Raw genomic sequence first — 96,587 nt, forward strand, 5'->3', positions numbered from 1 at the left:
ATGCGGCACCGCTCGGCTTTCATACTCAGTTCCGTGCTCGCGCTCACTCTGACCGGGTGCGCGACGCCCGCGATGGTGGCAGGCGGCGCCGATGCTGCGGGTGAGCCACTGCCTGCGCAGTCCTCCGAGGCGAGCGACTCGTCGGCGATCGCTACGCCGGGGAGCACCGACCCGGAGGCGCAGGCACAAGCGCACGCATGGCTCGATGCCGCAGCACTCCCGCCGGGCGCGATTCCCGCCGACGCGAGTGTCGCAACGTTCAACTCATATACGGGGTGGCCCTGTGGTCCCGTCGCAGAGTTGGAGGGGTTCTGGTCGATCCCTGACGCAACCGTGAGCGCGACCGCGAACTGGCTTAGGGATAATCCGACCGCCGATCTCATCTCGACTTCAGTGGGGGCGGTCCCAGATGATCCCGCCATTCAATCGGCCATCGTGGGGTACATTCCGGCAGAGGGCGCGCAGGAGGGAGTCGTTTACACCGTGGAGAAAACGACAGACGGCGTCGCGGTGCGCGCCGAAGTCGCAGCGCAGACCGCCGAGGCATCGTGCCCCGTGTTGCCGGACGGCGGGGGGTACGGTGCACCGGGTCAGGGATGACGTCAGGGCACGATCAGCGACTGGGACTCAGACCACCCGGACACGCAAAACTCCGAGGGTCGCGCGCCCGCGGTGACTCGACTCCTGACAGCGATCGGGGGCGCCTCACATAGAATTCGAGAGTGAACCGGAGATGGCTGCTGGGAGTTACCGTGGGCATCGCTGTCCTGCTCGCGGGGTGCACCGCAGCGCCGGCGCTCCCGGACGCTCAACCGACACGCAGTAGCCCACCTGTCTCGTCAGTGCCGACGCCGACTGCTACCGTCACGCCAGAAGCAGAACCGGTGAGCGATCCTGGTCCCTGTGAGGCGGCCACGCCCGCCTATCCCATCGCCGACGACACCGAGGTGGAACAGCTCGGAGGAGCGAGGTTGGCGGTGCCCTTTGATCGGGGTTCGATGCCGCACGCGACAGGAGAGGCTGTTCTCGATGAACATGGTGTTCCGGTCGCCTACAAGGTGGCCGACAATGATGTCATCTCAATGATTGGTGCGAGATTCTGCGTAGGCGAGCAGTGGATCTACTGGGTCAATTACGTCCGCCGCGATGGCGACACGCTGTACTCCGGTGACACCCTCAACCTCGACGCACACACCATCCTGAGCGTGGGCGACCAGAACGGCATCGTTCACAACAATGCTCTACCAGAGGGCTTCGTGATCCCGCCTCAGCGGTGACGGGCGGTCAGTTCGCGTCCACTGTCACTTCTGACTGCAGACCGGTCTCGGTGTCGTAGGTCGTTATCCGCCACGCCGGCCGCCCGTCCTGCATGATCAGCGCCAACTCGATGAGGCGCGGACTGGGGTAGACCTCGCCGGACAGTTGGGCGGCGGCGTACGCACTGACCCCGAGGTCAGCCAGTTCGGCCTCCGTGAGCGTCACGTGGCGTTTCTGCTTCACGGCGAGGGTGCTGGCATCGTAGAGCGCCTCCTGGCCTCGGTCGGGTTCGGTGACGGACTCGCCCCACTCGTCACGACCGGGATCGAGACTCCGTACCCGCCAGACCCACTGGTCGTCGACATACTCCAGCCGCAGCCCGACAAGAGGGCCAGGAGGAGAGTTCGCCTCCCCGAAGAATCCCTCCAGCCAATCTGACGGCCACGCCACGCTGACAGGGACACCGCTGGTGGGGTACTCCTCGCCGACAGAATCCGGAGCGTCCGGGAACGACGCGTCGCACCCGGACAGGACAAGCGTTCCGGCGATCACGATCGCCCCGACGAACATCGTCATCATCCGCTTCATCGGATCACTCCATTCCCGAGGACCAGCCTAGACAAGGCCGTCGCGCATGAGTTGGCTCAGTTCCGCCTCAGGTGGGCGATGATGGGCCGGTGGTCGCTGCCTCTGTCATCGAACGAGCTGTCCACGGTGACCTCGTGCACAGCCCACGCAGACCCGACCAGTACATGGTCGATCGGCGACGCGAGCCACACCGGCAGTGACGTCGGCCAACTGCCTGCTGCCGCAGAACCCGATCCGCTCGCCGCGTCTCGGCAATCCCCGATCAGCGACTCTCCGCGACCGAATGCCGACAGGTGATCGATCGTCGCGTTCAAGTCCCCGGCCACGATCACGTCGGGCTCGCCGCATTGGGTGGCGACCCACTCCAACCCCGCCCGCCAGCCAGCCATGTCTTCCAACAACGGCGGCAGCGGGTGTGCGGCGACAATCGTCGGCCCGATCCCATTGACGGGGCGCCAGACCCCACTTGGCAACCCGGGCGTCGAACCGGCTGCCTCGTCAACGCGGTACTCGCCGAGATCGGTTGCGATGAGCACGGACGTCGGGATCCACGAGTCACCCGCTTCGCCGTACGCGGTGTCGGCCCACATTTCGCGGCCCGACAGTGAAACGATCCGCGCAGTCTCTGCCACGGCAACCGCGTCCGTCTCCGGGAGCGTGACGATGTCGGCGTCGGTCTCGACAATGAGCTCCGCGATGCTCTCGGGCGATACCGCCCCGCCGAGAGTGTTCCACGAAACGACCACGAGATCACCGTTGGGCACGGTCTCACCGGCACTGCGTGAGGCCAGTATCGCGCCGTTTGTGAGGGATGTCGCGCCGAGGATGATGGCAATTCCGGCGGCAATACTCCAGCGCCGCCGGAGCACGGCGACAACTGCGGCGCCGCCGGCGAGAACAAGGAGGGCGATTGCCACCAGTCCGCGGAACGCAAGAAGCTGAGCGATGATCGGAGTCATTTGCGCGCCGAATGCTTGCGGCCACGCGATGAGTACCCCGACGGGCGCACCCACGAGTAGCGTCGCGAAGAGCGGGATTCTGCGGGAACGTCGAGTTGGCATCATCCTCAGTCAACCGTCCTTGAGGCTAGAGTCAAGCCCGTGGAGACGGACGAGTTCGCGAACCTGCTGCAACGCGCGTACGGTCCCGATCAGGTGCCGCTGACGCAAGTCGAATTGGATCAGCTGCGAGCACTCCAGACACTCCCGCAGGACGGGCGCGGAATCGACCAGATTGAAGACGTGCCGCGAACGCGCGCCTCACGACGCTTGGGGTGGCCGGTCGCTGTGGTCGTCATCGGAGTCGTAGCCGGGTTCACCGGATACGCGTACGGCGCGGGAGCGTTCGACCCGGCAGCGCCCGCACAAACGGATAACGAGCAGGTGTCGGGGATCCCGCTCCCCGATGGACGATTGGGCTCGCTCTCAGATGCTGACTGTGCGGTGAATCTGAGCGCGACCAGCGGTGCACGCGAGTCAGTGACATGCACGTGGAGCGAACTGGGCGGTGACACGCGTCGCTGACGTGCTTCCTGGAAAGAGTGTGCGCGAGTGATCCAGGTCAACCGCTCGGGCGACGGGATAGGGCTACGAGCGGCGCAGGGCATCGATCAAATGACCGCGATTCCATTCCTTGGCTGGCGGGGGGTCATAGGGGTGATGTCGTCCACATGCAGTCCGTTCGAGTTGGATTCGAGACATCTGTCGTGAGACCGATCGGATTGTCGGTGCGTTGGTTCGGTCGAGAAAAGCCCTGGTCGGATAGCCGTGACCTAACAACTCTCGTGAGATCCGACACAGAGCTGCTGCGTCATCCGCTGCACACGGAGACCGCGCCGCTCACCTGACGGTTTCGCCTCCGACTGGAGCTAGTCGTTCCGGGCCGCGTGAGACCGCTCGGCCCACAGGCTGGCCATCATCTCCGCCTGACGCCTGGCAGCCTCCGGATCCACCCCTCGAGCGCCGATCGGCGCTTCGGGGAACGGGGCACCCCCGTTGTACTTCTCCTCGAGTCGCGTGGCCTCCTCGGTGAGCAGAGAGGCGACCATCGACGACATCGACGGATAGCCGGCGTCGCGATCGCGCGTTGCCCACCAGGCCGCTTTCGCCCGAGCGTGCACAGCATCGGGGAGGAAGTAGCTGTGGTTGCGCTGCTCGCCGTCGCCGAGCGCGCGGCCGCGAGCTCCTTCGGGGGCGGCAGGGAAGGGCTCACCGTCGTTGTATCGCTCTTCGAGGCGGCCGGCGCCGGCGACGAGCAGCTGCGCCACGAGCGAGGCGAGGGTCGGAACGGCGTCGGCAGTGTCTCGGGTCCCCCACCAGGCAGCCTTGATGCGCGGGTGAAGGCCCACGGGGAGGAAGTAGCCGCGGAGCCTGTTGCCTGTGGCGGGGGAAGGTGTAGTGGAGTGCACTGAGGGACGCCTCGTCGTCCAGGGCGCGGAGTCTTGGTCGATCAAGACTCCGGAGCGCTTTTCGTCTTTTTCGGTCGGGTATCGCTGAGTCTACCGGGCGGTGTTTTTCGAGGTGGGAAGCCGGTGTCCCCGGCGGTGCCGTGTCATCGGGTTGCTGTGCTCTTCGCGGACCGGGCGGCGGCGCGACGGACCGCGAAGACGACCAGAGCGAGTAGCAGCAGGAGACCACCGGCAGCGATCACCAGGCGGCCGAGGTCGAGGCCTGCTGCGTCGGACAGGGGAAGGATGACGTTCTCTGTGGTGAGGACGTGCACGTCGACGAGGAAAGAGGCCGCCTGCGGGATGAGGCGTGCGGCGAGGGTGGGGCCAAACAGCATCAGCGCGAACGTTCCGATCAAGATCAGGGTCAGAGTGTCGTCGGACAGTTCCGAGTTGCGGTTCTCGCTCACGGGTGTCTCCTTCGTGTGTGGGTCAGGGCCGCCGGCAGCTGTCCGGCGGGCAGATCTCGATGCCGTAGAGGCGGAGGAACTCTTCGGGGTTGACGTAGCCGGAGTACTGGGCCGGCGCGCCGAGCGCAGGCGCCTCCTGCAGTCCGGCGACGGCGGGGTTGGTGGTGCCGTTCTTGTTGATCCGCAAGTCCAGGTGGCACCCGCCCGAGGGAGGGACGTTCCCGGTCGCCCCGATTTGCTGGCCGGCGGTGATCTGATCTCCGACGTCGACGAGGCGCTGGCTCTTGTACATGTGCAGGTAGCTGACGATGAACCCGTCCGGGTGCTTGACCGACAGCCACAGGTCGCTGCTGAGCACGACGGTGCCGGGGAGGATCGCGTAGACGGGGTCGCCGCAGGGGTTCGGCCAGTGCTGCAGGTCGATTGCGACGTGCCAGGTTGAGGCGTTGGGGACGTCGATGTCGCGCGGCCCATACCCGGAGGTCATGTTGAAGCCGGGCGAGAGTGGGTACGCGGCCTGACCCACCAGGACGCTGCTGTCGCAGCTGACCGAGCCGCCGACCGAGGAGATGATCTGCTGGGCGGCGCCCTCCCACTTGTCGTAGGCGTCGGGGAAGGCGGACACCTGTACGGTCTGCGCCGCCTCGCCCAGGCTCATGCTCTCCCACCCCGGGATGTCGAGCAGACCGCGGGGGCTGCCCTCGTTCGGACCGTCAGGTCCACCGAAGAACGCTCTGGCGGCGTAGGTGGGGTCCATCAGGTCCTTGACCGAGCCCCACCCGGACACGCGCTGCTGGAAGAAGTTGACCGAGTCGTGGTCGCTGCCGACCGCGTCGTGCGGGTAGTCCAGGGATGCTGGCACGCTGCTGTTCGCGTACATCTTCAAGCCCGACTCCTGCAGGGCCGTCATCATCGCGATCTGCTGCCCTCGCTCGGAGACGCCAAGAGAGCGTGCCACGGCGAGGATCGTCGCCGCGTGGCCGAGTTCGGTGGCGGTCAGCGTCCGAGACGATCCGCCGCTGGTCGTGACGGTGAGCTCGGTGGCGACTCCGCCGGCGCTCACGGTGCAGCTCGACGCGGATCCGCCGCCGCTGCCGAGCATCGACATCAGGAACATCGTGTAGGCGGCGAAGACCATGATCGGCACGAGGATCACGGCGATCCCCGCGACCACCCACTTCCAGCGGCCGGTGCGGGTCTCCTCGTCAACGGGGTCGGTGAGCGGCGACGTTTCGGCGGGTCGCTCGAGCAGATCGGTCACGATCGCGGATCACCTCTGCTCGAGCGCGAGGCGCTCCCGCAGCTCGACCGACCGGGGAGAGCGCGGCGCACGCGGCGGCAACGACGAGATATCGACCCCGGACTCCGACGACCGAGTCTGAATGTGCCCCACCCCGGCGCCGTCCACGACGATGCGCCGCGGCCGGGAAGGCGCTCGTGGCGCCTCCACGACCCGCACAGGAGCAGAGGACTGCTCCCCGCGTCGCGTACCGTGCTCGATCGCTTTCGAGGCGCCTTTGCTGGCCGCCCGACCGCCGACCTCGAGCGCAGCTGCGCCGACCCCGCCGGCGACACCACCCGCAGCGACGCCCTTCCCGATGCGGACGCCGGTGAACACCAGATCTGCCGTCTTTCCGGCGGCCGCGCCGCCGCCTGAGCCCGTTCGCGGGCTAGGGAGGGCCGGACGCCCACCTGAACCGCCGGAGGGCCGGGAAGGCGCTGGCGGGGCTGCTGGCGGTCGCGTGGCGGCAAGTGTGCCGATGTCGGCGGTCGCGCCGCCGGCGCCCTGCCCGACCAGGGTGAGGGAGCGCGCGTCGACGGTGTTGTCGGGTCGCCGCAGCGCCGCGGCGGCGACCGTGGAGACGGCGCTCATGGCGGCGATCGTCTTCACGCCGTCGCGTTCGGCGCGGCCGCCCTTGGTGAACCCGTACTGGGACAGCTGCTGCGCGAGCGATCGGCCCGCCTTCTTCGCCATCCGCTTCGCACGGATGACGAGGAAGATCAGGACGCACATGACCAGAGACGCGAAGGTCATCTGCGCCATCAGCGGAACACCGAGGGCGCTGAGACCCGTGATCGCTGCGACGGTCAGTTTCAGAGTCGCGGCCATCACCACCGCCATGAACACGATCGCGACCAAGCCCATGAAGGTGTCAGCGAGGGACTTCCACAGGGGGTACCGGTCGATCGGCAGTATGCCGAGGTAGACGTTCCACATCGTCTTGAGCGCGGCGATCAGGAAGCCGAGCACGGTGACGAGGAAGAGCACCCCGAACGTGAGGGGGATCACGAACAGCACCAGGGCGCCGGGCGTCATCAGCGCGGCGGTGGCGACCATGCCGAAGTTCGGGTTCTGGTTGTACTTCTTCGCGGCTTCGTCGCAGTTGTTGACCGCGTCACGGACCTCGTTGCCGCCAGTGTTGATGGGCGGCGAGGAGATCATCTGGTCGGTGAAGGCCGTGGCGCACTCCCCCTCCAGTGCGTGACCGAACGCGACAGTCTGCGCGGGGATCTTCACGAAGATGTCCACCAGCTGCGAGGTGACTGCTGCGGACAGCATGTTGTCCGAGTCCAGGGTGGTGTTGTTGAGGTCCTCGCTGACGACCGCGGCCGCGATCTCTCCCCCGTACTGCTGGGCGGTGTCCATCGCGCCGCCGGCCGCGGTGAGCGTGGCGATCGGGTTGGCGAGCATCCCGGTCGCCAACACGGCGCATGTTGCGGAAATGAAGATCTCCGACCAGCCGCGCGCGTGCCGGCCGACCATGATCGCGAGGCCGGCGACACCGCCGGCGATCGCCAGCGCGAAGGGGATCCAGTTGATCTTCTCGAGGAACTGCTGCAGAAGGTCCGCCAGAGCTCCGAACGGGGCACTGACCACGCTGACCCATTCGAAAGACAGCAGCCAGTTGCAGAACCAGATCATCCACGACAGCAGCCCGAGGTGTCCGGTCCAGATGGGATCCAGCCACGACGCGATGAACACCTTCCCCCAGTTGGCGGGGTTCCAGTCGCCACGGTCGATCGGGAGCATCGAGTAGGACGAGAGGGGCACTCCCCCGCTGTCGGTGATGTCGCCGCCGAGGATGTAGGGGGCTGCGCCGCCGCCGTCCGCGAACGCCCAGTACGTGTTGCCGAAGCACACCAGGAAGACGTCGATCAGGATGACGGCGATGATCCGGCTCCACCACGGGTGCTCCTTGACCCAGAACCGAACGCGCCAGAACGCGCCGCCGAGGCTTTCGAAGGTGTGCCGGTAGAAGACGATCACGGCGTCACCAGTGAGGGGGTCGACAGCACGGCTTCACGCCGGTCCGGGCGCTCGGGGAGGGTGCGACGGAACTTCCCGATCCGGCCGCGCTGGTCGCGGATCAGCCCCTCGCCGCGGCGATCGGGGGCGACCCTCCCGTCAGAGCCCAGCGGGGAGAGGTCCTCGGTGACGACCTTCACCATGTGCGCGTCGGCCGGTTCCCCTGTCAGCCACTCGATCGCGCGGCGGGCGAGATCCTTGTCGGTCTGTCGCATGACGTATCGGGTCTTGAGCAGACCGCGGGTCTGGGTCTCACCGAAGTCCTCGGGGTCGTGGGACCCGAGAGCGAAGAACGCGCGGTGCTTGCGGCCGTCGCGGATGCCGATGCGCAGATCGCGCTCTCCCTCGGGGGAGGCGGTGATGTGGTGGCATTCGTCGAAGTAGGCGCCGGCGAGCTCGCCGGGGTTCATGAAGCACACCTCGCGCGTGACGCCCATGAGCATCGCGTACATGGCGCGGCCGTAGATCTTCTCGAGCGGCATCTCCTCGAACAGGTGTGCGTGCTCGAGCTCGGTCTTGTCGGGGAGCGAGAGACCGTGGGTGAGGAAGACCAGCGCGCGCGATTTCAGGTTGACGGCGGGCAGCGTGTCATTGAAGAGGACCTCGCCGATGTCCTTCGACGCCACCAGGTCGATCAGGCCGGACAGCTCGTCGCTCTCGGCCGAGGTGATGGTCTTCAAGTTCGCGCGGAGCCGGCCGAGGCTGGTGACGTCGTGCGCGGCGACGTACTCCGGCTCCATGAGCCGGGACAAGGCGACCCCGCGGGAGTCGCGGGCGCGGATGCCGAGCATCACCGCGAAGAGCGACTGCACCATGCGGGCGCCGACGAGCGGGCCGAACATGCGCAGCGGATCCAGCGAGTACTCCGGCGTCATCAGGTCGACGATCGTCGTGGTGTCAGGGCGCAGGCTCTTCGCGAACGCCGCGTACTCCTTCGCCTCGGTGCGGTCGATCGCCACGACGCGGCCGTTGCGGTCGACCGTGTCGCCCATGTCGCACTTGAGGAGCACGCTCTTGCCGGCGCCGAGCTCGGCGACGACCCCGAAGCTGGCGCTGGTGTCGGCCTGGATGCTGCCGTCAGCGTCGCGGAGGATCGGCGTGTGGCGCGCGGTGGAGATGTTTTCCCCGAAACGCGCGCCGCGCTCATCGCCCAGCTCGTTGCTGGCCAGCGGGACCCCGGTGGCGAACTCCCTGCCGGTAGTGATCTGGGTGAGCTCGCGGGAGAGGCGGCTTGTCGCGGTGCCGGGGATCATCGACCACCACAGGTCTTCCTGCCCACCCAGCGGCGCCTCGAGGATGAAGTCCGAGCTCTTGTACTCCTCGGCGACGAAGCGGGCTCGGGCCTGCGCGAGCTCGGCGGTGTCAGCGCCCACCGCGAACAGCACGGTGCCCTGCACCTCGACCTCCTTGTCGGAACGGTTGAGGGAGGCGTGATAGGCCGCGAGGGTCTCAGCGATCTCGCCCAGGTCGGATCCGCCGCCGGTGATCGTCGCGGTTCCTTCCTGGTGCTTGTACTGCTCCTCGAGCGCCGACTCGGCCTTCTTGTTGCGGCGCTTGACCTCCTCCGCGCCTGTGACGGTGAACCGCACCGCCCAGTCGACGTCGACGGGGAACTGGTCGACGTGGGAGAGCCACTCGACACCTGGTGACACCCAGCCCATCTTGGGCGTGGCGACGAGGGACTGGACCACCTGGTAAGACGAGGCGTCCGCGTACGGGCTGTGGATCTTCACGTAGCGGCGCTTGAACGGGACGAACTGCTGACCCTTGGAGAGGTCGCTCTGCCCTCCCTCGTCGATCCACGGGTTGGGCATCGCGGACGGCATCTGGAAGTGGGCGAGATCGTCGGGGGCTGCGCCCTTGGCCGGCGGAACGGGTGCGGCCATGTCGGCTGCGAGTCCGCGCTGCTGGGAGTGCAGCGCGATCCAGATCTGCTCGGCGGGAGTCGCGCGCGTCGGCTGGAACGCGGCCGGGATGCGCACCTCGATCTCCTTGGCCGCCCGGGCGGCCGCGGCGATCTCGCCGTCGCTGGGCAGCTGGCGGGGCAGTGCGAGCGTGTCGCGGAGCTTCGTGTCAGCTGCGCGCAGCGCGGACATCGCGCGGGCCTTCCACGCGCCGGCGGCGAGGGGAACCGCGAGCCAGAAGGCACGGGTGCCCAACCGGATCTGCTCGAGCGAGTCCAATGTCAGCTCGATCTCCTCTGCGAGGTCGGGGCAGTCGCTGATCCGGATGCCGTCCAGCATCCTTTCGACGACGGCGACCGGGTCAAGGTCCGCGCACAGGCCGAGGAGGAGGCCCTCGCCGCGGTGAGCCTGGAAGAGCGCCTGGTGGTGTGCCTTGACGAGCTTCTGGTTGGTGTCGCTGCTGTAGGCGTACGGCAGCGGCTGCAGCCGCCACGTCGCCCAGACCACACCCGAGCGCGTCCACATCAGGTTGCTCGTCATTGCCGTTGCGGGGATCTGCATGATCAGTTGCCTCCTCGTGCTTGCTGCAGCAGTCGCTCGACGCCGCTGACCGCGTGGGCGGGCGTGCGAGTGTCCAGCGGCGCCGAGCGCTGCTGCGTGGCAGGTTGCACCGCTGCGGGTGCTTCCGGCGCTGGGGTCGGGATCGCGACCTCGGGTCGCGGCAGGGCGTCGACGATGGCGTCGGCGATCGTCGTCTTTCCGCCGGCGTAGTGCGGGGGTCGGATCTTCATGGTGGTGCCGCGGTACTTGCCGGTGGCGGGTTTGGTCATGGCTGACAGTCCACCGGCCAGGACGTTCAGCATGTTGCGGCGGGTCGCCGGGATCCTGCCCGCTCCCCACGCCGCCGCCCACGAGAAGGCAATGGCGAGAGGGAAGTCGACGAGCGGAGAGCCGGTCCCCCACATCCGCTGCGTGAGCAGCGCGCCGATCAGGACGATCGCGAGAACGATGCCCTGGGTCAGCGTGTAGGGACCCCCGGGGATCTTCGTACCGTCGTGGAGACGGCCGATGAACTTCGGGAACCGGCGGCTGCGCGTGTAGAACCGCGCAACCTCTCTGTCTTCGTCGCGTTCGGCCACGGTGGACCCCCTACGCGGCGAGCTGATAGACCGTGGCGCCGAGGGCGTTGACGGTCTCGCCCTGAATGAGGGTCATGACCCATTCGCCGCCGCCGAGGGCGAGGAACATCACGAACCCGCACAGCAGGCCTGTGATGACCGTCGTCGCGACGGCGAACTTCACCTTCGCGGCGACGACGAAGAACACGACCGCCGAGACGAGCACGACGAGTCCGCGGAATGCGGTCGTGCCGTCTGAGACGATCCCGTTGATCCAGTCGAAGAATCCCATGATGGGTGTTTCCTTTCGTTAGTTGCCGGTGCCGGACGGCGACGGCGCGGGGGTTGCCGACTTCTTCTCAGATGTCGCTTGCGGTGCAAGATCGATCGCACTGACCTCCCACCGGCCGGCCCGGGCGGTGAGAGTCAGGGAGTAGGTGGAGGTGAGCTGCTGCTCGAGCGGGCTGAGCAGCGACACCGCGGCGAGGACCTTGACGACGTCGCCGTCCCCCGGCGTCTTGGCCGGCGCGACGTCGGCGCGCAGGTCGAAGACGCCGACGTTCACGTAGGGGGCAGGCGACAGTGCTGTGAAGTCCGTACCCGGGGAGCTGAACCTCGCGAGCTCCCCCGAGCCGGCCAGGTAGGCGCCGAGGAACGCGGACACGGTCTCCGCGGCCGGGTCGCTCGAGCTGATCGTCTGCGCGTACGCCAGGGAGGTCGTCTTCCCTTCCACCGGCGCCGCAACCGGGGCAGGCAGCCCCACGACCCGGAGGGTGTCTCCCTCGGCCGACACCGCCACCTGGAAGTAGCGGCGCGGCCAGGTCGTCGAGCTCGTGTCGCTGGAGTCGCTGACGGTCAGCTCCTTCACGTTGCCGGCGACGACGACGTTGATGAAGCTCGTCTCATCGACGGGGGTGATGGACACTACGGCGAGGTTGCGGTACTCCCAGGGCTGCTCGGAGAGCTGACGGAGTGAGGCCAGGTCGATGTAGTCGCCGAGGTCGCCGGGCGCCTCCTTGCTCGCGCCCAGCCAGGACCCCACGTAACCCAGCGCGTACCCGCCTGCGGACTGCTGCTGGACGCTCAGCCCTGCCTCCTGCGTCTGTGCCGGCGCGGAAGCGATCGCGGCCGGTCGGGCCGCGGCCGCGAACAGTGCGATCGGGCCACACGCGATCGCCGCGAACAGAAGGCCCGACAGCAGCCGGCCGCTCATCTGCCGGCCGTGAGTCCAGCTGCTGCCCTTGGCCTCGGGTGACTTCTGATCCTTCGGAGCCTTGGGCTCCTTCTCACGCTTGCTGAACAGTCCCATCGGTCACACCCCCTCGGCGGCGATCTGCAGCCGCGCGACACGACTGGCGGCCTGCCCCGCCTGCGCGAGTCGGGAGGGCTCGAGGGTGCGGCGCATCCGCTCCTGCGCGTTCGGGTCGAGCGCGCTCTCGTACAGCCCGGCCGCCGCGTGCTGGATGTCGTCAATGGCCCGCAGGGCGTGAGCTGCGTCGCTCACGAAGCCCTCGGGAAACTCGTCTGCCGCTGATGCCTGAGCCACCGAACCGACCCTTTCTGTCGCCGTCTAGCACCGGCGGACTCCGGCGCTCACAGGACATTGGTCTTGATTGACCCCCGGATCGGACAGGTCTCCCCCATCTTTTTTTCGTCTTTTTCCGATTTCGTCTTTTTCCCTCGCGATCTGGCATTTTCACGCGCGGTCTGCACGGGGCCGCGATGTGTCGCGGGAGAACGGACCGAAACGACCAAGAGTCTGAGCAAGACCCGCTGAGGAACGTCGCTCGTGTTCATCCCCGACACGAGAGGCCGAAACTCATGTCCACAACCTCGCTCACCTCACGAGCACCCGGACTCTTGACCGCGCTGCGCGACGAATGGGACCGCAGCTACACGCAGCTCCCCCACCACATCGCTGGCATCGGCGACGTCGTCTGTGGCGAGCTCACCGCTCAGATCCGAGCTGCTGGCGAAGACGAGCGTGACCGTCTGCTCCACGCACTGCTCGTCGCGGCGCACGACGGCGACCACGTTGCCGAGCGGATCCTCCTGCACCACATGCTCCCCAAGGCCGTCCACTACGCACGCACCTGTCGGGCACTGCGCTCCATCTCGTCGACCGGGCACGACTCCGTCGATGCGGTCGCCACGGCGATCGGAGCGATGTGGCAGTCGATCTCCACCTACAGGCTCACCAACGCCCACCACGTCCAGGGCAACCTCGGGCTGAACGCGCTGAACATCATCAACGGCTCACTCGACGCCGGCTCCCAGGACCTCCCCGTCGACGACGACTACCTGACCCAGGCTGTGCACGACAACGGCGGCAGCCACGGCATCGAGCCCGAATGGGGCGAAGACTCCCTGCACGACCTCGTCACCCTCCTGTCCTGGGCGATCGACACCGACACCCTCTCCCCTGACCAGGTCCGCCTCCTCGCCCGACACGACCTCGCCGAGCGGGACGAACGCGAGGCTGTTCGCGACACCCTCGCCGCGGAGCTCGGCATCGCCAGAGGAAGCCTCACCCGGCGCGTCCACAGAATCCGCCTCAAGCTCGTCGAGGCGGTCCAGGCCCACGTCCGTACCCACGGCGCCTGGTAACGGCTTGAGAACGCCGTAGAACGCCCGCTAGACGGGTTCCAGCTCTCAGCGCCCCCCCGGGATCGGCCCCCTGGGGGCGCTGAGTTTTATGGCCCGCCGGAAGAGAGGGGGGCGGGACGCTCATACCCACTCCCCCCCCCCCCCCCCCACCTCGCCATGCCTCTTGCCCCGTGCCAACTCTCGTTGCATCCTCGTTGCAACCGTCCTGGCACTGCTCGTTGCACCCAGCTGCGAATGATATGCATATGGCCTGCATATATTGCTTGCACATTGCTATCTGTGTGGTTGTTGTTGTGTAGTTGCTTGCAACTTAGTTGATTGCACATTTGGAGCAAACGTTGCTAGTTGCTTGGCTTGTCAGTGTGCTTGCTACTGCTCTTGCTGACTGCGTGCGATCTTGCTGCGAAATCGCTTGTAGTTGCAATCTCATATGCGTTAGAATCTCGGCCATGCAGCAGACACCTTCGCGTAGGTATGGCATCGGGCGGATGCCATGCTGAGCGCAGACAAGAGATCACGACTCCGGCGAGTGATCGCCGTGATGAACCGCAAGGGCGGCGTGGGGAAGACCTCCATCACCTCGAACCTTGCGGGTGTGCTGGCGCAGGCCGGCTACAAAGTGCTGGCGATCGACCTCGATCAGCAGGGGAACCTGGGCGACGACCTGGGGTACCGGCACACGGACTACAACGACCACGGTGCGGCGCTGTTCTTCGCGCTGAACAGCGGGAACCCGCTGGCACCGGCGAAGGGCATCCGCGAGAACCTCGATGTCGTGCCGGCGGGGGAGCAGACCGCTCTTCTCGCGGACACGCTGACAGGTCGGCAGCGTCGCAACGAGGATCCCAGTTTTGGCCTGGCGGACAAGCTCGCCGAGATCGCAGACCAGTACGACATCGTGTTGATCGACTGCCCGCCGGGGGATACCGCGATCCAGACCCAGGCGCTGGTCGCCGCCCGCTGGATCTTGATCCCCACGCAGCCCGACTCGGGCAGCCTCAATGGGCTCGAGCAGCTGGCGCGTGAGGTGATCGCCACGCAGCCCAAGAACCCGACCATCATGCCCCTGGGTGCGGTGCTGTTCCCTATCGACAGCCGCGCCAAGCGGATGAAGGCTCGGAAGCACGAGGAGATCAGGGAGATCATGGGCGATCTCGCTCCCGTCTTCACCACGTCTATCCGGTTCTCCCAGACCTCCGGCGTCGACAGTCGCGATCGCGGCCAGCTCGCGATCGAGTTGGCTCGTGACGCTGAGGAGCAGGACCCGTTCGCCTGGGCGAAGGCTCTCAAGGCGCGGAAGGCGGGGGAGACCGTCGATGAGACTCCTAGCCAGCGGATCAGCGACAGCGCAGGTTCGCTTGCCGAGGACTACGTCGAGCTCACGGGAGAGATCCTGCAGGCCCTCGCAGCGCATGAGAGCTCACCGGCGGGGGAGGTGGCGTGATGTCGGATCTCGGTCAGCCCCGCAAGGCGCAGCACAAGGCGTCCGCGTTCGCCGGTCTCCTCAAGCCTGTCGCCGAGCTCGCACCTGAAACGGTTCCCGACCCTGTCCCGGAACCGGCACCCGCTGAGCCTGTGTCGATCGTGGAGCCTTCCCCGACGTCGGCGGACGCACCGGTCTCCCCGTCCACGAAGAGCAAGCGGCGGGTGAAGAGCACCCCGGCCCCCAGCGCCCCCGAGGCAGCGTCGACGCCGACGTCGGCCGAGGAGACCACCTCAGCCGGAGAGAGGGACCTGGTGAATCAGCCTGTGAACGTCACGCTGCGCGAGAGCTTGATGAACAAGCTCAACGCCTACAAGGAGGAGACGGGGCTCAGCCATCCGATCATCCTCTTCACGGCGATCGAGACGCACATCGACGAGCTCCCCGACCGCCTGCGTCGCAGCGTGGCCGGTGCCACGGCGCCCGAGGGCGGACGGTCCCTGTTCGACATGCCCAGGGTCGTCGCGCACAAGACGGACGGGGAGCGAACCGAGACGTTCATCATCCGCGTCAACAAGAAGAACAAGGCCATCCTCGACGGTCTGTGGAAAGAGCTCGGCGCGCCCAGTCGCAACGCTCTGTTCGTAGCCGCCTACGAGGCGTTCCTGTCCACGAAGTAGCCAAGGAGTCCAGACATGGTGACCGAAACCGAGCCGAAGCGTCGGCAGAAGCCCGAGCCGGCGGAGAAGAAGCCGAAGGGGGAGCAGCTGACGCCGCCTCCCACGCGGTCACGCCGTCGACCTGCAGTGATCGCCGCGGGCGTCGCGCTCGTCATCGTCGGCGCGCTGGGCAGCTGGTGGTACGCGTCCTCGGCCCGCGTCACCACCACCGTGTTCGTCACCTCGGGGGAGATCACACGAGGCGAGACGATCGAGAGTCAGGACCTGACGACGCTCGAACTCGACGGACGGCAGAACACCGACGCCTACACCGTCGAGCAGTCCACCGACGTCATCGGGAAGATCGCGACGGTCGATCTTCCCGCCGGCTCTCTGATCACCCCCCGCGTCCTGGGCAGCACCCTGGCGATCGAGGACGGGCAGTCCCTGGTCGGATTCACCCTCACGGGCGCGCAGATGCCCTCCTACCCGCTTGCCGCCGGCGACCAGGTCCGCATCGTCGACACCCCGGTCGCTCAGGGCGACCCGCCCGCCGACACCCCGCAGACGTTCCCCGCAACGGTGTTCTCGGTCGTCCGTGACGCCGACAACCAGCAATGGGTCGTGAACGTCATCGTCCCCAGAGCGCAGGCCGCAGATCTCGCCGCCCGAGCCGCAACCGGGCGCGTGGCTCTGGTTCTCGACGGAGGGCAGTGACATGGCGGTGATCGCTCTGGCGAGCTTCTCCGGCGCCCCCGGAGTGACCACCACGGCGCTGGCGATGACCTTCGCCTGGCACCGCCCGGCGCTGCTGGTGGAAGTCGACACCGCGAAGACCTCGAGCATCCTCCCCGGTTACCTCCGTGGACAGTTCGGCCGAGACCGCGGACTGACCGCGCTCGCGATCGCGCAGCAGAACAACGCGCTGACCGCTGCGGAAGTGATGGAGCAGCGCATCGAGCTCGCACCCGACCGCAGCGTGATCCTCGGGCTGTCCAGCATCGTCGCCGCCCAGTCGACGACCGGGTTGTGGAGCGAGCTGGGCGCCACGCTCAGCACTCTCGACAGTGCCGGCATGGACGTGATCCTCGACGTCGGCCGGGTCTCTGTACGCGACCCGCGATCGTCTCTGCTGCAGATCGCCGACAGCGTCCAGGTGCTTCTGCGGCCGACCCTTCCTGACATCTACACCACCGCAGCGCAGCTGACCGAGCTGCGGGATCTCCTCGCCCAGGCAGGGCACCGTGAGTATCTCGAGCTGCTGCTCGTCGACACCCCGCTGGAGACATGGCCGCGGGCCGACATCGTCAAGCTGACGAACGTCGACGTCTCGGCCGGGATCGTCCACGACCCGCGATCGGCCGCCGTCTACTACGCCGGCGCCGAGCCGAGCAGGAAGCTCACCCGCAACTCGTACACGCGCTCGATCACCACCGCGGCGGATCTGATCCGCGCCCGCATCCTCAAGCGTCAGGAACTGATCGGCGCGCGCCCCACTCGACAGGAGACTCTCGGATGACGAATCCTGAACAGCCCACACCGCAGCAGCCATCGCTCACCGATCTGCCGATGTTCCTCACGCAGCCCGACCCGGCAGCGATCCCGGGGACACCGCCCCCCGTGCGCGGGGCCGCCGGGCATCTGCTCGCAGACGCCGGTGGACCCCAGTACTCCCGCCGAGGCGCCGCCCAGGCGCCGCAGCCCGCACCGTCGTCGACTTCCGCGCCGGCGCCGCAGGTTCCCCGCTACGAAAACGACGACGAGCAGGTTGACTGGACCCTGCTGCAGAGCCTCCGCAAAGAGGTTGCCGAGCTGCTCGATCGTTCGGTCGCGGTCAACCCCACGATGACCGAGCAGGACCAGCGGGCGATCGCGCAGAGCCACGCACTAGACGTGATCCGCGACAGGATGAACGCGGTGACCGCGGAGACCGGCGACCGCAACGCCTGGTCGGCGGCCATGCAGCAGCGGCTCGCTCGAGCGGTGATCGACGGACTGTACGGGCTGGGGCGGTTCCAGCCGCTCGTCGACGACCCCACGGTGAAGAACGTCGACATCTACGGGAACGACCGCGTCTACGTGAAGTACGCGGACGGCCGGAAGGTGCTGATGCCGCCGATCACCCCGACCGACCAGGACCTGATCGAAGAGATCCGTCTGATCGCGATGCGTCAAGGCGAGGACGCCCGACCGTTCTCCAGCGCCCACCCGATCCTGTCGATGGACCTTCCCGGCGGCATCGGCCGCCTCGAGGCCGTCCACCCGCCGATCTCGCCCCGCCCCAAGGTCGTTATGCGCATCCACCGCTTCGTCGACATCGGCCTCGACCAGCTACTCGAGCTCGGTTCCATGACCCCGCCGATGGCGGAACTGCTGCGCGCGATCGTCCGCGCGGGACGCTCGATCGTGGTCGCCGGGAACCCGGGCGCCGGCAAGACCACCCTCGTGCGGGCGCTGTGCAACGAGATCGACCCGATGGAAGAGATCGTGACGATCGAGAAGGAACGCGAGCTGCACCTGGACCGGATGGGCGATCGCCACCACATCGTCACCCCGCTGCAGTACCGGCCCGGGCTGGGGGAGCGGGCGGCGGATGGCAGCCAGCCCGGCGAGATCACGCTCGTGCAGCTGCTCGAATCCAGCCTGCGCCTCGACTCGCAGCGCATCGTCGTCGGCGAAGTCCGAGGCGGTGAGGTCGATGCGATGTTCCAGGCCATGCAGGCCGGTGTCGGATCGATCAGCACCGTGCACGCCATGTCCGCGACCGACACCATCGAACGTCTGGCCGACCTCGCTATCAAGGGCGTCGGAGGGGCATCCCCGGAGTACGCCTACCGGCAGATCGGCCGCCATATCGACTTCATCGTCCAGGTCGCGCAGGTTCGCATGCCCAACGGCAGCGTGCAGCACCTGGTCACCGAGATCGCCGAGATCACGCCCGGTGAAGAGGATCGCCCGATCGCCAACACGATCTTCGGTCTCAGCCGTTCCCGCCGACAGGTGCTCCAGGCGATGCCGACACCCGAGATGCGGGAGATCCTCGCCGAGGCCGGGATCGACACCGACTTCTTCCGCGGCATCGAGGGGACGGCAGCATGAACGCGACAGCGATCGGCCTGACAGTCGGGATCGCGCTGCTGGGCCTGCTCGTGATTCTGATCGGGATCTTCCCCTCGCAGGAGGACCCCGCCGGCCGGCCCCCGGGCCGTCTGCAGCGGACCTGGAGCCGGCGCCGCGACATCATCACTCCGCGGGTTCTGATAGCCGCGGGGATCGGCCTGGTCGTCGGGATCGTGCTCTGGCTGATCTCGGGGTGGCCCATCACGATCCTGGTCGGGCCGGCTCTCGCGATCGTCCTGCCGCTGCTGGTGGGCAGCAAGTCCGACACCGAGGACATCGACAAGCTCCAGGCGCTGGAGATCTACACCCGCAACCTCGCCGGCATCATCGGCGGCGCCGGCACCGGCCTCGAGGTCGCGCTGCCCGCATCCGTGCGCACCGCGCCGCCCGCGATCCAGCCGGCGATCGAACGGCTCGCCGCGCGCCTCACCTCGAGGTGGACGATCGAGGACGCGCTCCGCGGCCTGGCCACCGACCTCAACGACGCGACCGGGGACCTGATCGTCGCTCATCTGCAGCTGGCCGCGAAAGAGCGCGGCCCCGGTCTCACCAAGGCACTGCAGGACCTGGCCGATGACGTCTTCGACGAAGTCAAGGCGCGCCGCCAGGTCGCGGCCGACCGCGCCAAGCCGCAACAGACCATCCGGCTGATCACCATCATCGTCATCGGCATGTTCGTCGGGCTGCCGCTGCTGGGCGGATCGTCCTTCTTCGCGTTCTACGGGACGCCGTTCGGGCAGATCGTGCTGCTGTTCTGGGTTGCCATCTACGTCACCGCGATCATCTTCCTCAAACAGTGGATCCGCCCCCGACCGATGCCCCGCATCCTCAACGGCAGGAGCTGACCGTGTGGTACATCACCCTCATCCCCGGAGCCCTCCTCGGCGCCGGCCTCGCGCTCATCATCGCGACCCTGCTTCCCCGCCAGTCCAAGCTGTCGGCGGTCATGGAACGGATGGGCACCACCAGCACCATCGCGGACCACTCCGGCACCGACCTGGAAACCCGTGTCGGCTCCTGGGTGCACGCCCGCCTGCCCGACCTCCCCGGCTTCACGATCCCCACCAAGGACCTCGAGCTCGTGGGCACCCCGGTGAACAACTACCTGTACCAGAAGGCACGCGACGCACTCCTGCTGCTGATCGCCCCTTCGCTGGCCGGGATCGTGCTGAACATGATCGGCCTTTCCTTCTTCGGCGGCGTCGCCGCCCTCGCCGGTGTCCCACTTGCCATCCTCGGGTGGACCGGAGCCGACCGTGACCTCAAGAAGAAGGCCACCGTCGCCCGCCAGGAGTTCGCTCGAGGTGTCGCCATCTACCTCGAGCTCGTCGCGACCGAGCGCCGGCGCAACGCCCCCGTCACCCGAGCACTCGAGAACGCGGCCACGATCGGAGACAGCTGGGTGTTCGTCCGCATCCGAGAAGAGCTCCGCCGGGCACGATTCGCCGGCACGCCCTCCTGGGAAGCGCTCAACAATTTCGCCGACGCCACCGGGGTTCCCGAGCTCGCCGAGGTCGCACGAATCTCCCGATCAGCGGACGAGAGCGGTTCTTCCATATATGAGACACTGAGGTCCACCGGGAAGGGCATGCGAGTGAAGCTTCTCAACGAGGAACAGACCCAGGCGAACAAGCTGAGCGACCAGTTCAGCTCCTTCGCCGGCTTCATCGTGGCGTTCATCGCGGTCGGCATCATCTTCACGCCGCTCCTGTTCAACCTCACTTCGACGTAATGTCCGATTCCAACTGAAAATCGCACCTATGCCCATCAACACCAAGAGAAAGGAAGGCACCATGACCGCACTCACGCGCATGGCCGTGATGCTCCGGATCTACACCGACGACCTCCGTGAGCGTCGCGAGCAAGGCGACGCTATGGTCGGCTGGGTCCTCACGATCATCGCGGTCATCGTGATCGCGGGCATCGTCTACGGAGTAGTGTCCGGCTGGTTCGCGGACCGCCTGGCCGAGATCACCGACCCGTTCTGAGCCGCGACTCTGATGATCCGCAGACTCCGTCACCGCCTCCTCCCGATCGCCGCACGACTGCGCGGCGATCGGGAGCGAGGTGATGCCAACGTGGAGTTCACGATCATCTTCCCGCTGTTCGGGCTCATGATCTTCGCGATCATCATCGGCGGGATCTACTACGACGCCGGCAACGCCACCCAGGCCGCAGCCAACGTCGCCGTCAACGAAGCCCGCGCCTACGGCGCCACCGCCGCACAGGGGGAGCAGGCCGCGGAAGACTTCATCGCCAGCAACGCGAAGAACCTCCACGACACGACCGTGACCGTCAACCGCTCCGCCACCGAGGTCACCGTCACCGTCACCGCCCGCACCAACTCGATCTTCGAGACCCTGTTCAACAGCGTCATCACCCGCACCGCCGTCGCCCCCGTCGAAAGGTGGGTCGACTGATGCGCATCCACTGGAGCAGCGACCGCGGCTCGGCATCCGCCGAGCTCGTGCTCCTCGCCGGCCTCGTGCTCATGTTCGCCTTGGCAGTCGTCGGGTTCGGCCGCATCGCCCTGGCCAACCAGACCGTCCAGTCCGCCGCGAACGCCGCGGCGCGCGAGGCCTCCCTGGCCCGGACCACCAGCGATGCGCAGTCCAACGCGCGCGACACCGCCAACGCGGCCCTCGGGTCCTCCGGGATCTACTGCCGCACCCTCACCGTGAACGTCGACACCAGCCGCATGGACGCCGCGATCGGCGACGTCGGCACCGTGTCCGCCACCATCACCTGCAACGTCGAGCTCTCCGATATCTCCCTGCCAGGCCTACCCGGCACCAAGGAGATCACCGTCACCGCGAGCTCGCCCGTGGACCCCTATCGGGAGCGTCGATGAACAGACTCCGCAACTGGATGCGCGAGCACCCCGAAGAGGGGTCGCTGTCCGCGTACTTCGTCCTTCTCGCCGTCGTCCTGATGGGCGTCGTCGGCCTCGTCGTCGACAGCAGCGGCAAGTACCGCGAAGTCGAGCACGCGCAGCTCGTCGCGTCCGGCGCGTCCCGCTCCGCCGTCAACGCCGTCACCGGCACCGCCCAGGACAACGGCTCCGTCGCGATCAACTCGATCGCCGCGCGCACCGCCGCAGAGAACTACATCGCCGCGTCCGGCCTGACTGGTACCGTCACCGTCTCCGGGGACGTCGTCACCGTCACCGTCGAGTCCAGCTACGACACCCGGTTCATCTCCCTCCTCGGCGTGAACCAGCTCCCCGCCCAAGCGACCTCGTCCGCGCAACTGATCACGAACTAGGAGATCTCTCATGCTCACCAAGCGCCCCGCAAGCCTCATCGCCGCCGCTGTCGCGATCGCCGGCGCCCTGACGCTCGCCGGCTGCACCGGCACCCAGCCGCCCGTGAGCAGCCCCACCGTGTCCACGTCGGAGACCCCCACCCCGACCCCCACCGCCTTCGAGCCGCCCGCTGACGAGGCGGAGGCAATCGCCGCGGCCGAGGCGACCATCACCCGCCTTCTGACCATCCAGGCCGAGGTCGACCAGGCCGGCGGCACCGACACGGCCGCCTACGACGCCGTCGCCACCGGCAAGGCGCTCCAGCTCTACGTCGCCAACTCGACGCGCATCGCCGAAGGTCCGCTGCTCAACGAGGACGGCGAGAGCATCGACGGCCAGTCGACCGTTGAGGGCGCCATCACCTTCGAGCCCCTCAGCGCCTACGGGCAGGAATGGCAGGACGTCCCCAACGGCCTCGTCATCGTCCCCGGCTGCCTGGACACCACCGACCTCAAGATCACGACCGCAGACGGCAAGCCCGCCATGCAGAACCCCAACCCCCGCAACCAGGTCGAGTACCACGTCGGCTACGACGTCGACCGGAAGACCTGGCTCGTCAACGACCGAATCGACTTGGGGGAGACGTGCTGAGGAGAGCGCTCGCAGCGCTCCTCGCGGCGGGCGCACTGATCGCGGGCATGCTGGTCGCCACTACCCCCGCGGCCGCCGCGGACGGCGTCTGGTGCAACGCGGACGGCCAGTGCTACGTGCAGCTGACCTATCGGCCCTCCGACCCGTCCCCTAGCCCCGACTCGAACGGCTGGACGGCCGGCGCCCCGCGCTGCTACATGATCACGAGCGAATCGCAGGCGATCGCGCAGGGGTTCGACCCGGACGAGATCTTCGTCTACTCCGAGAGCGGCGGCTACACCGAGTGGTACGTCCTCGTGAACTGCGGCAGCGGGATCTCCTACTGGTCGAACAACCGGCAGTGCTACGTGTCGATGGCACCGGGGGAGTGGCCCGCCAGGCCTCCGCAGTACGACCAGGACGCGGGCTATTACGTCTGCACCTCGGGCGTTCTCGGCCCCGGAGGCGGCGTCGACATCGACGACACCTACTTCTGGTCGAACACGGTGCCGCCCGGCCTGCAGGTCCTCACCCCCGGCAACGCCGCGGCGCAGCTGATCTCGACGTTCCAGCTGCGCGGAGTCACGATCGGCATGGCACCCCGGGTCAACCCCGAGTGGGGCCACCGCCGCACCTACGTCGGCATCCCGGTCTGGCTGTGGGTCGATGACCCCGAGCCGCTCACCTGGGGTCCCTACACCGAGACCGCCACCCTCGGCGGGCAGACGATCACCGCCACGGCGAAGGTCTCCGCGATCCGGTGGGAGATGGGCGACGGCGGCACCGAGGTGTGCGGCAGCACCGGCACCCCGTACACGTACCGCACCGAGATCACCGCGAGCCCGACGTGCGGCTACACCTACACGCGCACGAGCTCCAGCAACCCGGCCGACCGGTTCACTGTCACCGCGGTGTCCCAGTGGGTCGTCACGTGGACCTCGCTCAGCGGCGCCAACGGGACCGTCAACCTCACCACATCCAGCAGCGTCGACCTCGAGGTCAACGAGCTGCAATCCGTCACCGTCCCCAACCCCAACGGCTGAGCAGGAGGGATCAATCATGCGCATCCTCAAAGGTCTCGGATCACTGATCGCCCTGCTGGTCCTGCTGGTCGGGATCCCGGTCGGGCTGATCGTGTTCGCCGGCAACCCGATCCCCAGCTGGGACGAGGTCATGCGGCTCACGTCCGTCCCGGACTACGGCGGCAAGTTCTTCATGGGCACGCTGCTGCCAATCGTCGCGTGGATCCTGTGGGGCACCTTCGTGGTCGGGTTCCTCGTCGAGCTGCCCGCCCAGCTGCGCCGGGTGCCGGCACCGCGGCTGCCCGGGCTTCGGCTGCAGCAGCAGGGCGCCGGGTTCCTGATCGCCGCGGTGGTCGTCATGTTCGCCGGCGTCTCGCCCGCCATCGCCGCCCCCAACAGCGCATCCGCCGCCGAGCCGACTGCAGCCGTGGCGGCTGTGTCCTCGACGATCACCCCCGCCGCGGCCGTCGAAGCCCACACGGACGCGGCCGTCGCGGCCGAGGCGCCAGCGGCGTCGACCTACACGGTGCAAGACGGTGACTCTCTGTGGCGCATCGCGCAGCAGACCCTCGGCTCGGGGGAGCGGTGGAAAGAGATCGCGGACCTCAACTACGGGGTCGAGCAGGCGGACGGCTGGTCCCTCACGCCCGAGAACTGGCTCAACGCCGGCTGGGTCCTCACCCTCCCCTCCGATGCGCCCAGCGGCGCCTCGAGCTCGGCGGAGACCACGGTGGAGACCACAACCGTCGAGAAGGAAGTGACCGTCGTCTCCGGTGACACCCTGTGGGCGATCGCCGAGCAGGAGCTCGGAGACGGTAACCGATACCCGGAGATCTTCGACGCCACGAAGGACGATGTGCAGCCGGATGGCCGCCACCTCACCGACCCCGACCTGATCTACCCCGGGTGGGTCGTCGACGTGCCCGTCACCGTGGAGGCCACCGTCCCGGTCGCGCCGCCCGCAGAGACGGGTGGCGTCGAGGACACCGCGCCCGGGGCCGGCACCTCGGAGACGGGAGCGGACGCAGGGGCGTCCTCGCTCGTCGACGAAGGCGCGGGGGCGCAGGCCGACGTCGACGAGCTCGGTGGGGGCGCTGTCGGCGCGATCCCCGGCGCAACCACTGCTCCCGGCGCTGCGGACGACGCGACGACCGGACAGGAGCCGGCGGAGCAGGCACCCGCGGCCGAGCAGGCGGCGGACGACGCGGCCGACACCGATTGGATCGACGAGATCTTCAACGTGCGCACCGCCGGCGGTCTCGGGTCTCTCGCGGCCGCCGGTCTGCTGGTGTTCCTCGGTGTGCGGCGCATGAAGCAGCGCCGTGACCGCAAGCCGGGTCAGCGCATCTCGATGCCGGAGGGCGCTGCCAGCGACATGGAGCTCGCGCTGCGCGCAGTGGAGAACCCGCTGGGGATGGATCACGTCGACCATGCGCTGCGGCACCTGGCCGCGTGGGCTCAGGAGACCGGGAACGCGCTGCCGCCCGTGTACGCGCTGCGGCTGTCCGACGTCGAGATCGCGCTCTACCTGGATGCCCCGGCCGAGCTGCCGGCGCCGTTCGTCGAGGTCAGCGACGACAAGATGGCCTGGTCGGTCGACCCCGAAGAGCTGCCCCCGCTCGAGCGGGTTCCCAGCGCCCCGTACCCGGCGCTCGTCACGCTCGGCCAGGACCTCGGCGACGCCCACGTGATGGTAGACCTCGAGCACATCGGCGCGTTGAACATGATCGGCTCCGACGAGTCCGTCCACGGCGCTCTCACCGGGCTCGCCGTGGAACTGGCGACGAGCCAGTGGGCGGAGGATCTGCGCATCACGCTCGTCGGGATCGCGCCGGAGCTCCCGGAGGCGCTGGACACCGGCAGGTTCCGACACGTCGACAACATCGACGCGCTGCTGCACACCCTGCGCGCGCAGGCCACGGAGATCGAACGAGCCCTCGAAGAGCTGGGGGTGGACTCGATCGAGCAGGCACGATCGGCGGGTCTGGAAGCGGAGTCGTGGACGCCGGAGATCGTCATCCTGGGCGCCATGCCTGATGAGCAGGCTCGGGCTGAGCTCGCGGATCTGGTCACCAGGCTTCCCCGAGTCGGGATCGCCGCGATCACTGCCGGTGAGCTCGCCGGCGACTGGACCATGCACCTCGACGACGATCACACCGCCCAGCTGCAGATCCCCGCGGCCGAGCACACGCTGCCCCTCACCCCGCAGATCGTCAACGCGGAGGAGTACGCCAGCATCCTGCAGCTGCTCAACAGCAGCGACCAGGTCGTCACCAACGACAGCGAGTGGGCGCCGGCCGACGAGGTCACCCTCGACGACTTGCCACCGGCTGACACCACCCTCCGCGACGTCGACGAAGACACCCGCGCGGAGGACGGCGACGCCGACGAGTGGAAGAGCATCCTGCACTCCCTGCTGCCGGCCAAGTCCGTCGACGTCGTCGCGACGCCCGTCGACGAAACCGCCGAGGAGGCCGACGAGGCAGCCGTCGACGAGACCGTCGAGGAGGCCGCCGGGGCGGTCGTCGACGAGACCGATGTCGACGTCGCGGCCGAGGCGCCCACCGACGTGCCCGAGGCCGAGGCCTCGACGAAGGAGCCGGCCGGTCCGGTCCGGCCGATCGTTCCTCTGCGAGGTGCACCGTACGTGCAGATCCTCGGACCGGTGCAGATCGTGGGCGCCCAGGGACCGGCTCCCAAGACGCCCGCGACGTCGAAGACGAACCAGTCGGTCGTGCAGCGCGCGACCGAGCTGATCGCGTTCCTCGCCCTGAACCCGCGGGCGACGGCCGTTCAGGTGCACGGTGCGCTGTGGCCGGGGAAGGACCCGCACGGCGGCACCGCACAGCAGACACGCAACTCCCACACCTCGCGCGCCCGGTCCTGGCTCGGTGTCTCTCCCGCTGGCGAGCAGTACCTGCCGCGCGTGGGCGCCGAGGGCTACCGGTTGCGCGAGGAGGTCCGCACCGACTGGCAGCTGTGGCTCGATCTCGTCGGCGAAGACCCAGCGTCCGCCCCGACCGCGAACCTCACCCAGGCGCTGCGTCTGGTGAAGGGGCAGCCGTTCGAAGGCGTCAAGGAGAAGTTCTACGGCTGGGCCGAGCCGATCCGCTACGAGATCATCGCCGCGGTCGGCGATGCTGCGCACGAACTCGCGACCCGGTCGCTGCGAGCTGGTGACTGCGCCAACGCCCGTCTCGCGGCCGCAGTCGGGCGGATGGTCGACCCGGTCAACGAGATCTTCTGGCGTGATGCCCTCAAGGCCGAGCACCAGGCCGGCGACCCGACAGGTGTCGAGCGGCTCGTGAAGCAGCTGGAGAGCCACCTGGACAGCTTCGAGGACGGCTACGAGGCCGAGCCCGAGACGCAGGAGCTCATCGCCTCGATCCGGCGGCGAGACGCGAGCTGAGCATGACCGCGACGCCCGAGTACTCCCGACCTGTGGAGATCCTCCCCGCCTCCTGGGTCCAGGTCGCCGGGAGGATCTCCGTCGCGCTGGGCGCCGGCGCCGCCTTCGCGGCCGCGGGAGCGGTCGGAGGCGTCGGGACGGTGCAGTGGATGCTCGCGGCCGCGGTCGCCGCGTTCGGTGTCTGGCTGGCCGTGTGGGACTTCCGTGAACATCGGCTGCCCAACGCGATCGTCTTCCCGCTCTACGGCGTCGTAGGGGCCGCTCTGGCCGTCCTGGGGGCGTTCACGGGCGACTGGGGGCGGGCAGGCCTCGCCGTGGCCGGCGGGGTCATTCTCTGGTGCGTCTACTTCGCCCTCGGGCTCGCCGGCGCAGTCGGGTTCGGAGACGTCAAGCTCGCCGGCGCGCTCGGCGCCTGGCTGGCCTGGTTCGGTCTCCCGCTCCTGATCCCCGCGACGATCCTCGCCTACCTGCTCGCGCTGCCCCACACGCTCGTGATCCTCGCCCAGCGCCGCGGCGGCCGCGTCCCCTTCGGCCCGTACATGATCGCCGGCGCGCTCATCGCCGGAATCGCCGCGACCGTATGAGGCTCATCCCCGACACCGCCGTCTCGCGCGAGCTCGGCGAAGAGATCGTCAGCATCCTCGAGGGGGCCGTGCTCCCTGGTGGCGACTGCGCGGCGTGCGGGCGACAGCTCGGTGATGGTGCGTTTCGTCTTTCTGTCTACCCGCAGCCGACCGGAGGCGTCCTGGTGACGGCCGTGCACGCCACGTGCGGGACCTCCAACCTGCAGCACGGCGGTCTCCTCGTCGTGCCACCGGGCACGTGGACGGCCGCCGGCGCTGTCATCACCACCGTCAAGGCCACGCCTTCACGCACCTGGTGGGGTGGGCGGCGCGAGCAGCTCGAGGAGACCCCCATCCCTCTCGTGATCGTGAGCCCGTCCTGCGACGTGTTCTACCTCGGCCGCCGCGACGGCCGGCTCATCACGCCGGTGGAGCATCTGCTCCTGGAGGGGTACGACCGCGCCGGCGAGATCCGGTTTCACGCGGCCGCTCGGGAGGACCTCACCGTCTCCCTCGACACAGACGAGCTCACGATCAGCCCCCTGTTCCTCGACGAGTACTCCATCGACGTGCGCGAGGGGTTCACGGACATGCTCGACGTCGCCGGCGGCCTGCTCCTGGCGATCACCCACGAGCCCATCGGCGCCCTCGCCGCGGGGGAGGGCGATGCCGCCGAGCTCGAGCGCGTCACCACCTCGCCGCACAGTGCGTTCGCGTGGATCCCCGCCGAGTCGATCCGGAGTGCCTGACGCCACCACCTCTACCGATATCTAGTGGAATCTAGTGAATCGCTAGACTTCCCTAGATTTCCCTACAGATCGAGGTGGCCGTGGATCCCGTCCGTAACCCGTACTCGCCTGGCGCCGGCAGGAAGCCGGCAGCACTCGTCGGCCGCGACGACGCGCTCAAGGCATGGGCGACCGCTCTGCAGCGCGCCGAGAGAGGGCGCGCCGATCAGCCTTTCGTCCTCTACGGACTCCGCGGCGTGGGAAAGACCGTGCTGCTGTCCGAGTTCCGCCGCAACGCCGTCAAGCGCAACTGGATCGTCGCCCAGATCGAAGCCGGCTCCGGCAAGACGCTGCGCGAACTGCTCGGCGAGGCGCTCTACGAGCCTCTCGCTGAACTCGCGCGGCCTGGCGCCGGCAAGCGCCTCGTGCGAGCTCTGCGAACCGCGCTGAGCTTCAAGGCCTCCTACGACACGAGCGGCACCTGGACGTTCGGTCTCGACCTCAGCGGCGCCGAAGGTGGGGGAGCGGACACGGGGATCCTGGACACCGATCTCAAGAAGCTCCTCCGCGACCTTTCCGAAGCCGCCGAGGAGGAGGGTGTCGGCCTCGCGATCCTCATCGACGAGGCCCAGGACCTCACCGTCGACGAGCTCACAACGATCTGCACGATCGCGCACGCGGCCGCGCAGGACGAGTGGCCGGCGTTGTTCGCGTTCGCCGGCCTCCCCAGCCTCCCCAGGATCCTCGCGGAAGCGAAGTCCTACGCCGAGCGGTTCCAGTACTCGAAGATCCAGCAGATCGACGAGAACGTCGTTGCCGAAGCGCTCACCATCCCTGCCGCCCAGGAAGACGCGCAGTGGGATGACGACGCTGTCGCTCTCGTCGTCGCGAAGTCGGGCCGCTACCCGTACTTCCTGCAGCAGTACGGCCAAGAGACGTGGAACGTCGCCGCCGGCCCCGTCATCACCGAGTCTGACGCGGAACGCGGCGTGCTGCAGGGAAACAACCAACTCGACAACGGGTTCTTCCGGGCACGCTGGGACCGCGCCACCCCCGCCGAACAGCAGTATCTACGCGCGATGGCCGTCGACGGCGACGCCGGCGGCCCCTCGAGTGAGATCGCCGCCAGGCTCGGAAAGAAGCCACAGAGCCTCGGACCCACCCGCGCATCGCTGATCGCGAAGGGTCTGATCTACGCGCCCGAGCACGGGATCGTCGCCTTCACCGTGCCCGGAATGGCGGCATTCATCGGCAGGCAGATCGACGCCTGAGTCGCTGTCCGACCCGAACGTCTACTCCGACGATCGGGCGCGCGGGTCGTCGGAGCCCCGTGACCAGAACTCATCCACGGCGACGTCCCAGACCTTCACCGTCTTCCCCTCATGGACATGGGAACGAGTCAGCTTGCCGGCTTCGTCTTTTTCCACCAGGCCCACGAGGTCGAGGGCAGCCGAGATCTGCGGCAGTGAGGGCCGCTCGTCGACGGCGAGATCTGCCGCCAGGAGTGCGCGCGCCGGGGCACACAGCAGCAGCAGCCGGCCATTGGTGAGAATCCCGACCCGGCGGCCGCTCTTTGAGCTCTCCTCCGAAAACGAGCCGTGCGCGTCGTACACGTGCGCACGCCCTTCGTCGATCGCACGACGGACGGAGCTCACAAGCGCGTCGACCAGGTGAGGATCCGCGGCCGACGTCGCTGGCGATGACACTCGAGCCGGCTTCGCACGACGCTCCACGGCCGTTGCGGTCGGCCGTGCCGGCCGCCGAGTCGCGGAGCGTTCGCTCTGGCTGCTAGGGCGAGCGCGGGTCTCGGGAGCATCGCTCGTCGACGGCGGCCGCGGCGACTCCCGAGTCCACGGCCAGGCATCGAAGGGCAGCTGGTGGGCGTCGAGGAACTGGTCGAGCAGCCGCAACCCGAAGCGACACGCGGCAACAGATGACCGGTCGGCCTCTGGTACACGATGCAGCCCCGCCCACATGTCGAGGTAGTCGTCCATCGATGGGGCGCCGGCACCACGCATCCAGTCCCGGATCCTCCGGCCGAGCTCGACACGAGCGTGTGCGGTCTCGCCAGCCACGATCGCGCTGTACTGGCTTCGCTCGAGGTCCGGGGAGAGCTCGATCGAGAAGACCCGGTCCCGGAAGTCGGGAAGCATCTTGCGTTCGCCGGTGATGATCGTCGCCGGCGGCACGCCCTCCGCCAGCTCCCCGCTGCGCCCCATAGCGGCGCTCAGCTCGAGGCCGTCCAGGATCTTCCGCAGCTCCCTCTTCAACAGAGTCGGGCGATGCGCAGGGACCAGATCCTCCAGCACCATCGGATACTCGATGACGAACCACTCGCCCTTGCGCATCTCGAACGGGATCCCATCCGCGCGCAGCTCACTCCACGGGCGGCCTCCGAGCTCAGCGAGAGCGAACGCCGCCATCACCTTGTCCGGCGCATCACCGTAGAGATAGATCGGCTTTGGGAACGGCCGCCACAACGAGAACACCATCGCGCCCACGAGCCGCTCCACGGCAGGAGATCCGCGCAGCGCGGCAAGTGCCCTCGGCACCAGATCCTCGACGCTTACGACCTCCACGCCGCCCACTCTGACAGAGACAGACCCCTCCAACCGGGTCCATCTGGGGCGAGATCAGGGGCGTGTTACCGATTTTCCGGCGCCCTCCACCCCCGGAATCACGCCGCTGTTACCGAGCCATCCCACGCCGGGAGACCGCTTCGCAAAACTTGTAACACTCTTCTGACCTGGGTTTTTCCATGCGGTGAAGCACCGTAACCGTAACCGTTACCGGAAACTCAACACATATACGTGTTAACCCCCAAACACCCCAGCATGCTCCGACACCGAAGGAGACCGCGCTGGAGGACTGAAAAAACTTCGAGGCCCGATGTCCGGATAACGTCGGAACCTGCACCTATGACGGTCATGAGTGATCTGATCGATCCGACACGCCAGGCGCGCGGAGAAGTAATCCTGAATCTGCTTCAGGTGTGTGCTAAACATGGCGCATGGATGAGCCGAGGAAGCCGGGGATGCAGCCCCGCGGGAAGCGGATCACCGTTTCGTCCCGAGTCCCAATCGAGCACCACGCCGTCTACAACCAGGCAGCGGAGGATCTTGGGATCCCGCTGGGGAGTCTGGTCGAGCTGCGCCTCGCCGAGCTCTATGGACTCGAGATCCCGGCGTACATCCAGCAAGAACTGCGGCGGGCTCAAGCGCGCCGAGAAGCCGAGGAGTCTCGACAGGAGTTGCCGATGCTGCGCACCGCATAAAAGCGAAGATCCCGTGGCTTGCCGGCCACAGGATCTTCGAGAGTCTGTTCCGGACCAAAGAGCTTTGGCGAGCTAGGTCCGAGTTTTGAGTTAGAGCCCCTTGCCGGGGGATCTGGCTACCACGTGGAGGTCACGAGAGGAGGCCGTTGCACGTCATGATACCCGAAGTTCGTCTTTTTCAGTATCAGATTCTGTTTCGTCGTGTCGACGCTCCTCCCGCGATCGCAGCGGGGGGAACGCTCGGATGACGCTGACTGACTCTCCTGTTGTTGGGGCTGCCGGGTCGGCGGTCGATCGAGTGTGGAACGCTCTCGACGCCGGCGGGTTCAAGCCCGAGTCGATCCGGGGCGACAAGTTCATGGCGCTGTGCCCGGTGCATGGCGATACTCACCGCTCGCTGAGTGTGAAGTTCGACCGGCGCCGTGAGGCGGTCCTGCTCAACTGCTTCACGTGCCACGCCGACTACCGCGACGTCGCCAGCGCGATCGGTCTGTCCGCCACCGACCTGTTCGACGCGCCTCTCCCAGAGAAGGACGCTCCGCGGCCCGCGAAGGGCAAGCCGAAGTTCGAGACCGCGCACCGTGTGCCGCGCCGCATCACCGGCCTCGTCGACGTCGACGAGCTCGCCGGGGCGAAGTGGGAACAGGTGACGACTTACCCGTACGCCGACGCCGCCGGGACCGTGGTCGAAGAGGTCATCCGTGAGCAGGCCGTGGTCGACGGCGCCGTGCACAAGCGGTTCCGTCAGCGGTTTCGCTCGGCGGCCGGCCGGTGGGTCACGAAGAAGCCGACCGGATTCACCCCCGTCCTGTACCAGCACGCCGCCGTGCTGCGTGCGATCGCCACCGACCAGCCCGTCTGGATCGTCGAGGGGGAGAAGGACGCCGACAACGCTGCCGCCCGCGGCCTGGTCGCGACTACGAACGCCCAGGGGTCCGGGTCGTTCCCCCGTGAGCTCGCCGAGGTGTTCACCGGGGCCACGGTCAACGTGGTCGCCGATCGGGATAGCGCCGGCTACAAGCGGGCCGCGCAGCTGCACCACCTGCTCGGCGAGGTCGGCGCGACGGTGACCCTGTACCGGCCGGCGGTCGATGTCGACAAGGGCGATCTCACCGACCACTTCGAGGCCGGTTTGGGTGTCGAGGACCTGGAGGAGATCTCGGTCGGCAATGCCGTGCTGCTCCAGCTGATCGCTGACACGGTGAAGGGGATCGAGGCGATCGCCGTATGCAGCGCGGAGATCCGCGCCCACCAGGAGCTGGTCGCTTCGGGCGAGGATCCCGCGCAGCACGACGAGGACATCGCCGCGTGGGCGAAGGAGGCGCTGCTCCGCTACCGCCGGGTCGCTGCGAACATCGGCGAAGTGGTTACGGCGACCGGTGCCACGGATCCCCTCAGCCGCACCGTGATGCAAGAGGCGGAGAACCTCGTCGACCAGGCCGCCCGCACCGCACAGGAGGCCTACGACCTCACGGGTGTCCGCGTGCCGACCAGCATCACCGAGCGACTCAAGCCCGCTGACCGGCGTGTGCAGTTCGGCGACGACCGCAAGGTTGAGGCCGGCGACCCGCCCGCGTTCACGGGCAACACGTTCATCCCCGGCGACGACGACACCCCCAACCGCGGCCGCGAGTTCACCGTCCGCAAGGGCCAGACCGTCGAGATCAAGTGGGAGCGCGACGGCGACGGGACCCGCCGCCGGTTCAACCGCGTCATCGAGGGCTGGGGCGACATCCTCTCGGTCGCGTTCGAAGACAACGGCCAGGAGTCGGAGATCACCCGAGCCACCCACGAGATGACAGTCCGGTTCTCCCGCTGGGTCCGCGATGAGGAGGGGAACCCGGTCTACGAAGAGAACGGCAGCAACAAGATCGAGTCCCAGGTGGTCACCTGGGATGACGAGCAGCTGCAGCGGGGGACGTGGGCTGACGCGCTGCCGTGGGTCGGGATGCTCGAGAACACGTCCCGCCGCGGCCGCGAGCTGGCGTGGGACGCCCTGCACAACGCCCGCCCCGCCCCGTACGCGCGAGAGCGCGTCTACACCACCACCGGGTGGCGTGAGGGGGAGTCGGGAAGCTACTTCGTCCACGCAGACGGAGCGATCACCGCGCAGGGTTCGATGCCGCTGCGGACACGCATGGTGGGCGGCATCGAGCATCTGCGGGTCGCGGAGCCCACCACTGAGGCGAAGGCTCTGCGGGCCGCGTGGGAGGGAAGCACCGTGCCACTGCGCGAGAAGCTGCCCGCCCGGGCGATGGGTCCCTTGCTGGGCCTGGTGTGGCGGGCGCCGTTCGCGCCCGTGCCCCACGTCTGCTACCTCAACGGCGCCGCCGGATCCGGAAAGTCCACGCTCGCCCGACTCGTCATGCACTACTTCGCGCCTGGCCTCGTGCAGCAGGAAGGCTCGCCCAAGACGATCCTCTCCGCCACCGCCGCCGGCGGATCTCAGTCCGGCATCGGCCTGATGCGGGTCGTCCGCTCCGCCGACTACATGCCCGTCCTCGCCGACGACTTCGTCGACATCGACGCGAAGAAGGCTGAGGCGCGCCTCGAGAACCTGGTCCGGGCACTGTTCGACGGCGGCGGCCACGTCGCCGGTAAGGCCCGTGGGGGAGTGACCGCGCAGGGCCGCATCAACGCGTCCGTCATCGCTACGGGCCAGATCGGCATCACCGGCTCCGCACTCCAGCGCCTGTTCACGATCGCGTTGAACCCGGGCGAGATCCCCGACAGCACCGCCACGTTCATGCAGCTCGAGGAGAAGACCCACCGCGAGGAGAGGGCACTCCTCGGCGCTGCGCTGCTGCAGTGGCTCGCCGCCCACCGCGACACGATCCAGGCCGAGTACTTCGACCCCGACAGCACCTCGCCTCTCAGCCTGCGCGCCCTCACCCTCGCCTGGACGCGACGTCTGCGCGATGTCCCACACAACGACGGTGCACGCGGCCGCATGATCACCGCGGCCGTGGTCTCCGTCCACGGGATCGCTCTGATGCTGCGCATGCTCATCGAGAACAAGGCGCTAACCCGCGACGAAGCCAACGAGTTCTACGCCTGGGCCGAGGCGGGGATCGATGAAGGGATCCGGCTGCAGGACCCCGGCAGCGGCGACGTCGCACTGCTCACGATGGAACTGCTGCGCGAAGCGCTCGCCAGCCAGGCCGCACACATCTCGCTCACCGATGGCGAAGCGCCAGACAACGCCGAGCAGCTCGGCTGGAGCCGCCGCGGCAAGCAGCCCAACGACGTTCTCGTCCCCAGTGGCCCGAAGGTCGGCACCATCAAGGTGCACAGCGACGGGACTGAACGGCTCTACCTGTTCCCGATGGTCACGTTCGAGGTCATCAAGAAGGTCGCCGCCGGCGCCGGCATGGGATTCAGCGACACCACCACCTCGATCGGCTCTTCGTTCGCCGGCGCCCCGCACTTCTGGATCACACCCGAGTTCACCAACCGTGACAGCAGCACCCAGCACACCGTCCGCCCGATCCAGGGCGGCCCCCCGATGAAGGTGTGGGACCTCCCCCTCAGCGCACTGTTCGGCGAGCACGGCAGCGACGACGACACCGATCCCGGCACCGATTCCCCGGACCCGTCGCTGTTCGACGGTCCCGTGAACTTCGGGGCACTGCTCGACGACACTGCCGCTGAGGACGCACCCCCGGCGCCCGAACCGCTGCTCGAGATCCCCGAGACCGCCGCGTCGCCATTGACCTCTGACCCGCAGCCAGCGGAGCGCTCGTCGACCCAGCCGGCACCGGCCGCGACGGCCTCCGCCCCCGCCAAGCGCGCAGCGGTCGCCCCCGGACCGGGTTTCCGCGGCGTCGTGGGCGTGCTCGACGAGCACGGCGTCTGGCTCCCGGACGGTCAGTGCGTGCCGCTCCCGTTCCCCATCCGGCACATTGGCGATGCCGCGAAGGTCATCGCCAACCTCGGACTCGGCTACCGGCACCCGGGTGCCTGGAAGTCGGAGGACGGCCAGCTGTTCGTGACGGATGCCGCGGCGCGCCAGCTCGGCCTCCCCGTCGACCAGCTGACCTCACACGAAGGCCGTGAGCGCACGGAGGAGCTGTACAAGCTCACCGTCGACCACCCGTTCCTCACCGACGCGATCGCCGAGGGGTACGAGATCGGCGGCGCCCAGGTGGCCCTCAACCCGATGACCCGCGTGTGGATGCCCGGCAACGACCGGCTGCGGGGACGGTTCGCGTTGATGGCCGCGCTGCAGGACGACTTCACCGCGCTGTGCGCCGGTGACGCGGACAGCGCCACGATCGCGCGCCGCCTGCAGCGATACGCCGAGATGATCGGCAAGCCCTACGCGGTCAGCGCTGCTGTAACCGGCATCGACCTCATGCTCGATCTCGCGCCTAGCAAGGAGAAGCGCCTCGAGCGGTTCACCCCGCACACACCGGTCGGGCCGGCGGAGATCTCGACCCTCGAGGCGGACATCAACTGGCAGCGCAAGCCGGTGGGTGAAGAGCTCGAGCACACCTACGTGCACGCCTTCGACCGCGGCGGCTCCTACCTCGCCGGCGTCAGCGGCCAGCACTACGGCATCGGCGAGCCCCGGTACTTGCCCGAAGGCTCCCGGATCGAGTTCAAGAGCACCACGCCCGGCTACTGGCGCGTCGTTCTCCCCGAGCGCCGCGAGTGGCTGCACCCGAACCCGATCGATCCGTTCAACCGCGACGGCGAGATCGCCGGCATGAAGAGCTGGCTGACCACCGCGACCCTCACCATCGCCCAGGAGCTCGGCTACGAGCTTGAGATCGTCGAAGCGTACGTGTGGGACAACCACGGCCGGATCCTCGACAGCTGGGCGGAGCGGATCGCCGAAGCCCGCGCGGCACTGGACACCGCGGACCCCGACGACCAGGCAGTGCGCGAGCTCGTCAAGCCCACCTACACCCGCGGCCTGGGCCGCATGGCGAGCTTCGAGCACATGAAGGGGCGGCCCGGATTCGCACCCGAGCGGTACCACCTGATCCAGGCTCGCTCCCGCGCCAACATCATCCGCCGGATCGTGCAGATCGGCAACGAGACGGGTCGCTGGCCCGTCGCCGTCAAGCAGGACACGATCCTCTACACCAGCAACGAGATCGACCCGGAGAAGGCATGGCCCGGGCGGCCTCGCGACTTCGGCCGAGGGCTCGGTCAGTACAAGCCCGAGGGGTTCGCGTTCCTCAACGAGCACCTGCAGTTCCTGACCGGTGAGGGCCGCTACGACGGCAAGGACCACCTGGACCTCGAGGTGTTCTGACGATGACGAGCGAGAGAGGAGCCGACGATGGACGCTGACGACGCACGTGCAGCTGCCGAACGCGCAGCCAAGCAGCGCAACGCCGTCTTCGAGGCCTTCACCCGCCAGGAAGCGACCCCCACCGGCGCCGGGGAGGGTGCTCCTGGCGTCGTCCGGATGCTCCGGTCCTTGTACAGCACCACCCGCTCTGTGAAAGCGGAGGGTGGCGCAGAGCGGATGATCACGTCGATCTCCACGAAGGAGGCTGCGCGCCGGCTCGGCGTCTCGCAGCGGACCGTGCAGCGGTGGATTAAGGGGCAGCACAACCCCTCCGCGACCGTGATGAAGAAGCTCAGCACGAAAGCGCGCCAGGCGGTCACGACCAAGCGCGGCCGCGCGCAGGCGGTGCGCCGCGCGATCGCTAATCAGAAGCCCACCGCGAACGGCGTCCGCGTGAGGGTCTCCGGCATGCAGGGGCCGAAGGACTACTCCCGCATGCGCGACATCGGGCAGAAGCTCACCCCCGAGGAATACGAGGGCCTGCAGCACGCCTACATGGAAGGCGGGGACAAGGGCGCTCTCGACTTCCTCGAAAACGTTCTGAGCGACAAATACGTCGAGAACTGGAACATCGACTATCTGACCGGGCTGGGCTTCGACGGTGTCGGACCCCACGACAACGATGGCGATCCCCGCGCCTTCCACTAGACCACCAACAGCACCACGACCAACACGAGAGGAGGTGAACCACCGATGACCGCAACCACCGCAGAATTGATGCAGGAGACGACTCCCGCAAGCATCACGGTCTACACCAAGCCCAGCTGCGTGCAGTGCAACGCGACCTACCGGGCGCTGGACGAAGCGTCGGCTGTTGCGTTCCTTGCAACTCCGGAAGGTGATATCCGGCCATAGAACGGTGAAAGCGACGTTGACGCTGCGGCTGTCTTCGAGCGTAATGCCGCGGCTTTGGCGGATGCGGATTTCATCTGGTTGCGTTTCTTCATGCGATGATAGATTAGATGCAACAATTCTTGTCGGTGAGCGACCTTCGTTCCGCGTTGCTGCCCAGCCTCGGTATGGGTGTGCTGCGGGTGGAGGAGGCCGTGTGGCGTTCCATGGTGGGGTCGTGGGCGCAGCAGCAGAGGGCCCGCCATCTGGCGACGCAGACGATCGAGACGCGCGTCGCGTTGGTGAACCGATTCCAGGCGTTCACGGAGAAGTATCCCTGGCAGTGGCAGGCTTCTGACCTCGACGAGTTCACCGATTCGTATCGGCAGCGGGGCCGCGGCCGCTCAACTATCCGGCAGGTCCATGGGGGGATCCGCGGGTTCTGTGACTATCTGATCAGCCCGGAGTACGACTGGGTGGAGATCTGCGAACAGCAGTTCGGGGAGACCCCGTCACAGGTGTGCCTGCCGTGGAACACGGCTGCGCACGTGCAGGAGTACGAGGGTGGTCCGCGTCGTCGGGCATTGACGTTCGACGAGGTGGAGCAGTTGTTCGACTACGCAGATTCTCGGGTCGAGGCTGCCGTCCGCAGCGGCCGGAAGGGTGCGCTCGGAGCGCTGCGGGATGCGCAGATGTTCAAGACCGCGTACGCGTTCGGGTTGCGCCGTGGCGAGCTGCGCGGTCTGGATCTGGTCGATCTGCATTACAACTCAAGGGTCCCGAAGTGGGGTCGGTATGCGGCCTTGCATGTCCGGTTCGCGAAAGCGAGCCGGGGCAGCAACCCGCGTCGGCGGACGGTGCTGCTAGTGCCGGAGATGGCGTGGTGGATCGAGGGAATGACGCAGTGGGTGGAGGATGCACGCGACCGGTTCGGGAGTCGAGATCTGGCCGCGATGTGGGTCACCGAGCGGAATACCCGGGTGTCCGCGAAGTACGTCGACGCCCGCTTCAGCGCGCTGCGTGACGGTGCCGGGTTGGACCCGGCGCTGACGTTGCATTGCCTGCGACACTCGTATGTCACGCATCTGGTCGAGTACGGATACGCCGACAAGTTCGTCCAAGACCAAGTGGGTCATCTTCACGCCTCGACGACGTCGATATATACGAGCGTGAGCGGCGATTTCAAGAACCGAGTTCTCTCCGACGCGTTGCGCCGGTTCCGACAGATGGAGGCAGAACTTTGACGCAGGTGCAGACAACCTGGAACCTTCGACAGCTGATGGCAAGTCAACAGATGTTCAAGACGACGGAGCTCATCCCGCTGCTGGCCAATTACGGGGTGTTCCTCTCCCGCGAACAGGTGTTCCGACTGGTGACCCAGAAACCGGAACGGGCCAGCATGCAGGTGATCGGCGCCGTGTGCGCAGCTCTCGGATGCACGCCGTCCGAGTTGATCACCGTCCGTGTCGTAGAGGAGCAGGCCGTCGCCGCGGAACCGACCAGCCGCCCGATCGGCGACCTACGACCCCCACGCGCCCGCATCCATCGCCCCCCGACCAGCACGGCCGAATAGGTGACCCCTCGTCCCAACGATCCTGCAGCAGCCCTGGTCAGCATCGCTCAGACAGTCCGCGCGGCCGCCCCGCTGGTTCCGGGTTCTCTGGTGATCTGGGCGGCGGTGAGTTCCGCGCCGACGAAGCGACTGCGGACGATGCTGCTGAACGATCTCCGCGCCGATCCAGGGCGGCTCGTTGGCGGTTCGCGCGATGCGTCGATGACTGTGCAGCGAATGATTCTCGAGCTGACTCGCCGCGGCGCCCCCGACCTGTCTTTGCCTGCATGCTCCCGGTGCGGTCGCGCCCGGCTACTGCCTTTGCGGGATGGGAACGGCGGCAGGTTCTGCACGGCATGCAGGTCGGACGGGTCGCGGGCGTGCTCGAGGTGCGGGAAGACCAAAGCGAGCTGGCGGATCATTAACGGCCGGGTGCAGTGCTCCATCTGCTTCCGCGCCGACCCAACCAATCACCGGCCGTGTCGTTCCTGCGGGGAGGTGACCTGGGTGGCGAAGTACGGGACGGACGGGCCGCTTTGCAGCCGGTGTTATCGGCAGCCGGAGGCCGCATGCAGCCGCTGCGACTTGACCCGTTCCGTCGCGGCGCTGATCGAGACCGAGCCGGTCTGCCTGGCTTGCTATAACTCCATCCGCATGCGCCCCCGCGCGTGCGGCATCTGCGGCGCGGCGAAGCTGGTGCCGTATCGCCGCAGCGGGGTCGCGGTCTGCGCGAGCTGCGCCGGGGCGAAGAAGTACGTGCAGTGCAAGTCGTGCGGGACGGACGAGCGGAGGCTGTATGGGGCGCGGTGCGCGCCGTGCGCGCTGCCGGACAAAGTGCATGCGTTGATCGCCGACTCGACCGGTCACCCGCATCCGCAGCTTCTGCCCGTGGCGAAGTACTTGCTCAACAACCCGAGCAACCCCAACTCCCGCCTCGAGTGGGTCACTGGCGGCGCCGGTGCACGGATCCTTCGCCGCATGGCTGCGGGAGAGATCCCTGTCTCGCTGCGGGCCGTCGCCGAGCTGCCGGTCACCGCCGCGACCAGCTATGTCGCCGCATTGCTGGTCGAATCAGGCGCGGTGCCCACGGATGATTTCGCTCGGATTCGGTTCGAGGTGTGGCTGACCGGTCTGCTCCGATCGATTCCCGACAGCCGGGACCGGGGCATCGTCCAGCAGTACGCGTCCTGGGTCGTCAAGCGAAGGTTCGCCGTCGCGGCCGAGAACACCGACCCGCTGAACCGCAGCCAGCGTGCCCGGCACGAATTGATCGAGATCCGGAGCTTCCTCGCGGTCATCCGCGACGCCGGCTACGGGCTCGAGGACGCCCCGCAACGGCTCTACGACGAGTACTGCGCCGGGCGCGGTGACCCCGCTGAGCAGCTCGTGCGCTTCCTGCGATGGGCACGAACCCAACACCTCACCCGGCTGAAAAGCGACTACCGAACCCAGGTCAAGCGAGGCCCGACCGTCTCTGACGATCAGCGGTGGGAATGGGTACGGACCCTCCTCACACGCGAGGACATCAGCCTCGGACCCCGCGTGGTCGGACTGCTCACCCTCCTGTTCGGTGTCCCCGTGACCCGCATCGTCACGCTGCGCCGAACCGCCGTCACTCTCGACGAGAAGAAGATCACAGTCGCGTTCGGGCCGGACCCCGTCCAGTTACCGCCGCTTCTGGCCGAGCTGCTGCGACGAGTCATCGAGACCCCGCCGCGGTCTCCGCTCGTTGACGACAAGTGGGTCTTCCGCGGACTGCGCCCTGGCGCCCACCTCGCCAATGGCAGTGTTTCCGCAGCCCTCCGCCCCGCCGGCATATCCGTTCAGCAAGGGCGATTGGTCGCGCTGACAAACCTGAGCCGCGACCTGCAACCCGCCGTCGTCGCCGACCTCATCGGCGTCACCGCGGTCACCGCAGCACGATGGAGCACCCATGCCGGCGGCGATTGGGGCATTTATCCGATGCTGCGGGACTCACCATAGACGAGGACCCGCCATTCCATCTGACATCCGGGTCGATCCGGATGCGTTCAGCACCACGCGGAAAGCTCTCCGACTCGGCACCCTCGTAAGGTCGCTATGGGCCAAGAAGACCGGACAGATCCCCCGCTCCGTTCCTCCGGGCGAGGTCTTTCCCTGCCTTCACCAACGGCCGCCGCGAATGCTGCCCGCGATGTCCTTCACCTCGGTGAGGGCCGCAATGGCCCGACCGCTGTCTCCTCCGAACAGGCCGCCAAGGAGCGGTGTCCAGCCGACGCCCGCGGCTTCCGCCTCGGCCAGCATGCGCCCCTCGGGCGAGGTGTCCACGTGGCGGTAGCGGTAGGTGTAGCGTCCGTATCCCTTCCTCCCGCCCCAGAATCCCGGGCTCTGAAGCCTGCCGTCTGTAGCCACGGCGTCCAGGAGCACCTCGACTTGATCGAAAGCCTCCGAGTACTCATCGTCACTGACGAAGTCGTCGGCGAACAGTGGTGCCAGCAGAGTGTGGATGTGATCGGAGATGGGCGTGAATCGGACAGGGACCCGTCCTCGTGCCAGGCCATCTATCAGCTCATCGTCGAGCGGCACGTGCTCGTCTCGTTTGCAGAGCACTGATCCGAGCCAGTTCCAATCCCCGACAATGGACGAGACGCCGGAAACCGCAATGAACGGAACGCGGGCGTTGGTTGCGCTCACAACCGCATCCTCCGTGCCCGCTCGGAACATGGTGAAGTTGCGCTTGCTGAACGCGCCCAGGGCGAGAACGTAGGTCAGGATGAGGGTCGGGTATTGGTGTGCGTAGCGGTGCAGATTGAGTCCCTCGAGCTGTACCGATTCCTGCCCGAAAGCACGCATCGTCTTGGCGACCTCCGGCGCGTGTTGCGGCAAACCGTAAGCGCCCACGAGCTTGAAGGGTTCGAGCAGATCGACCACGATGCTCTCGTAGTCCAGCATCCGCGCCAGCCAGATCTTGACCATCGCCGCGTCCAAGTTGCCGCCTTCACCGAGTATGGGGAAACGGTCACGATTCGCGAGAGCGGTCAACGCCGGTCGACGCAACGCGGTCATGTAGTTGTCGAAGTCCATCACGAGTGTGGGATTGCGGATCAGGTCGCGAAGATACTCGAGGGTGGTGTCGGCCCTCTTGGCGGCCGCGACCGCGCTTACTACCGAGGGCGACGGAACTCCGGGCATGGAGCCCATCACCCGGTGGATCGCAGTCACCAACCGTGCGGTCTGAGCGGTCTTCTGCTCACCGAAGAGATCAACCCGGTGGATCGTGCGATCGAGGAATCTGCCGCCGCCGAGATCGACCGAGGGGATCTCGCATTCGTCGAATCGAACCGTCATCAGCCAGCTGGTGTCGAGAGGACGCAGCCGATACTCATCGGCCGCGATCATCAGCTCCTCGAACTGATATGACGTCTCCCTGCTGCTGAGGGCGGCCGAAAAGCATGCAAGGAAGACGAGCGTGCCGCCCTGGATGGCTTCGCGGATCTTCTGCTTCCAGTTGTCGCCCGGCCAGAGATTCGCGGTATCGCGCCAGACCGTGAACTCAGCCGCCTCCAGTACCTTCTGCAACTCGTCGACGTGGGGCGCGTCCTCGCGAAGGTATGAGAGGAAGACATGCTTGCTGGTCATGAGGCAACCGTATCGACGCGTCCGGACGTTCGACGTCGGGAGAGAACCACTCACTTGTTATGCGTCCATCGTGGCTGACCTTCGCGGCTGTTGGTCGGCCCGCGTCAGGAGCGACGATTCCTGACAAGATTGCGCGGGAGGAGGCAACATGCGCAGAAAGGTGGACCGAGGCGTATCGGCGATTATTGTCGCGCTCATCGGCATGATCGTTATGACGGGATGCACGAACCTGTGGCGTATGGGCGTAGACGGTACGGGTGACCGCGTTCAATGTTCAGATGGCACTTGGTCGAACTCCGGCGGGAACTCAGGTGCGTGCAGCGGGCACGGTGGAGTCGGCGGCGGCGGTGACTCCGTTGACGGCGAGACCGAGCCTGTTGAGCCCGTTGACGACATCGAGGTTCCGCCCGGCTACTTCGACATGGGGTCAGGGTTGGCGTTCAGGTGGGCGGACAACGCCAACTGCAATCCAACGGAGAATCCCTATCTCGTCTGCTGGGGGGTGGAAGTACTTGCGCTGCGTGACTGTCTCCCTCTTCCCGTCGATGCTCTAATTAAGGACGGCAGCGACAACCTCGTCGACACCATCCAAAGCTCGCTGCCAATGTCCATGAATGCTGGTGAGAGACAAGTCGCCGATCTCCTCCTCGCAGTTCCCCGTTCTGATGCCACCTCGGAGTACTTCGCCGAGATTCAGATGCTCGAGTGTTGGGAGTAGCTCGACTCGCACGCTCCTTATCTCGGCTCGCCACCGGGCGTTGAGGTGGAACATCCAGCGATACCCTGGATCGCCTCACGGATCTTCCGCTTCAAGTTGTCGCCCGGCCAGAGATTCGCGGTATCGCGCCAGACCGTGAACTCAGCCGCCTCCAGTACCTTCTGCAACTCGTCGACGTGGGGCGCGTCCTCGCGAAGGCGTGAGAGGAAGACATGCTTGCTGGTCATGAGCCAGCCGTATCGATGCGCCCGGACGTTCGACGTCGGACAAGGCGACGTCCGGTTAGGCAATCCAGGAGACTGTGGGGTCGCGATCTCCAGCGTCCGTCGGGCGGCTGCCGATCGCGAGGCGAGCCGATCAGATCAGTAGCAGGACGTGCCCGCTCTCTCGTAACTCAGATCACAATCCACGGCGTTGATGGCAGGTTGCCCGAGGAGCGCCAAGACCAGCCCGATCCCGAATGTGAGGACAGCGATCTTCCACCATTCCCAGCGGGGCTTTCCATCTGGTCGCGGTGTGGGGGGCCCACCGAGGAACCATCCGGAGGCGACGAGCACTCCAGCGGCCAGGACGTTGAGGACACTCCATACGCCCCGGTCGAGCGGGAAGAATGCGGCAGGCGCCCACAGGAGAAAGATGGGGATCGCCGCGAACAACCACCCCTGTTGCTTGTTGCGGACGGCATGGACGCCGACGAACACCGCAGTGATGCTGAGCGTCCATCTGAGGAAAATGTAGTACTCGTATGGCCAGGGAAGTATCGCCAGCAGCGACAAGAACGCCGCGATGATCGTGACAACGAACGCGGGATGCTGCTCGGTGAAGGGCGCGGTTACGGAGCGGCTCGATGGCGATGCGCCGACGTTCGGTGTCGGGGACGAGCTGGCCAGCCATTTCCCCCCATCCCAGTAGCGCATCTGGTTGCGCGCGTGTGGCGCTGGGTACCAGCCCGCTGGCACGGAGGAATCAGGGCGGGGCGCGTTCACCCACCAGTCGTAGTACGCGCGAGCTAGGTTCGGGTCGCCAGCGATCTGCTCGGCCTCTGCGTCGGTGATATTCAGTCCGACACGCCTGCGCGCGGCGTCATTGCGAAGAACGTTCAAGAACTGCTGGAACGAAGTGTGTGCCACTACCAGATGTTGTCACATGAAGCTCGCGGCGTGCGCCTTCTCCTCGCCCGCTCTATTCGCGCCACTCGGATACGGGTCTCCACCAGTACCAAGGGCATCGACTACGAGATCCTCGACCTGTCCGAAGACCCCGCGGCGCTCGAGCACGTGAAGTCGCTCGGCTACCTGCAGGCCCCCGTCGTCATCACCGACGAAGACCACTGGTCGGGCTTCCGTCCCGACAAGATCGACGAGCTCGCCGCGCGACTCGCATGATCACACCACGAGAGGGCCGCACCCCACACCGGATGCGGCCCTCTCCGCGTCCCAGGACGTTGATTTATGGGGTCAGGTCATCCTATATTTGATGGGTAGAGACCATGCTGATCTGCCTGATCAGTAACCCAGGAGGTGAGAGCGTGACCGCGAAGAAGATCAACGTCATCGGCTACCGCGATATCGCGGCCAAGCTCGGCGTCAGCGTGAAGTACATCCACAATCTCGCCGGCACCGGCGAGATGAGCGATCCCGACTTCCCGCAGCCCACCACGCCCGAATGGATGCGATCCCCGGGCTTCGACGAAGACGACGTCGACCGGTGGATCGCACTGCGCGCAGCGCGTGCGCAGCGCGGAAAGAGCGGCCGGCCGCCGGCGCTCGGCTACACGCGCATCCAGGTCTCTCCCGACGTCAACAAGAAGATCCTGCAGCGCATCCGCAAGGCCGGGACGTTCCGTGAGTTCACCGAGCTCGCCGGAATCTCCGATCAGGCTCTGCGAACCCGCTTCACCGGCCGCACACGCTGGCGCAGCGTCGAGCTCGAGGCTTTCGCCACACGACTCGGCACCACCGTGGACGAACTCACGGCAGAGCCCCTCGCGGGCGAGCTCGACGTCGACTAGGAGAAGCCCCATGCCTCGAACGCCTCTGCGGGAAGCCATTGCCGAGCTCGCGATCGCCATCGAGAGCGGCGAACTCCCTCGAGTGGTGTCAGCCGACGAATCCACTCTCGACGCGATCCGCTTCGTCTTCCAACAGTGGTACCCGCTCACCGACAACGCGGGCCTGGAGCTGTCAGCCTCTGCCGAGGAGATCGGCCAGGCATACTTCGCACGCGGCGCCGACCCCGACAGCTGGGCGTGGGCGCCGTCGTCTGCATGACCACAAGCGAAAGGGCGGAGAAGGTGAGCGAACTTACTGAGCGGGTGCAGCAGCTGACGCCTGCCGAGCTCGTCTTCTCGCTGCGCGAGGTGGCCGAGAACGTCGAGCTCATCGACCCCGACATCACCGCCGCGCTGCTCACGCGAGCCGCCGACGACCTGGCTCGAGCGCATTCAGAGGAAGCACCCGACGATGCGAGCTGACCACCCAACTGAACCCGAGCGGCCGTGGGATGAAGGCCGACTCGGCACGGTACTGTCCAACAGCTATGCGGCGTTCGGGCGCCGCGGCCGCGTCGACGCGACGCGCGCCGCGGCCCAGCTCGGCGTCTCACCCTCCACCGTCCGCCGATGGGTGCGCCACGGCATCCCTGCGCGCCGGCTTCCCGAGATCCAGGAGCGCATTCTCCCGCCGGCATCCATGTTCGCTCAGGAGCAACGAGAGCTTGCCCACGCCCGGGAATCACTCTGGGACATCGTCGATCGAGGCGCCCCCGTCAACCCCGCCTGGGTCAAGCAGGGGTGGCTCAAGCCGCATACCCTCGCGATCGTTCTCCTCCGCGACCGCGGGGTATGCGTCCCCCGGATCTCCCGTACCGGCTCCGATCGCTCCGGAGAACGCCTCACCGCCGCCGGCGGCATCATCATCGAGCAGCTCGAGTTCCGCAATCGCTTCCGCGCCCAGGTAGCCAAAGGGGAGCTGCTCGAGGCCGTCCGCGACTGGAGGATCGTGATCCCCAGCGGACAGATCCACCCGGGCCGTACGCAAGCGTGGCTCGCTGACGCACCCAGACCCTCCCTCGACCATCTTCGCGACCACCCCCAGGTGAAGATCCCCGTCACCAAGCCGCGGAAGCAGTCACACACCACCGTCCGCAAAACCACGGCCGAGAAGGGACCCTGACCGATGCTCGGACAAATCCCCATCTCTCTCCCCGAGGACCACGAGCTGCTCGCCGTGGCCACGATCGCGCTCGACAGGGCAGGGGAGTACAGCCTGAGCATCCACAATGTCGTCGACGCCACGATCACGATGACACCCGCCCAGCAGGCCAACGCGCTGCGGATCCTCGCCACCGGCGTCGAAGCCGAGGCGGTCGGCCGAGAGGAGCAGCCATGATCGAACGAATGGTCCTCGTGATGGGCATCGCCATGCTCGCTACGCTCGCCGCTACCGGCGCGATCTTCGCCCCTCTCACCGGCACACCGTGGCTCGATGCGCTCCTGGCCCCCGGCATCGTCATCGCCGCGACCGCGGCCCTCGGAGCTCTCATCGCCCTCGCTGGCGCGATCATGCAGCGCGCGGATCCGATCTGGGCTGCCGGCGGCGCGGTCACCGTCGACGACGACCACAACCTCACCCTCTCCACGAAGCGGTTCCTGCGTGCGCCCGAGCCGACCGCCACCGTCCGCCTCGACCAGGTCACGGTCGCTACCTGGTACATCAGTCCGTTCAGCAGATCCGGGACGCTCTCGATCCAGCTGTGGGACCACGACCCGGAGATCACCTTCGGGATCTTCGGGCTCATGCCGCAGTCCGGGACCGAGCCGCTCGCCGATATCTCCACCCGCATCCTCGACGCCTCACCCACCGCCGCGGCGCGACTGCAGCACTACCTCGAGCAGCGCATCGACGCCGGCACCCTCGAGTGCAACTTCACGCCCCACGACTTCGAGCCCATCCCCGAGCTCCGGCCTCCGCTCGAGCCGGGCATCACATTCAGCGCGGATGGCCGCGAGATCCGTTATCGCAAGCCCGACCCGGACGAGACGCCATGACCGCCGGCCTGTAAGTCGCCGAGGGCGTGGACCTTCCCCTCGAGCTCATCACCAGCTCCAACGGCATCCTGGCCAAGAAGGGCGGCGCCGGGAAGACCAGCGCGGCCGTCGTGTTGCTCGAGGAAATGCACCAGGTGGGCGTGCCCGTCATCGTCGTCGATCCCAAGGGCGACTGGGTGCTCACTGCGACCATCGTCACATCGGATGCCGTACAGACTCTCGCCGGCACCCACGACCGCAACCCAGTCATCCTCCCCGAGCACATATGGCTGCATTGGCTCGACCCGTCCCTTATCGGCGACCAGGCACTCGTCGACGAGGCCGTGCACGCCGGCGTTGCCGAGGCATCCGGCCTCGAGTTCGACGCGGTCAGCCCGTTCGGGATCCGCGCCAACGGTCCCGAGCTCCTCGAACCGCTGCCGCAGTAGCGCCGGCTGGCAGGCTGGGATCGGTTCGCCCGCACGGGGCGCCGGGTACCGGCGCCGTCCCACGAGGTGAGGCCGGCTTGCCGGCATCGCAGGGACGGGCCGCGCAGCGGTAAGCCGTCCCCGACGGCCGTCGGGGAGGGTCCGGGGCGCTGCGCGCCCCTCCGGGTCGGCCCGGCAGGCCGGGCCTCCGGCCTCGGTGGGGTCGGCGCTGCGCGCCCTCCGGCGGCGTGCTGGGGTGGCCCGTTCTGGGGAGCCGGCTGCCTGCCGCTGTGGGGGGTCTACGGCCAGCGGGCTACCTGTGGGTGCCCTGCGGATTCGAGTGCGTCACAGAGGGCATAGAAGGCGTCGAGGCGGTCTTTGTGCCAGGCGTCTGCCTCGTGGCCGGAGGGGCGGGTGCAGCGCCCTGCGGTGGCCTTGCAGCGGGGGCAGGGCACATCGGCGGCGTGGGGTTCGACGGTGAAGTGTTCACGGTTGCAGGGGCGGCACCAGGCGAGTTCGAGGGGGCGGCCTGCGGTGTCGATCATGTGGGGGCGGGCGCGTTCGTATTCGGCGTAGCTCTGGGGTCTGGGCATCGGCTGCCGGAGGGTGCTGGCGGTCATCCTCTCCCCCGTTCCTGTGGTCGGTTCGGCGCTGCGCGCCGAGGCGGGTTAGCTGGCGGGTTCGTAGGGGTTCGGCCCGACGCTGAACGGTGCTCCCGGCTCGGGGGATGTCACGGCGTAGAGCGCGGCTTCGACGCCCTCCTCCCACGCCCTCGCGCAGTGCCCCTCGCCCAGCAGGGCGGTGTGGTCGCTCACGAGCGCCTGCAGTGCCTCTGCGAGCGCGATCTCGTGGTCGGTGGGTCGGTGGGTCACGTTGCCGGTCAGTGCGGCGAGCGCGGCCTCTGCTGTAGCGATGGTCTGGGCGGTCATTTCGGCCTCTTTCGGTGCTGTGATCCCGATGTCGGAACCTATGTCTATATTAGTAGCTGTCAAGTCAACTAATCAAGAAAGGTAGGGCCTGACATGAGCATGTGGACATCGGTGACGATCACCTTCCCGAACCGGGAGGAGGTCGCCGCGCTGGAGAGCATGGTGGCGCTGTGGAACGCGAGCGTGGACTGCGAGCACGGCCTGGAGATCGGCGAGAGCCTCCGCGAGGAGCGGGTCTATCTGGGCGGGCGGGCGCTCGGATTCGACTCGGACTTCGGTCTCGACGATGAGGGTGCGCACCTGGCGTACCACGACAAGTACGAGACCGAGGGACTCGCCACGTTCGGGGAAGCGTTCACGCACCGCTACCCGACCGCGACGGTGCTGATCGAGACCGAGTGGACCGGCGAGGAGCCGAGCGTCACCCGCGAGCAATGGCAGGGCGGGCGCATCGTGGCCGAGCGCACGAGCGCGGGGAACCTGGAGCCGGTCTACGAGCCGGGACACTCCCCCGCCGAGGTGCTCGACCGGCTGCGCGCCGAGCTGCGCGAGCTGGCCGAGCTGCTGGGCCGGATCGAGGTGGGCGAGGACTTCTTCGAGCACTTCACCCGCCGCGAAGCCGAGGCCCTCGCCACGGTCTACGACACCGCCGACATGGCCGAGATCGCCGGTGAGATCCGTCGCAAGTGCGCCGAGGCCGACCCCGAGGCATGGGCCGAGGAGGTCGATGCCATGACCTCCTGATCCCCGTCACTCCCTAGGCGGATAGGGGCCACCTCCCAATGTCGGAGGTGGCCCCTATATTTGTACGCGTCAAGTCAACTAATCACCGTTCTAGGGAGGACATCATGACTGACATCACCACCACCGGAACCGACACCGCGGCCGAGCTGGGCGAGATCAGCTTCATCCGCGACAACCGGACAGTCGCCATCGGCGAGATCGCCCGGGCCGAGGCCACGGCGCGCGACGCGCTCGCCCGCGTGGCCGAGCTCGAGGCGGAGAACAACCGGCTGCGCTTCGACCAGATCACGGACGGCGGCGACCCCCGCCTCGTCGACTTCTGGGACAAGGCGGGCCGGATCGCCGACTACGCCGGGTTCTGCGCCGAGTACGACCGCCTCGCGGACGAACTGAACGGGGTGCCCCGTGAGCGTGACTTCGAGGTCCGCCTCGACATCACGATCTCCCTCACCGTCTACAAGACGGTCGCCGCTCGCGACAGCGACGGCGCGGGCGATCTCGCCTCCGAGGAGATCACCTCCGAGGACGTGATCGAGTCCATCCGCTCGAACGGTTGGAGCGGCCTGGACGTGGACGACTGGGACGCCGAGCGCGCCTGATCCACCGCTGACCGAGGGGCGGAGCCGACTTGGCTCCGCCCCTCTCTCTTGCCCCGACTGTCGGCCCGCGCGCCAATGTCCGACCCCCCTCCTATATTCGTAGGTGTCAAGTCAACTAACCCATATCTAGGAGGACACCATGACTGACGTCACCACTGGAGCGGCCGAGATCCTGGCCGGGATCGAGGATGCGCTCGGGTCGATCTTCGAGCGCATCGGCTGGGCCGAGGACGAGATCGCGCAGGCGCAGCTGCGCCACCCCGAGGACGCCGACAAGCTCTATCACTCGTTCGCCCTGCTGAGCGGCGATGAGGCATCCGCCCGGATGGGCGTGGAGATCGTCTACCGCGCCCACGTGCGCGAGATCCTCGAACGGGTCGCCCACGGGGAGGACACCCGCCCGGGCACCGCCGTGGAGGTCGTGATCGGCCTTCTCGCGGCCGCAGAGCGGGCACCGCTCTCCCATGAGGGCTTCGGGCTGTGCGCGCGACTGTGGGCTGCTGCAGGACTCCCCGACCACGACGGCTTCGCCGACAAGCTCGACCACATCGAGGCGCTGCACGCCGCGCGCATCGACAGCGACGAGATTGCCGCGCGCCGCGCCTGCCGCAACGACGCCCGGAAGCTCGGGCACATCGAGTGCGACGGCTGGCACCACGGGCGCGAGACCTCCTGCGTGTTCACTCCCACCGTCGCCTGATACCGCGGCAGGCAGGAGGGGCGGAGTCGAGCCGGCTCCGCCCCTCCTGCCTGCCCGAACCACTCCGCCGCGCCAATGTCCGACCCCCCTCCTATATTCATAGGTGTCAAGTCAACTAATCCCAATGAAAGGGGATCGACATGGGTATGGACGTCTACGGGAAGAACCCGACCGCCGAGGTCGGGCAGTACTTCCGCAACAGCGTGTGGGGCTGGCATCCGCTCGCCGACTACCTCACCGCTGCGCACCCGGCGCTGACCGCCGGATGCACCTACTGGCACAGCAACGACGGCGACGGCCTCGACGACGCTGGCGCGCTCGCCCTGGCCGACGCGCTCGACGCAGACCTCGCCAACGGCACCGTTGCGCTGTACGAGGCGGAGCGCAGCGTCTACCTCGCCGCGCTCCCGATAGAGGAGTGCTGGCTGTGCTCGGGCACCGGGGTGCGCACCGACGAGATCGGCGTGCAGAACGGCCTCGACAAGCCTCGCGACCCCGTGACCGGTCGTGGCGGGTGCAACGCCTGCAGCGGCACCGGGCAGACCGAGCCCGCGGCACTACCCGTTCGAGGTCGCCAACGTGGCCGAGTTCGCCCGCTTCGCGCGGCACAGCGGGGGCTTCGAGATCTGGTGAATCGGGCCCGGGGAGCGGGGCGATTCGCCGTCTCGCTCCCCGGGGGTTGCCAATGTCGGACCCATGCCCTATATTCGTAGTAGTCAAGTCAACTAATCATCGTTCGAGGAGGACCCCATGACCACCACCGCCCAGCCGACCATCGTCCAGGCCACCAGCGCCGCCGACTTCCTCGGCCTCATCCCCGCCCTCATCGGCTACACCCCGACCCGCTCCATCGTCGTCGTCCCCTTCCGCGGCAACCACACCGCCGGGGCCGCACGCTTCGACCTCAACGAGGACACCGACCCGCAGGCCCTCGCCAGCACCATCACCGGCATCGTCTGCCGTATCCCCGACGCCCGGGCCGTCGCCGTGGTCATCTACACCGACCAGGACGGGCACACCACCCGCCCCATCATCGGCGCCCTCCTCGACCGAGCCACCGAGTGCGGCTTCGGCATCAAGGACGCCCTCTACGTCGCCCGCGATGGCTGGGGAAGCGCCCTCACCGACGAGCAGCCCCACCCGCTCACCGAGATCAACTCCGCGCTCGCCGCAGGCCGCGCCACCACCGGCGACCAGCACAGCGGCACCGAGATCCCCGCCCCCGACGAGGACCGCCTCGAGGCCGTGCTCGCAGCGTTCGAGGACTTCGGCCTCGCCGACGTCGCCGAAACCGACTGGGTCGCACTCGCGGAGGTCGCCGCGACCACCCGGCCCGAGGAGATCGACCCGTTCGACGCGGCCAGCCTGATCTTCGCCCTCAGCCGCCCCTCCCTCCGCGACATCGCCATCGTGCAGTGGGCCACCGACGAGCACGGCGGCGAGCGGGCCGCCGAGGCGCAGGCCGGATGGGAGCACGGCGAGGAGTACCCGACCGACCTCGCCAGCATCATGTGGGGCGACGCTCCCCGACCCGACGCGCGCCGCCTGCAGTCCGCTCTCGCCACCGTGCGCCACCTGACCGCACTCGCCCCCCAGCCCCTCCGCGCGGGCCTGCTGGCGACCATCGCGTGGCTCTCCTGGGCGCTCGGGCACTCCACCCACGCCGACGCCTACGCCCGCCAGGCGCTCACGATCGAACCCGGCCACGGCCTCTCCGAGATCGTCGCCTCGTTCGTCCAGGCAGGCCACCTCCCTCGCTGGGCCTTCGAGCGTTGACCTGTACGGGGGTGGGGCGCTCGCCGCCCCACCCCCGTGCAAGTCAGAACACGCCAAGACGCTCAGCTCGACTACGGCGCGACGGCGGCGGCGGCCGACGACTTGCGCATGTCGGAGGCATGCCCTATATTAGTAGTAGTCAAGTCAGCTAATCGACAGGAGAAGGGGGCAGGCCCGCCAACCGCACAGCGGCCAGGGGAAGCGCACACCGCCTCCCCTCGGAGGGAGGGGCTCCACCCCGGAGCCCGCAGTCGCGCTCGCCGCAGCCGGCTACTCCCACGCCGACACAGAGCCACACTCGATCGCCGTCAGGCGGGTCGTCGACGGCTCAGCCCCGCGGCTTCCCTGACCGCGGCCACGGGTATGCGTCCACCCGCTCCCACGCCTCGGCGGCGGACATCGACATCCGCATGCGATCCCCCACGTGGGGCGCCTCGGCGTTCGCGCACTGCAGGAACCAAGCCCCTGCGCGCAGCGCATCGGTGAATCCGACATGCCCCGCGGCCACGGCCTCGGCGATCGCCGCGAGCTTCAACGCCTGCCGAGACGTGATCTGCACAGGAGCGTCGTCATCCGGCCCGGGCGCGTCCACGAGGGCCTGATACTGCTCGGCGACCTTCCACTCGTACTCCGGATCGGCCGGATCGATCAGCTCACCCATCGCTCAACCCTCCACTATCGGCGCGCTCGCCGCCGGGGAGGTATCAGCCACCACCACCGGCACCAGGTAGCCGGTGCGGAACGCCCGCCGCGCCTTCCGCGCCCAGGCCACCGGATCATCAGCCAGCGCGAGACGACCGCCCGGCGCTGACCGGTCCATGATGGTCACTTCCTCAAGGTCGACCCCGATGTCCCCCGAGACCCGATAAGAGCCATCGTCCTCGACACGCAGCACACCGACCGCCTCGTACCCGCTCGCCGCGGGCCGCCGGAACTCGACTTCGATCATCGGGATGTCACCTCACTCGTGCCCTGCATTTTAGAACCAGCCCCCCGGCAGCACCCGGCCCGAAGCCAGCATGATCTCCGCCCGCGCGCGCAGCGCGTCCGCGCGATCCCCCTGGAGCAACGGCGCCACACCCAACAGATCCGACGACCCCACGAGCCGATGCAACGCGCTGCGCTCGCCGTCCGTGAGCTGCGGCGCGTGGAACACTCGGCGCTGCTGGAGCAGCTGCAGGTTGTACCCGTCGCCGGTGCGGCCGAACGCGAACCCGTGGTCGATCAGGTAGAGCCGGTCCTGGTCGACGAGGAGGTTCCCGCCGTGACGGTCCTGCTGACCGATGAGGGCGTCGAAGAACCCGGCCGCGAGGATCCGCTCCTCGGGCACGACCGGCAGCGGGTTCGTCACGTTGCCCGGGACGCCCATCGACAACGAGCCGAGCCGGCCGTCGATCTCGCGCAGCACGCAGGGCGGCACGAGCTCGTCCCACGGCCCGCCGAGCTCGCGAGCCAGCGCCCACGCTGCGACCTCATGGACCGGCTGCAGCGGCCCGTCGTGCCCGTAGTCCTCGCTCGCTTCCTCATCCAGCCCGTCGAAGGGTTTGTGGTAGGCGTCTGCGCCGTCCGTCAGCCGCACCCGGATGGTCTCGTTCACCCCCGATTCCTCCGCCCACTCGAGGCCGGCCACCTCGGCATCCAGGAGGGCACGCTCGCGGGGATGCCTGCCCTGCTGCGCGGCGGTGGCGATGATCGACGGGAGAACATCCGGCCCCACCCAGAAGATGTCTGACACCTCCCGGGGGGACATTGCTCGCGCCGCCGATGCCGGCGGGGGATCCTCGAGCAGCGATGCCGGCGCGCCCGCCTCGCGCGCCCACCGCTTCGCTACGGACGGCGGCGCCTTCGCGAGGAGCGAGATCGCCTCGTCCGGCACACCCTCTGCTCGCGCCCACGAGACGACCGCCGAGCGGGCGGCGCGATTCTGCCGACGTCGGGCGTTGTGGGTGGCGCGCTCAGACTCGCTGCCGCAGTTCGGGCAGCGGCGGCCGCCCTCCTCTGCCGACCGACACATCAAGAGGCCCGGGGGTCGTCGTCTCGATCGACTCTGATGGCGATGAGCTGATGCCCTGCGGGCACGCGCTGCTCGAGCTGCTCGAGGGCGGCCGGATAGGTCGCAGCCTCGACCTCGATCCTCGTGGGCTCCGCCTCCGGCTCGCTGCGCACCGTCCCGATCAACCTCATGCCCAGATGGTATGTCCCCCGCTTCCCAGCGCGCATCCTTTCGCTCGGAGACGATCATCTTGACTAGCTCATATGCGTAACCTATATTTGTAACCGTCAAGTCAGCTAATTTGGATTGGAGGACGTCATGCCCGCGCACGAGACACCCGGCACAGACGGCGCCGTCCTGCTGCACCCCGAGCATGAGCACTGGCCTGCAGCGTTCGCGGATCTCGGCTCGATCGCTCCGCGGCGCATCTTTGCGCTCGGCGCTCAGGATCTTCTGCAGTCCCAGGCGCGCACGGCACTCATCGGCGGCCGTACAGCGACGGTCGCCGGCCGGGCCGCCGGCGCGGCGCTGGCCGCCGGGCTCGCCGCTCGTGGTGATGTCCTCGTCACTCCCGCCGAGACGGGAACCGATCTCGCCGTAGTCGACGCCGCCCGCCGCGCCGGCGGGCGCATCATCGCGATCATCGACCGTCCGCCGGCGGAGGCCGGCTACATCGCTCGCGCTGCGCAGCGGGGGATCCTCGAGCACGGCGGGCTGCTCCTCTGGGAGGCCTCGTCGCCACGGGGCGGCACCACCTCCCACCGCAGCGCACGCCTCATCGCCGCGCTCGCGCCTCGCCTCGTCCTCGTCGAGATCGGCGCGAGATCGGCGGGGATGACCGCGGCCGCGATCGCCGGCGGGCTGTCCCGGGCCGTGGCCGCCACCCCCACCGATCAATCCCGCCCGGGTCGCGGCACCCGGCAGTTGCTCGCCGCAGATCTCGCGACCCTCGTCCAGACCCCCGACGAGCTCGACGCCTTGTCCGATCCGCGCACGCTCGCGCACCTATGACCTGCAGGGACCAGAGAGGAACCACGATGAGCACCACAGAGACGCCCGAGCCGGTCTCGACCGACGTCACCTACATCGGCCGGCGCACCCTGGCCAGCAACGGCAAGCTCGGCTACGCCTACCTCGAAGGCGAGCGCACCCGCTACTACACCGCGCCGCTCGTGACCGGCGCCCAGATCGGGGCGCGCATCACGATCACCTCGCCCGCCGACGAGCCCGACGTCTACTTCTCGAAAGGCCCGCGCCGACCCCGCATCGCCGGACACGTCACCGACGTCGACGAGCCCACCCTCACCGCCTGGCAAGTCGCCGACCGGGCCGCATACCAGCTCAAGGCCGATGCCGACGCCTCCAAGAGAGCCGCGAAGCAGGCAGCGCACCTCGAGCGGCACATCGAGGCCCTGACCCACGCGGCGCGACCCCTCACCGGGGCGCAGCGAGCGGCGTTCGCGCGATACGTCGAAGACCGGATCCGGGGGTGGTGACCATGTCCCGGGGCAACCGGCCCGAAGAGGAGTTCTACCTCGATCTGCAGGAGTGCCTGGAGAACGCCTCGACGTTCTACATCCCCGCCCCCGAGCTCAAGCGCGCGATCGCGGATCTCGCCGACCGCGGATGGACCCGGCTGCCGCAGCGAGCCGGCGGAGACGGAGGCCTGCGATGACCAGAAGACGCTCCCCCGCGCTGCCTGCGCTCACCGTCGCGAGCCTTGCTGCCGTCGTCGCCGGCATCACCTGGCTGTCGGGCTCCCCGTTCGACTCGCACGCGGAGACCGGAGAGACGTCGTCGCCCGTGCAGCAGTTGAGCACCCAGGCCGATGATTCCGCGATCGACGAGTTGCTCGGCGCCGGTCTCGCCGACACGGAGCACGACGTCACGACGATCAATGCCGACGCGACGCTGCAGCTGCTCGCGACGATCCCCGCCGCGGATCAGGCGCAGTCGGCTCTCCCCTACAGTCGTGACGCCTACGGCCAGCGCTGGGCCGACGTCGATCGGAACGGGTGCGACACCCGCAACGACATCCTCCGCAGAGACCTCGTCGACGTCGGCCTCAAGCCGGGAACGAACGACTGCGTGGTCCTGACCGGGACTCTGCATGACGCCTACACCGGGCAGGACATCACCTTCCAGCGAGGTCAAGGAACCAGCGAGCTCGTCCAGATCGATCACCTCTGGAGCCTCTCGGGCAGCTGGCACGCCGGCGCCGATCTGTGGACCGCCGATAAGCGCGAGCAGTTCGCCAACGACCCCGCGAACCTCGAAGCCGTCGACGGCCCCAGCAACAGCGCCAAGGGAGACAGCGGCCCCACGTCTTGCCTCACGTCAATAGGTCCGGATGAGGTTCATGCGTGCCTCACCTAAAATGTCCGGATGAGATGACCGGGGTCACGCTGCGGGTCGTGCTGCTTGGGTGCGCGCCGCAGCAAGTTCAATGAGCTGCTGCTGGATCTTGTTGATTTGGCGAGTAATCAATGCTGGGTTCAGTTTCTCATGCTCCGTCGCTAGCTGTAGCTCTCCCGGAGGTTGTGATCAGCGTGGCGTGAGGTGAATTGGGAGGACCTCCGATATCGAAGTGGGTTACCACACTCATTTCGACCACCGGAGGTCCTCGTGACTCACGCTAATGCTCCCTTGTCCGAAACCGGTCGTCTGCGGCTGGCGAAGCTTGTTGTCGATTCTCGTTGGCCGTTGCGGAGAGCAGCGGAAAGGTTCAGCTGCTCTCCGGCGACAGCGAAGAAGTGGGCAGACCGGTATCGGGCCGCAGGCACCGCGGGGATGCGCGATCTGTCCTCACGTCCGCTGATGTCCCCATCGCGAACGGCGCGACGGACGGAGAGACGGATCGTGTCGTTGAGGTTCGCGAGGCGGTGGGGCTCGCATCGGATCGCCTGGCACCTGCACCTGTCCCGCTCGACGGTGGAGAACGTGCTGCGTCGTTACCGGATGCCACACCTGTCGCAGTTGGACAAGGCGACCGGACTGCCGGTGCGGCGCCCGAAGCCGGTCCGCTACGAACACCCGAACCCCGGCGATCTCGTCCATGTCGACGTCAAGAAGCTCGGCCGGATCCCCGACGGCGGCGGTCACCGCGTAATGAGCCGCCAGCGCGGACAGAGCAACCGGAAGACGAGCAGACCGGGTTACGCGTACTTGCACCACGCCATAGACGACCACTCAAGACTCGCGTACTCGGAGATCCTCGGCGACGAACGCAAGGAGACAGCTGCCGCGTTCTGGGAGCGCGCCAAAGCATTCTTCACCGGGCACGGCATCACCGTGCTGCGCGTGATCACCGACAACGGCTCCTGCTACCGATCCCACGCCTTCAACGACGCACTCGGCGTCGGCGTGAAACACAAGTTCACCCGCCCCTACCGCCCGCAGACCAACGGGAAGGTCGAACGCTTCAACCGCACTCTGGCCGCCGAATGGGCCTACGCGCGCCCCTACCGTTCAGAAGCCGAGCGATTTGCTGCGTACGCCGACTGGCTCCACGAATACAATCACCACAGAGCCCACGGCGGCATCGACGGTCTCTCACCCATCCAACGCGTTCACAACGTCACGGAGAGCTACAGCTAGCTTCTGGATGACTCGCTCATCAAGCACGTGCGCGGCCAGAAGCCTGGCATACGGGGTCTGCGGTGCATCGTAGACCCGCTGCTTCCGACCAGCAGACGTGTGTTTCCAACCGACCGCTTTCACGCAGGGCAAGAGATGGTTCTTGCGCTGCATAACGAGCCCCCATAACTCGTTCAGGAGCCGCATCTCGTAGTCACCTTCATACCGGTACCGGAATGCATGCTTGCGCACCCAATCTCCGTTACGTTGCTCAACATGCGCGTTGTCATTGCTCTGGTACGGGCGGCCCCGCGTGACGTCGAGCTGATGCTTTTCACACCAAGCGAGCACTGCCCAGTTGAGGAACTCGGACCCGTTATCAAAATCAACCGAGGTCACACGTGTAGGGGCGTGTGTACGCACCCATTCCAATCCAGGATGCACGTTCGCGTACGCCTTGTTCCTCACCGTTCGAAGCATCGTCCACCCGTACTTCGGGTTCGTTGCTGTGAGCGTCCACAAATGCTCACCCTTGAGGGTGTGGCCGCAATGCGCGACGGTATCGAGCTCATAGAATCCGGGATCGTTCGGGGTGCCATCCATCGCCGTTCTGACGGGGATCGAAGATCGGAGGATATGTGATGGTTTCGTGCCCGACAGCGCGACTGGAAGTTGGGCATCTTTGTAAGGTTTCAAGTAGCGATCAATCGTTGCCGCGCTCATCGAATACACCTCATCAAGAACCTCGGCGGTGACCCGCTTCTGCACTTTTCCGAGTTCGTTAAATTGCACGAGACGCGCGAGCGTGTCGTCCATGATGGCAGCGAGATACTTCCCGGATGGGGCCCCGGAGAGCCGCCATACTTCCTGGAGCACGAGAAGCGCGTCATACGAGTACTTCCTCGGGCGAGGTGTGCGTTTCTGCTGGGCTACCGCACCTGTCCGGGCGAGGGCCTGCCGGATCGCGCGGCGAGCATGGTCGCGTGTCCACCCGGTCGTCTCGACCAGCCCGTTCAGCAGACGACTCTTCTCGAGCTTGTCGGCGCGTTGGTAGGCGCGGGCATACTTCTTCGTAATATCGCGGCGCGTAGCCATTTCTAGTTCCTTGCTCACTCTGCCAGGTAACCCGATCTTTCACGCGGACATAAGTATGTGAGGCAAGCGTGAGAGTTCCCGGACCTTTTAGATGAGTCTCGTCGCCCCAGCCAGTGGCTGCCCGCCAACGCCGACTACCTCTGCACCTATGCGGCCCGACTCACCTTCGTGGCCTCCAAGTACCAGCTGCCCCTCTTCGCTGAGGACCGCCTCGCCATCACCCACATCCTGGAGCGCTGCGACGGCTGAGGGGTTGCGCATGTCCGACCTGACATCTATATTAGATGGTGTCAAGTCAGCTAATCATCATCCAGGAGGATCCGATGACCACCCGCACCACCACTCTCTCCCTCCCCGCGACCGGTGAGGTCGCAGCCTGGACCGAGCGCGAGTCCCGCCTCGCGCTCACGGTCTGGGCCGAGCCCAACAACCCGACCCTGGGCGCCTGGCTCACACGTCGCGCGCAGACCGGCAGCGAGACTCCCGCCCGCGACGTCGTCGCGGCGATCGTCACGGGCGATCTCGCCGGGCTGAGCGCCGCCGAGATCGAGGCTGTCAACCAGATCCGACCCCGCACCCTCCTGGGCGACGGGCTCGAGCGCGCCGTGCGCTGGCTGGACAGCCACGCCGATGCCGTCTTCCTCATCCCCGGGGACGACGCCTGGCCGGCGGCTCTCGACGCTCTCGGCGATCGCCGTCCCGTGGGGCTGTGGGTGCGCGGCGACGCGGCCGCGCTGCGCCACGCTCGAGTGATCGCGATCGGCGGAGCGCGGGCCTCCACCGGGTACGGCGACCACGTCGCCGGTGAGCTCGCCACCGAGCTCACCGAGCAGGGCGTGGCGATCGCCACCGGCGCCGCCTATGGGATCGACGGAGCAGCCACCCGCGCCACCCTCGCCGCCGGCGGCACCCCGATCGTCGTCCTCGGCGGCGGCGTCGACCGCCCCTACCCGGCAGGACACAACGACCTGATCAACCGGGTCGCGGCCGCCGGCGGCGCGATCGTCAGCGAACTGGCCCCCGGTGCCGCGCCCACCAAGTGGCGCTTCGCCGCTCGGGCGCGCATCCTCGGCGGCCTGTCACAGGCATCCGTGATCGTCGAAGCCGGCTGGCGCAGCGGCTCCCTGCTCCTCGCCGCTGAGACCGCGCTGCTCGGCCGACGTGTCGGCGCGGTGCCCGGCCCGATCACGAGCCCGAGCAGCGCCGGCACCCACCGTCTCATCCGCGAGGGCGGCGCCACCCTCGTCACCGACACCGCGGACGCGCTCGCGCTCCTCTGAATCCCACGGGGGCGGCGGCAGCCGCCCCCGTCTAGGAGGTGAACGACCTTGACCACCAATCGCACCTGCCAGGCACCCGGAGAGCAGTGCTCCCGGCCGGTGACCGCTCGCGGGCTGTGCCGCATGCACTACCTGCGGGAGTACCGCGCCGGCAACCACACCGCCCGCCCCACCCGCGCCAACGGCATCCGGAACCAGTGCCCACCCGATCATCCTCACGACGTCGACACATGCTGGACCCGGCACGGATGCCGCTGCAGCACGTGCGTCCACGAGCGAGCAATGGAACGTCAGCGACGACGGAACAGGCTGCGCGCCTACGGACGAGACGACCAGATCGGCCCCCGCCTCGTACCCGCGGCCCCCGTCCGCGCACACGTCCAGCAGCTGCACGAACTCGGCCTCGGCTACGAACGCATCGGCCGGGCAGCAGGCGTCGGGCACGGCCCGATGATGGACCTCATCTACGGGCCGCGCGGAACCGATCAGCGTGCCCCCGTGGAGGAGATCCGCAAGACGTACGCCGACGCGCTCCTCGCCCTCACCGCCGACAGCATCGAGGCCGCTCTCATCGACCCCACAGGCACCGTCCGCCGGCTGCGCGCACTCGTCGCCATCGGATGGCAGGAGACCGCCCTCGCCGAGGCGCTGGGGATGGGCGTCGGGAACTTCTGGACCCTGCTGCACGGCCGAAGGAACCGCATCACCACCGGCACCCGCAATAAGGTCACCGCCCTCTTCATCCAGCAGTGGGACAAGCCGCAGGACGGGGTACGCGCCGAGCGAGCCAAGAAGATCGCCAAGCACTACCGGTGGGTCGGCCCGCTCGCCTGGGACGACATCGACGACCCCACCGAGGTGCCGGAGGGAGTGGCGAAGGCGCGTGACGCCCGATACACGGCCACCGAGTACCTCGACGACATCGCCTTCCTGCTCGAGCTCGGCGAATCCCCCCACCAGGCCGCCGCCATAGTCGGCCGCACCGTGCCGGCCATCGTCAAAGCCGCGGAGCGGCATCACCGCGGCGACATCCAGACCGTCTTCGAGCGGACACTGCGGAAGCGGGTCGCAGCATGAGCCTGGTCACCCACCTCTCGCCGCGACGTCGACGGGTCGTCCTGGATCTCGGTGACCCCGCCGAGGCGGCATCCGTCTGCGCAGCGCTGCGCGAGCTCGGGCTAACCGGACACATCCACCTCGAGGTCGTCGACGAGATCCTCGGCGGCGGCAGCGAGGAGATCGTCGACGAGATCCGCGACCGCCTCCACCTCCGCGCACACCTCGAGGAGGTCCCCAATGAATGACGAGCGCGTCGTGCTCCTAGTGGAGTTCACCTCCGGCGAGGTCGTGGCCGTGCCCTTCACGAGCCGTGACGCTGCCGACCGCTGGGAGCAGAGTCACGACTACGAGGTCATCGGCCGGCCACGGATCGCCACGGCGAGATCCCTGAGCGTCGGCGCCCGGAAGCGAGCGAAGTCATGACCGCCGACGAGCCGCTGTTCGAACTCGCCGACGTCGGCCTCGAGCTCGCTCCCACCGAGGCCATGAGACGGGGCGAGCAGTTCGTCCACCAATGCGCCTGGTGCGGGGCCGTTGTCGTCTGGCACCGGCGGAAGACCACCGACTCCCTCGGTCTGTGCCCCAACTGCGGCTCGGACGCCGGCGGGAACCCAGCAGAGTCCTCCACCTGGTGGCGCCAACGCCTCCCCCTCGCCGGAATAGCACCTCTGGGCCTCGCAGCGCGGAACCGGCTCGTCGACGAGCTGATCGCGCAACTGCACACCAGCGAGATCACGGAATGGGACGAAGCGCGCGTCGCGGCATGGCTGCGCGCATGCGCGGCCGCGCCGCACGCGTCACTCCCCGGCGACGGGGGCGACCGCTAAGATCTGAGACGGCACCCGGTCAGTGGAGCGCTGGACATCCGGCCCTCCTGGATTAGTTGACTTGACACTTGACGATCCACGGCCGGGTGCCCTCTCTGTCCGCGGCCCATTGCAGACAGACACGCCCGGCATAAGCGCCCGGTGGCGTGATGACGAGTGAGCGTCCGGGACTGACGCTCCAGGCTGAGGAGCTGCCCCGATGACCGACGAACGGCGACGCATAGACGTGCTGCTGGATCAGGTAGCCGACCAGGCCCTGCGCGACCGCATCGCCGCCGAGATCACCCAGATCACCGGCAAGAAGAAGTGGGGCTTGAACTTCGAGGAGCACCTTCCCGAAGGCATCCGCATCCCGAAGGCCCGCGTGCGACGCGGCGTCCGCGCCCAGCTACGCGACGGTTCGGACCCGCGCTACTGGGAGGTGAAGAGGGTCGTCGGCGGAGTCGCGCAACTGCACCACGACGGCGAAACGCGCGAAGTGCCGACAGGCGACCTCGTGGTCGCGCGTGTCTTCGACGAGCCCGTCTACCCAGGCTTTACGCCGCTCGGGTCGATAGAGCGCGGCGGCGACAAGCCGCACCACCTCGTCATCGAGGGTGAGAACTTCCACGCGCTTGTCGCGCGTCAGAATGTTTGGCAGGGGTAGTTAGTTGCTGATGTAACGCCCCAGCTGAGAGGTCTGAATGTCATGAGTCGTCCACCGACGATCCCCGTGGAGAAGAAGCTCCGCATCGTGTTGTCCGTGTTGCAGGGCGAGATCACGATCGCTGAAGCGGGCCGCCGTGAGAAGGTCTCGGAGCAGGCCATCGGGAACTGGAAGCGCCAGTTCCTCGAGGGCGGCAGAGCCGGCATCGAGGCGGGTAAGTCCAAGCCCTCGACCCGCGAGCAGCAGCTCGAGGACGAGGTCGCCGAGCTCACCCAGGCGCTGGGTGAGGCCGCGGTCGAGATCCGGGTCTGGAAGAAGAGCGCCGAGGGCCGCCTGGGCCCTTCGAGGACCTCGAGGTGATCCGCACCGAGGCGGGCATGTCGACCGCGAGGTTCTGTCAGCTGATCGACATGCCCGAACGCACCTGGCGGCGCTGGCAGGCCAAGGCGAAGACTGACCGGCCGCCGAAGGGCCCGTGGCCGCAGCCGGCGCGAGACGCGGCCCGGCCGCTGGTGGTCGCGCATGCGTTGAAGAAGCCGGAGTGGGGCCACCGGAAGATCTGGGCGATGACCCGCCATGACGGACACAAGGTGTCCCAGGCGACCGTGCTGCGGCTGCTGCGCGATGACGGGCTGATCCTGCCATCGGAGTACCAGAAGCAGCGTCGAGAACTCGCGAAGAACCGCAAGGCCGCGTTCGCACGAAACCCGACCGGCCCGAACCAGGTATGGCAGTTGGACTTCAGCGAGTTCGAGACCACCCAGGGTGGGATCTGGAGGATCGCCGGCTGCCGGGACTGGTACTCGAAGCTCGAGCACCCGTTTCACACCTCGCCGACCGCGAACCAGCACGACGCGATCGCCGCGATCGAACTCGCCCTCGTCGACTACGTGACCCTGTTCGGCCACCCCCTCGTCGACCAATGTCAGGTCGACGACGATGTCGCGCGTCAGAATGTTTGGCAGGGGTAGTTAGTTGCTGATGTAACGCCCCAGCTGAGAGGTCTGAATGTCATGAGTCGTCCACCGACGATCCCCGTGGAGAAGAAGCTCCGCATCGTGTTGTCCGTGTTGCAGGGCGAGATCACGATCGCTGAAGCGGGCCGCCGTGAGAAGGTCTCGGAGCAGGCCATCGGGAACTGGAAGCGCCAGTTCCTCGAGGGCGGCAGAGCCGGCATCGAGGCGGGTAAGTCCAAGCCCTCGACCCGCGAGCAGCAGCTCGAGGACGAGGTCGCCGAGCTCACCCAGGCGCTGGGTGAGGCCGCGGTCGAGATCCGGGTCTGGAAGAAGAGCGCCGAGGGCCGCCTGGGCCCTTCGAGGACCTCGAGGTGATCCGCACCGAGGCGGGCATGTCGACCGCGAGGTTCTGTCAGCTGATCGACATGCCCGAACGCACCTGGCGGCGCTGGCAGGCCAAGGCGAAGACTGACCGGCCGCCGAAGGGCCCGTGGCCGCAGCCGGCGCGAGACGCGGCCCGGCCGCTGGTGGTCGCGCATGCGTTGAAGAAGCCGGAGTGGGGCCACCGGAAGATCTGGGCGATGACCCGCCATGACGGACACAAGGTGTCCCAGGCGACCGTGCTGCGGCTGCTGCGCGATGACGGGCTGATCCTGCCATCGGAGTACCAGAAGCAGCGTCGAGAACTCGCGAAGAACCGCAAGGCCGCGTTCGCACGAAACCCGACCGGCCCGAACCAGGTATGGCAGTTGGACTTCAGCGAGTTCGAGACCACCCAGGGTGGGATCTGGAGGATCGCCGGCTGCCGGGACTGGTACTCGAAGCTCGAGCACCCGTTTCACACCTCGCCGACCGCGAACCAGCACGACGCGATCGCCGCGATCGAACTCGCCCTCGTCGACTACGTGACCCTGTTCGGCCACCCCCTCGTCGACCAATGTCAGGTCGACGACGAGACCGGCGAGCTGCTGCCGGTCGTCACGATCGTCACAGACAACGGCGGTCCATTCCGATCGATGAACTTCGAGCTGTTCATCATGCGCCACCCCGAACTGCGACACGTCCGCACCAGGGTGAAGTCACCGGGGCAGAACGGATCACGCGAACGCGGCTTCGGGACGCTGAAGTACGAACGGCTGTTCCTCGACGACATCCCCGACGCGCTCACCCTCGTCGAACGCGCCGAGGACTACCGCATCGAGTACAACGAGACCCGCCCTCATGAGGCGATCGCTTGGAACCGGCCGATAGAGGTGCACATGGGCCTGGCCGACCCGACCATCCCCAACTTCGAAATCGAAGAATCCCTGCCAACTACTTGACGCGGGACACGCTCGAGACGCTCCGATACACGCACGAGGGCAAGGTCGATCTGATCTACATCGACCCGCCCTACAACACCGGCGCCGGCGACTGGATCTACAACGACCGCTACGTCGGCGACGCGGACGCATACCGCCATTCCAAGTGGCTGAGCTTCATGCAGAAGCGCCTCGAGCTCGCGCGACACCTCCTCGCTCCGACCGGCGTCATCATCGTCGCCATCGACGACAACGAGCACCACCGCCTTCGGGTGCTCCTGGACGAAGTATTCGGTGAGCAGAACTTCCTCGGCAACGTTGTGTGGCAGGGCGGCCGCAAGAACAACGTGAAGTTCATCGCCGACACGCACGACTACATGCTCTTTTTCGCGAAGGACAAGGCGCTTCTCTCTACCGGTAATGCCTGGAAGGAGTCACGTCCCGGGTACGACGAACTACTGCAGGCTGGGCTCGATGCGTGGGAGGAGTCCGGTCATGACGCTGCAGCTGCCACCGCGTTGCTCCGAAACTGGCGCAGAGCCCTTCCGGCTGACCACCCGGCCCGTGCCGAGCGCGGCCTCAACATGTACGACCAAGTTGATGGCCATCCGAAGCACGCCGGCAAGGTCTACAGCACGGGCGATCTGCGAAACCCCTTTCCCCGCCCGAACCTTCAGTACGACATTCCGCACCCGGTCGACGGCAAGCCCGTGAAGATGCATCCGAACGGGTGGATCTGGTCGCGCGAGCGGATGATGCAAGCGATTGAAGACGGCATCGTCGTCTTTGCCCCTGACAGCACCGGTTCCGCGCGCCAGAAGCGCTTCCTGGAAGCCGGCAGCCAGCAGTCTGTTGCCCCCGTGTTCACTCAGGACCGATCGAAGGCTACGAGGTCACTAGCTGCGATCCTCGGAACCAACGACTTCCCCTTCCCGAAAGACGTCGACGTCATCGCGCGGTGGGTGAACATCGCGACAGGCGGTCAGCCCAGTGCCGTAGTTCTCGACTTCTTCGCAGGCACCGGGACGACTGCGCACGCCGTTCTGCAGCTCAACGCGACCGATGGCGGCCACAGGCAGTCGATTGTCGTGACAAATAACGAGGTAGGGCAGAAGGCGGCGACGGCCCTCACCAAAGCTGGCCATGCAGCGGGAGATCCCGAGTGGGAGGCGGAAGGTGTTTTCGAGAAGGTCACGCTGCCGCGAATCCAGACGGTTGTCACTGGCACACGGCGCGACGGCTCGAAGCTCACTGACCCGGTGATGGACGCGGACGGCAAGAAGATCGCGTCGGGCATTCCGGGTGCGATTGGGTACGACGAGAACGTGACCTTTTTGAAGCTCGACTACCTCGACCGCGATGACATCGCTGCCGACGATGCATTCCGGCAGATCGCGACGCTGCTGTGGGTGAAGGCGGGCGGGCGCGGCCCGGTGATCGCTGAGCATGCCGAGGCATTCGCGGCGCCCGAGGGCGCGAACTATGCGGTGCTGTTCAGCGTCGCCGAGTGGGCACCGTTCGTCGAGCTCGTGAACAGCCGGCCGGAGATCGAGACCGTCTACGTCGTCTCGGACTCGGAGACCACGTACGGCCCGATCGTGCGAGCGATGCGCCCCGAGGTGTCGTCGTTCCGGCTGTACGAGAACTATCTCAGCAACTTCGAGATCAACGTGGGAGGGCGCTGATGGAGTACCAGCTCCGGGGCTACCAGGCGCAGGCCGCCGGCGAGATCGTCAGCGGTATCGAAGTGGGCGCCGGGCTCGCGTCGAAGGGTAAGTCGTCGGCTGTGAGCCTCGCGGCACCGACCGGTGCCGGCAAGACGATCATCGCCGCGGCCGCCATCGAGGATCTGATTTTCGGTGACACGGTGATACCCGGCGAGGAACCGGTCATCCTGTGGGTATCGCTCTACCCGAAGCTGAACGAGCAGACTCGTGACAAGTTCGAACGCGCGAGCGAGAAGCTGCGTCCCCGGTTGCACATCATCGACTCCTCGAAGCAGTACGACGTGGAAACACTGACACCGGGCCGGGTGTACTTTCTGAACACCCAGAAGCTCGGCAGCAGCGCGACCAACTACACCTCAAAGGATGGGCGCACCTTCACCCTGTGGGAGACCCTGAGCAACACGGTCGACCGGTTCGGCAGCCGCGTGGTCATGTTCGTCGACGAAGCGCACCAGGGCACTGGCGGCGGATCCAGTGCGAGCGGCGACACGATCCTCGGGCAGCTGACCCGGGGCGGCGGCAAGATGAGCAATCCGGTGCCGATCGTCGTCGGTGTCTCCGCCACTCCGGAGCGCTTCGAAAAGAACATCGCAGCGCATCGGGCGTACCGTGAGGCGGTCGACGTAGAGGTTGCGGCGGTACGCGAGTCCGGGCTCGTGAAGGACCAGCTCGTCCTCGCGCATCCGACCGAGGAGATCGCATCAGACTCGACCCTCGTTCGGGAGGCGGCGATCCAGCGCGCCCGCCAGGAGCAGCGATGGGCGTCTTGGGTGGACCAGAATCCGGGCGATGCGCTCGTGGAGCCGGTGCTTCTCGTACAGCTGACCGCAAAACCGAATGAGACCATCGTGGCCGGCTTCATCCAGGACATCCTGCAAGCCGACTCAACCCTCACAATCGACAACTTCGCCAACGCGCTCGAGGGCGGATCCGCGGTCACCTTCGGAAGCCACGACGTGCGCTACGTCGACCCACCCCGGATCCAGGAGACCGGCGGAGTGAAGGTGGTGCTGTTCAAGGACGCGCTCACGACCGGGTGGGATTGCCCCCGCGCCGAGGTGCTGGTCTCCCTCCGCGGCACCAGCGACGACGTGACCATCACCCAGCTCGTCGGCCGCATCGTCCGCACCCCACTCGCGAAGCGGGTCGCCGGCGACGACAACCTGAACGCCGTGTGGACCTATCTTCCGCACTTCGATCAGGAGTCCGTCGAGCGGGTCGCGATGCGCCTGCGCACCGGCGACACCGAGGTCGCAACGCCCGTCGTGGTGAACCCGGTGCCAGTCACCCGCAACGCCGCCGTGCTGGATGCTGTGTGGACCGCGTTCAGGGACTTCCCCAGCTGGTCGCGGCCCTCACGGACCGCGCGGCCGGCGACATCCCGCGTATTGACCGCGGCGATGGTGCTCGCGAAGACCGGCATCCTCCAAGACGCACCGCGGATCGCTCAAGACCGGGCAGTCGACACCCTGCTGCAGCACATCAAAGCCAACCAGCAGTTCGTCGACGATAAGGTGACCGCCTACGAGGAGGTCGACTATCAGACCCTCGCGATCGACTGGCTCACCGGCGAGCAGACTGGCACGCAGGCCGAAAGCGCGAAGATCGCCACCCGTAACGTCGCCGACCTGTTCAACATCGCCGCCCGCCGCCTCCCGGACAACTCAGCGAAGTGGCTCTGGGACCGCCTGTACATGGCCCAGCCCGAAGGCGACCGGGACGGAGACGCCGCACGCCTCATCGTCGCAGCTGTCGCACAGCAGCCCGACACAGTGAAAGCTGTCGAGGACGCCAGCCAGACGCTGCTGGATCAATGGCGGAAGCAGCACGCCGCCGCCCTGTCGCAGATCGGCGGGACCGCAGAGACCGACTTCTACGCCGCGTTCGCCGAGTCGAAGCGTTCCGTCGAGATCCCCGTCGAGGCACCCTCGGACACGGTAGTGAAGGACGCCGAGCACCGCTGGCCGCGCCACCTGCTCGCGGACACTGACGGACAGTTCCCGCACGACGGCAACACGTGGGAACGCGCCGTGCTCGAGACGGAGACGAAGCGCCACACCACGCTCGCCTGGTATCGGAACCCGTCGAGCGGCACCCAGTCCATCGCGATCGCGTACGGCCCGCTCGGGGAGCAGCGCCTGCTGCATCCCGACTTCCTGGTCTTCACCGAACGCGACGGCGAAGTGCTCATAGACATCATCGACCCACACGATCCTTCCCGCAGCGACACAATCCCGAAGTGGGGCGCTCTCGCCGAGTACACGAAGCAGAACGCCACCCGCCTCGGCCGCGTTCTCGCGATCATCGACGAAAAGAAGGGCTCCGACGTCCTCGTCCAGCTGAACCTCGCGAGCCCGACAGCGCAGGACGCGATGATCTCCCTGGCGAAGACCGGCGGCACCGAGGCCGACGTGCGCGCCCTGTTTGACCAGCACGGCGGCCGCTATCAGTAGCAGCCCTCGGGATGACACCTAGGAACAGAAGCAGACTGGTGCGCCGCCGACGTTGATGGCCACCTAGAGCGGACACTCGACCGGGCTCGTCTGTGCAACCGTGTGGTTGTCGGCACCCTTGCGTATGGTCACGGGGTGGTGCAGCACTGGACTCCGATGTCGCAGCTGCAGAGATCGCCAGAGCCGGGCATCTGGTACGTGTTCGACCAGAGCAAGCGCATCGCGATCATCCGGCATGTCGAAGTCAAAGGGCGACGTCTGCTGCGTTCGGTGACCTGGTCGCAGGATCCTGAGCAGCGGCAGCTCATCGGGTACTTTCCGGAAGACGCGATGCGCCTCGCCGTGGAGTGCACCTGGTCTGAGTACGTGCGGTACACCGGCCCACCCACGAGCAACCGGCGGTAAGAGCCAGCCCGCTCCCTCATGCCCGGGCGCCGCTCTGCTGCGCACTGCGGCCGGCTGAAGGCGTCCACTGGCCTACCGATCCGCACGCTTCGGTCGACGACGAGGTTGACCAGTTGACTATCTGCTATGTGTGCCCTATATTCGATGCTGTCAAGTCAGCTAAATGCAGGGAGGTTTCTCGTGCGCGTCCAGATCGTCACCAAAGACACCATCGACCTCATCGTGAGCGCCGCCGTCATCGGCAACTCCACCGTCGACCGCGACGCGGCGGAGATCGTCAGGGCCGCAGATCGGATCGGCCGGCAGCTGCGCTCGGAGAACTACGCGGCCGCGAACGCAGCGGCCAGCACCCATCACCCCACCCCGCTGTACACCTGGCAGCCAGTCTTCGATCTGATCTGGCAGCCCGAGCAGCGGGAGACGTTCACCATCACAGAGGAGCAGGCACTCCAAGTGGAGCGATGCCGGCTCTTCCTCATCGACAACAGCGCCGACAGTCCGAACTGGGCGGACTCGTTCGCCCGCAAGTTCCTCGACCGGCTCGGGGCCGCAATCCAGTCACGGCTGCGCACCTGGCCGTTGGTCGCCAGCGATGACCACCCGGGCGTCGTCGAGTACTCCGGCCTGTGCGACTTCACACCGCATTGGCGACGCGGTGCAGCTGTGGAGCCGACGCAACGCATCGGAGGCTGAGCATGGCTATCGCTCCCTACCCCCGTCGCCATGTCTCCGCGGAGATCTCACAGCGCGCCAGCCGGGCGGCATCCGGCGCCGTGTTCGTTCTCGTCGCAGCAGTCGCGATCGCCGCGGCGCTCATCCTCGGCGGCCGCGTCTGGCACGCCCTGCTCGAGCTCGGCCTGCTGGTCGGGCTCTGGTTCCTCCTCCGACTGGTCATCAGGAACGCGATCGCGATCTTCCGGGACGAGCCATGAGCTCGTTGCGGATCATCCACCGCGGCGCCGATGGCACCACGCTGGCCGGCGTCCGCGTCGACGGGGCCGAAGCCGAGGCCCTCCGAGCGTGCGGGTGGCGGTACTCGCGACGACGCGCCAAATGGTATGTCCCCTTCTCGCAGGACCGTGCGCCGCGGCGAGATCTCATCACACGCACCGAGGAGGAGCTCACCCGGGCTGGGCACGTCGTCCTCGTCGAGCTCGAGGTGCGACCCCAGCCCGGGGAAGATCTCACCATCTGGCGCGCGGTGCGGACCAGTCCGCAGGACGCCGCCCGGAGGATCGAACGGCTGCAGCGGCGACTCCGCGCGACGGCGCGAGATCTCGCCGGCTACCGCAACCACCTTGGGGTCACGTTCCCTCCCGCTCGTGGCGCCGAGCGGGAGGAGCTTCTCGACGAGCGCGAGCAGCTGTCGGGGCGGCTGCGCTTCTGGCAGGCCGTGGAGCGGGCGCACCTCAATGGCGCCGGCGCCACCCGAGTCGATCGGAGAGCTGTCGCCCCCGGAGATCTCGTGGAGCATCGTGGCCGCTGGCACACGGTGGTCCGCGCGAACCGGACCACCGTTTCACTCCGCAGCGACTCCGGTGGCAATTGGCCCGAGACCGTCCCGTACCACCAGCTGACCGGGCACCGGCCGCAGAGCCGTTGAGGGCACAGTGAAGACCGCGCTCAGCTGGCAGCAGACGACGACCGTCGAGGTGGAACTCGACGTCGACGACGTCGCGCTCTGCGCCTGGGCGATCGCCACCCTGGATCTCCGCACCCTTGGGGGCGAGATCTCTGCAGCGGAGCTCCGCCGGTCAGTTGCAGCGAATCCGCACCTTCGCCGGCGACTCCAACAGCTGTACGCGATCGCCCTCGCCGTGCCGGGGACGTCCTCCTCCACGATCAGCGTCCCGCACGACACCCACCCGGAAGGATCCGCCTGATGACCCGCACGCCTACCCCGGAATCGTCCTCCTGCCAGCGGTGGACGCTGGGACGACACTCGTGGCGTCATCTGTCCGAGGGAGGTTTCGACGCGCGTCAGTTCTCCGTCGCCGAGATCCCGGAGTCCGTCGCGCGATCGTTCGTCTGCCGGCACCACTACGCAGCCTCGTACCCGGCTGGCCGGATGGCGTGGGGGCTGTTCTCCGAGGCCGGCGAGGATCCCGCGGGCCTGGTCGGCGTCGCGGTCCTGTCCGTCCCCATGAGGGCAGCCGTCGTTCGCAACGTCTTCCCTGAACTCGCCCCCTTCACGCAATCCCTCGAGCTCGGCCGCTTCGTGCTCACGGATGCCGCACCCGCCAACGCCGAGTCCTGGTTCCTCGCCCAGGTCTGGAAGCGCGCAGCGGCTGCCGGCATCCTCGGGATCGTCTCTTTCGCCGACCCGATGCCACGGCAGCGGACCATCACCGACGTCGACGAGCACGGCCAGATCTCCACCCGTGTCGAGACCGTCTCCCGGGGTCATGTGGGCACGATTTATCAGGCCACGGGGGCGATCGCTCTGGGGCGATCCACCCCGCGGACCCTGAACTACGTCCCCACCGCCGGCCTCGTGCTCTCCGAGCGGACCCTTTCGAAGCTTCGCACTGGGGAGCAGGGATGCGACGCTGCCGAGCGGCACCTGGTGAAGCTCGGCGCCCGGCCGCGTCGCGCCGGGCAGGATCCTCGCGCGTGGCTTCATACGGCGCTCGTCGACGTCGGAGTGCAGAAGATCCGCCACCCCGGCAACTTCCGCTACGCCTGGGCGCTCGGCACGGCGCGTCAGCGTCGTCAGCAGCTGGTCGCTCTCGAGCGGACGGCGTACCCGAAGGCCGCGCGAGACCTGCTGCCCTTGATCACCCCCGGCGGTGAAGACGCCGCATAGAGAAGGTCCCCGGAGGGATGCAGCACCCTCCGGGGACCGAGGTGAAGTTCGGGCGGTCACCCACAGCAACTATCTCATATGCGCAACGGTGATGTCCAGGCGTTCAGAGCACCTGTCATCGATGCGCGAGCTCGTACTCCTCGGGCGTCGGCAGGGGCGCATCGGGGTATCGGATCTCGTGCATTCTGTCCTCGATGTAGGCCGCGAACTCATCCGCGAATGCTGCGGCATCGTCGATGTCTGAGTTCGTCAGAGCGTAGGAGTACGCGCCCTGCCACCGATCAGAGATCGAGGCGGCGCGACGGTGGCTGCACGAGCATCCGCACTGGCTGTGCTTGTGCCCCGCTGAGCAATGGGCCGCGCAGTAGGGATCGCTGTGCGATCGCTCCTCCCACGTCGACGGGATCACCAGAGCGCTCCGTCCTGATAGACCGGCTCGCAGATCCACCAGTCGAGGTCGATCCATGTGCGCTCACCGTTGCGAGGGTTGCGGCAGGCGACCTTCACGATGAGAGGCTCGGCGACCGGCGTCACGCTCACGACGTCGGTCGCCGGCCCCCACGGCCCGCGCGCGTCTCGGGCTGGCCAGTCCTCGAGGCGGTGCCCGTTCTCGTCCCAGGCCGAGTGGCGCATCGCGTACCGGATGCAGTCCCCCGTCGACGGGACGTATCCGAGCTCATCGCCCTCGCGGCGGCGGTGCAGATCATCGCTCGAGACGCCGTCCGGGTAGCCGGCAGCGTCATTGTCTCGGAGCGTCCTCATGGCTCCTGCACCCCATCGCCTGCAGCTGTTCCGATCCCAGGGGCAGCTCCCCCTGAGGCGCGCAGCTGGTGCAGGAGCAATCGCTGCCGGCAGAGGACGATGCGCGCCGCGTCGACCAGCGCGAGGTAGTCGCCTTCGGGTACTGCCCCACGGATGCGCAGTTTGACGATCATGTCCCGCGCGGCCGCGGCGACGGCGACGAGCTTGCCGGCTGACAGTCGCGCGCGCAGCGCATCGGCTTCCGCCCGTAGGGCGTCGGCCGAGGCGACGAGGTCAGCGAGCACCTCGATCGACGACTCGCTGGACGTCACGATGCGGACGCGAAGGGTGCGGGGCTGTGCGGATCGCGCGGTCATGTCCCCTCCCCCAGCCCGGCGTCGACGAGCATGGCGCGCAGTCGCTGCACGCTCTCGTCGCCGGAGGGCAGAGCCTGCTCGTCGAGCAGCTCGCGCAGCTCGGCGTCGTCCGGGGTGTGGCCGTTGATGGCGGCGACGGCGGCGACGGCGGCGACGATGTCCGTGAGCGGATCGCCGGGCGCCGCGGCCCCGAGGTACTTGAGGCCCTTCGTCATGACGGGTTCCCTTCGTTGAGGTGCGAGATTCGGTCGCGGGCATTCGGGTCGACCTCGACCGAGGCGCCGGTCTGCGCGTCGAAGAACGCGACTTGCTGGTGCTGCTCGGCGAGCCGTCGAGCCTCGGCTGCGTCGAGGGTCTTCACGGACACGTCCAGGGAGACGATTCCCGTCTCAGGATCGTGCCAGGCGCCCTCGTAGTGGTAGTCCATCCGCAGCAGATCGGCGTTGGCCTTACTGAATCGCAGGATGTCGATGGGTCGGAGCTGGTCGACGGGGATGGCTACCTCGCGGTCTGGGTAGGGCGAGACGAAGAAGCCGATGCTCTCCTCGCGACCGGTGTTCGGGTGGCGGGTGTAGCCGCCGTCCGGATGGCGAAGCCGGTTGAGGGCACGCTCCACCTCGAGGGACTCCTCCGCCCCGGACAGGCCACGTGACCGGGCGAGGGCTTGCTTCTGGGCGATGCGCGTAGCCCGGCCGGCGCACAGCCGAGTGCGCAGATCATCGACCTTGGGGTTGTTCGGGTCAGCTGCGGAGTCGATCTTCTCCGCGAGCTCGCGCTGGCCCCGCGGCGAGGAGTCGTATGCGGCGCTCTTCTCTGCAAGGTTGCTCTCGGCCTGGTGCAGCCGGCGCCGCACGGAAGGGTCCTCGGGCGCACGGTCGAGATCTCGTCGAGCGGCATCTGCCTTCGATCGCGCGTGCTGCAGTTCCTTCCAGGTGTCGGCGCTGCACCGCGCACCAGGCTTCGGGTCACACATCCGTGAGAGGTCCTCTCGTCAGGGGGTCCGGGCGTTGACGCGGAGGTCAACGCAGATCGAGCTCGACGCTGTCTGCTTCGAGATCCGGAACGTGTTGATCGGGGTGCGCGAGAGTCGCGCAGGGTGCGTGGACTCGCACGGCGTTCCCCTTGCGGATCGTCTGCCGGAGCAGCTCTGCGAGCACGCCGCGCGCGTGCACGTTGTACGGTCCGTCGACGCCGTCGATGCGGAACGAGACGTGCGGGACGCGGTCGGGGATGGTGCGGAAGAGCATGAGCGGGCTGCGCACCGTTCCGGTGACATCGACCCCCACCGCGGTGCTCGCGGGGGCGGTCTGGGTGATGGTCATGATGACCCTCCTTCTTGTCGATGATGAGGCGGGATGCCTCTACTCGACATGGGTCCGGTTAGAGGCCCAGATCGGACAAAGACGATCTCGTCTTTCTTTACACATATGAGTCTAGCTCCTATGCGATAAAATGACGAGATCGTCTTGTCGACTTCGGGGGATCACTCCGGGAGCAGTATCGTCACCTGTTCGTCGTCGGGGACCGCGACCTCACCCTTCTCGCCGTCTTCGGTGAGGTAGGTCAGGATGAGGTAGTCCTGGTCCTCCAGGTCGACGTCGATGGACTCCACGGTCGCGATCACGCCTTCACCGTCGACGTCGACGAGGATGCTCATCCCCACATCGAGCTCCGAGACCGACAGCTCGAAGCTGCGCACGGTCTCTTCCTCGATCGGGGCCGAGTCCTCGACGGCATACAGGTGCGGGCGACCCGCATCCTCCCCGCCGGAGGTCTCTGCCACGTCGTCGGTCCCACCATGCTCGGCGGGCACCTGGACGACGTCGTCTTGCGGAACGAAGTCCGGGTCGTCCGGGAGAGTGATTCCGAGATCGTGCATGATCGCGCGGTCCTCATCGCCGAGTCCCTGGGCGAGCTTCGGGGTCCAGAAGATCTGCGCATGCTCGGGCGGGATACCCATACCCGGAGACACCCAGGCGCGGCCGGGCTTGTTCTCGAGCCCGGCGGTGGCCACGAGGCTGCCGAACGTCATCATCGAGGTGGACTGCTCCAGGTTGCGCAACGCGATGCGCACGGCGAACTGGGATCGGCTCGAAGTGCTCAACCACGACGCCGCCGCCTGCTGCGAAGCGAGGATGACGTGCACCCGCGCTTCACGACCAAGCCGCAGGATCGAGCCGAATGCCGTCATCACGGGGTGGATGCTGCCGGTCGGCGCCTTCTCGAGACCCATCCTCTGGCACCAGTCGGCCTTGCCGCCGCCGGATTTCCACCACTCGTTGAGCATGTCGGCCATCTCCTCGCCCTCGTCGACAGCGAGGACAAGCGGGTCAAGCGTGGAGCGCAGATGAGGGCCGTTCCGCTCGAGGTACTCGTATCGGTCGTCCATGAGCTTCTTCACCTTGAGGACGTAGGTGACGATCGCCGCCTCACGGGTCGCGGCCGGCTTCGCGCCGGGGAGCAGCCCGAGGTTGAACAAGCCGAGGCGCTTCGGGTCGATCGGCCAGATCTCAGCCAGCGGCATGTCTGGGTCGCGAACCCACTGACCGAATGCATCACGCCGCATCCCCGTGGGCAGTGCGGTGAGAATCGACAGCAACAGCACCGTCTTTCCACCCCCGGTGCCACCCACGATCAGCAAGTGCGGGAGTGGAGCGTCGAGATCCCAGACGCAGGGAGTCCCGTCGCGGAAGTGGCCGAAGGCGATCTTCATCGGGTTGTCGTCGTCGCGGGGCGGATGAGGCAGAACATCAGGCAGCGGCGTCAGCGGGCGCACGGTGCCGCGATCGGCGGTGAGATCCCAGTCGATGGTCAGCTGCGCCGCGTTGGGCGCCACGACCGAGGAGCGGACGGCGTCGACAGCCTGCTTCTGCCAGATCGTCTTCGACACCCGCGAAGTAGACGTCGGAGGCCAGTGCAGAATCGTTCGCTGCAGGTTGTCGGCATTGTCCCGGACGAACTCGTCGACGGACACCCCGGGGATGATCACCGACAGTACGCTCTCCAGACGGGATTGATCCGGGTCGACCACAGGCTCAGGGGCGGCCGGATCCGCGGTCAGCGTGATCAGGCATCGGCGCGCATCGTTCTTCTTCACCCGGTACGCGATCCCCATCCGGTTGCTCACCTGGACGACCAGCGTCTCGGCGAACTTCAGATCCGAGTCGACCAGATCTCCGGGGTAGCGGATCACGATGCGCTGCGGAGCGCCGATCCACCCTCCCCTCCACCTCGACACGGTCACCAGGTCTCGGGTCGGAGCTGACGCTCTCACCACAGAGTTGACCGCCTCGATCATCAGGTCGATGGACCGGCCGCGCTGCCACGCGCGATGACCGAACACGATCAGGGCGGCGATGACCACCGCCGCGACGACCACGACCAAAACCAGCAGCTCGACGCGATCGGCCAACGCCGCCAGTCCTCCGGCCATCAACGCGATCGCCGAGACGACGACGACCCGCATCGGCCACGCGAGCGGCCGCCGCGGCAACGCGCGCACGGCCACGTCCTCCACGACCTCGGGCCTCACACCCAACATTGCGCGAGACATCCCATCTACCTCCTATGCATCAGCGGCTGCAGAGACGATGCGTCTCTATGGCACATAGGTCGGCATTGCCAGCGGAATCGGACATCACCGGCGAACGCGATGCAGGCGTCGACGAAGCCCTTACTTCCCGGGCGCCCGGGGCTGGAACCACAGATCGGTTGGCAGAAACCACCGATGAGTTGATGCTCCTATATCTGTCAAGCCGCGATTTGGAGGGGTGGTCGGGCTTCGCGGATGGGGCGCATCGCGGCCCAGAGTTCGCGGGCGAGAAGACGTTTCAGACACCGGATGATCTCGGACTTCGTCTTTCCTTCGGTGATCCGGCGGGCGACGTAGGCCTTAGTGGGTTCGTGGTGCTGCATGCGAACGATGACGACACGGTAGAGTGCGGCGTTTGCTTGCCGGTGACCGCCCCGATTGAGCCGGTGTCGGGTGGTCATCCCTGACGATGCAGGGATCGGGGCGACACCGCAGAGCCGGGCGAACGCGGCCTCCGAACGGATCCGTTCCGGATTGTCGCCGGCAACGATCAGCATCTCGGCCGCGGTGTCAGGACCGACCGCAAAGGCTTTCGCGAGGTCGGGAGCGATCTGCGCGGTCAGCTCTGCCAGGAGCTTCTCATGCCCGGAGATCTCGGCATCCAGTACTTCCCAGCGACGGGCGATCGATCGTAACGTGTGCTTGGTCGACGCGATGATTGTGGTCACCTGGCCCGGACGAAGCGCCGCGCAGCGATGGATGAGCGCCATCTTCGATAGCGGTTGCAGCTCCTGACGCAGATCGTCGGGGGCGTTCACGATGACCTGCTTGAGGCTGATCATCGCGGATGTTCTCGCCTTGACGGCGACGTCCTTGGCGACCTTGATCTGACGGATCATCTCCACTGTTCCATCGGCTGACTTCGGGATGGCCGTCGCCAGGCCCGCGAGGACTGCCCTGGCTGCGTTCTCGGCATCGATGGTGTCGGACTTGCCTCGTAGTCGCCTGTCGCGACGGTCCGTTCTCATCACCTCCAGCGTCCCGATTCCACGACGGCGCACTGCGCCGGCCAGGCCTGCACCATAGGAACCGGTGCCTTCGATCCCGAAGGTGAGTTTCCCGCCGAACGATTCGCCCCAGTCGATCAGCTGGCCGTAGCCACCGGAATCCGCCGCGAAAGATCGGCGATCCAGGACCGCGCCGAGCTCATCGATCGCGACGGCGACGTGGACGTGTTTGTGAGTGTCGACGCCGACAACGACTCGACGGTGAGAGGGGACTTGCTGCATGCTCATAGTGCTCGCTCCAACCAGATCAGGACAGGGTGAGTGACACTGGCCGGTCGGGTGGACGGGACTGTGATGGGACTGTTGCGATCAGGCTCCTATGAGGTCACGCCCGCCCGGCCAGCACCACGAGGGTGATGCGCCTCCTGACGGACGACAGATCAACAGCAAGGACACCCAGACTTCGAGGTCAGTCGTCAGCAAGAGTCAGGCCGCCAGGAGGTACTCGACACTCTCACAGTCATCGGCGCGGGTGTGTCCGCTGCCATCGATTCTGTCGTCCGTGCCATTGATCCTGTCGCCGACGATCCGCGGAATCACGCCGGCCGCTCGGCGTCGCAGCAGCGTCTGCGCGCGTCGTTCGTGCCATTGATTCTGTAGTTCGCCGGAGCGCGAAGAGTTGCTGACCAAGACCGCCTCGGCCACACCTGCTGGGGCGCTTAGAACGTGTAGCGGTTAGCCCCCCTTCACCGGGCAGTTTCGCGGGCGGGTCTTACGGGAATCAGCCTTCGTCGCCCCTCTGGGCAGCCGATCGCACGACGCGAACTCACTGCAGGTGAAGCGGTGAGGGACCGGCTTTCGGATACGTAATGGTCACGTTCGAATCGTGACGTCTGCTTTCATGGGCCCGCCGCAACGCTCTGAACCTCCGGTGCGTTGCCAGTTGGGTGCGATCTCGACCTCGGCGATGACGTCACCATCGTTGTCGTATGCGCGGGCGGTCAGGTCATCGGGGAAGGTCCCGGTGAATGTCCACTTCTGCCCCGATACGGCCGGGGGTGTGACGGTGAAGCCTAGGTCGGAGGCCTCGCGGGATTGGCTATGTCAACTCAAGCCGAACCCACCAGGGCAGTCCAGTGAGGACCCACTTGCATTAGGTGATGCTGTTTCGCCAGGACGTCTTTGCTCTTTGCTGGGCGGATTATGGGGTCGGGTCGGTCTTGGCGCGGGCGGCTTTCCAGACGGCTCGGGCGGCGTCGGCGTTGAGGATGCCGATGCCGACGCCGACGATGATGTCGAGCCAGCCGGGGGCGAACCAGATCGTGAGGATGTCGACGAGGATGATGGCGAGGTTGGCGAGGGCGTCGTTGCGGGCGGATAGCCAGGCGGCTATTGGCCCCGCGGCAACCACAGCAGAGCCGACCATTTCGTTGCAGGCAGAGGCGGGTCATCCAACTCGAATGACAGCAATCCCTGTTGGCACGGATGATGCCCGCCGCTGGTGACCCAGCTCGCCCCGGTGGCAGCCGACGCGGTTCCTCGCCGGTAGGCTGGCGGGTGGCGCTGTCGCGCTTTACCAGGACCCCAGGAGACCAGATATGTCACTCGCCCGATCCCTTGCCGCGGCTGGAGCCACGCTCACACTTATCGCATCGCTCGCCGCTTGCTCATCGCCGGCCGAGCCGGCCGGGTCGGCCGCGGCTGACACGCAGACCGAGCGGGTCGAGAGTCAGGCACCTGAGCCCGCAGCTGAGCCGACATGGACGCCCGTCGCGACTATTACAGGTAACGCAGATCAGCAGTCGGACACGATTGTTCTGACCGGTGGAAAGGTTCGCGTGACGTACGACTTCGTTGACAGTTCCGGCCAGGGCATGATCGTCGGCGCAGTCTACGTTCTCACTGAGGGAACGGACCTCATGACGGACGGCGGCATTCCTGACGTCATGATTTCAGAAGCGGGCGCAGGTGAAACCATCCTCCGGAAGGACGCAGGCGAGTACTACGTCAAGGTGACCTCAGCCAACGCGAGCTATACCGTGACCGTTGAGGAAGAAAAGTAGCGTCACCCTCCTCTTCACGAACGGCCTCCCTTGAAGGCTGGTGTCTCGGTCGAAGACCATCAGCATCGAGGGGGCCCGCCTCATGCGCCGGAGCAATCCAGGGTGAGGAATTCCTCGAGCGAAAGCGGGGACTTTCAGTGAGCGCCGTCACGAGATCACCCACTACCTGCTGTAGCGCTTCGACCACCGATCCGTCCGTGCGCTTGCGAAGGACCAAGACAACCGACCCCGAATCCCTCGGGCGATTTAATGAGGGGCGTCTTCGAGGAAGTCGACACTGTCCGCGAACAGCGACACCGACCCGATGATCAGCGCGACCGTGAACTCCACGAAGAAGTAGGCGAGGTTGAGGAGCGCGACGATATAGGGCTGGGTCACAGTGCGGGTTGTTGAGCGCGGGTGTGGGCGAGTCGGTAGGAGTCGGTGCCGGTCTCGATGATGGTGCCGTTGAAGGTGAGCCGGTCAACGATCGCTGCGCAGAGCCTGGGGTCGGTGAAGGTCTTCGTCCATCCGGAGAAGGACTCGTTCGAGGCGATCGCGATGCTGTTGTTCTCTTCCCTCTCGGTGAGGACTTGGAACAGCAGCTCAGCACCGCGGCGGTCCAGTTCCATGTATCCGAGTTCGTCGATCATGAGCAGGTCGACCCGGCCGTAGCGGGCGATCGTGCGGGCCAGGTTCTTCTCATCGGCCGCCTCGACCAGTTCGTTCACCAGCCGGGTCGCGAGCGTGTATTTCACCCGGAACCCCTTTTCGGCTGCGGCGGTGCCCAGCCCGATCAGGAGGTGACTCTTTCCGGTGCCAGAGTCGCCGATGAGGCAGAGCGGCTGCCCGCGACGCACCCATTCGCCGGTGGCGAGAGTGTTGATGGTCGCCGGGTTGATGTTCGGGTTCGCCGCGAAATCGAAGTCCCCGAGCCATTTATCCCGCGGGAAGCCGGCTGCTTTGACCCGGCGGACCGAGGAACGCCGGTCCCGGTCATCACACTCGGCCAGGAGCAGCTCGGCGAGGAACCCTTGGTAGCTGAGCTGCTCTTTCTGCGCGGCGGTGGTGGCTTCCTCAACGACCGCCCGGATCGTCGGGAGCCGGAGCCTTCGGCAGGCCTGATCGATGGCCGCGCCTGCTGCTTCCTCGGTCAGCCCGCGACGCCGCCGCAGGGTGGTGGTGATGCTGGTCGTGGTGGTCATGACGCTGTCCCTTCCTGGATCGCAACTGCGGTCTCGGGTGATGGTCGTTCCGGGAGGCGCAGCAGCTGGTCGTACGCGGCAACCGATGGCAACGGCCGCCGATCCGGCGGGAGACCGGCGATCACCGCCGCCGGGTCGGCTAGCCGGCGCTGGGTCAGACTGACGACACGTCGCTCATGCCCGCGCGGAGGGTCGGCGGGATGACGGCCCAAACGAGACCCACCCAGTGTTTCGTGGCGGCGCGCCTCCACCGCAACAACATCAGCCGTGACCGCCCCCACGGTCAACGCCGCGGTGATCCCCCCGATGACATCCTCAGCGGCCATCGACCGATGCAAGAGAAGCACGTCGATGAGCGCCCGGGTGCCGCCGGCATCGCCGTCGGTCTTACGAGCTGCCGCCCAGAACGCTTCATGCGCTCCAGTGAACACCCCCGTCGCGCGGGCGTGTGCGAGAGCGGTGGACCCGGGAAGGGCGCCGGGCTTGTGCAGGAGAACCTCGAGGTAATGATCAAGATCCACGCGGAACACGTCGAACAGGGTCGGCTGCTCTACCTTGTTGGGGTTCAGGTCCGGGATCCGCCGCACCACCAAGCGTCCATCGACCCGTTCGGCGAACTTCCTTGACCGGAACGCGGTGAAGGGCACTTCGGCGACCTCTGCTTTCGAGATCCACCGGCCCGTTGCTTCGTCGCGGATCGCGTCGGTGTATTCGATCGTTTCCCACGCATCCTCGGGAATCGATGCGATTGCCGCCTTCACTGCGGGGTCCATCCGGACGGTGACCGACACATCCGCGCCCGCCTTGATCGCTGTGCCGATGGTGGCGTGGCCGTAGAACGCGGAGTCCGCCCGCAGCAACGGGCGGACTGTGCTTCCGGGGTTCGTGCGGCGGAGGGAGGCGAGGGTGTCGGCGACGATCCTCGCGGCGCCCTTCGGGGAACCGGTCTTGCCCTGCCGCAACCGCTGGGCGAGGATCACCGGCGCCGAGGTCGATGTCGACGCCGTCGCGATCAGCGCGTTCAGGCCACGCACGCCGGAGTACCCGAACGACGCGCCCTGCTTCTTGTATCCGTGGACCCCGATGATCGTGTCGTCCAGATCCACCATCACTCGCTCGTCGTCTCGGGCCTGCAGCAGCGGCGCGGAAGAGGCGAGATTCACCAGCGTCCGGGAGGCGACGGCGTCGAGCTGACGGACGTGGCCGAACCGGAACTCGCGCAGGAACGATCCCAGCGTCGACGGCGCATACGTCCGGTTGAACAACCGGCCCATCCCGCCATGACGCAGCACGTTCATGTCCTCGATCGAGTCCGCCCCCGCGAGCATCCCCGCGACCAGCGCCATCACCTTCGCCCCGGCGTTCGCGCCCTTGTCCGTCGCGACGGTCAACCAATCTTGAGCAAGCCCTGCCAGCCCGGACCGCTCCGCGAGGCGGAGCATCGGCACCAGCCCCGCAGCCGACACAAGATTCGGGTCATCGAACACCGCAGACACAGCGGCAGGAGCGTGCTTGAATTGCATCTACGAGATGCCTCTCCGACTCGTTGAATAGGACCCTTGACAAGCTCTATTCTTCCCGGTCAGAGGGGCATTTCACTGTCACGACGCCAACTCAGCATGCCTCCTCATCGGTGGATCAAGGCTTAGGCCGTGTTGATCAAGTCGCTTTTGATCCAGATCAGGGTGGTGGCGAGGCTGATGGCGGCTCGGTAGCTGCGGGCGGTCTTGTCTGATCGCATGGCGATGCCGCGCCACTGTTTGAGCTTGTTGAAGGAGCGTTCGACGACGTTGCGGCCGCGGTAGCGGAGCTTCTGCTCGTCGCCGAAGTCGATCGGGCGTCCCGGCTTCTTGCGGCGGTGAGCGATCTGGTCGTCACGCTCCGGGATGGTCGCGGCGATCCCTCGCTGACGCAGCCAGGCACGGTTCGTCTTCGACGGGTAGCCCTTGTCGGCGAGGACTCGATCTGGTCGCGTTCGTGGTCTTCCGACGCCTGGGCGGGGGACACGGATGTGTTCGAGGGTGGTCGCCAGCATCGTGGTGTCGTTGATGTTGCCGCCGGTGAGCACCCATCCCAGCGGCCGCCCCTTGCCATCGGCGACCAGGTGAATCTTGCAGGTCAACCCGCCACGGGACCGGCCAATCGCGTGGTCAGGCGGCTCGAACCACGGATTCTTGTGATTCGGTGGAGCCCCCTGTGTCCCGGGCGAGGGTCGCACCGTGCTGATGCACGCGGGTGATCGTGGAGTCGATCGACACCACCCAATCGAGCCGGCCCGCCGCGTCGGACTGCCGCTGCACCTCGGCGAGCAGCCTGTCCCAGGTGCCGTCGTGCGCCCACCGGGTGAACCGCTTATAGACCGAGTTCCACTTCCCGAACCGCTCCGGCAGATCACGCCACGGCGCACCCGTCCGGTACTTCCACGCCATCCCCTCAACCGCGAGACGATGATCCGTCCACGGCCGCGACCTCCCCGTCACCGTCGGCATCAACGGCTCCAGAACGGTCCACACCTCGTCAGAGACCTCGCGACGCGTCATCCCTCAAGACTCGCCCATCGACCACCGAAACCACTTGATCAACACGGCCTAGTGCGTGCCATGTCCGGTGCCGCTCATTTCGGTGGCGTCGTGGTCGGAGAGCGATCGGCGAAGCTGCTCCTTTGCGCGTTGATATTGAGTGCGCGCGGTGGACGCAGGGATGCCGATGATTTGTGCAGATTCGGCGATGCTGAAGCCGTCCCAGTGAACGAGACGGATCAGCTCAGCCGATCCAGGTTCTAGGCGGGCGACGGCATCGCGGACATCGGCCCCCTCGTCCGACGCTGCGGAGACGTCACTCGGCAGCGTCATCAAGCGCAACCGGTCCGCCAGACGCCACCGTCGACGTTCCGTGCGGTCTGCGTTCGCCAGCACGTTGCGGGCGATCCCGAACAGCCACATGCGTGCATCGATTGCGGGCTCAGGCATGATCGAGCATCGGCGCCAGGCCGTCATCATCGTCTCGGCTACCAGGTCGGCGGCGTCACGCGGGCTACGACGCTCGAAGTATGCGAGAACGTCTGCGGAGTTGAACGCGATCACGTCGACAACGCGTGCGCGCAACGCAGGGTCCACGCCCGTCACCACTGCGCCCCGGGGCAATCGGTCGCGCTCTGCCAAGAGAACTGATCCGCCGACACTTCAAAGCCTTGCCGTTTCAGCTCGAGGACGACCGCAGGAATGATCGCGTTTTCGACGGCGAACTGGTACTCACGGTCGGGGCTCAGCTCCGCATCCTCCAGGAAGTAGTTCGGGCGGGATCCTTCCAGCACTGTCGACCCGGCGCGCGGCTGATCCTGCCCGCTCTCGCGGAGCTTGGTGAGCTCAGCATCGACGTCGAGAACCTCGAAGATATCCACCGATGCCAGGTACGCGAGCGTCGCCGTGCTGATCTCCGGTGACGGTCCCTGGATGTTTCCGACCAGCCTTGTCTCGCACACGGCACCGCTCGGCAACGTGTAGGAGAACGGAGCCGGCGGCTCCTGCTTCCACCACGGCCAACCGGTGAGAGTCGCTGCCGCTGCTGCGCCGGCGCCACCAAGAACAAGTGCCGTGCACAGACCTACCGCAGCTGCGCGCGAAATGTGGCGATGCCCTCGTGGCCTGCGCTGATCGGTAAGAGCCATGACGCTCATTCGCGCCAACTCGTCCTCGATATCCGGCGTCAACGCACTGACCGGAGGCTTCGACGACGAAAGAAGATCATCGAGCAATGAGTCACGATCCGCCATCTGGACGATCCTTTCGGAGATAAGCCTTCTCTCAGTACATGTCCGGCACCCCTCGAAACGTCTCAGCCACTCGAAAAGAACTAGCAACCGTTCCGATGCGCGGGTCGCGATAGTCGACCCCGTTTCGCGACCGCATGTCGAACCGCGACTGCGCGGCCCGTAGTACGGCTGCCGTCCAAAATGGTCGACGTATAGTCGCGGTATGCGTCATCGGTGGTGGGTCTCTGGCTTGGGAGTGATCGCGCTCACGGCCGCGCTTGTGGGGTGTCGCGGTGGCTTCCCGGCGGAGGGCGAACCCGACCGGGCGGAATCAATCACAGTGCCCGGCGGCCAATGCGACATCTCCTGGTGGCTCACGCCGCTGGTCGAGGACGTCTCCGAAGAAGCCGAGAGGATCGCGGCGAGGGCCTTGTCGGATGCCGACGTGAGCGCCGATGAGTGGAAGGAATGGCACGCCCTGCTCGATGGTGATCCCGACAATGACACCGCCAATCCCGTACGCCTGCACGGCGCCGCATACCTCGAGGTCGTAAGGGCCGAAGTGCGCAGCGCGCTGGAGTCCGCCGGCTACCCGGACACCAAACGAATCATTGAGGTCAATTCCCAACTGAGCTGCGCGGAAAGCTGAGGACACCCAGACTGCTGATCCGCGTCGTTCCTACTCGCCGATCCGCTTTCGCGACCAGGGCGATCGCACTCGAGGACCCCCTACACTCCGTCTGCCTCGGCCATCTCTCGGTCGACGTCGATCAACTCCTGACGAATTTGCTCGAGCGCGATTGGTGTGAGGCGTCGGACCTGCAGGGCCAAGACGGCGTCAGCTGCGACCGGGCTGAGCCCGAACGCATCCTCGACGGCGACTCGCAGCTGGTCCGCTCCGCCGGTCGCTGCGGCGCACACATTCAACAGCTCGCCGGCTCTCTCGAGCACTGTGACGTACGCGTCAAGAATCTCTCGACGCATTCGCAGGCTGTTCAGGTGGTCGCTCATGGCGCGACTCTATCCGCGGGTCTGTGTTCAGCCCGCGATCTTGACGCGGTGCCTGGCGCATTTGCGGATCGGTCAGCGAGACAGTGAGCGAAGCCGGTCCTCGGTCACCGGGAATGACAGCGAGTAATGGATCTGGGTCGCATTCATATCGCCCCAGTCGTCCTTCTTCACGCGGACTGCTCCTGATGACACCTCTGCGATCCGCACACGCAGCCACGAGCCGTCGTCCAGCCGCAACTCATGCGGGTCGGCGAGGTAGCCAAGGCCGAGTTCGTCGAGAGTCGCCTCTGCGACCATCCAGTCCACAACGTCTGTCCGTGGACGGCCTAACAGATCGATGGCGACGAATCCGTCACCGATGGGCTTCATCCATCCCACTCGCTCCCCGTCGTCCTGGCGTCGATGTTCGATCCAGTCCGGTTCCATGGGTCAAGGGTAACGATCGACCCGCGGACGGTGTCCCATGCGGATGCTTATACGGACGCAGCAACGGCGACCCCGGTGACGGGTCGACCACTCAGTGTTGGGAACTGAATGCTCGTGAGCGGACACTTCATAGTGTGAGGGTTAGCGACGAAGACGCGTGGGACGAGGTTCGTGCTGGCCGGGGTGACGCGTTCGGTGAGGTCTTCGACCGTCACCGGGGCCGGGTGTATCGGCACGCTCGGGGGTTGTCGCCGTCCTGGTCTGACGCTGACGATGTGGTCGCGGTGACGTTCCTCGAGGCGTGGCGCAAGCGGGACGCTGTGCAGTTCGTCGACGGGTCGTTATTGCCTTGGCTGCTTCGGACGGCGACGTTCACTGCCAGCAACCTCACGCGCGCCAGTCGGAGGTACCGGGCCGCGTTGCGACGGCTCCCTCCGGGGGAACCGCAACGTGACCATGCCGAACAATTCGACGACGGCGATGCCATGACCGCGCTGCGCGGGTTGTCCCGTGTCGATCAGGAAGTTATCACCCTGTGCGTCCTCGCAAGTGTGGGCACAGAGGATGCCGCCCGGATCATGGGCGTCCGTCTCGGGACAGTGAAGTCGCGACTGTCGCGAGCCACCGCCCGTCTGCGCGCGGCCGTGGCCGAGCCACGTGTTGCCATACGTCCGGAAGGTGTGAGCGATGTCTCCTGAACCGACAACCAACGATCGAGACACGGAGCTGCGGCGCATGCTTGTCGCCACGGCATCAGCCGCGCCCACCCGTTCTCGTCGGCGCTGGGGCATCGCAGGCCCGATCATCGCGTTCGCCGTCGCCGGCGCGGTCACCGGGGCGGTGTCCGCGGCCGCGCTGACCGCCCCGGCTCCGGATCGGAGCGTGAACGTCGAGGCAATGACGAGCACGCTGGTCTACGACGACACACAGTTGTTCGGCCCGCCCGCCCTCGTGAGTGGGCAGGGGAACACGACCGTGCAGCTCGGCGCGATGCCGGAAGGGGCCACCGAACTGGTCGTCGCGTTCCGATGCGACGACCCGGGACGATTCGACTTCCTGCTCGACGGCGTGAACGTCGGCTCGTCGATCTGCGACGAAGCTTCGACATCCTCAGCCAGCGGCGGAAGCTTCTTCACCGTCCAGGAGCCCGGCAGCCACACATTCGCCGTGACCACCGATGATCAGTCCCGATTTGTGCTCTGGGCCTCCTGGGCAGCTCGGGCTGTCCCACCCGCGGCCAGTGATGCACAGACCGACGCGATGGCGGACGGACGCGTCACGAACGAGGAGTACCGGGCCGCGTTCGCCCGCTACTCGGAGTGTATGGCCGCGGCTGGATATCCCCTGCTCGGCGTCAACGAAGCCGGAACGGTCATCGACTACTCCAACTCGGATGCCGCTGTTACATCCGGCGTAGAGGGGCGGTGCTACGCCCTGGAGTTCGGCCAGATTGATCCTGCTTGGCAGATCGCCAACGAGTATGAGAGCGACACACAGGTCACACTCCGCGCCTGCCTGCAAGCGGAAGGCATCACCCCGGGGCCGGACGTCGAGACAGTCTGGCAACAGATCCAAGACGCTGGGATCGACCCCGTCGAATGCACTACCGGAACCAAGTCGCCATTCAACGAATGACTCCCTGTGTCTCGGGAAGTCCCCGACATCATTCGCATCGGCGGCCCAAGGCCTGTCGCGCTGGCGGATCCGAACCTGACGGCGCCAGAGTACGACTCGCGGCCCGATAGCGCGGACGGTGACCGCCGCGTGTCGCGAGACCCGCCCACAGAATCAATGGCACGGACGACAGGATCAACCGCGCATACACAAGATCAATGGCACGGACTACAGAATCACTGTCATCGGACAGGGTGCGGCGGCATATGCAGACGATAGGCAGATATTTGGCACCCCCCTTGACAGCCGTGATAAGCTCGCGACTGCCGATCGAGGCAACGGAGCGAGCTTGCCACCGGCATCAGGTAGATAGCAACTTGCTAGATCAAGAGCATGCAGAGTGTCGTGTCTCACTCCAGTTGTCCGATTCTCACGGACCTGTCGAGTCGTCTCACTCCAGTTGTCGGATTCTCACTCCAGTTGTCGGGAGAGCGGCGCGCCGCGTAGCGCTGCTCCGAGGCGGGAGTAGCTTGCGGTTCAAGCCGGGAGGTTCCACAGGAGCGCTCTGATCGGGTGCGGGATTCTCCGGAAGGGAGAGTTCTCCGTGACCTTGACCCAAGACTGGCTCGCCGCGATCGACGGGACGAACGCACTCGCGGCCACGATCGAGTTTTCCAGACACGGCCTCCTCCAGCACGCAGACCCCGTCGACGCGGCGCGCGTGATGTTCGAGGATGCGGATCCGGTTCGCGAGTTCCCGTCGTGGCCGGGCAAGCGCAACTTCGAGGGCAAGCTGTGGATGGCCTCGACGGGCCGGCACGTTCCGTTCGAGTCGTTCTGGGAGCGCTCGTTCCTAACCTCGCTGGACCGGACGGGGGATGTCGTCGGGGTGGCGAGCCAGCCGATGTGGATCCGCTGGCGGTCACCGAAGCGCTCACACGCGCCCGACTACTTCGCGCGCCGCTCCGATGGGAGTGCGCTGCTTGTCGACGTGAGGCCGGTCGAGCTGATCAAGCCAGAGGACAGCATGAAGTTCGAACTCACTCGTCGCCTTGCTGCCGCACTGGGATGGTCTTATCTCGTCTTCGATCAGCTTCCCGGCGCCACCCAGGCGAACCTGCGCTTCCTGCTCCGGTACCGCGACCCGGCGTGGCTGGACGGCGTCGATATCGCCGCGCTCGGGCTGACCGGCCGGATGACTCTGGGCTCGCTCGCTGCGGTCCTCGGTGGTTCCGCTCGCTCAGGTGTCGGCGCCGCGTACGCACTCGTGTGGAGCGGGGTGGCGCAGGCGGATCTACACCGTCCCTTGTCGATGGCGACCGTTGTCGATCTGGAGGGCGGGTCATGAGCGTTCATCCTGGCGACATCATCCGGTGGCAGGGCGGAAGTCACCAGGTCGTTGCGATCCGGCCCACCTACATAACCCTGCGTGCCGTCGACGGGGATGGAGGCGACGTGGAGGTGCTCGCCGCGGACCTGCGGCACCAAGCGGAACCTGCCGCTCCCGCATCGCTCCGCTCACTGCTGGACCTGCGCAGCCTGCAGGACCTCGACGCGCGTGACCGCAGGATCGTCGACGTGTGGCTGGAGGAGCTCTCGCGGTTCGACGATCTCGTGGTGGCAGGCGGGACGAAGCCCGAGGTGCGGCAGCAAGTCATCGACAACGTCAACCGTCGTCTCGGAACCGACTACAGCTCCGTCAAGGTCTCGCGCCAGCAACGCGCTCTCGAGGAGTTCGGGGTGAGCGGTCTTCTCGATCGACGTCGCCACGGCCTGGCTGACATGCCCGGTCGCTCCTACGACGAGCGCCTCATCGACGCGATCCTGACTGTCCAGGCCGGCCAGGAACGGAAATCCACGGGCACCGGAACGCGACTGATCTGGCTCGTCCGCAGAGAGCTGGACGACCGCTTCGGTGAGGGCGTGGTGCCGATGCCGAGCCGCGCGACGATGTACCGGCTCCTGAGCGAGCTCGACGCCGGCAAGCACACGCTCGGGACGGCCCGTACCCGGCGCACCACGGCGAATCAGCCTGATCACATGCACGGGGTGCGGTCGGGGGTTCGACCAGGTGAGCAGGTGCTGATCGACACGACGCCGATGGAGATCCTCGTCGAGTGCGACGGTGAACCTGTCCGCCCCGACCTCACCCTGTTGCTGTGTGAGGCGTCGAGGTCGGTGCTCTCCGGGATTGTCACCGTCGGCTCTCGCAGCATCGACCTGGTGGTGGTCCTTGCCCGCGCTCTCGTGCCGTACGCGTCCCGCCCGGATGGTGTGCGTGCGAACCGGCGTCAGGTGTCGGAAGCGTGGACCGGCGCGGACGGGCTCATGGTTGAGAGGTTCGAGGCGATGCGTGACGCGCAGCCGTACGTCTTCCCGGAGTCGATCACGACCGACCGTGGTGCGTCCTACGTGTCTCGGCACTTCTCGGATGCGTGCCGGACGTTGGGGATCTCGTTGACGGTCAACGCGGAGTACTCGCCGACGCAGAAGGCGAAGATCGAGCGGATGTTCCGCACCGTCAAAGACCAGTTCACCCAGTACGCGATCGCCTTCCTCGGGCAGAGCCCCGATATGCGAGGTGACGAGGTAATCGCGACGAGCCAGCTGCTCACCCTCGAGCAGCTGCAGGAGCTCTTCGAGGACTGGGTCGCGGTGACCTGGCAGAACCGGCCCCACAAGTCGCTGCGCGACCCCCGCAACCCTCGGCTGATGCTGACCCCGAACCAGATGGTCGCCGCGTACCGGGAAGTCGCACCGGAACTGCAGGTGCCGCTGACGGCCGAGAAGTACATCGCGCTTCTCCCGACCGAGTGGCGTGTGATCAACCACTACGGCGTCGACATCGACCTGCGTGTATACGACTCCGCGGAACTCGGCCCGCTGCGCAAGAAGCGGTCCCCGCACCACCGGCGGCAAGGCAAGTGGCCGTTCCACGTCGACCCCTACAACCCGATGACGGTGTGGCTGGAACTCGGCGACCAGTTCCTCCCGCTGGACTGGCGGTCCCCGTACAGCGGCGCTCCAATGGCTGACGAGGTGTGGCGGGTCGCGCGCGCTCAGGCCGCTGCCCGCGGCGAGAACGAGCCGAGTACCGACGACCTCAACGAGGTGATGCGCCGGTTCATGTACAAGGGCAACGCGCTGCCGACGGCGCGTCAGAAGAAGCGTGCTGTAAGCGCACGGACGGACCCGCTGGCGATCACCAACCAACTCCCACACATCGCACCCACAGCACCGCCGGGCGGCGAGCATTCGGCAACTGGTGACGTCGGCGACAAAGAACTCCATGTTGTCGCGGCGAAGCCAGCATGGCCGGTCGCCGCACCGTTCGGGATGACCCGGTCGCCGGATGAGGCGTGAGCGCGATGTTCGATGACCTGCTGGGGGACTTCGACTTCGACGCCCCATCGACCGACTTCGACTACGCCACAAAGGAAGGGTGGCGCGAGTTTGTCGAGTTCGTCGCCCAACGGCCGCTCCCGCTCACGCTCGCCGAGTACGACGCGATGGACTCCTCGGAGCGAGCGCTGTTCAACATCGCCCGCGAACGGTACATGACCCTCGGCGCCCGGGTGGCGACCCCATCACTCCGACAGGTCGCGGTCGCCATCCGCCACGCGATAACCGACAACCGCTCCCCAGACGCCAGCAAGTCCGGCGTGATCATCTCTGGCAGGCCAGGTCTCGGGAAGACCACCGCGGTCCAGGAGTTCGGCAGGGCGTTCGAGCGAGCCCGACGCCAGCGCACCACGGCCTCGCAACGCAACTTGATCCCCGTCGCATACGTGCCCGTGCCGACCCACGCGACGGCGAAGACCATGATCACCAAGCTCGCCGACTTCTACGCCATCCCGTACTCCCGCAACGCGAACTACGAAGTTCTCCTCAGCCGCGTGAGCCATGTGATGCGCGAATGCCGCACCGAACTCGTGATCATCGACGACATCCACCGGCTGGACCTGCACTACCGCGGCAACGAGCAAGTCGCCGACGCGCTCAAAGAACTGTCCGAGAGGTGTCCCGGCACGATGGTCTACGCCGGTGTCGATGTCGCCCGCAACGGCCTGTTCTGGGGCTCGCGCGGCGAACAGATCATGGCCCGATTCGAGCTGGTCAAGTTCGACACCTACGGGACTGGCGAGACCGCTGACGCCGCGGTGTGGGGGCGCATCCTCGTCGACCTCGAAGACTCACTGTGCTTGATCTCGCAACCTGACGCGGAGATCCTCACCGTCGCTGCGGAACTCCGCGACCTATCCCGCGGCTCCATCGGCCGCGTCGCCCGAGCCGTCCGCCGAGGCGCGCGCCGCGCCATCGAGCAGCACACTGAACGCCTCGACCTCGACGACGTGCTCGCGTCGCTGGCGAAAATCCGTGAGTCAGAAGGCTGGATCGAGGAAGAAGAGAACCGGCCATCACCACGGCCCAAACGAGGCCGCCCCGCGCGAGCGAAATGATGAGGAAGCTCCCCGTGCTCATCGAACCCTTCACGGGAGAAACCGTCAGCAGCGTCTACCGCAGACTTACCACCCGCAACGCCGTGCCGGCCGGGGAACTGTGGACGATCCTCCGTCACGAGCGCCCGCGGCTGCCTCTGCGCACGACACCAGAACTCGTGCCGCGACTGGTCGAACAACTCGCCGACCTCCCTCCCGGGTACTTCGACGGTAGCCGCTCTGACCGCCTGTTCGTCCGCTGCATTCACGCCGACTGGCGACACAACAACTGCCCGATTTGCGCGCCCCTGCCGTCTGCCGGCACGAAATGCAGGCGATGCACCGGCGGTGAACTCGTCGAGGTGCGCACCCGGATCGGAGCGGTGTGTGCGCGACACCGCAGGTGGCACTACGCGGGAGCGGACCGCGACCTCGCGCGAAGCGCCGACTTCTATCGCGCCGAACGATGCCTCACCGGCACGCTCTGGGAACGCGGCATCGGCCCCGACACCGGCGAACTGGAACTCGCCACGACCCTCATCCGCGCCACCGAGCTCGGACAGGAGGACGAATCTCATCGAACGGCGCTTGCGCGCCACTATCCCGAAGCGGTGCGTCTCGTCGCACTGACAACAGAGCCGTGGGCGGAGCGATTCCTCGCAAACACGAACGTCGGCCTCATTCAGGTCGCCGCGCTCGTCGAAGCAGCGGTGAACGCGGTCACCGTGGGCGCGTCGCACAACGTCGACGCCGTCCGCACTTCCTTTCACGCCGAAGGCCGCGAAGCGGTCATCGGCCTTGACCGACCCGTGCGCCTTCGGCACGGGCGGTCCCCGGGCCTCGATGAACTCGGTAAGAGAATCCTGAAGTTCGCCCCGCGGGTCCGCTCCACACTCCTGCGTCACACCGACGCCCGCAAGCCTCCCACACGGCGACCGCGCCTCTCATCGAGGCATGCACAGGTGTGAACACCCAGCTCCGCACGCTACCAATTCGACTCGAACTCATCGAAGGTGAGACCGTCGAGGGGTTCACGAAACGGCTCGCTCAAGCTCACCAGTGCGAGGAACGCGATATCCGCCGGATCGTGCTGGACCGTCTGGGTCGCAACTGGTGGCCCGCGGCGGATCAGCGCGTGGTCGACGTCATCGAGCATCTCGCAGACCTTCCGCGCGACGCGCTACGCCCCAACTTCGAGACAGATGGCATGTGGGTCAGGTGTGGCCACCGCAGCTGGCGTCCCGAGAAGTGCGCTCGATGCGCACGGTTCACCGAACCCCGCATTGCATGCCTGGAATGTTCCTGCGGTTTGGGCACCACCACGATCGCCCGCGGCGGTGCGCTCTGCCTCACCCATCAGCATTGGGCGTACCGCGCCCTGCACGCCGACGTAGCCGGCATGCCCGGCTACGAGAGTGCGGAACTGCTGCTGCGATCACAGCTCTGGAAGCGCGGCGTCGCCCTCCACACCGGCGAAGTAAACCTCGCCGCAGCTTTCGTCGAAGCCTGGCACGAAGGCTCAGATGATTCGTCCCCGATCGGCGACCGCATGGTGATTTTCGGCATCCCGCACCTCGACACCTATGAAAACGTGCTGCTGTGCGCGTACCCCGAGATCATTCGTTTGACCTGCGTGCTCACATCGCCGCGCACGATCACTCCGATCCTGGACGTGACGACTTCCGCGCTCGCTCAGGCCGATCGCCTGCTACCTGCCGTCGCGAAGGCGATCGGTGACGAACCCAACGACGCATTGCGCACCTTCACCGTCAGCGTCGTCGGGCACGCCCACCGGGCGATGTTGTACATGTACGGACTGCGCAGTTCGAAGCAGGTCAAGTATCAGCGGTGCCCACTCAACCGCGCCCTCATTGCTGCAGCGCACCGGCAGCGCGCCTGCCTCCTCCGCCACGCCAACCCAAGGATTCTTCCCCACATCGCGGGGAAGACAGGTCAAGCCGCACCGCGCAGCCGGGTCATCCGCAACTGGCCACCCCGTTCCGACGAGTTGGCTATGTCCTAACCTGCGGTCCTCGTGAGTACTCGCACAGAGTTCCACGGCGCCGTCGGCCACTCGCGCGAAGGCTTGCCGGGGACGCGTCAGAACGATTCGGGAATCGGGCGCTCGGGCCGCGCGCGGTGTTATACACGGCCGACGTATTCGAGAGATTGCGGCAGGCAGGGCGGATCAGCGCGCGCTGCACTGCGACGTGACCTGCATGTGGATCAGTCCGTCGATACTCGTCGAGTCGCGGATACTCATCTTCTCCACCGGCAGCGCGTCGCTGTAGCGGATGTCTTCCTGCATTGCCCGATCCGCGGAGTATCCTGCGGCATCCCAAACCTTGAGGATTCGCGCGAGCGTGGCGCCATTGTCCGCGGTCTCGAACGTGAGCCCGAGTCCGATTCGTGTGCCGTTCTCACCGCACGCGGTCGATACCGGTGACAGCTCGTCGGCGTCGAGGAGCTGTCCAGCGGAATCGTGCACCGGCCCGACGGCTGCGTCCAGCGACGCCGCGACCATATTCTCGAGCCCTGCTCGGGCCTCGTCCGCGCCGTAGGTGGGCGCGGCGGGCGCTGAGGGAATCGGCGTTCGTGCTCCGGTGCTGACACCACATGCGAGCGTACGGTCGGTGAGCTTCGGAAGGGTGAAGTCCGGGTCACGGTCGGTAGTCACCGGCGCAGCCGAGTAGTCAAAGCTGAAATTCCGCCAGACCCGGAGTGACGCGCCGTCCTCCGCCACCGTGTAGGCGCCGTCCGCGAAGGGGTGGTAGCCATCATCGCTGAGGGTTCGCTCGACGGCCGTGACAAGTACGCCATCCTGTCGATAGATCGTGCCCCAACCCGCAAGAAGGAACGACTTCTCTTTGACCACATACCCGGTTTCGCAGCCGTTGGCGACGAGCGGAACAACCGTCGAGGACGAGGTGAGGAAACACACGATCCCTGCCAATGCGGTGGCCGCGATGGCTACCGCGCGCGCCGGGATCATCAGGATGAGCCAAAGCCTGGGCACGGGGATGACGCACAGTCCCGTCGCAAGGGCTGCCAGTGCCGCGATGAGCGCGAGACCAGAGAGCAACTCCGAGTCAACCGTGCCGATCAACACGGAGGTCGCACCGTCCGATGCTGTGGAGACAATGAGCAGTGCCACAAGAACGGTTGTCGAGCAGAACAGGATGGCGCCAGCGAGAAGCAGGGCAATCCGACGCCAGCTCCGTGAAGGAGTGGGCGATTCATCATCGCTCTCGGTCGTCACGGGTGCAGTAGACACGTGGCAAGCCTAAGAGGAGCAACCTGGGGCCCCGCCGCACCATCGTCCACGTCCGTCGCGCGCATAAGTGACAAGTGATTGCGACGGCATCCGCCGACTACGGTGGATGGC

Annotated in this window: 112 protein-coding genes and 2 pseudogenes; 74 read left to right on the forward strand and 40 right to left on the reverse strand. The window is 67.0% G+C overall.

Going from position 1 to position 96,587, the window contains the following annotated elements; all coding sequences use genetic code 11:
• The first annotated feature begins 33 nt into the window (after positions 1–33).
• Positions 34–600 (forward strand): hypothetical protein, encoded by a 567-nt coding sequence (locus AB2L57_RS17760; RefSeq protein ID WP_409048088.1) that lies wholly within the window; start codon positions 34–36, stop codon positions 598–600.
• Between the two features lie 284 nt (positions 601–884).
• On the forward strand, positions 885–1,277 hold the full coding sequence (locus AB2L57_RS17765) for a hypothetical protein (RefSeq protein WP_409048089.1): 393 nt from the start codon (positions 885–887) through the stop codon (positions 1,275–1,277).
• A gap of 7 nt (positions 1,278–1,284) precedes the next feature.
• Here the strand turns inward: AB2L57_RS17765 and AB2L57_RS17770 are convergent, their stop codons facing one another.
• Both AB2L57_RS17770 and AB2L57_RS17775 read right to left on the reverse strand, forming a co-directional pair.
• On the reverse strand, positions 1,285–1,836 hold the full coding sequence (locus AB2L57_RS17770) for a hypothetical protein (protein ID WP_409048090.1): 552 nt from the start codon (positions 1,834–1,836) through the stop codon (positions 1,285–1,287).
• A 65-nt stretch (positions 1,837–1,901) separates the two neighbouring features.
• A complete protein-coding gene (locus AB2L57_RS17775) occupies positions 1,902–2,804 on the reverse strand; it encodes an endonuclease/exonuclease/phosphatase family protein (RefSeq protein WP_409048091.1) in 903 nt (300 codons plus the stop codon).
• A 141-nt stretch (positions 2,805–2,945) separates the two neighbouring features.
• On the opposite strand from AB2L57_RS17775, the gene AB2L57_RS17780 reads away from it, so the two are divergent.
• Entirely contained in the window at positions 2,946–3,368 is a 423-nt protein-coding gene (locus AB2L57_RS17780) for a hypothetical protein (RefSeq protein WP_409048092.1), read from the forward strand.
• Between the two features lie 344 nt (positions 3,369–3,712).
• Here the strand turns inward: AB2L57_RS17780 and AB2L57_RS17785 are convergent, their stop codons facing one another.
• From AB2L57_RS17785 to AB2L57_RS17825, 9 genes are all read right to left on the reverse strand, one after another.
• Positions 3,713–4,252 carry a hypothetical protein gene (locus tag AB2L57_RS17785; protein ID WP_409048717.1) on the reverse strand — a complete coding sequence of 180 codons (540 nt, stop codon included), beginning with the start codon at positions 4,250–4,252 and terminating at the stop codon, positions 3,713–3,715.
• A 143-nt stretch (positions 4,253–4,395) separates the two neighbouring features.
• Complete coding sequence (locus AB2L57_RS17790; protein WP_409048718.1) at positions 4,396–4,701, reverse strand: hypothetical protein; 306 nt, start codon at positions 4,699–4,701, stop codon at positions 4,396–4,398.
• Positions 4,702–4,723: 22 nt separating this feature from the next.
• Positions 4,724–5,962 carry a M23 family metallopeptidase gene (locus AB2L57_RS17795; protein WP_409048719.1) on the reverse strand — a complete coding sequence of 413 codons (1,239 nt, stop codon included), beginning with the start codon at positions 5,960–5,962 and terminating at the stop codon, positions 4,724–4,726.
• 9 nt (positions 5,963–5,971) lie between these two features.
• The gene (locus AB2L57_RS17800; protein ID WP_409048720.1) at positions 5,972–7,969 is read right to left on the reverse strand and encodes a hypothetical protein; all 1,998 of its coding nucleotides are present in this window, start codon (positions 7,967–7,969) and stop codon (positions 5,972–5,974) included.
• Entirely contained in the window at positions 7,966–10,473 is a 2,508-nt protein-coding gene (locus AB2L57_RS17805) for an ATP-binding protein (RefSeq protein WP_409048721.1), read from the reverse strand. The genes AB2L57_RS17800 and AB2L57_RS17805 overlap by 4 nt, the downstream gene beginning before the upstream one ends.
• 2 nt (positions 10,474–10,475) lie before the next feature.
• Complete coding sequence (locus AB2L57_RS17810; RefSeq protein ID WP_409048722.1) at positions 10,476–11,051, reverse strand: hypothetical protein; 576 nt, start codon at positions 11,049–11,051, stop codon at positions 10,476–10,478.
• A gap of 10 nt (positions 11,052–11,061) precedes the next feature.
• Positions 11,062–11,322 carry a hypothetical protein gene (locus AB2L57_RS17815; protein WP_409048723.1) on the reverse strand — a complete coding sequence of 87 codons (261 nt, stop codon included), beginning with the start codon at positions 11,320–11,322 and terminating at the stop codon, positions 11,062–11,064.
• An 18-nt stretch (positions 11,323–11,340) separates the two neighbouring features.
• Complete coding sequence (locus AB2L57_RS17820) at positions 11,341–12,339, reverse strand: conjugal transfer protein (RefSeq protein ID WP_409048724.1); 999 nt, start codon at positions 12,337–12,339, stop codon at positions 11,341–11,343.
• Positions 12,340–12,342: 3 nt separating this feature from the next.
• Positions 12,343–12,576 carry a hypothetical protein gene (locus AB2L57_RS17825; protein WP_058632845.1) on the reverse strand — a complete coding sequence of 78 codons (234 nt, stop codon included), beginning with the start codon at positions 12,574–12,576 and terminating at the stop codon, positions 12,343–12,345.
• A gap of 275 nt (positions 12,577–12,851) precedes the next feature.
• Here AB2L57_RS17825 and AB2L57_RS17830 point away from each other — a divergent pair, with 275 nt between their 5' ends.
• The 18 genes from AB2L57_RS17830 (at position 12,852) to AB2L57_RS17915 (ending at position 29,706) form a co-directional block, all read left to right on the forward strand.
• Complete coding sequence (locus tag AB2L57_RS17830; RefSeq protein WP_409048725.1) at positions 12,852–13,637, forward strand: hypothetical protein; 786 nt, start codon at positions 12,852–12,854, stop codon at positions 13,635–13,637.
• Between the two features lie 493 nt (positions 13,638–14,130).
• A complete protein-coding gene (locus AB2L57_RS17835) occupies positions 14,131–15,081 on the forward strand; it encodes a ParA family protein (protein WP_409048726.1) in 951 nt (316 codons plus the stop codon).
• A 203-nt stretch (positions 15,082–15,284) separates the two neighbouring features.
• Positions 15,285–15,740, forward strand: a complete 456-nt coding sequence (locus AB2L57_RS17840; protein ID WP_409048727.1) for a hypothetical protein — start codon at positions 15,285–15,287, stop codon at positions 15,738–15,740.
• A 15-nt stretch (positions 15,741–15,755) separates the two neighbouring features.
• On the forward strand, positions 15,756–16,436 hold the full coding sequence (locus AB2L57_RS17845) for an SAF domain-containing protein (protein ID WP_061683598.1): 681 nt from the start codon (positions 15,756–15,758) through the stop codon (positions 16,434–16,436).
• 1 nt (position 16,437) lies between these two features.
• Positions 16,438–17,238: a hypothetical protein gene (locus tag AB2L57_RS17850; RefSeq protein ID WP_409048728.1), complete on the forward strand. Its 801-nt coding sequence runs from the start codon at positions 16,438–16,440 to the stop codon at positions 17,236–17,238.
• Positions 17,235–18,818, forward strand: coding sequence for a CpaF family protein (locus tag AB2L57_RS17855; RefSeq protein ID WP_409048729.1), 1,584 nt, complete (start codon positions 17,235–17,237; stop codon positions 18,816–18,818). Before AB2L57_RS17850 ends, AB2L57_RS17855 begins: the two co-directional genes overlap by 4 nt.
• The gene (locus AB2L57_RS17860) at positions 18,815–19,684 is read left to right on the forward strand and encodes a type II secretion system F family protein (RefSeq protein ID WP_409048730.1); all 870 of its coding nucleotides are present in this window, start codon (positions 18,815–18,817) and stop codon (positions 19,682–19,684) included. The genes AB2L57_RS17855 and AB2L57_RS17860 overlap by 4 nt, the downstream gene beginning before the upstream one ends.
• 2 nt (positions 19,685–19,686) lie before the next feature.
• Positions 19,687–20,571: a hypothetical protein gene (locus tag AB2L57_RS17865; protein ID WP_409048731.1), complete on the forward strand. Its 885-nt coding sequence runs from the start codon at positions 19,687–19,689 to the stop codon at positions 20,569–20,571.
• Between the two features lie 61 nt (positions 20,572–20,632).
• The gene (locus AB2L57_RS17870; RefSeq protein WP_409048732.1) at positions 20,633–20,827 is read left to right on the forward strand and encodes a hypothetical protein; all 195 of its coding nucleotides are present in this window, start codon (positions 20,633–20,635) and stop codon (positions 20,825–20,827) included.
• Positions 20,828–20,839: 12 nt separating this feature from the next.
• Positions 20,840–21,259: a TadE/TadG family type IV pilus assembly protein gene (locus AB2L57_RS17875; protein ID WP_409048733.1), complete on the forward strand. Its 420-nt coding sequence runs from the start codon at positions 20,840–20,842 to the stop codon at positions 21,257–21,259.
• Complete coding sequence (locus AB2L57_RS17880) at positions 21,259–21,690, forward strand: TadE/TadG family type IV pilus assembly protein (protein ID WP_409048734.1); 432 nt, start codon at positions 21,259–21,261, stop codon at positions 21,688–21,690. Before AB2L57_RS17875 ends, AB2L57_RS17880 begins: the two co-directional genes overlap by 1 nt.
• Positions 21,687–22,103, forward strand: coding sequence for a pilus assembly protein TadG-related protein (locus tag AB2L57_RS17885; RefSeq protein WP_409048735.1), 417 nt, complete (start codon positions 21,687–21,689; stop codon positions 22,101–22,103). Before AB2L57_RS17880 ends, AB2L57_RS17885 begins: the two co-directional genes overlap by 4 nt.
• Before the next feature lie 10 nt (positions 22,104–22,113).
• A complete protein-coding gene (locus tag AB2L57_RS17890; protein WP_409048736.1) occupies positions 22,114–22,734 on the forward strand; it encodes a hypothetical protein in 621 nt (206 codons plus the stop codon).
• Complete coding sequence (locus AB2L57_RS17895) at positions 22,728–23,756, forward strand: hypothetical protein (protein ID WP_409048737.1); 1,029 nt, start codon at positions 22,728–22,730, stop codon at positions 23,754–23,756. The genes AB2L57_RS17890 and AB2L57_RS17895 overlap by 7 nt, the downstream gene beginning before the upstream one ends.
• 16 nt (positions 23,757–23,772) lie before the next feature.
• On the forward strand, positions 23,773–27,144 hold the full coding sequence (locus tag AB2L57_RS17900; RefSeq protein WP_409048738.1) for a LysM peptidoglycan-binding domain-containing protein: 3,372 nt from the start codon (positions 23,773–23,775) through the stop codon (positions 27,142–27,144).
• A gap of 2 nt (positions 27,145–27,146) precedes the next feature.
• Positions 27,147–27,728, forward strand: coding sequence for a prepilin peptidase (locus AB2L57_RS17905; protein ID WP_409048739.1), 582 nt, complete (start codon positions 27,147–27,149; stop codon positions 27,726–27,728).
• The gene (locus AB2L57_RS17910) at positions 27,725–28,456 is read left to right on the forward strand and encodes a hypothetical protein (protein WP_409048740.1); all 732 of its coding nucleotides are present in this window, start codon (positions 27,725–27,727) and stop codon (positions 28,454–28,456) included. Before AB2L57_RS17905 ends, AB2L57_RS17910 begins: the two co-directional genes overlap by 4 nt.
• A gap of 80 nt (positions 28,457–28,536) precedes the next feature.
• Entirely contained in the window at positions 28,537–29,706 is a 1,170-nt protein-coding gene (locus AB2L57_RS17915; RefSeq protein WP_409048741.1) for an AAA family ATPase, read from the forward strand.
• A 21-nt stretch (positions 29,707–29,727) separates the two neighbouring features.
• Here AB2L57_RS17915 and AB2L57_RS17920 read toward each other — a convergent pair whose 3' ends face one another.
• Positions 29,728–31,014, reverse strand: a complete 1,287-nt coding sequence (locus AB2L57_RS17920) for a hypothetical protein (RefSeq protein ID WP_409048742.1) — start codon at positions 31,012–31,014, stop codon at positions 29,728–29,730.
• Between the two features lie 431 nt (positions 31,015–31,445).
• Here AB2L57_RS17920 and AB2L57_RS17925 point away from each other — a divergent pair, with 431 nt between their 5' ends.
• The 7 genes and pseudogenes from AB2L57_RS17925 to AB2L57_RS17955 all read left to right on the forward strand — a co-directional run bounded on the left by AB2L57_RS17925 (position 31,446) and on the right by AB2L57_RS17955 (position 41,377).
• Positions 31,446–31,709: a hypothetical protein gene (locus tag AB2L57_RS17925; RefSeq protein WP_409048743.1), complete on the forward strand. Its 264-nt coding sequence runs from the start codon at positions 31,446–31,448 to the stop codon at positions 31,707–31,709.
• A gap of 244 nt (positions 31,710–31,953) precedes the next feature.
• The gene (locus AB2L57_RS17930) at positions 31,954–36,972 is read left to right on the forward strand and encodes a telomere-associated protein (RefSeq protein WP_409048744.1); all 5,019 of its coding nucleotides are present in this window, start codon (positions 31,954–31,956) and stop codon (positions 36,970–36,972) included.
• 27 nt (positions 36,973–36,999) lie between these two features.
• Positions 37,000–37,659: a helix-turn-helix domain-containing protein gene (locus AB2L57_RS17935; RefSeq protein WP_396643526.1), complete on the forward strand. Its 660-nt coding sequence runs from the start codon at positions 37,000–37,002 to the stop codon at positions 37,657–37,659.
• Positions 37,660–37,728: 69 nt separating this feature from the next.
• Positions 37,729–37,818 (forward strand): annotated as a pseudogene (locus tag AB2L57_RS17940) (glutaredoxin domain-containing protein); the annotation flags it as partial.
• A gap of 155 nt (positions 37,819–37,973) precedes the next feature.
• Positions 37,974–39,086 (forward strand): tyrosine-type recombinase/integrase, encoded by a 1,113-nt coding sequence (locus AB2L57_RS17945; RefSeq protein ID WP_409048745.1) that lies wholly within the window; start codon positions 37,974–37,976, stop codon positions 39,084–39,086.
• A gap of 50 nt (positions 39,087–39,136) precedes the next feature.
• Positions 39,137–39,415 (forward strand): helix-turn-helix domain-containing protein, encoded by a 279-nt coding sequence (locus AB2L57_RS17950; protein ID WP_409048746.1) that lies wholly within the window; start codon positions 39,137–39,139, stop codon positions 39,413–39,415.
• 486 nt (positions 39,416–39,901) lie between these two features.
• Entirely contained in the window at positions 39,902–41,377 is a 1,476-nt protein-coding gene (locus tag AB2L57_RS17955) for a hypothetical protein (protein WP_409048747.1), read from the forward strand.
• Between the two features lie 159 nt (positions 41,378–41,536).
• Here the strand turns inward: AB2L57_RS17955 and AB2L57_RS17960 are convergent, their stop codons facing one another.
• A complete protein-coding gene (locus AB2L57_RS17960; protein WP_409048748.1) occupies positions 41,537–43,012 on the reverse strand; it encodes a toll/interleukin-1 receptor domain-containing protein in 1,476 nt (491 codons plus the stop codon).
• A gap of 148 nt (positions 43,013–43,160) precedes the next feature.
• Between AB2L57_RS17960 and AB2L57_RS17965 the strand changes: the two genes are divergently transcribed.
• Positions 43,161–43,730 carry a hypothetical protein gene (locus AB2L57_RS17965; protein WP_409048749.1) on the forward strand — a complete coding sequence of 190 codons (570 nt, stop codon included), beginning with the start codon at positions 43,161–43,163 and terminating at the stop codon, positions 43,728–43,730.
• Between the two features lie 17 nt (positions 43,731–43,747).
• On the opposite strand, the gene AB2L57_RS17970 is transcribed toward AB2L57_RS17965, so the two are convergent.
• A complete protein-coding gene (locus AB2L57_RS17970; protein WP_409048750.1) occupies positions 43,748–43,957 on the reverse strand; it encodes a toll/interleukin-1 receptor domain-containing protein in 210 nt (69 codons plus the stop codon).
• 135 nt (positions 43,958–44,092) lie between these two features.
• Positions 44,093–44,860, reverse strand: coding sequence for a DUF6804 family protein (locus tag AB2L57_RS17975; protein ID WP_409048751.1), 768 nt, complete (start codon positions 44,858–44,860; stop codon positions 44,093–44,095).
• Positions 44,861–44,890: 30 nt separating this feature from the next.
• On the opposite strand from AB2L57_RS17975, the gene AB2L57_RS17980 reads away from it, so the two are divergent.
• From AB2L57_RS17980 to AB2L57_RS18015, 8 genes are all read left to right on the forward strand, one after another.
• Positions 44,891–45,115, forward strand: coding sequence for an NrdH-redoxin (locus AB2L57_RS17980; RefSeq protein WP_409048752.1), 225 nt, complete (start codon positions 44,891–44,893; stop codon positions 45,113–45,115).
• Positions 45,116–45,258: 143 nt separating this feature from the next.
• The gene (locus AB2L57_RS17985; protein WP_409048753.1) at positions 45,259–45,741 is read left to right on the forward strand and encodes a helix-turn-helix transcriptional regulator; all 483 of its coding nucleotides are present in this window, start codon (positions 45,259–45,261) and stop codon (positions 45,739–45,741) included.
• A gap of 10 nt (positions 45,742–45,751) precedes the next feature.
• Positions 45,752–46,000, forward strand: coding sequence for a hypothetical protein (locus AB2L57_RS17990; RefSeq protein ID WP_054687647.1), 249 nt, complete (start codon positions 45,752–45,754; stop codon positions 45,998–46,000).
• Positions 46,001–46,023: 23 nt separating this feature from the next.
• On the forward strand, positions 46,024–46,203 hold the full coding sequence (locus AB2L57_RS17995) for a hypothetical protein (RefSeq protein WP_156366718.1): 180 nt from the start codon (positions 46,024–46,026) through the stop codon (positions 46,201–46,203).
• Positions 46,193–46,903 carry a hypothetical protein gene (locus AB2L57_RS18000; protein ID WP_409048754.1) on the forward strand — a complete coding sequence of 237 codons (711 nt, stop codon included), beginning with the start codon at positions 46,193–46,195 and terminating at the stop codon, positions 46,901–46,903. Before AB2L57_RS17995 ends, AB2L57_RS18000 begins: the two co-directional genes overlap by 11 nt.
• Before the next feature lie 3 nt (positions 46,904–46,906).
• Positions 46,907–47,119: a hypothetical protein gene (locus AB2L57_RS18005; RefSeq protein WP_409048755.1), complete on the forward strand. Its 213-nt coding sequence runs from the start codon at positions 46,907–46,909 to the stop codon at positions 47,117–47,119.
• The gene (locus AB2L57_RS18010) at positions 47,116–47,778 is read left to right on the forward strand and encodes a hypothetical protein (RefSeq protein WP_061683575.1); all 663 of its coding nucleotides are present in this window, start codon (positions 47,116–47,118) and stop codon (positions 47,776–47,778) included. The genes AB2L57_RS18005 and AB2L57_RS18010 overlap by 4 nt, the downstream gene beginning before the upstream one ends.
• A 26-nt stretch (positions 47,779–47,804) precedes the next feature.
• Positions 47,805–48,206, forward strand: coding sequence for an SOS response-associated peptidase family protein (locus AB2L57_RS18015; RefSeq protein ID WP_409048756.1), 402 nt, complete (start codon positions 47,805–47,807; stop codon positions 48,204–48,206).
• Between the two features lie 647 nt (positions 48,207–48,853).
• Here AB2L57_RS18015 and AB2L57_RS18020 read toward each other — a convergent pair.
• A complete protein-coding gene (locus AB2L57_RS18020) occupies positions 48,854–49,114 on the reverse strand; it encodes a hypothetical protein (protein ID WP_054687480.1) in 261 nt (86 codons plus the stop codon).
• A gap of 93 nt (positions 49,115–49,207) precedes the next feature.
• Between AB2L57_RS18020 and AB2L57_RS18025 the strand changes: the two genes are divergently transcribed.
• From AB2L57_RS18025 to AB2L57_RS18045, 5 genes are all read left to right on the forward strand, one after another.
• Positions 49,208–49,858: a hypothetical protein gene (locus tag AB2L57_RS18025; protein WP_409048683.1), complete on the forward strand. Its 651-nt coding sequence runs from the start codon at positions 49,208–49,210 to the stop codon at positions 49,856–49,858.
• Positions 49,859–49,962: 104 nt separating this feature from the next.
• Positions 49,963–50,457: a hypothetical protein gene (locus AB2L57_RS18030; RefSeq protein WP_054687484.1), complete on the forward strand. Its 495-nt coding sequence runs from the start codon at positions 49,963–49,965 to the stop codon at positions 50,455–50,457.
• 139 nt (positions 50,458–50,596) lie between these two features.
• Positions 50,597–51,157, forward strand: coding sequence for a hypothetical protein (locus AB2L57_RS18035; RefSeq protein WP_409048684.1), 561 nt, complete (start codon positions 50,597–50,599; stop codon positions 51,155–51,157).
• Between the two features lie 140 nt (positions 51,158–51,297).
• Entirely contained in the window at positions 51,298–51,870 is a 573-nt protein-coding gene (locus tag AB2L57_RS18040) for a hypothetical protein (RefSeq protein ID WP_409048685.1), read from the forward strand.
• A 37-nt stretch (positions 51,871–51,907) separates the two neighbouring features.
• The gene (locus AB2L57_RS18045; protein WP_058633114.1) at positions 51,908–52,933 is read left to right on the forward strand and encodes a DUF4192 family protein; all 1,026 of its coding nucleotides are present in this window, start codon (positions 51,908–51,910) and stop codon (positions 52,931–52,933) included.
• A gap of 328 nt (positions 52,934–53,261) precedes the next feature.
• Here AB2L57_RS18045 and AB2L57_RS18050 read toward each other — a convergent pair whose 3' ends face one another.
• From AB2L57_RS18050 to AB2L57_RS18065, 4 genes are all read right to left on the reverse strand, one after another.
• Positions 53,262–53,594, reverse strand: coding sequence for a hypothetical protein (locus tag AB2L57_RS18050; RefSeq protein ID WP_054687495.1), 333 nt, complete (start codon positions 53,592–53,594; stop codon positions 53,262–53,264).
• Positions 53,595–53,597: 3 nt separating this feature from the next.
• Complete coding sequence (locus AB2L57_RS18055; protein ID WP_058633116.1) at positions 53,598–53,882, reverse strand: hypothetical protein; 285 nt, start codon at positions 53,880–53,882, stop codon at positions 53,598–53,600.
• Between the two features lie 30 nt (positions 53,883–53,912).
• Positions 53,913–54,809: a hypothetical protein gene (locus tag AB2L57_RS18060; protein ID WP_157557058.1), complete on the reverse strand. Its 897-nt coding sequence runs from the start codon at positions 54,807–54,809 to the stop codon at positions 53,913–53,915.
• Between the two features lie 137 nt (positions 54,810–54,946).
• Entirely contained in the window at positions 54,947–55,117 is a 171-nt protein-coding gene (locus tag AB2L57_RS18065; protein ID WP_157557059.1) for a hypothetical protein, read from the reverse strand.
• A gap of 127 nt (positions 55,118–55,244) precedes the next feature.
• On the opposite strand from AB2L57_RS18065, the gene AB2L57_RS18070 reads away from it, so the two are divergent.
• The 5 genes from AB2L57_RS18070 (at position 55,245) to AB2L57_RS18090 (ending at position 58,523) form a co-directional block, all read left to right on the forward strand.
• Complete coding sequence (locus AB2L57_RS18070) at positions 55,245–55,937, forward strand: DNA-processing protein DprA (RefSeq protein WP_409048686.1); 693 nt, start codon at positions 55,245–55,247, stop codon at positions 55,935–55,937.
• Between the two features lie 26 nt (positions 55,938–55,963).
• Positions 55,964–56,422 (forward strand): hypothetical protein, encoded by a 459-nt coding sequence (locus AB2L57_RS18075; RefSeq protein ID WP_061683541.1) that lies wholly within the window; start codon positions 55,964–55,966, stop codon positions 56,420–56,422.
• A gap of 2 nt (positions 56,423–56,424) precedes the next feature.
• The gene (locus AB2L57_RS18080) at positions 56,425–56,601 is read left to right on the forward strand and encodes a hypothetical protein (protein ID WP_396643409.1); all 177 of its coding nucleotides are present in this window, start codon (positions 56,425–56,427) and stop codon (positions 56,599–56,601) included.
• Positions 56,598–57,302 (forward strand): HNH endonuclease family protein, encoded by a 705-nt coding sequence (locus tag AB2L57_RS18085; RefSeq protein WP_409048687.1) that lies wholly within the window; start codon positions 56,598–56,600, stop codon positions 57,300–57,302. Before AB2L57_RS18080 ends, AB2L57_RS18085 begins: the two co-directional genes overlap by 4 nt.
• A gap of 249 nt (positions 57,303–57,551) precedes the next feature.
• Complete coding sequence (locus AB2L57_RS18090; RefSeq protein WP_409048688.1) at positions 57,552–58,523, forward strand: IS481 family transposase; 972 nt, start codon at positions 57,552–57,554, stop codon at positions 58,521–58,523.
• On the opposite strand, the gene AB2L57_RS18095 is transcribed toward AB2L57_RS18090, so the two are convergent.
• Complete coding sequence (locus tag AB2L57_RS18095; RefSeq protein ID WP_409048689.1) at positions 58,479–59,597, reverse strand: integrase; 1,119 nt, start codon at positions 59,595–59,597, stop codon at positions 58,479–58,481. The genes AB2L57_RS18090 and AB2L57_RS18095 overlap by 45 nt on opposite strands.
• A 323-nt stretch (positions 59,598–59,920) precedes the next feature.
• On the opposite strand from AB2L57_RS18095, the gene AB2L57_RS18100 reads away from it, so the two are divergent.
• The 18 genes from AB2L57_RS18100 to AB2L57_RS18185 all read left to right on the forward strand — a co-directional run bounded on the left by AB2L57_RS18100 (position 59,921) and on the right by AB2L57_RS18185 (position 73,057).
• A complete protein-coding gene (locus AB2L57_RS18100) occupies positions 59,921–60,877 on the forward strand; it encodes a DNA-processing protein DprA (protein WP_409048690.1) in 957 nt (318 codons plus the stop codon).
• A 48-nt stretch (positions 60,878–60,925) separates the two neighbouring features.
• Positions 60,926–61,954 carry a hypothetical protein gene (locus AB2L57_RS18105; RefSeq protein WP_409048691.1) on the forward strand — a complete coding sequence of 343 codons (1,029 nt, stop codon included), beginning with the start codon at positions 60,926–60,928 and terminating at the stop codon, positions 61,952–61,954.
• Positions 61,951–62,181, forward strand: a complete 231-nt coding sequence (locus AB2L57_RS18110; RefSeq protein WP_396643411.1) for a hypothetical protein — start codon at positions 61,951–61,953, stop codon at positions 62,179–62,181. Before AB2L57_RS18105 ends, AB2L57_RS18110 begins: the two co-directional genes overlap by 4 nt.
• Positions 62,174–62,359: a hypothetical protein gene (locus AB2L57_RS18115; RefSeq protein ID WP_061683545.1), complete on the forward strand. Its 186-nt coding sequence runs from the start codon at positions 62,174–62,176 to the stop codon at positions 62,357–62,359. Before AB2L57_RS18110 ends, AB2L57_RS18115 begins: the two co-directional genes overlap by 8 nt.
• Entirely contained in the window at positions 62,356–62,763 is a 408-nt protein-coding gene (locus AB2L57_RS18120) for a hypothetical protein (RefSeq protein WP_396643413.1), read from the forward strand. The genes AB2L57_RS18115 and AB2L57_RS18120 overlap by 4 nt, the downstream gene beginning before the upstream one ends.
• A gap of 199 nt (positions 62,764–62,962) precedes the next feature.
• Positions 62,963–63,409, forward strand: a complete 447-nt coding sequence (locus tag AB2L57_RS18125; protein WP_409048692.1) for a hypothetical protein — start codon at positions 62,963–62,965, stop codon at positions 63,407–63,409.
• A 42-nt stretch (positions 63,410–63,451) separates the two neighbouring features.
• The gene (locus AB2L57_RS18130) at positions 63,452–63,769 is read left to right on the forward strand and encodes a helix-turn-helix domain-containing protein (RefSeq protein WP_081766164.1); all 318 of its coding nucleotides are present in this window, start codon (positions 63,452–63,454) and stop codon (positions 63,767–63,769) included.
• Positions 63,766–64,380, forward strand: coding sequence for an IS3 family transposase (locus AB2L57_RS18135; protein ID WP_409048693.1), 615 nt, complete (start codon positions 63,766–63,768; stop codon positions 64,378–64,380). Before AB2L57_RS18130 ends, AB2L57_RS18135 begins: the two co-directional genes overlap by 4 nt.
• A 42-nt stretch (positions 64,381–64,422) precedes the next feature.
• Complete coding sequence (locus tag AB2L57_RS18140; protein WP_081766164.1) at positions 64,423–64,740, forward strand: helix-turn-helix domain-containing protein; 318 nt, start codon at positions 64,423–64,425, stop codon at positions 64,738–64,740.
• A complete protein-coding gene (locus tag AB2L57_RS18145) occupies positions 64,737–65,687 on the forward strand; it encodes an integrase core domain-containing protein (RefSeq protein WP_036296135.1) in 951 nt (316 codons plus the stop codon). Before AB2L57_RS18140 ends, AB2L57_RS18145 begins: the two co-directional genes overlap by 4 nt.
• Entirely contained in the window at positions 65,684–67,351 is a 1,668-nt protein-coding gene (locus tag AB2L57_RS18150) for a site-specific DNA-methyltransferase (RefSeq protein WP_409048694.1), read from the forward strand. Before AB2L57_RS18145 ends, AB2L57_RS18150 begins: the two co-directional genes overlap by 4 nt.
• Complete coding sequence (locus AB2L57_RS18155) at positions 67,351–69,846, forward strand: DEAD/DEAH box helicase (protein WP_409048695.1); 2,496 nt, start codon at positions 67,351–67,353, stop codon at positions 69,844–69,846. The genes AB2L57_RS18150 and AB2L57_RS18155 overlap by 1 nt, the downstream gene beginning before the upstream one ends.
• Positions 69,847–69,981: 135 nt before the next feature.
• Positions 69,982–70,251 carry a hypothetical protein gene (locus AB2L57_RS18160; RefSeq protein WP_061683549.1) on the forward strand — a complete coding sequence of 90 codons (270 nt, stop codon included), beginning with the start codon at positions 69,982–69,984 and terminating at the stop codon, positions 70,249–70,251.
• 180 nt (positions 70,252–70,431) lie between these two features.
• Positions 70,432–70,944, forward strand: coding sequence for a hypothetical protein (locus tag AB2L57_RS18165; protein WP_409048696.1), 513 nt, complete (start codon positions 70,432–70,434; stop codon positions 70,942–70,944).
• Between the two features lie 2 nt (positions 70,945–70,946).
• Positions 70,947–71,183: a hypothetical protein gene (locus tag AB2L57_RS18170; RefSeq protein WP_409048697.1), complete on the forward strand. Its 237-nt coding sequence runs from the start codon at positions 70,947–70,949 to the stop codon at positions 71,181–71,183.
• Entirely contained in the window at positions 71,180–71,854 is a 675-nt protein-coding gene (locus AB2L57_RS18175) for a hypothetical protein (protein ID WP_409048698.1), read from the forward strand. The genes AB2L57_RS18170 and AB2L57_RS18175 overlap by 4 nt, the downstream gene beginning before the upstream one ends.
• A gap of 7 nt (positions 71,855–71,861) precedes the next feature.
• Positions 71,862–72,134 carry a hypothetical protein gene (locus tag AB2L57_RS18180; RefSeq protein ID WP_409048699.1) on the forward strand — a complete coding sequence of 91 codons (273 nt, stop codon included), beginning with the start codon at positions 71,862–71,864 and terminating at the stop codon, positions 72,132–72,134.
• A complete protein-coding gene (locus AB2L57_RS18185) occupies positions 72,134–73,057 on the forward strand; it encodes a hypothetical protein (RefSeq protein ID WP_409048700.1) in 924 nt (307 codons plus the stop codon). The genes AB2L57_RS18180 and AB2L57_RS18185 overlap by 1 nt, the downstream gene beginning before the upstream one ends.
• A 115-nt stretch (positions 73,058–73,172) precedes the next feature.
• Here AB2L57_RS18185 and AB2L57_RS18190 read toward each other — a convergent pair whose 3' ends face one another.
• From AB2L57_RS18190 to AB2L57_RS18235, 10 genes are all read right to left on the reverse strand, one after another.
• Positions 73,173–73,466 carry a hypothetical protein gene (locus AB2L57_RS18190; RefSeq protein ID WP_409048701.1) on the reverse strand — a complete coding sequence of 98 codons (294 nt, stop codon included), beginning with the start codon at positions 73,464–73,466 and terminating at the stop codon, positions 73,173–73,175.
• Complete coding sequence (locus tag AB2L57_RS18195; protein WP_409048702.1) at positions 73,463–73,819, reverse strand: hypothetical protein; 357 nt, start codon at positions 73,817–73,819, stop codon at positions 73,463–73,465. Before AB2L57_RS18195 ends, AB2L57_RS18190 begins: the two co-directional genes overlap by 4 nt.
• Entirely contained in the window at positions 73,816–74,175 is a 360-nt protein-coding gene (locus AB2L57_RS18200) for a hypothetical protein (RefSeq protein ID WP_409048703.1), read from the reverse strand. Before AB2L57_RS18200 ends, AB2L57_RS18195 begins: the two co-directional genes overlap by 4 nt.
• Positions 74,172–74,390: a hypothetical protein gene (locus AB2L57_RS18205; RefSeq protein WP_409048704.1), complete on the reverse strand. Its 219-nt coding sequence runs from the start codon at positions 74,388–74,390 to the stop codon at positions 74,172–74,174. Before AB2L57_RS18205 ends, AB2L57_RS18200 begins: the two co-directional genes overlap by 4 nt.
• Positions 74,387–75,148, reverse strand: a complete 762-nt coding sequence (locus tag AB2L57_RS18210) for a hypothetical protein (RefSeq protein ID WP_409048705.1) — start codon at positions 75,146–75,148, stop codon at positions 74,387–74,389. Before AB2L57_RS18210 ends, AB2L57_RS18205 begins: the two co-directional genes overlap by 4 nt.
• 46 nt (positions 75,149–75,194) lie before the next feature.
• Positions 75,195–75,497 (reverse strand): hypothetical protein, encoded by a 303-nt coding sequence (locus AB2L57_RS18215; RefSeq protein WP_061683609.1) that lies wholly within the window; start codon positions 75,495–75,497, stop codon positions 75,195–75,197.
• Between the two features lie 161 nt (positions 75,498–75,658).
• A complete protein-coding gene (locus AB2L57_RS18220; protein WP_409048706.1) occupies positions 75,659–77,728 on the reverse strand; it encodes a hypothetical protein in 2,070 nt (689 codons plus the stop codon).
• A 197-nt stretch (positions 77,729–77,925) separates the two neighbouring features.
• A complete protein-coding gene (locus tag AB2L57_RS18225; RefSeq protein ID WP_100812876.1) occupies positions 77,926–79,002 on the reverse strand; it encodes an IS110 family transposase in 1,077 nt (358 codons plus the stop codon).
• Positions 79,003–79,200: 198 nt separating this feature from the next.
• On the reverse strand, positions 79,201–79,419 hold the full coding sequence (locus AB2L57_RS18230; protein WP_409048707.1) for a hypothetical protein: 219 nt from the start codon (positions 79,417–79,419) through the stop codon (positions 79,201–79,203).
• Positions 79,420–79,915: 496 nt separating this feature from the next.
• On the reverse strand, positions 79,916–80,125 hold the full coding sequence (locus AB2L57_RS18235) for a hypothetical protein (RefSeq protein ID WP_409048708.1): 210 nt from the start codon (positions 80,123–80,125) through the stop codon (positions 79,916–79,918).
• Positions 80,126–80,312: 187 nt separating this feature from the next.
• Here AB2L57_RS18235 and AB2L57_RS18240 point away from each other — a divergent pair, with 187 nt between their 5' ends.
• A complete protein-coding gene (locus AB2L57_RS18240; protein WP_219869138.1) occupies positions 80,313–80,777 on the forward strand; it encodes a hypothetical protein in 465 nt (154 codons plus the stop codon).
• Positions 80,778–81,032: 255 nt separating this feature from the next.
• Here the strand turns inward: AB2L57_RS18240 and AB2L57_RS18245 are convergent.
• From AB2L57_RS18245 to AB2L57_RS18270, 6 genes and pseudogenes are all read right to left on the reverse strand, one after another.
• Positions 81,033–81,155: pseudogene (locus tag AB2L57_RS18245) on the reverse strand (cation transporter); the annotation flags it as partial.
• The gene (gene istB, locus AB2L57_RS18250) at positions 81,152–81,961 is read right to left on the reverse strand and encodes an IS21-like element helper ATPase IstB (protein WP_219869137.1); all 810 of its coding nucleotides are present in this window, start codon (positions 81,959–81,961) and stop codon (positions 81,152–81,154) included. The gene istB and the pseudogene AB2L57_RS18245, both read right to left, overlap by 4 nt.
• Complete coding sequence (locus AB2L57_RS18255; protein ID WP_409048709.1) at positions 81,958–83,484, reverse strand: IS1380 family transposase; 1,527 nt, start codon at positions 83,482–83,484, stop codon at positions 81,958–81,960. The genes istB and AB2L57_RS18255 overlap by 4 nt, the downstream gene beginning before the upstream one ends.
• Before the next feature lie 122 nt (positions 83,485–83,606).
• A protein-coding gene (locus tag AB2L57_RS18260) for an IS5 family transposase (RefSeq protein ID WP_182263965.1) occupies positions 83,607–84,501 on the reverse strand; the annotation gives its coding sequence in 2 pieces (ribosomal slippage) (positions 83,607–84,114 and positions 84,113–84,501; 897 coding nt in all).
• Positions 84,502–84,549: 48 nt separating this feature from the next.
• Complete coding sequence (locus AB2L57_RS18265; protein ID WP_409048710.1) at positions 84,550–85,044, reverse strand: RNA polymerase sigma factor; 495 nt, start codon at positions 85,042–85,044, stop codon at positions 84,550–84,552.
• Between the two features lie 38 nt (positions 85,045–85,082).
• Positions 85,083–85,733: a hypothetical protein gene (locus AB2L57_RS18270; RefSeq protein ID WP_409048711.1), complete on the reverse strand. Its 651-nt coding sequence runs from the start codon at positions 85,731–85,733 to the stop codon at positions 85,083–85,085.
• A 235-nt stretch (positions 85,734–85,968) separates the two neighbouring features.
• On the opposite strand from AB2L57_RS18270, the gene AB2L57_RS18275 reads away from it, so the two are divergent.
• Positions 85,969–86,361: a hypothetical protein gene (locus AB2L57_RS18275; protein ID WP_409048712.1), complete on the forward strand. Its 393-nt coding sequence runs from the start codon at positions 85,969–85,971 to the stop codon at positions 86,359–86,361.
• An 80-nt stretch (positions 86,362–86,441) separates the two neighbouring features.
• Here the strand turns inward: AB2L57_RS18275 and AB2L57_RS18280 are convergent, their stop codons facing one another.
• Together AB2L57_RS18280 and AB2L57_RS18285 are read right to left on the reverse strand one after the other, a co-directional pair.
• The gene (locus AB2L57_RS18280; protein WP_409048713.1) at positions 86,442–86,723 is read right to left on the reverse strand and encodes a hypothetical protein; all 282 of its coding nucleotides are present in this window, start codon (positions 86,721–86,723) and stop codon (positions 86,442–86,444) included.
• A 72-nt stretch (positions 86,724–86,795) separates the two neighbouring features.
• Positions 86,796–87,149, reverse strand: a complete 354-nt coding sequence (locus AB2L57_RS18285) for a hypothetical protein (protein WP_409048714.1) — start codon at positions 87,147–87,149, stop codon at positions 86,796–86,798.
• Between the two features lie 134 nt (positions 87,150–87,283).
• Between AB2L57_RS18285 and AB2L57_RS18290 the strand changes: the two genes are divergently transcribed.
• From AB2L57_RS18290 to AB2L57_RS18320, 7 genes are all read left to right on the forward strand, one after another.
• The gene (locus AB2L57_RS18290) at positions 87,284–87,847 is read left to right on the forward strand and encodes an RNA polymerase sigma factor (protein ID WP_409048715.1); all 564 of its coding nucleotides are present in this window, start codon (positions 87,284–87,286) and stop codon (positions 87,845–87,847) included.
• Positions 87,837–88,784: a hypothetical protein gene (locus AB2L57_RS18295; RefSeq protein WP_409048716.1), complete on the forward strand. Its 948-nt coding sequence runs from the start codon at positions 87,837–87,839 to the stop codon at positions 88,782–88,784. The genes AB2L57_RS18290 and AB2L57_RS18295 overlap by 11 nt, the downstream gene beginning before the upstream one ends.
• 583 nt (positions 88,785–89,367) lie before the next feature.
• Positions 89,368–90,111: a TnsA-like heteromeric transposase endonuclease subunit gene (locus tag AB2L57_RS18300; RefSeq protein ID WP_409048083.1), complete on the forward strand. Its 744-nt coding sequence runs from the start codon at positions 89,368–89,370 to the stop codon at positions 90,109–90,111.
• Entirely contained in the window at positions 90,108–92,126 is a 2,019-nt protein-coding gene (locus AB2L57_RS18305) for a hypothetical protein (protein ID WP_409048084.1), read from the forward strand. The genes AB2L57_RS18300 and AB2L57_RS18305 overlap by 4 nt, the downstream gene beginning before the upstream one ends.
• Before the next feature lie 5 nt (positions 92,127–92,131).
• Positions 92,132–93,223: a TniB family NTP-binding protein gene (locus AB2L57_RS18310; RefSeq protein WP_409048671.1), complete on the forward strand. Its 1,092-nt coding sequence runs from the start codon at positions 92,132–92,134 to the stop codon at positions 93,221–93,223.
• A gap of 14 nt (positions 93,224–93,237) precedes the next feature.
• Complete coding sequence (locus AB2L57_RS18315) at positions 93,238–94,170, forward strand: hypothetical protein (RefSeq protein WP_409048085.1); 933 nt, start codon at positions 93,238–93,240, stop codon at positions 94,168–94,170.
• Entirely contained in the window at positions 94,167–95,225 is a 1,059-nt protein-coding gene (locus AB2L57_RS18320) for a hypothetical protein (protein ID WP_409048086.1), read from the forward strand. Before AB2L57_RS18315 ends, AB2L57_RS18320 begins: the two co-directional genes overlap by 4 nt.
• Positions 95,226–95,390: 165 nt before the next feature.
• On the opposite strand, the gene AB2L57_RS18325 is transcribed toward AB2L57_RS18320, so the two are convergent.
• On the reverse strand, positions 95,391–96,476 hold the full coding sequence (locus AB2L57_RS18325) for a hypothetical protein (RefSeq protein WP_409048087.1): 1,086 nt from the start codon (positions 96,474–96,476) through the stop codon (positions 95,391–95,393).
• Positions 96,477–96,587 lie beyond the last annotated feature (111 nt).

Source organism: Microbacterium sp. HA-8, assembly GCF_046111165.1.
Lineage (GTDB): Bacteria > Actinomycetota > Actinomycetes > Actinomycetales > Microbacteriaceae > Microbacterium.

Coding starts and splice junctions, on each gene's coding strand:
- AB2L57_RS18195 (WP_409048702.1), bottom strand. CDS start 73,819: ATGAGGACGCTCCGAGACAATGACGCTGCCGGCTACCCGGACGGCGTC.
- AB2L57_RS18025 (WP_409048683.1), top strand. CDS start 49,208: ATGAGCATGTGGACATCGGTGACGATCACCTTCCCGAACCGGGAGGAG.
- AB2L57_RS17860 (WP_409048730.1), top strand. CDS start 18,815: ATGAACGCGACAGCGATCGGCCTGACAGTCGGGATCGCGCTGCTGGGC.
- AB2L57_RS18055 (WP_058633116.1), bottom strand. CDS start 53,882: ATGATCGAAGTCGAGTTCCGGCGGCCCGCGGCGAGCGGGTACGAGGCG.
- AB2L57_RS18035 (WP_409048684.1), top strand. CDS start 50,597: ATGACTGACGTCACCACTGGAGCGGCCGAGATCCTGGCCGGGATCGAG.
- AB2L57_RS17830 (WP_409048725.1), top strand. CDS start 12,852: ATGTCCACAACCTCGCTCACCTCACGAGCACCCGGACTCTTGACCGCG.
- AB2L57_RS18200 (WP_409048703.1), bottom strand. CDS start 74,175: ATGACCGCGCGATCCGCACAGCCCCGCACCCTTCGCGTCCGCATCGTG.
- AB2L57_RS18310 (WP_409048671.1), top strand. CDS start 92,132: ATGTTCGATGACCTGCTGGGGGACTTCGACTTCGACGCCCCATCGACC.
- AB2L57_RS17925 (WP_409048743.1), top strand. CDS start 31,446: ATGGATGAGCCGAGGAAGCCGGGGATGCAGCCCCGCGGGAAGCGGATC.
- AB2L57_RS17905 (WP_409048739.1), top strand. CDS start 27,147: ATGACCGCGACGCCCGAGTACTCCCGACCTGTGGAGATCCTCCCCGCC.
- AB2L57_RS18100 (WP_409048690.1), top strand. CDS start 59,921: ATGACCACCCGCACCACCACTCTCTCCCTCCCCGCGACCGGTGAGGTC.
- AB2L57_RS17850 (WP_409048728.1), top strand. CDS start 16,438: ATGGCGGTGATCGCTCTGGCGAGCTTCTCCGGCGCCCCCGGAGTGACC.
- AB2L57_RS18130 (WP_081766164.1), top strand. CDS start 63,452: ATGAGTCGTCCACCGACGATCCCCGTGGAGAAGAAGCTCCGCATCGTG.
- AB2L57_RS18285 (WP_409048714.1), bottom strand. CDS start 87,149: ATGGAACCGGACTGGATCGAACATCGACGCCAGGACGACGGGGAGCGA.
- AB2L57_RS17815 (WP_409048723.1), bottom strand. CDS start 11,322: ATGGGATTCTTCGACTGGATCAACGGGATCGTCTCAGACGGCACGACC.
- AB2L57_RS18030 (WP_054687484.1), top strand. CDS start 49,963: ATGACTGACATCACCACCACCGGAACCGACACCGCGGCCGAGCTGGGC.
- AB2L57_RS18065 (WP_157557059.1), bottom strand. CDS start 55,117: ATGAGGTTGATCGGGACGGTGCGCAGCGAGCCGGAGGCGGAGCCCACG.
- AB2L57_RS18225 (WP_100812876.1), bottom strand. CDS start 79,002: ATGAGCATGCAGCAAGTCCCCTCTCACCGTCGAGTCGTTGTCGGCGTC.
- AB2L57_RS18000 (WP_409048754.1), top strand. CDS start 46,193: ATGCGAGCTGACCACCCAACTGAACCCGAGCGGCCGTGGGATGAAGGC.
- AB2L57_RS18070 (WP_409048686.1), top strand. CDS start 55,245: ATGCCCGCGCACGAGACACCCGGCACAGACGGCGCCGTCCTGCTGCAC.
- AB2L57_RS17870 (WP_409048732.1), top strand. CDS start 20,633: ATGACCGCACTCACGCGCATGGCCGTGATGCTCCGGATCTACACCGAC.
- AB2L57_RS17875 (WP_409048733.1), top strand. CDS start 20,840: ATGATCCGCAGACTCCGTCACCGCCTCCTCCCGATCGCCGCACGACTG.
- AB2L57_RS17805 (WP_409048721.1), bottom strand. CDS start 10,473: ATGCAGATCCCCGCAACGGCAATGACGAGCAACCTGATGTGGACGCGC.
- AB2L57_RS18045 (WP_058633114.1), top strand. CDS start 51,908: ATGACCACCACCGCCCAGCCGACCATCGTCCAGGCCACCAGCGCCGCC.
- AB2L57_RS17770 (WP_409048090.1), bottom strand. CDS start 1,836: ATGATGACGATGTTCGTCGGGGCGATCGTGATCGCCGGAACGCTTGTC.
- AB2L57_RS18040 (WP_409048685.1), top strand. CDS start 51,298: ATGGGTATGGACGTCTACGGGAAGAACCCGACCGCCGAGGTCGGGCAG.
- AB2L57_RS18155 (WP_409048695.1), top strand. CDS start 67,351: ATGGAGTACCAGCTCCGGGGCTACCAGGCGCAGGCCGCCGGCGAGATC.
- AB2L57_RS17990 (WP_054687647.1), top strand. CDS start 45,752: ATGCCTCGAACGCCTCTGCGGGAAGCCATTGCCGAGCTCGCGATCGCC.
- AB2L57_RS17950 (WP_409048746.1), top strand. CDS start 39,137: ATGTTCAAGACGACGGAGCTCATCCCGCTGCTGGCCAATTACGGGGTG.
- AB2L57_RS18095 (WP_409048689.1), bottom strand. CDS start 59,597: ATGGCTACGCGCCGCGATATTACGAAGAAGTATGCCCGCGCCTACCAA.
- AB2L57_RS18175 (WP_409048698.1), top strand. CDS start 71,180: ATGAGCTCGTTGCGGATCATCCACCGCGGCGCCGATGGCACCACGCTG.
- AB2L57_RS17935 (WP_396643526.1), top strand. CDS start 37,000: ATGGACGCTGACGACGCACGTGCAGCTGCCGAACGCGCAGCCAAGCAG.
- AB2L57_RS17900 (WP_409048738.1), top strand. CDS start 23,773: ATGCGCATCCTCAAAGGTCTCGGATCACTGATCGCCCTGCTGGTCCTG.
- AB2L57_RS18010 (WP_061683575.1), top strand. CDS start 47,116: ATGATCGAACGAATGGTCCTCGTGATGGGCATCGCCATGCTCGCTACG.
- AB2L57_RS18140 (WP_081766164.1), top strand. CDS start 64,423: ATGAGTCGTCCACCGACGATCCCCGTGGAGAAGAAGCTCCGCATCGTG.
- AB2L57_RS17820 (WP_409048724.1), bottom strand. CDS start 12,339: ATGGGACTGTTCAGCAAGCGTGAGAAGGAGCCCAAGGCTCCGAAGGAT.
- AB2L57_RS17880 (WP_409048734.1), top strand. CDS start 21,259: ATGCGCATCCACTGGAGCAGCGACCGCGGCTCGGCATCCGCCGAGCTC.
- AB2L57_RS17845 (WP_061683598.1), top strand. CDS start 15,756: ATGGTGACCGAAACCGAGCCGAAGCGTCGGCAGAAGCCCGAGCCGGCG.
- AB2L57_RS18240 (WP_219869138.1), top strand. CDS start 80,313: ATGTCACTCGCCCGATCCCTTGCCGCGGCTGGAGCCACGCTCACACTT.
- AB2L57_RS18295 (WP_409048716.1), top strand. CDS start 87,837: ATGTCTCCTGAACCGACAACCAACGATCGAGACACGGAGCTGCGGCGC.
- AB2L57_RS17885 (WP_409048735.1), top strand. CDS start 21,687: ATGAACAGACTCCGCAACTGGATGCGCGAGCACCCCGAAGAGGGGTCG.
- AB2L57_RS17945 (WP_409048745.1), top strand. CDS start 37,974: ATGCAACAATTCTTGTCGGTGAGCGACCTTCGTTCCGCGTTGCTGCCC.
- AB2L57_RS18120 (WP_396643413.1), top strand. CDS start 62,356: ATGACCGCCGACGAGCCGCTGTTCGAACTCGCCGACGTCGGCCTCGAG.
- AB2L57_RS18215 (WP_061683609.1), bottom strand. CDS start 75,497: ATGACCATCACCCAGACCGCCCCCGCGAGCACCGCGGTGGGGGTCGAT.
- AB2L57_RS17960 (WP_409048748.1), bottom strand. CDS start 43,012: ATGACCAGCAAGCATGTCTTCCTCTCATACCTTCGCGAGGACGCGCCC.
- AB2L57_RS18270 (WP_409048711.1), bottom strand. CDS start 85,733: ATGGCGGATCGTGACTCATTGCTCGATGATCTTCTTTCGTCGTCGAAG.
- AB2L57_RS18050 (WP_054687495.1), bottom strand. CDS start 53,594: ATGGGTGAGCTGATCGATCCGGCCGATCCGGAGTACGAGTGGAAGGTC.
- AB2L57_RS17890 (WP_409048736.1), top strand. CDS start 22,114: ATGCTCACCAAGCGCCCCGCAAGCCTCATCGCCGCCGCTGTCGCGATC.
- AB2L57_RS18020 (WP_054687480.1), bottom strand. CDS start 49,114: ATGACCGCCCAGACCATCGCTACAGCAGAGGCCGCGCTCGCCGCACTG.
- AB2L57_RS18220 (WP_409048706.1), bottom strand. CDS start 77,728: ATGTCTCGCGCAATGTTGGGTGTGAGGCCCGAGGTCGTGGAGGACGTG.
- AB2L57_RS18185 (WP_409048700.1), top strand. CDS start 72,134: ATGACCCGCACGCCTACCCCGGAATCGTCCTCCTGCCAGCGGTGGACG.
- AB2L57_RS17910 (WP_409048740.1), top strand. CDS start 27,725: ATGAGGCTCATCCCCGACACCGCCGTCTCGCGCGAGCTCGGCGAAGAG.
- AB2L57_RS18170 (WP_409048697.1), top strand. CDS start 70,947: ATGGCTATCGCTCCCTACCCCCGTCGCCATGTCTCCGCGGAGATCTCA.
- AB2L57_RS17930 (WP_409048744.1), top strand. CDS start 31,954: ATGACGCTGACTGACTCTCCTGTTGTTGGGGCTGCCGGGTCGGCGGTC.
- AB2L57_RS18255 (WP_409048709.1), bottom strand. CDS start 83,484: ATGCAATTCAAGCACGCTCCTGCCGCTGTGTCTGCGGTGTTCGATGAC.
- istB (WP_219869137.1), bottom strand. CDS start 81,961: ATGACCACCACGACCAGCATCACCACCACCCTGCGGCGGCGTCGCGGG.
- AB2L57_RS18305 (WP_409048084.1), top strand. CDS start 90,108: ATGAGCGTTCATCCTGGCGACATCATCCGGTGGCAGGGCGGAAGTCAC.
- AB2L57_RS17775 (WP_409048091.1), bottom strand. CDS start 2,804: ATGACTCCGATCATCGCTCAGCTTCTTGCGTTCCGCGGACTGGTGGCA.
- AB2L57_RS18075 (WP_061683541.1), top strand. CDS start 55,964: ATGAGCACCACAGAGACGCCCGAGCCGGTCTCGACCGACGTCACCTAC.
- AB2L57_RS17970 (WP_409048750.1), bottom strand. CDS start 43,957: ATGACCAGCAAGCATGTCTTCCTCTCACGCCTTCGCGAGGACGCGCCC.
- AB2L57_RS17835 (WP_409048726.1), top strand. CDS start 14,131: ATGCTGAGCGCAGACAAGAGATCACGACTCCGGCGAGTGATCGCCGTG.
- AB2L57_RS18080 (WP_396643409.1), top strand. CDS start 56,425: ATGTCCCGGGGCAACCGGCCCGAAGAGGAGTTCTACCTCGATCTGCAG.
- AB2L57_RS18210 (WP_409048705.1), bottom strand. CDS start 75,148: ATGTGTGACCCGAAGCCTGGTGCGCGGTGCAGCGCCGACACCTGGAAG.
- AB2L57_RS17855 (WP_409048729.1), top strand. CDS start 17,235: ATGACGAATCCTGAACAGCCCACACCGCAGCAGCCATCGCTCACCGAT.
- AB2L57_RS18005 (WP_409048755.1), top strand. CDS start 46,907: ATGCTCGGACAAATCCCCATCTCTCTCCCCGAGGACCACGAGCTGCTC.
- AB2L57_RS18125 (WP_409048692.1), top strand. CDS start 62,963: ATGACCGACGAACGGCGACGCATAGACGTGCTGCTGGATCAGGTAGCC.
- AB2L57_RS17965 (WP_409048749.1), top strand. CDS start 43,161: ATGCGCAGAAAGGTGGACCGAGGCGTATCGGCGATTATTGTCGCGCTC.
- AB2L57_RS18205 (WP_409048704.1), bottom strand. CDS start 74,390: ATGACGAAGGGCCTCAAGTACCTCGGGGCCGCGGCGCCCGGCGATCCG.
- AB2L57_RS18110 (WP_396643411.1), top strand. CDS start 61,951: ATGAGCCTGGTCACCCACCTCTCGCCGCGACGTCGACGGGTCGTCCTG.
- AB2L57_RS18115 (WP_061683545.1), top strand. CDS start 62,174: ATGAATGACGAGCGCGTCGTGCTCCTAGTGGAGTTCACCTCCGGCGAG.
- AB2L57_RS18280 (WP_409048713.1), bottom strand. CDS start 86,723: ATGAGCGACCACCTGAACAGCCTGCGAATGCGTCGAGAGATTCTTGAC.
- AB2L57_RS18085 (WP_409048687.1), top strand. CDS start 56,598: ATGACCAGAAGACGCTCCCCCGCGCTGCCTGCGCTCACCGTCGCGAGC.